The following is a 112,440-nucleotide window of genomic DNA, read 5'->3' on the forward strand; positions in this document are numbered from 1 at the left end:
CCTGGAGGAGATTCCGGCGTGATAACATATGTTTGTAGCAACAATTTCGACACACTTTGAGGTACTGGGATGTCGTCGGAAGGAAAGACAGCTTTCGACTTCCAAATAATCTTGCCCCGGCGTCAGCTACGACTGCTTCTTCACGAATCCCGTCAGAGGTCGGTCTCCACGAACTGCACCCGGCCGACGTGAAGCGCTGTTACGCTCACGAGAACAACGATGCCGACACTGTAGAGGAGGACTCCGGGTGGGACGGAACTGCCACCGCTGCTCGGAAGGAGTGCATGCTCGATGGTGTCGAGAGCAACGAATGGACTGAGATGGTTAAGGGCAAGTGGGAGAGAGACGCCTGCGGAGCGTTCGGCAACGACAGCCATCGATTCTCCTGCGACTGTGGCCTCGATTGCAGGAGTGACGAGCGACTTCCAGACCTGGGTGAATATCACGAACGTTCCGAGTGTCCCAGCAATCGCACGATAGGTGGACCGCGTTATTGCGGACACACTGAGTGCCAGACACGTGACCACGATGACACCGATCACGGCGACCAGCGTCCACGCGGTGAAGGCGGCGAAACGCACTTCCCCAAGTTGGAAGACGAAGATAAGCTTCGCCAGTATCGAACACGTGAGTATCGTCCCAACCGCGAGTAGTACCCTAGAGCTGGCCTTCGCGAGCAGCAGTTCGTCTCTCGTGAGTGGCTTGCCGAGGAGTGTCCGGAGTTGCCCGGACTGTCGCTCTGCGGCAATCGCTCGATGACCGACGAGAGCACCAAACAGGAATGCAGTGGTGGTGAGCCTGTCGGAGACAAACGTTACTTGTGCTACGACCGGGGTGATACTGCTGGGTTCAGTTGTCGTCCACACGGTTGACGCGGTGAACACGAGCAGTACGAGGGTGCCGGTGAGGACGGGGCCGTCTCTAACGGCGTGGCGACCATCCCTTGACGCGACGAGGTAAATTCGTGACAGCGGACTCTCTCCCGTTCGGTCGCTGTCAGAGATGCCGCTTAGGCTACGGAGGACACAGCCACCACCACTACCACTCGGGAGTCGCCGTCGAAGTCGAGTTGCGAGGTCAATCGCGTCTGGGTCGACTGTTAGGTCTGTTCGGCAGAACCGGGTCAACGACCGTCGCAGCGGCAGCGTTACGAACCCGAGGAACGAGGCCAGTGCGAACGCGAGCAATGGCAACGGCAGCAGCGATTGGCCGGTTGTCGCGGCCGCAACCGACGACTGGAGGAGCCGCCAGCAGGCGGTAAGCGGGTTTAGCAGTGTGAGAGACTGACGCCACCACGGGGCCTGTGCGAGCGTGTCGTACGTGAGCGCCTCGGCCGAACTGGTGAGTGTCTGCGAAACGAACGGCTCGACGACCGACACCCAGACGCCGAATTTCGGACTCAGGAAGAGGTAGACCCCGAAGAGTGCGACGAGAGCCGTGTATCGCGACGAGACGCGGGCAGAGAGTGCGACCGCAACGGCTGTCCAACTCATCGCGTACGCGAGTATCCACCCTCCCATCACCCAGAACGGGACGACGTGCAGCGTACCGTATACGTCGAACACGATGTACTGTGTGACGAGCAGCACCACTACAACGGGGACGGCAGTCAGGATGACTCGCGAGAGTGCCTTCCCGAGAAAGACGTCGTGGCGTGTCAGTGGGAGTCCGAACAGTGTTCGGAGTCGCCCTTGTGTTCGGTCCCCGACGATAGCGTTGTATCCGATTGCGACGGAGACGGGGACCGTGTACGTCACCAAATCGTATCCAGCCCGATTCAGGAACACCTCGATTGGTGGTGATGATCCGGACGGCGGTCGCACGCTGGGTAGGTAGACAGCAGCGAGTAGGAGTACGGCACCCCAGACGACCTTGTTTTGGACCATCCGACGGAGGTCGCGTCGCACGACGGCACGAATTGCGGTCGCGCTCATCTCTCCGCCTCGGCCGCCCGGAGGAACGCTTGTTCGAGTGACGGCCCCCGGCTGTGGAGGTCGGCGATAGCCATGCCCGATTCATCGAGCCAACGAACGACTGCCGACTTGTCTGCTGGAGACCTGCAGGTGAGATGCAACGTGCCGTCGTCTACTGTTGCCTCTGTGACGCGTTCCGAGGCAGAGACTCGTTCTGCGAGGTCTTCCGATGGACTTTCGACCGCGAGTGTCAGCTGCGGGTCCGCGTCCATCTCCCGCCGAAATTCGTGTACGTCGTCGGTGAGGAGGAGTCGGCCGCCGTGCATGACACCGACCCGGTCGCAAATCAATTCGACTTGGTCCATGATGTGACTGGAGAAGAACACTGTCGCTCCTCGGGCGCGCTCCTTGCGTATCACCTCACGGAAGACGCGTGCACCCGCCGGGTCCAACCCGCTGAGTGGCTCGTCGAGGAGCAGTAATTCCGGCTGTCCGACCAGCGCAGTCGCGAGTCTGAGACGCTGACGCATCCCCTTCGACAAGCCTCCAATGGTGCGGTCGGCTGCGTCTTCGATTCCAACTCGGCCCAGCAGTTCGTCGATGTCGTCGTCAGCCTCATTCATCCGGACGGCGAACTGGAGATGGTCCCGAGGAGTATCTCGTGGATAGAGTCCGCCAGCTTCAGGCAGCGAACCGACCCGTTTTCGGACTTCGAGCGGATTCTCTTCGGGGTCGTATCCGAGTATCGAAAGCGAACCGGAGCTCCGCCGAACCAGGTCCAGAAAGATGTTGATGGCCGTCGATTTCCCGGCACCATTCGGTCCGAGGAAGCCGAATGACTCGCCGCGCTCGACACGGAGGGTGAGGCCGTCGAGCGCGGTAATGTCTCCGTACCTTTTCGTTAGGGACCGTGCTTCGATAATGGGCACGAAGGGTCGCAGATAGTGACAAATGAAAAGTATTTATGTTTAATTTACAACTTTGTGTCCACGGTGGTGGTTGGTGATTTTTGGAGGATCAGTCAGCCGAAATCCTTCAGATTTGATTTCTGTGACGACTATGGGGTATCTTGGTTGGTGGCCCTTTGCCACCCTTCGTCGCTGCTCCTTTGGTGCGGCTGTGCTGCAGCCAGCACGCACGTTGGCCACTGGTCAGCCGGGGGTGGCTGGATAGGACCGCTCATCATAGGGTGTACGTGAGCTCGACTAGCGCGCTTTCTTCGCTTCAATATACGAACCCCCCGAGTGAACATTGTTCCCGCCGTGAAACACGATGTTTGACCGCTATGCGGGCAGTTTCGCACGTGTTTATCACTCGAATCGACTCCCTGCATCACGCACGATGTACTGTTCCTGTAAAGAGGGAGCCACTAATAAATGGGAAAGAGGTGACCCAGTGGACATGAGTCTCAAACTTGAACCAGGGACCCCCGTGTACGCTTTGCTCCTGTTCGTCGGTGTTCTCGTGGCGGTGACCGCTGTGAACGTCGCCGTCATCGGTGCGTCCGTTCGAGGTGCTGTCCTCCGCGGCGTCGCCATCGGGGGTGGCGCTGCAGTCGCGAACTGGTTCCTGAACTAACCCGGTGTACGCCGAGTTCAGCCTGCGCCCTCGCCGCCAAGTAGTCTCGCAGCCGAATCGACGTCCCCGAAGTACCCCAGCTTGTGGGTCTCACCCCCGACGGTGCTGAGCTTGAGCGTGTCGTACCACGCGGGCAGCACCGCGGCAAAGAGGTCCGAGGACGTGGTCACGTCCGAGATCTCGTCGCGGTGAACCGACCACTGCGCTGCCCCCGTCAACTCGTTGTGGGCGACGACCGCGTCCGGGTAGATGTGATAGACGACGTGTCCGCTGACCACCCACCCGACCACGAGTTCGACGAGCACCCGGACACCTACGACCGCCGTGACACCGGCTGCGGCGCCGATGACACGGCCGGACGGCGCGCCGAGTATCTCCCCACCGACGACCAGTCCGACCAGCCCGCCGAACAGAACGGGGAACAGCATCAGCCCTAGCACGGAGGCGATGACCCCGCTGATCACCGCGGCTGTGAACGTGCCGCGACGGTCGCTTTTGAACGACGCAACTGGTTCGCTGTCGGGAGTCTCGACCGGCCGTTCGTCCCCAACGGTCTCGCCGCTGAACACCACCGACTTGACCCACTCCGAGTGGCGGCGCTCGACGAGGTCGTAGCCGACCCTCGCGCCGACGACTGCGAGCCCGAGACCGACGCGGCCGACGCCCGTGGCCTCCGCGCCGTTGATTGCGAGCGGGGCGACGACCGCGAGGACGAACACAAGTCCCAGATACGTCCGGGTATTGCCGCCGGTGGCGGCCGTCGACTCGTACGCCCCCGACCGTAGCCAACCCACGAACCGAGCTGTCTGGTCGACCACGACGGTGAGGACGGCCAGCGCGAGCGTCTCCGGTGGTGCGAATTCACTGACGAACGGCGCGACGGCACCGGTCAGTAGCAGTCCGGCGAGCGGCCAGAAGGCCGCGAGTGGAAGCACCGCCAGCAGCACGTACGGCACGTTCCGCGGGTACACCGGGGGGAGCCAGCTTCCCAACCGGACGCCTCCGCGGACGTCCGCGAGCGATTCGAGCGGGAACGGCATTCTCGTCCCGCGTGGCCTGTACGCTTCCGACGGCGGGAGCTCAGCAAACAGGGATTGGAGGGCGCTTCGACCGGCTGCGACCCCCGATTCGACCCAGTACACGAACAGCAGGAGGTGTGGCCCCCACTCGAAGCGGAGGACGCCCGCGGCCATCACCGCGGTGACCAGTGCCATCCGATACACGCTCCGATTCACGTTTCAATAGTCTTTCTACTTAAATGAAGATACTTGCCTTCGTCGCCGGGCTCGCTGTCTCCTTCACACGGGCGACCGCACCAGCGTGGACTGACATGGGCGTTGCTGTGTGGTGTATTCTGTACTGGGCGATACCGAGGTGCCCAACTGTCCAGTCACGTCATGCTCTGATTCGCTGAGGACTCCGAGCTGGGCGTGTTGTTTGACGTTCGTGGCAGATGTCACACGAAGGATGGATCGATCTCAGACGGGGGAGCGTCTCCATGGTGTCTTTTCAGCGTGGGTCACCCGTAAACTCTCGAATTGGTCTTTCCGTGGGGTGTCATTTCGAGGTACTGGTGGACGTATACGGTTTCCGTGACGGTTGTTCCGTCTCGATACTCGACGGTGATCGTTGCTTCTCTGACGTCAGAGATTGCACCCAGTCCGAACTGGATGACGTCTGTGTCCTGCCCGAGTCTGTGAACCTGGGGACGGACACGCTTCTCGTACGTCGGGCCATCAACCAAGTCAACGGTGACTTTCGCACCCATCGCGGATGTGTTCTTTCTATCCTTTCACGCGAATGTTGAGGGTGCGACCCGTGAGTTCGCTGTTCTCCATTATCGCGTAGCTGGTCCCGTAGTACTCGATGGTCTGTTCATTGGCTGTCGCGTAAATCAAGTTGGGTGCGCCGTCTGGTCCGAAGAACCCCGTCACGACTGTCTGACCAACACCCAATCGGAGACCGGGTGCATCGATGAATCTGTGGTTCACCGCTGACTCGGGTGATTACGTGTTCACGTCCGGGGTCTCCTCGAATGGTAAGTCGTTCATGTGGACCATCGGGAACGGACTGTGAACTGCCTCGGGGTCAAGCCCCGAGACACTCGCCTTGTACCGCTTGTAGATATCTGCAACAGGTGACACACCTTGGCCCTGTCGTGGGCAAATCACAGTCGATTGCGACCAGTTGATCCAGACATAAAATCGGGTCTCAACAGAATCCCCCGGCAGACACTTGTACGAGGAAGATGACCTTTCGACGGAAATCTCCGATACGAGACAGTCCTATGCCCCGATCGGGCTAGTGATTCGTACTCTCGCTATCGTGGTCCTCGGTATTCTTCTCGCGGTCGGCCTCCTCGCCGACGGCCGTGTGCAGATCATAGCACTCGCACTCATGTGTGTCTGGCTTCTGCTTGGCTTCCTGCTGCTAGGCGTAGTTCAGGCCCACAAGACGGGATACCTCTCACACCACGTAGTGTTCACCGCTGTCCTCCTTATCGGGAGTGGCACCGCGACTATGGTGTGGGAGGTCACAAACGGAGTAGTATCGTCCACGTTCACAGTTGTTCTCAGCCTTGGGTCTTGGATAGCGACTTTGTGGCTCGGGAGTCGCCTTATCTACGGTGGCTCATTCGACCACGTCCTCGACCACATCAGCGGGGCAAACAGGTGACCTGCTGCTCATTGGGAGCACGGGCATGTCCAGTTAGAGAGTGTTCAGAACCCTTGTCTCACTAAGAAGACCGAAGTCACGGTGAGAACGAGCAGAACTGCCCAGGAGTACTGAATAGGCCAAATGAACATCGCGCTGAGTGGAATCACTCCGATGAAGAGTGCAGTAACGACGAACCGGCCCCACACCCAGCGAGTAGAATTCGATTCTGATTCGCTGTGGACCGAAACGTTGTGACGCTGGAGGAACTCGCGAAATTCCGATTCTTTGTCTGAGGGAATGAGAAACGAACTCGGCTTGACACTGAACGTTTTCTTGTAGTGTAACCGGACCATCGGCTGGCCAGCAAGTGAGAGAAATTGAGCGGCTTCTACGTCTTCGAGCGGAACGGTTGCTTCCTGGTCACTGCGGAAGAGTGTAGGGTCGCCCATGTGGAACGTAGTCTCGATGCTTCCGTCATCGTGCTCAAATTCGATTGTGGTGTTGATGTACCGCTCAGACATCTGGACGAGAAACATCATCATGCCAGCACAGAAGAGATTGTACGACTCGATGAGGCCGTCATCGAAGAATACGACTCCAGCGAAAAGAACCGCAGGGACGACGGCGAACAGAGACCACCACAACACATGGCCGAAGTCAGCAACATTGAACCAGAGGCGATGAGGAAACCTCTCAAATCCACTCAAGTCTGTCGTCCACGTTGTCACTGACGGCTTCTGACCTTTGACGTCGTGTTCATCACTTTGGAGGGCAGACATCTCTGAGATACTCTCTCAACTTCGTTGAAATACTCTCGGATAGCCTGAAATGCGGTTTGCCACGCAGTCAAACTTCTCGACAGCGACTGTGTCGCTCAGACAGTCCCAACGGAACGTTTCCGGTCAAGGAGATAGGATGCGGCGACGAGCCAGCACACACCGAGGAAACTGAGGGCCTCAACGGGAGCGTTCCATGCGTTAAACTCGGCTACGTAATACCCAATCATGAACGCGGCGAAAGGTGCGCCGACGTACGCGGCAACGTTTGGAATCCACGGTGAATGACTCTCATGGAGCTGTTCTGCGTCCTTGTACACTGCAACGAGCAGAAGTGCTGCTGCGAGATACGTGCTCAGCACCAATACTATTGCAAAGAGTACGCTGACGATACTTTGTGGGTTGATAGAAAAGTAACAGCCTGCAGCCACAGGCAGGAGTAAGACGTAGAGAACCACGTATTTCGGCCATTTTGAGTTGCCCGTTCCCCGCCAGTCGCCACTCGTCGTCTCCTTCACTTCGGCCCGCCACGACCGCACAGCAGCAAGTCGGTCACCAATAAAGGCAGTCACACGCACAAAGAACACAACGATCACTACTCCGAGAACGATTGCGATGGGAGTTCCAACCACCGTGAAGAGCGTTGCTCTCAGGGAAGACGTGCTTAAGGTCGAGAACATGGTGGCGAGATACACGATGACGAGCCCGACGGAGGCAGCCAAACCGGTTCGTGTACTTGCCCGACGTCGACTCGTTGGCCGATTGTAGTAGAGGTACCCAACGAGAAAACCAGCGACGACGAACGCACCACCCGGGATGGTCCCACCAGCAACTAACGATTCGTCGGTTACTGTTCGCCACGATAGCGGCACGGTGAGAAGTGCCGACACGAGCCCGATGGCTGTTGCGAGCCGAAGTTCCGGCGCAACCAGCTCTCGATAGATGCGTGTGTGGAGGGTCATTTGTCGAATAGAATACTATTTGCAAGTATCAAGAGTGTTGTCAAGGAAACCACTAAACGGACCTCCTGTCTTAAGATCAGACTCTCGATTTACGCGGTCTGTACACGCAAGGGCAAAATGTGCTATCCGTTCGCCCCCGATACGACAAGACTGCACCCGCTCACCGGAGGAATTTTTTCAGTTCGGATGCCAGTTTCACATATGCGATTTCGCCCTCCATCCGTCGATTCATTCAGCATCGCTGTTTCTCTCTGGTTTGGCTGGTGTGTCTACGTGGTTATCCCGGCAGTGGGATTCACTTCAAACGGTGTAGGGCTAGCTGTACTCGCCACAGGGATCACTTGGGTCACCCTCGAGCAAATCCCAGAGCGAGTTGACCGCGCGGTGGATAGTCGACTGTATCTCCCACTCGGTGGAGCTGCTCTCCTCCCCTTACTTGGAGACATGGTCGATGACGCGCTCCGTACATCATTCGTGCCTGAACCGTTCACACTTCCAGCCGTCGTCTTCGGTATCCTCGGGCTCGTTCTCATTGAAGCAGGGCGACGACGGCGAGCACGATATCTCAGAGAACAAGAGACGGTACATTTCCGAGTCGAGATGTCAGAGTCGTCTCGTCGACTGTTCCTTCTCTCGTCCACCTCTGCACTCGTTGGTGCAGGAGGTATTCGAATCCTTACCGGTGAAGCAGTCGGGATCCCATTGCTCATCGCCGTCGTTGGGGGAACCCTCATTGGACAGTTCATGGTGGACACACAAGAAGTCGACTTGTTTGCGCTCGACCGCGGACTCATTGTTGTTCCCAAACGACGCTTCAGCGTGAGTATCATCCCCTGGCGTCGCATTCGTGAGATTTCAGTTACCGACCGAACTCTCCACATCGAACGAGGGTTTCCATGGCCGACCCGCTACGAGCGGGCGTTCGCAACGGGTACTGAGGCTCAGCAGTATCGTGACAAGCTTCGATACCATCGCCGATCTGGGTGATATTTCACAGGCCAGGTGTCATATCGAAATTTAAGATTGACTTTTTGATGGTACTAACGACGTATCCCAGTGATTTTAGGCCGACGGCAAGTTTGCGTTTATGAGTCGGTGTAGCTTGACACAGGTCTAGCTCTAATTCTCTCTCGATCTATTACGTGGGGATGTTTTCATCGGTCGAGGAGAGGTCACCATCGACGAATCGTTCAGCGTTCGCGATCGAAAGTGCGGCGTTCGCGAATGCGAGATTCGGACGCGTTGTCTGCCACTCTCGAATCGTCTCTGTGTTGATCTCACCCTGTTCTGAGTCGGGTTCAGCGAGTGCCTGGTTTGTCTGCTCGATCGTCAGTTCTTCGGGAGAGTCAACGCCGTACTTTGCCTGATAGTTATACGAAATCGAGGAGAATACCTGACTCTTTAGGGTCAGGATGAATCCGACGGCACTGTCTAGTTAGCGACCTCCTCAACCGGTGTTCGTCCATCGAGCGCTTGATGCGGTCTCTGAAAATTGTAGTATTGCACAAATTGTATGAACCACTCGCGGACGCTTCCGTGACTGCCCACCCACGAATTATGGAAGCGGTCGACTCGCATTTTGAGGGTATGAAACCATTTTTCGATGAGGTTTCGCTTGACGTAGTCAAGCCGGCCGCTCAATCCTAATCGAGAGAGGGCAGTCTGATAGCCGTAGCCATCAACCAGAAACACAGCATCTGAGAGACCGTGTTTCTCCGAGAGTCGATGGAGAAACGCAGCAGTTGGATCGGGACCATGTCGTCCAAACAACTCGACATCGAGAATCAGCTTCGTCTCGGTGTCTATTGCAGCGTACAACTCCAACCACTCGTCAGTGATTGTGACAGCGATCTCGTCGACTGCAACCCGCTTCGGCTTCGCCTCAGGCGGGTTGTGACTGCTGTCTGCCAGTCGATGTACCCACTGCCAAACAGCTTGGTGAGAGCGTTCAACGCCGAGGTATCGAAGAATTTCTTTTGTCTCTCTAAGTGAACACCCGGTCGCGTGGAGCTGGACGGCGAACACCCTGACGGGTGTCGCCGTCCGCTCACGCTCCCAAGTTTCTTCTAAATCCGTCTCAAAGCACTCGCTGAGCAGGTCTGCGAGCATCTTGACCAACTAACTCAACGACCTGCTCGTTCCTCAAACTGGCTTAACTAGACAGTGCCTGATTATGACTATATAGACTTGATTGGTAAGTTGTAGGTGGAGGGAAAAATTTATAGATATCACGTGCGATCATATTTTAAGAAGATACAATGAGACATGTCATTAAAACAGTAACCGCCTTTTTCCTAATCAGTACTTGGGCAACAATCCTATTTTCACCGGTATTAACCTCGATTGGCTTATCAGTTGAGTATATTTTAATGATCGGAGTTGTGATTGCAACTACCTCAGTATATCTTTCTAAAAGGCGTATTTCTAACAATAGACTGATTGAAGAGAATATGCTTTGGCAGAATCTGCTAATATTCCTCTCTGTTATTCTTGGTTCTGGAATCGGGGTACAATATATAATGAAGTTTGTTTTCGGGGTTCTTAGTGATACCCCTCCGGAATGGTTTGCTATTGTAATCGCCTGTTTTTATGTTTTTTTACCACTCACACTTGCTACTTGGGTTATATACAAAGTGAATATAGGAGACACTGCAATACTGCCTCTGCTTCGCATTAATGAATGGAATAGAAGAGCTGATAGTGGTCTTATGCTTATTGTAGCTCTTGTCGCTTTAACTTATAGTGTGAATTTACTTCCTGCTCAATTGGTTGTCTTTTCTCCCATTCTTAATATCGGTGCACTATTATTTGGTCTATTTCATGTAGTAATCCGACGCATTGGTGTCTTCCACCCTGAATTTGAGACAACGTCATAAGCGCTGTAGATAGTACCATCTAAACAGCTTCGCTCTTCTGTAGTAGATTGTTGATACAGTTCAGCTGTTGCTCTGGAATCGAAGAGGGCAAGGGCACCGCGCTAGCGGTGTCCGACACGAATGATTCCGCTCGATGTGTTTGGCTCGGAATCGCTCGCAGCGGACCTGCTGGAACAGGTTCGCTGGCGTGACGGCGTTGAATGCCCTCGCTGCCGTTCTGACCGAACGGTCAAGAACGGCAGCTATGGGGCGTTTCAACGCTATCTCTGTAAGAATTGCGACCGCACGTTCAACGATAAGACGGGCACAATTTTCGCTCACTCGAAGGTTGCGCTCCGCAAGTGGTTGTTCTCGATTTACGCGTTCTTACGATTCAACACGAGTCTCCGCCAACTTCAGCGAGAGATCGGTGTGACCTACAAGACGATGCACCGTCGCGTCGAGCGCTTTACCAGAGCGCTCGACGCGCCTCAACTCGACCTCGTTGGACCGGTCGAAATCGACGAAGTGTACGTCTCTGCCGGATTGAAAGGCCGCGAGCGCGACCAAGAGTCGCGCTCGCGTGGCCTGTCCACGCGCGGACGAGGTCCGTACGAGGGAGACAAGCCACCGGTCTTCACCATCGTTGACCGTGGCACGGGACAGCGGTACGTCGTCCCAGCGAAATCCGCTGACGAATCGACCGTGCGACTCCTCCTCGCTGAACACGAGGAGGAGTCGCTGACCGTCTACACCGACGGATTTCGGGCATACGACCCACTGGAGGACGACGACAAGTTCCACCGCGAATACGTCGTCCACGGTGACGGCGAGTACGCTGATGGGGATGTGACAAGTTGACACAGTATCTCCGCGCCTTTCAGCTACGCAGCGAACTCTTCAGAAAACCCGGTCGAGAAGCACTCAAACACGCTGTCAAAGCGACTCTCTGAAATCAACAATCTGCTACACATGAGCGTTCTTCATAATCCGTCGCAAAGCACTCGCTGAGCAGGTCTGCGAGCTTCATCCCAAACACACTCAATGACCTGCTCGCTCCTCAAAATGGCTTAACTAGACAGTGCCATTTTCAGAAATATGCCTCTCTGATTACAACCAATAGCCAGACTATCGGTCCAAGAGCAAGTATTAGGCCTAATACGCCTATCGTATAGTTCCCTTCCAAGAGTCCCCGCGCCCACCCCCTTCCGAGATGAAAAAGGAACAGGCAAAGGACGATTAACATCACATTCCGGAGTGAAATGCCAAAGACCTCCATCTTGGTATCAGGCGACGCCATTTCGTAATGTTCCCTCTTGTTAACACATAGTCATTTCCCCGTCACGTTTGACTGTCACTATTGAATGGATATTTTCACAACTTAAAAATCGAAGTAAATGGCAGTCACATGATGAACTCGTCGTCTATCTGTTCCACGTCTCTTCTGACAGTGATTGGTGGAAGTTATGCGAACGTACTAAATACAGCGCCCAAGTTGCTCACCGGTTCAATATTCAGGGTCCGAGAACGCGTCCCCAGTCGAGGTCTACACCGTAGCCAGCACCGGTACGGCGGACGCGCTGGAGGACGACGTAGCCACCGGTGCCGACGATAAGCGCTGCCCCCAGATTCGCCATTACGAAGAACACGCCAGCCGTGAGCGGGAACGACCCGAACAGAACACGCGCCACGCCCCGGACCGAATTCACGACGGTGAACAGGGCTATTGCCAGCAGTCCGTACCCGAATACGAGTCCTGCGGCACGTCGGAAGTTCATATCTAGCCCACCGACCGTCGTCATAAGTATCTTAAGCCACAATCGGTTGTCAACTCTGTCACTCCACTATTTCGGATACAGTTACCCGGTGACCGCTAAACGGGGGTCAACAAAGATGGCTAACTAGGTTGAGGTGCCTCCATCGTTCTACACCGGCAGCCGTTCCTTCGCTTCGATGCGAATCGCACATTGGTACTCGAACGTCGTCCATTCGTCACCCATCGCGTAGCTCGGGAGGGTATCGTCGAAGTACGGAACGACGTGGTAGGTGCCTTCCCCTCGAATCTCTTCGCCGTGGAGCCGATACGTTTCGCGGGCCCGTTCTCCCGGTTCGAGCGTCTGTGCGATTGGGGTTCTATCGAGTCCCATCCCGGTCGGCTTCACGTCGACGCGGTCGCTCGTCTCGTACAATTGCGAAGCGAGTTTGCCGGAAGCGATGGAAGTGTCGGCATCTGGCGACTGGTGGACCGCGATAAGACCGAACGGCCACACACCGTAATTTTTGATTCTGATGGCGTCGCTGCCGGTGTTTTCGAGTATGAAGACGAACTCTGCGGGGTGTTCGATAGTCACGTCAGGCACCTCCGTGCGGACCGAGAAGTCCAGCGAGTCGATGCCCGTTCTCGCAGTCGTCTCCGCGATTCGGTATTCCGTGTCGGCGATACACCCACTGAGTCCAGCTATCGAAAGCGCGCTGGCGGTTACAAACGTCCGTCGCTTCATTGGGACTCGCCTCCGGCGTCGATACGTGCGTCGGTCAGTTCGACGAACACGTCTTCCATCACTGCGTCGTCGTCGGTGCCCGCAGCATCTCGGAGTTCGTCGACGGTCCCGTCTGCGACCAGCCGGCCTTGGTGCAACACGCCGACGCGGTCACAGACGAGTTCGACTTGGCCGAGTACGTGGCTCGAAAAGAACACCGTCGCACCCCTGTCGTTTTCTTCGTGGACGATTTCCCGGACGCGACGGACCCCGTGTGGGTCGAGTCCGGTGAACGGTTCGTCGAGGACGAGCAGGTCGGGGTCACCGACGAGCGCCATTGCGAGTGCTAGGCGCTGTTCCATCCCTTTCGAGAACTCGCCGGCGTCGTCGTCGATGGCGTCCGCTAACCCGACGCGGTCGAGGAGTGCTTCGGGGTCGTCGTCAGCCCGCTTTGTCTCGGCGACGAACGAGACGTGCTGTCGCGCCGACCGGCCCTCGTAGAGACCGAATCGGTCCGGCAGCACGCCGGTTCGCTCGTGAATCCCGATTGGGTCTCGTTGCGGGTCTGCTCCGAAGACGCGTACTGTTCCTGCTGTCGGTCGCAGGTAGTCGAGGAGGAGGCCGATTGTCGTCGATTTTCCGGCCCCGTTCGGACCGAGGAAGCCGTACACGTCACCGGCTTCGATAGCGAGGTCGAGGGAATCGACCGCGCGAACGTCGCCGTACTGCTTGGTCAATCCATCCGTCTCGATTACGGGTACGTCGTCACTCATAGCACATCACCGGTGTTGAAGATGCGACGAGAGAGCACGAATGGGACCGCTATCCATCCGGCCAAGATACCAACACTCAAAACCGGATGGAGATACCACGGCGCTGTGCCGCTTTCGAACGCCGCCTCGACGACGAAAGCGTTGATTCCGTGACCGGGCTTGAGTTTCGTGTAGACGGTTCGGAACTGGTCGGCGGAGTTGCCGACACCGAGTAGCCAGTTCGTCAGGACGTTGTACGCACCGTCTGGCGTCAGCCTGAGAACGAAAAACAGCGGCCCGCTCGCCGGTGCATCGTACGGGTTGACCGGCACACCAGTCACAACCGTATACACCTTCGAGACGACCGTATTCCAAAAGAGCGTCACGAGGATGTATCCGACAACGATTCCAGCGGCCGACACCGTGCTCTTGACCGCTGTCGAGAGCAACACGCCGAGCGAGACCAGCGCAGCGAGCAACAACACCGTTGCGAGCACGACACCGACGAACGGGCGGATGGCGAACGCGCCGTGTTCGAAGACACCGATACCGGTGAGGAGGAGCACTGCGACACCCACGGTCGCACCGAGTCCAGCGAACCGGCCGACGCTCTTGCCGAGGAGAATATGAGTTCGCTTCAGCGGCAAGGCGATGAGGAATTTGATGCTCCCGGTCGTTCGCTCACCGATGAGCGACTGGTAGGTGAGGAGGAGGACACCGATTGGGAGCAGGACGTTGACGCCCGTTTGGATGTATCCGATGGTGATGTTCTGTCCGATTGCGTTCCACCCCGTGTACGTGGGCCGAAAGCCCCACAACACGATGAGAGCGGTGAGTATCCACGCTCCTTTCGAGGTGAGCATCGTTCGACATTCTCTGCGAGCGAGAGGGGACCACTGCATGCACTAACTGACAAACAGATATAACAAAAGTGTGACTCCATTTCCCTTGTCGAACCAACTCGTCGAGCGTGTTCTGTCTCAGTTGGCGAGCACTCTGGTTCGACGCGTGTGCGACAGTTTCGCTGCTTTTCTTCCCGAGCGAAAGGCCTGATTGTTAGGTCGTCGCCTGTGGGAGGTCCAACACGAAGATTGCACCCTCCGGGTCGTTATCCTCGACCCACACCGCACCTCCGTAGCTTTCGACGACCGTATTGACCAGATACAACCCGATTCCGGTCCCTTCGCTGTCTAATCCCTTTTCGCCTTTCCCGAAGATGGACTCTTTTTGACTATCGGGGACGCCGGGGCCGTTGTCGGCGATTCGGAGTTCCACACGACCGTCTTCGACTGTTGCCGACACCGTGATTTCGGGCCGGTCCTTGCGGGTGTGTTGGACGGCGTTCTTGAGGAGGTTGCGGATGACCGAGTCGAACATATCATCGGCACGAATCGTCACGCCTCGAAGTGACTCGTCGAGCGTAATGACCGCATCCGAGTCTGCCGAGCGAAGGTCGTCTGCCTGCTGGCTCACGACGCGCCGCAACGAAACTGGCTGTCGCTTCGTCTCGTCTTGCAGCATCACTTCCGACAGGTCTCGTGCGGTTTTCGTCAGCTCAACTGCGTTATCGGCACTCTCCAACGCCGTTTGGAGATACTGCTTTTCGGTCCCGTCGACGGCTTCCGCGGCCAAGTCGAGGTACCCAACGAGCACCTGGAGGTCGTTTCTGATGTCGTGGCGTACCATCTGGTTGAGCAGTTCGAGACTGTCTCGCTGTGATTCGAGTTGCTGTTCCTGTTGGATGCGTTCGACCGTGGTGGCTAGCAGCGCTGCGAGCAACTCGACGAGATACTGGTCGAACTCGTCGAACCCATCTGGTGCGTCGACGGCGGTGATAAATACACCGTGGGCCGCCAGCGGATGAATAATCCCGCTTTCGATTGGTGTCTGGTTCGTGAGGTCCGGGAACTCCTGTGCGACGTTCCTGATGACCTGTGTCTGCTCTGCTGTGTAGGCGTCCCACACGATTCGATCAACAACTCGACCGTCGCTTTCTTGCACAAAGGCTGGCTCGGAGCCGAGTCGTTCCTCGACAGACTCGGCGACAGCCGTTGGTTCGAGGCGTCCGTCGCCGTCGCCGAGATAGACACCGGCGAGGGGGAACGAGAGTGTCTCGTCTGCAATCTCGACGGCGACTTCCGCGGCCTCTGTGACTGTTTCAGACCGCATGAGTCGCTGGGTCTGTTCGAGTATGTCCTGTAATTTCAGCTCGCGCTGTTTGTCCGTCGTGATGTCTTGTTGAATTCCCACCGCTCTCAGTGGGTTTCCATTGTCGTCTCGTTCGACGACTCTGCCGACGTCTCGTACCCAAATCCAGTCGCCGGATTTCGACTGCATTCGGTGGTCGCATTTGTAGTACTCGGTCTCGCCGTCGAAGTGTGCGTCGAGCGCGACCTCGGCCATCGGGAGGTCTTCGGGGTGGACGCGATTCGACCATGCACTGATATCTGGCTGAATCTCGTCCAGTGAATAGCCGAGCATCGCTGCCCACTGCTCGTTGAATGACACGGTATCTGTCTGGACATCCCAGTCCCACACTCCCAATTGTCCACCTTCGAGTGCCAAGTCGAGTTGGGTGCGCTGTTCGAGTAACTGCTCTTGTTTGGTGGCAAGCTCTAGTGCCGATTCGACGTTCGCGGCCAGTATCGTCGCCAGGGAGTGGTCCGCTTCGTCGAAGACCATCTCGCCGGTGGCTCCGAGAAGCAGCACTCCGTGGTCGCCGACCGGTAGGATTAGTTCACTTTGAATCGGTGTCTCAGGGTTGTAGCGGGCTGGCTGTGAGGGAATATCCGAAAACAGTGTGACCTCCTGTGATTGGAACACCTCCCACGCGAGGCTCGACCCACGCTCTAACACTGGTGGCTCGCCCAGGAGCTCTCGTGCGGAGTCAGTAACCGCCACGGGTGTGAGGGCGTCGGCCTCCTCGTCGTACACCCAATACCCGCTCATCGGAATCCCGAACAGCTCTTGTGCCGACTCGACAGCGACCGTCGCGATTGATTGGCTCGTGTCCGCTTGCATCAGGTCGCGGCTGATGGTGTTCAAGCGGCTGAGGCTCTTTTCGTGCTCTTTCTGGTCCGTAATATCCCGGTAGAGCCAGATGTTCCCGGTCCCTGTCGGTGTCGAGTAGGTGACGAAGCTCCGCGACAGGGTGCAGCCATCTGCCATTTGCACTTCTTCGTCGAGGACTGGCTCACCCGTGGCGAGAATCTCGTCGATTCGAGCACTGACGGTGTCTGGGTCGGCGAACTGGTCGCTCAACTGGCCGACCACACGGTCACAATCGCGGCCGACGAGAGCCTCTGGTGGTTCGGGAATCCCGAGCACGTCCACCAGTGTCTGATTTGCGGCGGTAATCGTTCGGTCGGCATCCTCGACTAACACTCCCACCGGCAGATTACCGAGCACCGAGGTGAGGATATTGTTGGTCTTGGAGAGTTCTCGCTTCTGCCGTTTCCGGTCGGTAATATCGATGTAGACTCCAAAGTAAACCTCGTCCCCTTCGCCGCGTGACAGTGTCGAACGCAAGAGGAAATCGCGCACACCATCGCTCGCCTCGCGACGGACCTCACGTGTTATTTGCTCGCCTGCGGCAGCTTGCTCGTCGATGGCTTTGCCCGAACCACGTTGGGAGTCTGGAACGATGAGGTCGTTGATGTCGGACCCAATGGCTTCGGATGTATCGTACCCGAACGTCGTCTCGAACGCTTCGTTGACGTCTTTGAGAGCGGTCCCGCCCGGTGTCGATTCGACCATGACCGCTGGTTCCGGGATACTCTGAAAGAGTGCCGAAAAACGGTCCCGCTCTCGCTGCAGTTCTTTCTGTTGTTGGGTTTGCTCTGCTTCGTAATCGGCGAGCGTCCGACTCAACTCGTTAAACGCGGTGAATATCTGCTGCCACTCGGACGTCGCTTTCTCCGACACCTGAACACCATACTCTTGCTTTTGGATTTTGTCAAACCCATCGACTAATCGCTCGTGGTATCGGACGGTACGGGTGTAGAGTACGTGCCCAACCCCGGCGATTAGAACGATGACCAGACCCACCGCACCGGTCTGGTACACCGTAATGCGTTGGAGCTCACTCGCCAGGACATTTCGACTCGTCTGTACTTGGACGGTCCAGCCTGTTTCGTCGACAGTGGCGTTCTTTGTCACGAGGTTGGTGGCTGGCGTCGGTTCCCGGTCGTAGATGACCTCTCCGCCGGGGGACTGAATGGTAACGCCGTGGTGGCTGTTTGCGGCACTGGTAACTCCACTAAAGAACGAACTGTTCTGGAGGTGGAGGGCAGCGTTCAGGGTTCCGACGACAGTCCCATTCTGGTAAATGGGCGTGCTGACCGTGACGATGTAGTTGCCCGTGTCGGCAGCGACCGGTTTGCTGACGTACGTCTCACCAGCCACGGCTCGCTGGAAGTACTGACGGTCTCCAAAGTCTGACCCGACCAATTCCGACTGGGTTTCGGCGTTGAGCCCGGCTGCAATGCCGGTCATCGTCCCGTTTCGGTGAATGACTGAAACCCCGTCGAACGCAGTTTCGTTTACGGTCGCTGCCAACGCCTGCTGTTGGTCTGCAGTCCCGTGTCTCGCGACCGCCGGATTGGTGGCCTGAAGCCGGACAGTTCGTTCTAGACTTTCGAGTCTGGTGTCGAGCCCACCCGCGATTTCCGTGCTCGTCTGCAGCGTTTCGGCGTGCTGCTGGTCGGTAATCGCTTCCTTATCCAGTTGAAACCCAGCGAACATGATGCCCGACAACACGAGAGCGAGAACGACGAGGAGGACGCTCACCTGAGTGCGGAGCTTCATCTGTTGTCTGGCTCCTTTGTCTCGGGTTCGTCTACTGACGACTCTGGCAGCCAAGCGAGGGTCAACTTCTCGCTCAAGCGTTGCCAGTTCACAGCCCTTGAGACACGCTTGCGGCAGTCAAAATCGGAGTGAGGCAGGTTCCTGACCCAAATCGGAATCCATCCTGCCTCAGGCTTCGTGTAGATATTTATCATGAGTCCCGAGACATCCTCGCAAGAGTGAACGACTGCACCGGTAAAAGTGCCGCGATTACATTCAATAGATGTACATGTATTAGTGTTGTCACAACGTCATTTACGAGGATGGTATCCGTGAATTCCTATACGTACCTCGCGAAGATTGTTGTATCTCGCAGTCACTTCGTCGCGAGGCGCTTGACCCCTAACCCGAGCGACCCACCGAGTGTGCCGAGGACGAGTGCAGCACTCAGTCCTATCCCACTTCCCCACGCGATGCGGAAGAGTGGCCCTGGCTGTCCGCCAGTAATTCCAATCCCAGCGAGGTGAATACCGAATCCGGCCCCGAGGGCGAATGCGAACAACCACGCTCGAAACAGTCCATCGTCCCGGGCGGCAAGCACAGCACTGAATACCAGCAATCCAAGCGCAAGATATTCCCACCGAAGTATCGAAACGAGGAGTTCAACACGTGAAACGGAGGCAAAGAAGATAGCTGAGCAGACGCACAAGCCGATGGAAACGAGCAGTACCTGTGCGCTACGTTGCCTGGTGAGGTCAGACAGTGTTGGGAGGGCCATGTCCGACACACGGTACTGTAATTTCATAATACTATCTAACGTGTGTCATAACTGTGTAGGAAATTTTCCTCAGTGGTTTACTGACTGCTCGACTACTATATATTCTATGTCTGAATTCATATGATTACTCTCAGGAACAGGAGACAAAACGACTATAGAGGATTACATAGGCTGATAAATTCTTATCTGTGCAGACGCCACGCGGTTGCTCCTGTCGGCACCTGTGTCGGGTTGTTGTCGGAGAGTGATATGGCACTGTCTAGTTAAGCCAGTTTGAGGAACGAGCAGGTCGTTGAGTTAGTTGGTCAAGATGCTCGCAGACCTGCTCATCGAGTGCTTTGCGACGGATTTAGAAGAAACTTGGGAGCGTGAGCGGACGGCAACGTGACGAGACGCTTCGCGTCTCGTTCGCACACCAGAAATCTTCGATTTCTGGGGACGTTCACGAGAGCAGAGCTCTCGTGCAGCCCATCAGAACGCGGAGCGTTCTGAGGACGCCCGTCAGGGCGTTCGCTGTCCAGCTCCACGCGACCGGATGTTCACTCAGAGAAACAAAACAGATTCTTCGATATCTCGGCGTTGAACGCTCTCACCAAGCTGTTTGGCAGTGGGTACATCGGCTTGCTGACAGCGGTCACAATCCGCCTGAGGCGAAGCCGAAGCGGGTTGCGGTCGACGAGACCGCTGTCAAAATCAATGGCGAGTGGTCTTGGTTGTACGCTGCAATAGACATCGAGACAAAGCTGATTCTTGACGTCGAATTATTTGGACGACATGGTACCGATCCGGCTGCTGGGTTTCTCCATCGACTCTCGGAGAAACACGATCTTTCAGACACTGTGTTTCTCGTTGACGGCTACGGCTATCAGACTGCCCTCTCTCGATTAGGATTGAGCGGTCGGCTGGACTACGTTGAGCGAAACCTCATCGAAAAGTGGTTTCACACCCTCAAAATGCGAGTCGACCGCTTCCATAATTCGTGGGTGGGCAGTCACGGAAGCGTCCGCGAGTAGTTCATACAATTTGTGCAATACTACAATTTTCAGAGACCGCATCAAGCGCTCGATGGGCGAACACCGGTTGAGGAGGTCACTAACTAGACAGTGCCGGTCTTGGGCCTCAGTATACTGTAGGAGCAATCTCGAGCAGAACCCTAGCTCCGACCAATTTTAACCAACGATTCTTTGCCACTGCAGTTCCTGTGTTGGTTAAGTTTAAATCGTGAAGCCATGTCCTTCGAAAAACCAGACCCTGGCCAAGACATTCCAACTCGAATTGTCGAAGCCCTCGATGGCCTTTCTTCAGAAACGCTTCGCCATGTAGCTCAATATACAGAGCAACTAGCGGAACACCGAGAACGTAAGCAACGCCTCAGGGAGAAACAAGACTCAGATAGAGATGCTGTTGACCGGCCAGACGACATGCCGGAAGACGTCCCCTCGAAAGCAAGTCTAACGGTCAAAGAGATCAACGACAACCGCTACTACTACTGGCAGTGGAGAGAGGGTGACCAGATCAAATCCAAATACAAGGGCCCGGTGGATAGATCAGAATAAGAGTGGTTGGCCGGCTAGTCAAACGTCATTCCGTAGCCCCACTCTTCGAGACACGCCTCTGTTTCGTCGAGGTGCTGTAGTCCGACCTTTACCAACGCTTCACGAAGATCGGTCAATGAGACATTCTCTTCGAATCTGTCTTCGAACTCATGGAGTGCGTCTCGCTCTGCGACTTTTGTTTCCTTCTGTAAGAACAGCGGAACTCGGTCACGGCCGTCTTGCACTCCATCGCGACGGAATTTATACGGAATTTGGAGTTGCTGCTGAGAACGTTGTGTATTGTCTTCGTCCACTTGCGACTCAGTATCTTCACTCTGAGACGGTTCTTTCTGAGTCGATTCAGGCGTTGTCGACTCTACTGGAGAGTCGTCTGCGAATGGGTCTTCACCGGCTCCTTTCTTCATCCCCGTCATACAGTTAGCACCTCGTGGTCGACGTCACCGGGTTCTGGTGGGTTGGGTGCTTCGAGGCCAACCTGCTCTTCGAGATGTCTCGCGAGTCGGTCGAACTGGGCGAGCGTCTCGATCTCGTAGTCACGTCGGCGAGAACGATGGTCGCGAACGTAGCTAAACGCCGAACACTGCTCCATCCAACATCCCTCCATGAGGGACGCACGTTCGCTGATTATCTCCGGGATTGGGTAATCGATCTCGTCTAAGATCGTTCGCTGGTCACGGGTGTTCTTGAAGCCTGTTGGGACTGCAGCGAGAACGCCGACGTCGATACCGAGCTGGTCTTCGAATCCAGCGACGAGTGCTTCGAGCCCTTCAACCGCTGCACGACCTTTTGCGCTCGGTTCCACGGGGATCACGAGGGACCTGGTTGCGTGAATCGCATTGTAGAGATGTGGTCCCTCAGTTGCCGGTGGGTCACAGATGAGAACGTCGTATTTGTCTGGAACGCCTGCCTCACGAAGCACACGAAGCAACTGGGCGTGCATTCCGAATGCCTCTCCCATTGCCTCTGCCTGGTCCTTTTCACGCTGTAAAAACTCGGCCAGGTCTGAGAGCATATTGTGCTCTGGAATGATATCGACACCCTCTACAGTCCGAATAAGATCATCGAAATCCCCATTCGGTCGGCGAATCATGTGGCGGACTACGTTATCGACCGAATCTGTTCGCTGATCATCGACGCCGAAGAGACGCGAAAGATCTCCGTCCTGTGGGTCGAGCGGGACGACAAGCGGTTTTAGTCCCGCACGAGCGTGTGCGACAGCCAGATTTGCCGCGGTGGTCGTCTTACCGACCCCGCCTGCCTCGCTGTAGGTCGAATACGTAAGCATACTGTGTTCATGAATTACCTTCATCTTGAATCTTCTGCGAATGAGTTCATGGTGTTCAGTAATTCTGTTCAATCATGAATGAACTTAGTGAACACAATCAATGAACATTTGTGGTGAACATGGTGAATGAATGACCAGAAGAACATACACAAACACCTGTTAGAGCACGCCAATCTGCTGTTTCAAATTTCTCTCAAATCAAGAGAACGCCCTGCCCATTCTTGAAATGAAGAATGTATGTGGTGAACAAAATCAATGAACAATATTCATGAATACATCTAATGAATGTTCATCAGCCAAATACCTCTGCTGTGGCGAGTGACTCAACAGTCTTTGGTCGATATCCAGACCGTGGTGAAGGGCTTGAGGCAAACTTAGTATACTCTATCGAGGCTTCTCCCGAAACAGATAAGTCATTATCGTAGTAATCATTATCTAGAGTATGACTTTCTATAACCGGGTAGACGAGTTGGACGCGCTTGCTTCTGCGTTCGAGTCTCCTGGATCTGATTTCGCCGTTGTCTATGGTCGACGCCGTGTAGGGAAAACGGCGCTACTAAAGGAGTTTTGTGCTGGCCGACCACACATCTACTTCCTTGCGGCCCAAGAAGCCGAGAATCGGCAGCGTGAGAAATTCGTTGAGAAGCTCGCAGACTATTTCGACGAGAGGGTCCCACGAATCGACGACTGGGACGAGGCCTTCGAGTACCTTGGAGAGAAGCTCCAGAACGAAAATCTGGTAGTTGTCATCGACGAGTTCCCGTATCTCGTTGAAGAGAACGACTCTGTTCCCTCCTACCTGCAGGGGTTCGTCGATGAGCAACTCCAAGAGACAGATTCGATGCTGGTGCTCTGCGGGTCAAGTGTGAGCACGATGGAGTCAGAGGTTCTCGGACACGAGAGCCCGTTGTACGGACGGCGTACAGCGCAACTCGATGTACAGCCATTCTCCTTCAAACAGGCGCGTGAGGTGATCAACTACGATACTGCAGACGCGATTCGTTCGTACGCGATTACCGGTGGAACACCAATGTACCTCACACTGTTCGACTACGGGTACGCTCTCTCGGAGAACGTACAGTCCCAGATCCTGTCGCCGACGGCGGTGTTGTACAACGAGCCAGAGTTCTTGCTCCGGACGGAGCTCCGCAACCCAGCCCGGTACATGAGCATCCTCGAAGCAGTGGCACTGGGGCACACGACGCCGAACGAGATTTCCGGTGCAACGGGAATCGATTCGGGTCCACTATCGAAGTATCTGCAGACACTTCGACGCCTCCGACTGATCGACCGGGAAGTCCCTGTTACCGCGTCAGGCAAGAAGTCAAAGCGGTCGCGGTACCACGTTGCGGATGAGTTTCTTCGGTTCTGGTTCCGGTACGTCGAGCCAAATCGCTCCAGTATCGAAGAGGCACCGGAGGTCGTATACGACGGGACAATTGAGCCTGACCTACCGACTCACGTCGCCACTACATTTGAAGACGTGTGCCAGGAAGCCGTCTGGGAAGGTATTCGCCGGGGTACCTTTGATCCATACTCGGAGGTCGGCCGCTGGTGGTACGGCGAAGATGAGATCGATATCGTCGGTCTCGCGCCAAACGACGACCGACTCCTCCTTGCTGAGTGTAAGTGGACGTCAGAACCTGTCGGCGAAGCGCTCGTTGAAAGCCTCCGGGCGAAGGCAGCGAACGTTCGCTGGGGACCAGGCGATAGGGAGGAGCGATTCGCTCTCTTCTCGAAGAGTGGATTCGTCGATGGTCTCGAAGAGGGTCTTTCCGAGAAGTGGTCACTGTTTGACCTTGAGGAGATTGACAAACTGCTAACTTCTGAACGAGGCTGAGAACACACCCAGCGCCTATGATGAATACGAGGACATCGTTGGTATTTCTCAGCCAAACATCTTTGCTGTGGCATCGTGTGGACACTAGTGGAGACAGACTGTGTCACATGCGTCTCCACAATCCCCTATGACGAGTGATTCGACGGCGCTTGGTCGATGCCCTGACTGCGGCGAAGAGATTGAGGCATACCAGTCGATAATTGAGTTCGAAGATGGCGATGGGACAACTGGCGTGTTCGCAGAGTGCTATTCATGCGACGAAGTTGTCCGTCCAGAGTGACGAACTGCGCTACGTGTTCACGAGGTAGTCTGCGCCGTACTCCTGCTCGAATTCGTATTCCAACGGAAAAACCGGATCTGTTGTCGCCCAGATGTCGTTGATTCGTTTCTCAATAGTTTGGAGAACTGCACGTAGCACGTCATTCGGATCATCCGGGTAGACTGCATCGACCGCACTCTCTTCTCGCGGCTGGGGTGGTACGTGGTAGTGGTCGCGTGTGTTGTGTGTATTTGGGTGGCGGTCCCATCGACACGACCAGTGTTCCCCAGTCCATTCCTCAAAATACTGGATATTGAACTCTCCATTCAGTCGAAGACGGATTTCGAGAGTGGCAGTATCCACAGCGTTGGGATAGTAACTCGACTGAAGAGTGGCAACAACACGATCTTCCTTTCCAGACGGGAAGTACTGGACGGTCTCGATTACCGAGAGATCTGCGAGTCGACCACCGAGAATTCGCATCCGTTCTTCGTTGAGGTCATCTGTGCGTCCCATCGAGCTCAGGGGAACGACGAGGCAGGACTCCCGCCGACATTTGATTCGAGACGGAATTTGGCTTCTCGGAGTTCACGAAGGCGGCGAGTGACAGTTCGCCATTCACTCAACCTGTCGTACGCCCCATCGAGATCTTCGTACGTCGTCTCGGAAAGAACAACCGCCTCAGGCGAGGATTCCTCAAAGTAGCTCGAGAGTTCTCGTTCGCGGGTTCGGTACTCGTCGATTGCTTCCTCGGCCGCTTCTGGTGTTTTGAGCTCCCGGGTTAGTTCGGTGATGCGACGGAACTCAAAGTAGGCCTCGTTTCGGACGAAGAGTGCAGGGTTGTCTGCGATTTTTTCGAGGACCCCGACTTCGACGAACCACTCAAGATGGGGACGAGCACCTTCTTTCGTGCAGTCGGCACGTTCTGCGACGTCCGCAACGGTGGTTGGTGAGGTGAGCGTCGTCGCCGCTTCATACACACGATCTTTGACCGTCCGACTCTCAACAGCTTTGTCCCACTCACCGGCCAGATTCATGTCCGGCGGAGACGGTGTATCCTCAGTCATTGTCCTAGAGACGGATTGCACTCATATTAGTTTGTGGGTGCAAAGATATGTTTGCAATCGCGATAACATACTTTAGGGTATGATACTTTGAAGTACGATAATCCTAGCTTGGCGCTTTGACCCGTGGATGGTGAGCTGAAATGAGGGTGTGTGGGTTTGTTCTGAGTCTTGAATACGAATAGCGGCACTGGCTTAACCAACAAAATTTTTGATTAGCGACTTGTGTTGGTTAACACGAGGCAGCAGCCGATGTCCTACGAACCACCAACGCCGCCGACGAACCTCCCCACAGAAGTCGTCAACGCCCTCAATGAATCGGCGCCGAACCGTCTTCGGGACGTTGCCCGCTATGCCGAAGAGTTGGCCGAACACAAGGAGCGGGAGGTTCGTCTCGAGGACGAGTCACCGGAAGGCGAGATCGAAGAACGGTCGGACGACCTTCCAGACGATGTCCCCACGAAGGCGACGATCACTGTCAAAGAGATCAACGACAACCGATACTACTACTGGCAGTGGCGAGAGAGAGACAAAATCAAGTCGAAGTATAAAGGGCCAGTCAATCCGGACAAGTGAACAAGAGACACGCTCAAGTACGGTTCAGTACCCCGTGTGCAAGATGAAAAATTGAGGAAGAGATGGCTACTCATGAAGGGCTCTCGCGTGGGGAGAGTGCACATTTATATTTTGCACACTGGGTGTGAGTTCCCAGAGTAGACGAGTCAGGACTTACACTCGTGACTAGGGTGTGCGGTCGGGTAACTCCTCAAACCACACAGACGGAATAATTCGTGCTAGAAAAATTGATTGCCGCGAATCACGTGGTGTGGGTATGGAACCCCCACGCTCTGAGCTCCGTGCTGATGCCGAAGAGCGAACTGAAGCACCAGATTTCGATGCTCTGACTCCTCCAGAGGAACTTGTGCGTGGGGAAGAAACACAAGACGATTGAGCTCAACCGTGAGTGCTACAAGCCATCTCAGAACGGCGGAATTCTTTTGTGGCGATACGCCGCCGATTTACGCATGGAATCGAGTGATGGACGTGCACAGGTATTCTCTGCCTTCAAAGAGTCGGTTTGCCCCGATCCAGATGTGGAGTTCGTGGCCGCATTCGGATCACAAACCACGGGCGAAGCGACCAGTACGTCTGATCTCGACATCGCAGTGAAGTTTGCGGACGGCCTTTCTGACCGTGAACGATTCAAAAAACAGTGTTTCCTGTCGGGCGATCTCCAGCAAGAAGACGCACCGTTCGTTGACCTCTCTGATATCGAATCTCTCTCGTTAGATGTCGCACACGACGCGGTCAATGGTTCGTTCGTCTGTGGTGACGAGCACGCATTTGGGCGGTTCAAGAGGGATATCGAAGCGAGGTTTGTCGAACAGGAAGGTGACCTTCGTCGCCAACAGCGAGCAGTAATTGACCGGATTGCGAAGGAGGGGCTCCGTGGCTGACGAGCGGGTTGTCTCGATCAAACTTGAACAAATCGAACAGTACCACGGCGAATTGAGGGAAAAACAGGAGACACTGTCCCGTCGCGAATTTCTTCAAAGCACGACAGAACAGCGTGCTGTTGAGCGAATGTTCGAAACGCTATCCAAGCGTGTTCTGACCTTGCTCAGCACGTCGACACTCGTGATTTCGGGTACACCGGTGGGTGTGTGAGTGGATGAGCTCAGACGTCGAACCCATTTCGCCTGAGTGCCTCTGCCAGCTCCCCGTCAGGGTCAGCCGAAAACTCAACCAACGATGACTCAGGTCTTGTTGTCGTATATAATTCAGAGTCAATATTGTCAGGAATCTCGTTCGTGTGCGTCTCATCGACAACTGCAACTGATATTTTTGGTCTCGTGTCCGCGTCTTTTGACTCGCTCATTAATTGATGGTACAGGGAAGCGATGTTTGGATTTTGCCATTCGGGTATCAAACTTTCTCTTGGAGGACGAGTGACACGTCCTCACCGTATCTGACGACCCCGATCTGGTGGAGCCAATTAATACCAGACGTAGCTGTCTCCTCACCAACTCTCGATTCGACTGTCCGTTCGGGAACTCCTTCGTACAGGTCATCATCGTATTCGGTTTCCGCAAGTAGTCGAATACACTGAGCGACCCGTTCACCGTCCACCGTCCACGGTCCGCGAGTGCAAACGTTCGATCTCATCTTGGATGTCGAATGAGTACCCCTGCTCTTTGAGACGAGCCAGTTTGTATGGCTCGTGGATCGGATCTGTTACTCATCGAGCTCACCGTGGAAGACCATCTTTCGGACTGTTTCAAACTTCTCGGAGTCGTAGACAACGAGCCCACCACGGAGTACCTCTCGCAGTTCCTCAATATAGGTCGGAATCGCAGGCAAGGACTCGACGTCGATATGGTATTCGTACCAGCCTTTTTCGAATTTCTGCTCTTCGAGATCCTGTCGAACACGGTTTGCCGTTCGCTGATTCACCGTTCGATCTTCCTCAACGAGGACCCATAGGTCAATATCACTTAGCCGGTCTGCGTTCCCTCGTGCGACACTTCCGTAGAGGAAGATGCCAATGACGCCGTCGAGATTCTCGACTAATTCGTTGGTTGCGGTGCGGACAGGTGGCTGGAATTCTGATTGGGGGATCTGAAGAAACAAGTCGTCCGGTCGTGACAACCGGGTTCGGTTGACGTGTACAAGTCGCGTGTTCCCTTCACGGCGGTCGATTACAAGGTTGTTTGCAGTCAATACGTCCACCGCCTTCGAAATACTTGGCTGGGAGTAATCTACAGCGTCAGCTAATTCAGTGATAGAAAACGAGTCAGCGTGATAACAAGATAAAAATAGAAGCACTTCGTGGGCTGCTTGGCTTTTGAATAAATTCGCGTCTTGTGCTGGAATATCGAGTGATATGCTTGTCCCCTCTCTATGGGTAGTATTCGTGCTACTTTGCATACTGAAGAGCGATGACTCCCGTTTACTTATACTTTATATAAAAATAGAGAATTTACTTAAGTAACCTACTTGGTTGAACTTGTCCAGATAGCCTCGCTTAGGTGGAAAAGTGCCAGTATGATTTTGACGACCAACCCGAAGCTATTCTACAGGCAAAGGGGCGGTCTCTCAGCCCGGTGTTCTCGTCTTACTTTCGGCTCTAGGTAGTTCTCGGAAGTTCCAACGGTTGTTGGTGAACCCTGGATTGAATTAATCAAGTCTCAGGGGACTTCGTATTGTGGTTCACGCTTATATGTCTCAAAAAAGTCAGTATTATTGTGTCTCTGGGAGTTAGGAATATTCAGAAGAGATTGAGATACTGGCCGACACTAACGCTCGCATTCATCATTTCGTTCGCAGTCGTGTATGCGGGGCAGTTGCTCATTGATGGAAGCCTATCGAGAGATGCCGGATATCAGACTGCGACTATGGTGAAAAACACTGTCGGCAATGGGTCGGTCGTATTTTCGTGGTTGTTTCATTCTACCCACGCACATTTCATCGAAAACCTCGCCATCTTCTTTCTCACAGGATGGTGGATCGAGAACCGAGTAGATGACGACCGGTTCATTCTCGGCATTGCTGTCGCTCTTGGGATCGGTGCGAACGTGGCCGCTGCTCTAATCTTCCGAGTTCCTGGTGCAGGAATCAGTGGGATTACAACCGGATTAGGTTTGATGATAGCTCTGGGAGCGTTCGAAGGATTGTTCGATTCTACCGTTCGTTTGACAAAGGCCATTCCCGAGTTCACACTCTCTGTGTTGTTCGTCCTCTGGAGTGTTGGCGGTCTTGGACAACTCCCAGCTGGGACTGCTGTCGAAGTCCACATTCTCGGTGCAGTGTTAGGTGGCGCTTGGTATGCAACGGAAAAAACTCGCTATGACTTCGGCCCCCACCAACTCCGGATATAGTCCGTTCTCGGAAGTACCGATTCCACCTATTTTCTCTCGTGTTACTGCTATGAACGCTGCGTTGAATATTGACGGTATATCCTGCACGGTCAGTTTGGGTTAACCGCCATTACACACGCCACCCCCTACCCAAGAGTACTACCCAAGTAAGACTGATTGACAGGTATGCTGATTGACGCGCTCGTCAGAGTGTTCGGGGCCAATCTTCCGATTGTCGCCTTGCTATTTACCGGGATGGCAGTTGAGAAATACTACGTGAGCCGCGTCACAGTGTTCACGAACGTGCTTGCGTTGAATATGTCGTTTTTGAGTCTCGACCAGGCACCTTGGCTCCTTGTTTGGTATGGTGACCTTGGACTACTACTCGGACTGTACGGGTTCGCAGCATACCTCCTGAACGCAAAAACGTCGATTCTGTATAATTTTCCGGCGTACTCGTTGTACTCGTCGTTCCCAGTTGCCCTTGTGATCCTCGTGGGCCCGGACGAGTGGCTTGCAGCATTGGTTCTCGCGTCAACGGTGAGCTTGGCTGCGGGATTCGTATTGGAAGAAAAGCTCGGGCTTGACATCGCGCACTGGGGACCGCGACCCGGGCAAGTGAGCCGCTTCATCCGGACAGCCACGATGGAGTACGTCGATGCATATGGTGTCCATCAAAAAGTCGACTTAGATGTCGGACTCAAGCCGTGATACATACCGCGGCCGAGCTTATCACTTAGTGAGTGAGACATTTGATCCGGCCATTCGAAGGTATCGTACTGCGCTAGTTGCATACTTGTCTAAATTAATACCACAGTACTCACGCCCCGTATGTCGAATGTAAATACTCGAAATAGATGAGATGGGGCGCTCAGGTCTCCGGTTGGGAACTACTGTGGTTGTGTCGATTTTCCACTTATGATGTTTGCTGATACTTACAACCGACGGAGGATGTAAGCCGAATATCCTGAATCGAGATCCACATCGGTGAGTCTACTAGAGTGAGAGTGGTGTGATTCACACTTGCAGTCGATACAGTTGCTCTCGACCGTGCTCTTCAACGATTTACTTTCGACAGGTGGGGTGTGACTGCACAATTTCCACACCCCCACCCCGAATTTCCGACGTTCTTGTGTGAGTGTGAATTAAACCTGCAGTGGGCGGGACTACAGTCCCTCCCAATTCAAAACTGAAAGGCAACTAGTGAGTGGTTTTCAGCGCATATGTGATAATGTTTGCTGCCGAAATAGAGGCGGAAGTCTCCTACCGGGGAGGACCTGACAAAGAACGTCGGAAATGAGGGGTGTGTGTGACCCCTGCCAGTCGAAGACACTGATTACGACTTGAAGAACGTCGGAAACGAGGGGTGGGTGGGATGCTATTCAGAGAGGGTTGTCGTCGATTCGTCAACGTTGGCGAATCGGTCGTCCGTCATCGCGATTTCGTGGACGATCTCGAGGTCGTGAGCGGGCTGTAAGCCGGCGTAGATGGTGATGCCGCCCGCTCGCCCCTGATTGTCTTTTCGCGCGTCGAGTACGTCGAGGAACGCTAGGTTGCGGACGAAGTCTCGCACGCGACGCTCGGTTCGCGGCTCCACGCCGATCACCTCGCAGAGGTCGGCGTACGCCGCGTAGATATCGCCGGTCGGGAATTCATCGCGCCCTGTCTGCTTGTGGAGGGTCGTAACGGCAGCGAGTGTGGTCTTCTTCTGGACCGTCAACCCCCCGATGAGATCGTGGAATCGGTCTTTCTCAGCTTCCCGACGAGCCTCCCGAACGTGCTTCTCGGTAACTGTCTCACTGTCTTGTTGCTGTGCGAGCATCCCCGCATTTCGGAGGATGTCGATAGCCTGTCGGGCGTCGCCGTGGTCCTGGGCAGCGAGCGCGGCGCTCAACTGTATCACACCATCCTCAAGGACTCCGTCTCGGAACGCATCACGCCGGTGTTCGAGAATCGACCGAAGCTGGTTCGCATCGTAGGAGTGGAAATTGAGTTCTCTGGGCTGAAGCGACGACTTCACGCGGTCGTTGAGGTTCTCCGCCCACCGCACCTTGTTGGAAATGGCGACGACGCCGACGCGACAGTCTGTCTTTCCAGTCTCACGCGACCTCGACAGCGACATCAACAGGCCATCGTCCGCTTGCATATCCGCCTCGTCAAGAATGATGAGTACGACATCGTAGAGTTCGTCGAGAATGGCATAGAGACGCGTGTAGTAGACACTTTTCGACAGGCCCATCTCCGGGACTGATACACCGGTCCGGTCTTCGTCGTTCAGCTTCCGTGCGATGTGAGACACGGCCTGTGTCTCCGTGTCGTCGTCGCTACAGTCGATATACGCTGTCCCGATGCGGACGCCTTCGGCCATGCTCTCGGCGACCGTCGAGACGTGCTTCGCGACGAGGCTCTTGCCCGTCCCGGTCTCGCCGTAGATGACCACGTTCTCCGGTGACTCGCCATCGATAGCTGACCGGAGTTGCATCGAAAGCGCGCGAATCTCGTCATCGCGACCGACGATGCGTTCCGGTTGCGGGACGTGGTCGACGTCAACGAGAGTCTTCTGCTCGAATATTGGATCCGGCTTGCCGAAAATCTCTGCGGCAACGTTGCCGCTCTCGTCGTCCATGTCTGCCACGTCCTCACTATTAGGTAATAAAGACAACCCCTTGTTTCCAACGTTTATTCAGTAGTAGAGGGCCTGTGAACGATTCATACGCCGACCAGTTGGGGAAGTGACCAAATGCCACATTTCCAACGTTCTTGGTTCGTTAGCTGGTGGGTCTGAATGTGGGTTGTTGTCTCTTGTTCGGTGGTGCAACTGACTAGAGGCTGCCATTCCCTTTAGTGGTCAAAAATATAGATGCACATCTCAGACAGACGCTCGTACCGAATTGGTTTCACCTGTCTGTGTCAATTTATAACATAGCTTGGAGCCAATCAAAAATATGAGCGAAGTAATGGCTATTGAAGGAATCGCTTCTGACTTAGCCCGCCTACACGGATATCATACCGAAATCCGTGTTCCGTACATTAAGGCTGATAGTACCAAGAATAGTCCGGGAGATATCGATGTTCTGGGAATAAATCAACATGGTGAGACAATAGCGATTGAATGCAAAGCCTTCGGAGAGCCCTATGCTTATCCAAACTGGAATACTGAGAGGCGAACAAGCGACATTCGCGGCTACATTGAGGAATTAGTACATGATTGTGGGGATATCTTGGACACGCGTTTCGAGCACGTGGATTCAATTGACGAAATTTGGATTGTGTTTAAAGGATTTTTTGCGAGTGAAGAGGATCCCAGAAGAACGGTTGTCAAGCGAAGTAGAGAGGCGTTCACAAACGAATTGGAAGCCGAATTTGGCGTCTCTATTCGATTACTCCCATCGCACGTGTTGATTCAAGAGTTAATCGAAACCGTGGCCATTGATATGGATTTTCGACGCCGGCGATATGCGTCACCTGCTATGGAGATGGTCAGACATCTCTGTGCTGTTGCTCTCCATCGTCCAGAAGAGATCTCAACGATATCCGACTCACTGATGGAAATTTCCGACCGAGATTAATCCAGACCAAGCAGTCGCCAGTTGAGATCCACTGGTCAGCTCTCCGCCAGCGACTTCGGTTCGTCTGTCCGATTGGCCACGTCGACTGGAGGTACATGGGTGCAACTTGGTGCGTCTCGTGTGCTCAGCAGTATGCGAATGGGTACGTGGTCGGTGACGAGCCGACATACAAGTGGATGAGCGATCAGAAGAATGGACGGTCAATCGCGATATCGCAGATGAAAGCGGTCGAGTATCTCTCGGCTATCCAACCCACCTGGATATACGATCTCCATCGGGATATTATCGAGCAATTCGTCTTTCTCAGGGTTCTGTTCATCGGGAAGTCTGGGGTAATCGGCATCTACGTTCCGGGGCTGGAGGTCGATTTTCGCGGCTGTGACCGCGAGGACGGCAGCATCTAGGACGTCGTCGACGCGTCCCTTCGAAATCCGGTGGTGCCACTTGGCACCCCCCCCAATCGGTTTTCGACGCATTTCCTGACCTTAGTATATACGCTATTGAGCAACTCTGAGTCTTGAGTTGCTTCTTTGAGTATCTCGACTCTATCGACAATGCCGTCAACGTCACTCCTCGGCGAAATTTTACCTTCACTCATGCTGGCGTAACAGATCTCTGGGTGACTCTCGTAGATCTTGTTTCGGGCGGCGGCGTTCTCCTGAAGGAAGACGTCGACTTCGAGGATTCGGGGGAACAACCACCAGCTCTGGCTGCCCAGTGAGTTGTCGTTGCATTTTCTGGCTGTCTCGTAGTCGTCGGTCTCAACGACGTTGCGTGGTGGAATCGTGAAGACCGTACTCGAACGACTGCTGAGAAATTCCTTGGCGGCGTTATCGCAGGCTCTTGTGCCGCTCTCCGGGAGGCCAATAGGGATGTCGACGAGAATCGACTGGATGTCGGCTCTCTCCCCGTGCCTCTGCCAGACGTTGAATATTGACGGCTCGGTGGTCACGATCGGTTCATCGGTGGCTTCAACGACGACCCAGCAGCCATCGGCCCAGTCGACACCGAGGTAGGATGTCATATTTGGGTACTCGTCCAACGGTGATGTCGAACAGACATCAAAGTATTCGTGGCTGTGAGAATGTTCATGCTTGCTTGGGAATTTGTAAATTTTTCTGACAACAATGTAGACGTCAAGACACCATCCACAAATTCCTCAACTTCGGGTGATGTGTTAGGCTCTTACGTTGTATGTTATCTCAATATCCACTTTCTTTGGTTCTTGTGTTTCAGTACCACCAACTCGGTTAGTATTATCGATGATTATTGCCCAGGTACCTGCTGGCAGACGACCCTTAGCAGTGTGACGCGTAGTCTTGAACCCAGTCGTGCCCTCGTGATACCGAATATCGCCGGTTGAAGCAAACCGGTCGAGATTCTTTTTTGAGGTTACCAGTACGTTGATTGGATTACCATTTAGCACTTCTACATCAGCATCAAGTACAGCTGGTTTCTTGAGAGAAAATTGGAAGTGCGTGTACGAACCGGGAGCTAACGAATCATGGTCATAGCCTGAAAACAATTCACTGTTATCACTCGAGTTTGTAGTAGTAGAATTTGAGCTCCCGCTAACAAGGTCGAGCAAGACTAGTACTCCACCAAGAATCCCAGTTCCTGCTCCTACAAGCTTCATTATTGTATACATTTCATATTGGGATTGCTCAGAACTGGAGAGTGTTCGAATCAACTGTCCTCCCGTAGTCTGGTACTCAGCTACGCCTTGCTGACCGATCATATACAGACTAACACCGATTAGGAGTAGTACAATCCCAAGAGTACCTCTTAGCCGGATTCCCATGTTAAATATGTTGAATGTATAGATACTTAATGTGTTCTCAAATTTTTGGTTGCTAGTGGAACATTTGTACCACCTACACATCTCGTGGTATTACTGGCGACAGCGAGGAGCACGCTGCCACTCTCTTTCGAGACCTATTCTTTACACACAGTGATCGAGATATAGAGAAATCTCGAGTCGAATCGGCTGGACGGCACTATTCGACGGACTTAATTGTGGCTTGGCGATGGACCTCTATGCCATCATCGGAGTTGATCGCGTGGAACCACAGACGTTGTGGTGGGATGGCGGTAGAGTGGGTGTGGTAATCTTCGGAGAGGCGTACTCTCCGTTGTTGGTCGTGAACAACTAGGGCGGTTGCAAGCGGTATTCCTAGCAGTACTCAGGAGATCTCATGTATGAATAGGAGTCGTACGAGTAATGGACGGGCTCAAGCTGTTAGGTCATCCGTGGCTAATCACAACAGGTGTGATTACATTCGTATGGTTTCTAGCTGAGTCAGTGGTCGATGTGGTGGTAGCATTCATCTAAGTCTTCGATTATTCATATCTAATTGCGAAAGCAGGGGTGAATGTTGAGGGCAGTCACTATCTGTTTACTCACCGGTTAGATGATATTGTAACAAGGGGAGACAATTCTGAGATGAGTTTTGATTGCTGTTGGAATGGTGGCAGCCAAACATCACCGAATGAGGACAGAGTCATGATGACACAATCAATGGGTACAGCCTCTCAGTTCGGTGGGCAATGACGTATGTGGGTCCAAAACACGCCGCACAAATTAATATAATAGAATTGTTAAATACACATGGATATTACAAAATGTCGACCGGCTTTAGAGTAGGTGATCAGGTAGCCTTCTACGGCGGGGAAGGGAACGTCGTCGATATATCTGAAGGAATGCTTCGAGTATTGACGGGCTCTGGCTCAATTCGAGAGGTTCCGATGACACTTCCAATGCTACGAAAAGTCGGTGTGTCTGAGGAAGGTGACCTCGTTGATTTCCTTGGAGGCCGAGCTACTGTTGTCGCGTCTCAGTCACGCGAAAACGGTCCTGATTTACTGTATCTTCGAACTGAGGATGGTGAATTAAAGAAAGTACCTGCAGACGCACAGGGACTTACACCTGGGAAAGCAATTGGTGACCGGTTGGCGACAGGCGAGTTTGATGAGCCAGTCCGGTTTAGCCTTCGAGAGCGGGCTGCACGACTGAGTCTTGCGTATCGATCAAATCGATTTCTCAGTCTCTCAGGCAATCGGATTCGTATTGAACCATATCAGGTTGATGCAGCACACCGTGTACTAACCGCATATGAGCCACGGTTCCTCATTGGTGATGAGGTCGGCCTCGGCAAAACAATTGAAGCAGGAATCATCATCGAGGAACTAATTGCCCGTGGGCGTGCGAACCGTGTCCTGATAATCACCCCTGCGGGACTACGCGATCAATGGCAAGATGAGATGCAAGAGAAGTTCGGCCGAGAATACATTGCGTACGATCGGGGGTACGTCGACAGCCTCCGTGCTGCACAGCCGGGAAAGAATATTTGGACGCATGATGATCATGTCGTGGTGTCAATTGACTTTGCAAAACAAGACGATATGTTGGCGGATCTCCAGAATCTCAAACATTCGTGGGACGTAGTTGTTATCGATGAAGCACATCATCTAACGGCCCGCGAGAGCAGTGATGGGGTCAAACGGGTTGATCGATATCGCGTTGGAGAGGCAGTTTCTCACAATACCAATGCACTGCTGTTTCTGACCGGAACACCACATAAAGGTAAACAAGACCAATTCTTCCACTTGCTTCGACTGCTTGATCCATATCGGTTCCGCGGTCCCAGTGATATCTCTCCAGAGAAACTTAGTGATCTGATGATTCGACGTGTGAAATCAGACAAGAGTATGATCGATGCTGAGGGTAAACCGATGTTTCCAGGCAGGAAAATCACAACTTTACCGGTCTCATTGACTCCTGAAGAACGTCGACTCTATGACGACCTCACTGAGTACATCTCAGCAATCTATACCGCGAATGTTGAAACGGATCGACATGCGGCGGGGTTCACGATGGTCATTTATCAGAAACGCCTTGTTTCAAGTATCAAAGCAATTGCAAACTCATTGCAGAAACGGCGAGATGAACTCGAAACCAAAACGCTCGTTTCCAAAGATATTGCTACCCGATTGTACAATGTCGATGATTCTGTAAAGACCGAAGGTGATGTCCTCGACCAGCTCATTGCCGCCGCAAATTCAATTCCTGTGGATTCAAAAGGCAGACGGCTGCGAGAGTTTGTTCGTCAAGTCCTCAGGGAGGACCAAAGTGAGAAAATATTGCTGTTTACTGAGTACACAGACACGCTGGAATATCTCCGAGACGACGTCCTTGCCGACGTCAAGACAGTTGAGATTCATGGCGGGATGAATCAAAGCGAGCGGCATTCAGCTATCAAACGCTTCAAGCAAGATGCTGCAGTGATGCTCGCGACGGACGCCGCCCGGGAGGGACTGAACCTCCAGTTCGCGCACATCATGGTCAACTACGACCTCCCGTGGAATCCGACGCGAATCGACCAACGCATCGGTCGACTCCACCGCTACGGACAGGAACGAATGGTCGAGATCCGTAACCTGTTCGTCGACGATACCCGGGAGAGCGACATCCTCGAACTGCTGCTGAACAAGCTCGATGAGATCGAGGAAACGCTGGGCATGAGTTCGGATGTCCTTGGTCTCGTGCTGGAGAACGTCGACCTCGAGGAGCAGATCATGACCGCTATCGCGCAGAAAGACAGTACGGACTCAATCGCTGCCGATCTTGACGCGATCGTCGAAGACCAGGAAGAAGCTGTCCGCCGCGTCGACGAGGAGTTGCTCATCCGTGACCGCTTCGACCTGAGCGAAGAGGACCGGGAAATCCTCGACATCATCGACGAGAGCGCAGAGGACACGATCAGTGAGGCAGACGTGGAGTATCTCGTTCGGACCGTATGCAACGAGTTCGGTGGTCGGATCGTCAACGTGCGGTCCGGTCCCGCCGATGACGGTGGCGACGTGTTCGACCTCGTCGTCCCGGACCCGATCTCGGGGGGCGAAGTAAAGGACCGGTACGATGGCGCAACCTTCGACCGGAAGAACGCTGTCGAAGACGAGTCACTCGAATTCATCGCCCTCGACCACCCGGTCGTGCGGTCGATGATGCAGTTCTGTCTCGACAGCGACGCAGTCGGTGGACAGACGGCCGTTTTGACTGGCGGGAGAGACCTGGCAACACCGGGACTACTCTGTCACTTCCGGGTGGGATATCTCTCTGGAACAGGGGACACAGTCACCGAGCGCCTCGTCCAGGTCTACGTGACTCCAGACGGCGTTGAGCAGACCGGCGAAATAAACATCACTGGTGGTCTCCCGCCTTCTGCCGCCAACGACTATCCCGCCGTCGAAGCGATTTCTGAGTGTTCTGACGAGCTCGTGAAACGCGCGGAGGCTGTCGCATGGGCGGTTATAGAGGACCTGGCAGCCGAGGCACGAGAAGACCGACAGCGAGAGGCCCGAATTCGACGTGAGCACACGCAGAAATACTTCGAGTACCGCATCGACGATCTCGAGGAGCGGATCGAGCGTTTCGAAGAACGTGACACACAGCCGGATGAAGACATGCGCATCGTTCTTGCGAAGGCACAGAGCCAGCTCAAGGAGTTGAAGAATGAACGGGATGCGGAGCTGGCGAGACTTGAAGAGGAAGAGCAGGTAATTCCTGACGAACCAGAGCTGATCAACATGGCTGCGGTTGTCGATGCCTTTGATGATTAGCCCCGTCTCTAAATCCCCGGAAAACTCCGCTTGATGCCTTGCGTGACGAGCTTCAGATGGACACCGGTAGGTTGTACTAATAAAAGTGGTCGTTTTCGCGGACCAGTCGATTTCGGCTGAACACCGGTATAAGCGCATTGAGCAACTCCTTGGATAATCAGTCCAGAATTGGATTTCTGGTGAGCCGTCGATATTTTCTGAAAGGGATTCATGTGTACTACATGATGTTTGATACAGTTGGTGAGATCGAAGCCCCCGAGTTTGACACCGTTCCTGCGGAGACAAGCCTGCGAGATGTAATCGAAAAGATGCTGACAGAGCAATACTCCCAATTCGGTATCACTCGTGGTGGTAAGCTTATCGGGGCGGTATCATATCAGTCGATTGCGAGAGCACTGGTTGCGACTGACGAACTGTTCGACTCGCCAAAGAGACTGAGCAACCGAACCGCTGAACTCGCAGTGGAAAAGCCACGGATAGTCGACCACGACGACGAGTTCAATACGCTGTTCAGCATTCTTGGCGAACGCTCATACGTGCTCGTGGACTCCCCAGACGGATACAGAATCGTCACTGACTACGACATCCGCGAATTCTGGAGAGAGTCAACCCAGCCCTTTCTGTTGATTGAGGGAATTGAGAACGCAATCCGTAGCATCATTCGGGATGTCTATGGTAACGAGGTCCCGGAGGTGTTAAGAGATCTCTCCTCGGATTCTGACCATCTACGTCTCGTTGAGAGCCTTGACGAGTGCAGCTTCAGTCACTACGAGTTCCTGTTTTCAAAAAACTGGAGCGACGGGTTCGACGAGTTCTTTCACGAGCGACAGGATTTCGTCCGACAGCTGGTCAGCCGCATTGGAGAGCACCGCAATCGCCTCTTCCACTTCCGTATCGAAGACCGAGGCGAACTTGATCTTGACATAATCGAGTTTGCTCACGGATACATCACCGCTGTCTCCGACAACCAGCGTCCTCGGTAGGTCCTCCGAGATATCACTTAAGAACTTCTTCTCTGACCGCATGGCCCACAGCGTGCGCCAACCGTGGTGGAACGGCGTTGCCGACAAGTCGATACGCGTTCGTCCGGCTCTCGGGGAACCAGTACGAGTCACGAAATGACTGTAACCGCGCGGCCTCTCGGACAGTGAGTGACCGAGCTTCAGTGGGGTGGATAAACATGTGACCGTCCTTCTGAATATGCGCCAGAATGGTTGATGCCGGCTTGGAGGGGTTCTGTTTCTTGTACTTGTCTGGGAAGACATCATCGCGGTAGGGTTGGATCTCTTGGCTCACGTCCCCGATATTCCATCCGACGCCATGCCCGAGCAATTTGTAGATGGAGAGATCTAGGTGATTGTGCCACCGACAACTGTGGTTCTGTAGCGGTTGCTCGTCCCAGTCTTCACCTTCCGGGATATCGCGTAGCCACTCCTGATATGGCGATACTGGTGGTAGAGTGTATTCTGTCGCTTCACTTGGAGGCATCTCTCCGCCAGGCGAGACTGGAGGCAGGTCCATGATTGCGTCCGCAACCGTTACGTATGGCCGTCTGGCTGTGTCTCCCCGGGTGAAGGGTGGAACTGCTGGATCTGTACTGAACGTGGTCTGAGAGGACTCTTTGAATGCCCCTGGTGTGCTCCTGACACTTATTTTTCGTTCCCTCTCGTTCTTCGGTTCGCGATGTGTTTTCCATCGCTTCACGTCGGGGAATGTGTCGCCCTCGCGTACCCCGATGAAGAAAACGCGCTCCCGATGCTGGGGAACCCCGTAGTCAGCTGCGTCGACCACTTCCCAGTCAGCGTGATATCCGAGCGCGTCTATCTCCTCAAGGATGATCTCTGGAACCGGTGTTTCCTTGCCGACCGGCTCTCCAGTAGACGCTGAGACTGTCGGTAGAGACTGCTGAATCGTGTCTGTTTCGACGACGGCGGTATCACTGAGCAGGCCAGTAACGTTCTCCATGATGAAGGCTGCTGGCTCAAAGTAGTCGACGTATCGGAGGAAGTCGCGATAGAGGATATTCCTGTCGTCGTTTTCGGTAGACCTATTTTTCAGCGATCCAAGTTTTGCTCGTCCAATGGTAGAGAAGGACGGACATGGGGGTCCACCTGCCACAAGGTCGAGTACCCCCGGTTCGATGTCGGGCCCGTCTATCGCCGGGTCAGTTTCACGAATGTCATCTTCGACTACGTGACTGCCGTGGTTACGTCGGTACGTTTCGACGGCCGCAGCGTCGCTGTCGATTGCCCAGTGTACTTCGAAACCCGCATTCTGGAGTCCCTGTGTGAGCCCTCCTGCCCCGCAGAACAGATCGATTGCAGATGGCCGCTCTTCCATTGTTTGTAGGATTGTGAGGCACCGCCAAAGCAGTTCGGAACTAAGGAAGCTTCCAGACCTATCGGTAGTGAAGCAGAGAGCGCGGTCGCTCAATCCGGTGGATACTGTCTATACTTCAACCCAAATTGTTGGGTTCGGCCTCCACCAACTGACCAATATTATTTAACTTGGCCGACCCGTGTTTTGCTTATGCCGACTGAAGATGATCTGGATTTTCCTCCTCAATCTATCGAGAAAAATGGCTATCACTGGGAACGAGCTAAGCTTGACAAAAACAGCTATCAGTGGGTTCGGGAGATGTCGGACGACGAATATTCTTGGGACTTAGAGGATGTTTCACTCGTTGGTACTGACGTGCCGATACGAGCCGTTTCACTCCAATCTCTTGACGGTGAGTGGCAAGTTGAGGCCAGTGAAACCGCCGGGCCTGACTACCACCGACCCGGATTCACAGAACTCATCAGTGCGGAATTTTCCCACTCAACGTCCGACCTTGCTGAGGCTCGAAATATAGTTCACCAGTTTATTAATCAGCTCTCCTAGTGACCCGCTGAACAAGATTTGCTAAATCTGTTTTCGATATCGGATCGATCTCAACACGCGCTCCTTCAGCGGTATAGAAGATCCCTGCAGTCACGTCTCGGTCAGGGAACCACTCGTCCAACACGTGATAGTACACGCTGAGTTGCTTCCGATACTCATCCTCGGCGTGCCGTCCGAGGTCGGTCTTGAAGTCGATGATCTCGACGGTATCGGGACGAATGTGAACGAGGTCGACGATTCCCGAGATAGTGACCTGCTCGCCGTCGACAGTGAGCGGGAGGTACGCATCCTCCTCGACTCGCAGCTCACCGTTAAGCGAGTCCAGGAACGATTTGATACGACGCTCGTCGTCGTTCGAGGGCTCGACGTCACCCTCCAACACGTACCGCTCGGCGAACTCGTGGGTCTGCGTTCCGAACGCGGTTCCCCTCCCGTCGTCGACGTCCTCGAACACATCGTCGCGCATGAGCGTGTGCGGCGAGTGTCCGACCGAACCGTCCGGCGTCGGCACAGCAATCTGCAAGTGTGCCTGCGTTGTCTCACTGACGTCGGCTTCCTGAACGTCGGGTTCCAGTTCCTCGAGGTCGACCGGAAGCTCTTCGATGAACGTATTCGGGGATTCACCCGCAGCGAACACGAGATGGCTCTCAGCCCGCGTCATTGCGACGTAGAGCAAGCGCCGTTCCTCGTCGTACCCACGCGGCAGGCACTTCCGGAGGACGTCACTCCGCCAGTTGTCGTGAATGTGGGGATACCCGTGGTCGTCGGCGTAGACCTTCCGCTGACGGAGTCCGATCGGATCGTCGAACGTGATCGCGTTACTGTTCCCACCCGACGGTGGGAAGCGGTGTGAGTTCATGTTCGCGAGAACGACGATAGGGTGTTCGAGTCCCTTTGCTGCGTGGATGGTCTGGACCGTCACCGAGTTCATCCCGGCGCTGGCGTGGACTTCGTGAGTGCTTCCGTCCTCAATGCCCCGTTCGATGAACCTGACGAGGTCACCTCGTGTCAACGTCGTCGCGCTGTGGACAGACTGTATCGTCGTCAGCAGCACGTCGGCATACGCCCCGTCGTAGTCGTACTGGGAGAACACGCGCTGGGCAACCCCACCGACCGTCTCCAGTGTTCCAAGCTCCGACTTGAACGTCTGCATGTTGTCGGGGTATTCCTCACTCTCAAGGACGTGTTTGACTTCATCGAGCGTGTAGCCAGCTTCCTCGAGGACGACTGCCCACCCTCGCTCGACGTCTGATTCGAGAATCCGCAACCACGCCAGCAGAAGCTTCGCTGGGTCAGACCGGAACAACTCGATGCCACCCTCGTACGCCATCGGCAACCCGTACTCCTCGGCGACAGAGAGGAGTTCCCGGCCGAAGTCACGAGTCCGGGTGAGGACGGCGATATCACCGTACTCCGGGAGGCGAAGTTCGTCATCCTCTTCGACCTGATACGCGTCGTTCCCGACGATCTCCTGTATCTTGGTCAGGACGGCCTCGTGTTCGTCTTCGTGTTGAATCGCCTCGATGCGGGAGTTCTCGTGCGCGGCGTTCGAGGAGAGCGACACGATGCGGTCTCGGACGGCTGCCTCGTCGACATCGTCCTTGCTCGCAGCGGGCGTGACCAGACTGTGCTCGGAGAAGTCGAGGATGGCCTGCGTCGACCGGTAGTTCTCAACGAGTTCGATATCGATGATGGGTCGTGTCGCCCACGACACTCGCTCGTGGTCCTCGTTGAGTTCGTCGACGAATCGGTCCAGTCGGGACTCAAACTCGGTGATGTTCTCGACGGCGGCGTACTGGAACGAGTAGATGCTCTGCTTCCAGTCGCCGACGACGCAGACGTTGTTCGTGTCCGCGAGTAGGAGTGCGAGTTTGAACTGGATCTCGCTTGAGTCCTGGAACTCGTCGATCATCACGTACTCGAACGCGACGTCATCGCGGAGTCGGTGGTCGTCACAGAGCAGGACGAACGCGAACAGTTGGAGGAAGCTGAAATTGAGGTAATTCCGACTGAGCGCGAACTGCAGATACTCGTGATAGACGTCGTGGACGAAGTTCTTGAGGCCCGCTCGCTGTTCGTCAAACGCCAGTCGTGCGACGGCAGTGGGAACTTGTTTCTCACCCCATCCGCCACGTATCTCGTCTTCCTCGGGCGCGTCTGGGAGGTAGCACTTGTCGTTCCCGTAGCCCCCGAGTTTCGAGCGCAGCTTGGACTGCTTGTTCCCATCGTTCCGGGGCTGATTCAGTTCGACGAAAATCTCGCGGAACGCATCGAAGTCACCGTCCAGATGCCGCTTGCCGTTCCGGTACCAGCCATCAGCCGTCGGGAACACACCCTTCGCTGCGAGCTGATTGATCAACCCGAGGAGTTCGACTGGCTCCTCGACGGCGCGGAAGAAGTCGTCGTACTCGGGGTGGTTGTCGCTGAATCGACGGATGAACTCGCGGAACTGCGCCTTCTCGACGTTCTCGTCTTCGAGGACGCGTGTGGACCCCGTAATCCGGTCGTCGATGCCGAGAAGCGTCGGGGCCTCGAAGCCGTGTTCCATGAGGATGTCGTGACAGAGGCTGTGGAACGTCTGAATCGGCGCGTCAGCGAGTTCACGCATCCCGTAGTCACAGTTGGCGACGATCCGCTCTCGCATTTCCGTCGCCGCGTTGTTGGTGAACGTCACGAGGAGGACGTCCTCCGGCTCGACGTCGTCTTGGTCGACGATCTCTGCGTATCGACGGGTGACAGTGAACGTCTTTCCAGTCCCCGCGCCGGCGTCGACGACGTGGATGCCCTGTGTACTGTCGATGAGCTCTTGCTGTTGGTCGTTCGGCGCGGTCATCGCGAACCACCCTCCAGGATGCAGTCTCGGTTATCCACGTACCGATAGTTCGGGTCGCCGCCGAGTCCCTGAACCGGGAAGCGTTCGTCACCGGTACGGCGAGCGTTCAACTCCGAAAGACGATCTTGGACGAACTGCTCGAACGCGTCTACATCGCCCGCGAAATAGTTCTGGTTGCGAATACGGAGTAAGTGTCTTAGAGCCTGCTTACAACCCTTCTTTACGTACTTGTAGTCCCCAACACTCTGCTTCATCTGCTCCGTCAAGAGGCGGGCAAACGCGGATTCCATGAGTTCACCCTTGTCTCTCGTCTCCGGGAACTCGTGTACATCCAAGAACGCCAGATACTCCTCGTACTCCACCTGAGAGAAGGTCTTGTTACAGTCGTTCGCCGCTTCTTCCTGTAATTCGGTGAAGGTGTCTTCTCTCGCGATGTATCCCTCATACGTAACGGGATAATACGTTACTGTCGTCAAACAATTCTCGAGAGACCTATCCCCAGTCACCACATCGTCGAGCGTTTCGAGGAAGTGGAAGAACGTGAACTGGAGTTCCTCACCCGGATGCTCAGTACGCTGGTGAGCGAGATAGAGGAGTGCTTGAAAATTCGGTTTGTCGCTTGGGGGGTCAAGCGCTGAGTGCTTGACGACGGAGTATGCCGACTTCTTTGCGCCACTCTTGTAGTCGAGGAGTCGAGTAGAGCTGTGAACGAGGTCGATCTTCCCCTTCAATCCGAGGTCGGTGTTCTCGAACCAGCGTTCGGTGATTGACGAATCGATGGGTTGGTCGTAATACTCCGCGAAAAAGTTCTTTCCCCTGCCACTATCCGGCGTCCTGAATCCCCCGCTTTGAGGCGAGTTTGCATCAAGAAATTCGACGATGGTCTGGAGGCCGATTCGGTACTTGGTGAGTCGGACCTCCCGATCGACGCCCCGGAGGAACGGGTCAACCTCATCGAGCATGACTGTGGCGACCTCATCGAGTGTGTCCGTCGTGATGACGTCCGGATGTGAGACGTAGAACTCTGCGAAGTCGTGGAACAGGTTCCCTTCCCTGAAGTGCTCCTTGTCGGGGTTGTCGACGAGTCGACTGAAGAAGTAATCGCGAGGTGAGTTGACGTAGGTATTTAGACTCGACTGGCTCAGTGCGGTGACTTCCTCAGGCGAAACGTCGAGCGCTTCTCGCTCGAATCCGTCCTGCGTTGGTCGAAACGCTCGTGAGTGCTGTAGTGAGTCCAGGTCACTGAATCGGTCGAAATCCTCGTCGAACAGTTCCTCGAAGTACAAACACGGGGTGACTGGCGACCCACCGTTGGTATCCTGTACGAGGTAATACTGGTCGACACCGTTCTGCAAGAGGAGCTGGAACTGTCGGATGTTCCGCTCGAACTCCTGGTCTCGGTCAACCCACGGGCGACGAGGCGATGAATGTGTCCACCCTTCGTCGAGGCCGAGGTAAAACACGACGGCGCGGTCGACGTGCGCGGCCGATTTCGCATCGGCCAGCAGGATACCTTCGTTTTCGCGGTCCACAGGCACTTCGTAGGACTGCAGATAGAACTCGAGTCGGTCAACTGCTGGTTCGGTGACGACGTCGTCGAGCAGGCCGAGCGTCGCGAGTTCGTCTCTGAACGCGTCGATGGTTGTGTCCGTGACCGCCTCGTATGCGTCGATGGCTTCCTCGAACGTGCTGGTGCGAATCTCGTCACGGAATTCGAGGAGCCAGTCTACTTCCGAGTGGTCGAGATCGTAGAGACGCTTCTCGTCGTGCTCGATATCGATGGGCATCCCGAGCTGGGTGAGGAGTGGTCGAACGTCGCCAACCCGCGTATCTCGGCCAGCGTGCGCACTTCGAAGCAACTGCAGGAATGCTCGGTGACGTGCATCGTCGGTGAAGCCTGGACCACCGTAGTATGGAATATCTGCAGCTTCTAGCGCCGATTCAATGAGCGAGGAGTACTGACTGGCTGCATCGAGGACGACAGCCACATCTCCGGCGTTTTCGGGGGTGACCGTGTCGAGGACAACGTCGACGACTGCGGCCGGCGAATCGAGAATTCGGAACGGTGGATGGTCGAACGACTCTTCGGTGAACGGGTCGACCGTCTCGTAGTCTGGAGGAAGGATCGAGCGTTCGAGTTCAGTGAGCTGCTTGAATCCGACGACGGCGACCGACGTGTCGGCGTCTATACTGTACTCGGTGAGGCGCGTGGACGTCGTGTCCATATCGGCGATGCAGTCGACAGCGGTGTGCGTTGCCGTCGTCGCGAACTGTTCGTAGTCGAGAACAGCCTCAGACGTCCCCTGGTACTCCCAGCATTGGAGGATGTTCCCGACCGCATACGATGTCTCCTTCCAGTTGAGATCCGTCGTCTCGATGATTTCGAGAAACGCGAGTCGATCCTCAGCCTGTTCTCGGCGTCGAGCCGCCAGGCGCCGTGGGGTAATCGCGAACGGCCCGAAGTGGGGTTGGTCGAGACGTCGGTTCAGGGCGCTTGCCATCGGCGCGTCCGGCACGAGCACAAGGTCGAAATCCTTGCATTCCTCGTAGAGAGAATCGATAGACTTCGCTCGTGTAATTGGCACGGATTATCGGACTCAAGTAGGTTGTAAATATGTACCGCTGACAGAAGTTCCCAATCTGACAAAGTATTAAGTCAAGCAGACATAATTTTGTCGAATATGTCTATCCCAGACCCTGACGTGATTCTAAAAGATGTTCCTGAAAACTATGAAAAGTACCGAGAAGATTGGACGGCAAACTACGAAAATAAATTTCGTAGTGTCATGCAGAAAGCCGACTCAGATACCATCTCTCTGATTGTTCAGTTGTCACCAGTTGATGAAGAAAGTAGTGGAAGTCTATTTGAGAACATTCTCAGAAACAGGAAGCAGTCAGCACTACTTTACACAATATACCGATTCATATCGGGAAGGAAGCTCGCCGTTAGGGGTTTAGCCAAGAAGAAAGGAGAGACGATAGGAAGAGGAGAGGAATTCGCATATGTTCTTGAGAAAATTGCAGATGGAGACGACGATTTCTTATATAAGTTAAATTTGTATGACGTCTGGACTGCATCAAGTGATGTTTTTGCTTACGCAGTAGAAGATGAAGTGCCTACAAATTATCTTCAAACCATCGAAAACGAGTTCTCTGCAATCAGATACACACTTGCAAGGAAAACTCGGAGCAACAACTACACCCATGACGAGCGGGATCAGATTGAGCTTGAGAATGGTCATTTATTAAATATCAGTAGACAAACTTCAGATCAGGCTAAAAGAGATTGGTCTGGTAGACAGCGAAGGCGCAATGTCTCAAACGTCTTCATTGAAGTCAACGAGAAGCGGAACCGAATTCGTATCGCTACTTCGAACACTAATATTCGAGAAACGCTTAGAGATAAGCTTCAAGATGTGTTGGACGTCTTCTTGTACGATCTCGAAACGGATGTAAGCAAAGCAGATGTTAACAAAAAGAGATTTGAATCAGAGTTGATAGAGAACTCTGATAATTCAGCGAGAATATTAGCAGCAGAGTTCGAGCGGAGCAACATTTCTCCAGCCCTACCAATTAAAATATCAAAGAAATCATATAATAGAGAAATTCGCCCGATAATCCAGTCAATGGAACCGGAGATCATCTCAGTTGAATTGGATAACGTGAGCAAATTATGGGTAGAGGTGAAGGGTCAAGAAGGATCCATCAACTTCGAGCAGTCTGTTCAGCTGGGATTCTTCAGGCTCGACTCCAATGTAGACTCACAGCGGGAGGATTTACAGCAGGTCTTCAGAGACCAATTTGGAGAGATATTTGGAGTTCCGGTTGACAAAAAATCCCCCTTCACTGGGTGACTGGAGATAGGGAATCGTTCATTGCCTCGATTCTTAAGAACCCTTCAGAATACGACTCTCGACGGTTCCCGAATCAGGATCTCACAGAGAAACTTGAAAAATTGGGGATCATCGACAGACGCACAGTCATCCAAAAGAAATGCGTTGACTGCGGAAAAAAAGACAACCGACCACTAGACGAGTGCCAGAGTTGCGGTGGGAATCTTCAAGAAGTCGCGCGCTACCGTGTGCCTCGCACATCTAAACCTGGTGTCCGTGAGTTCATCAAGGGAATACTAAAGCGAGAAAATATAGAATACCTAAGCAAGCACACAGAAAAGATCTTCCAGACAGAGTATGAGTTCTTGCGAGTCAGAGTTCAGGGGAAAGAAGTCGACATTCACCTGAATACTAGAGACGTGAACCTCACTGAGAACGCAGTGGAGCACCTACAAAAAAGTCTAAATCCAGTTTTGGTGGTCAACCCAGGGGAGGTGAAGAACATGCATCTAATGGATGAGGGACTTGCCTCAACATTAGACTTAGCTGAGCTGGTCGATTTAGAACTAGCGGGCGATCTCCCGAAGGACTACATTGGCAAAGAGCTCGAGAAAGTAGCTCGCTCAACTGAAGAATTAGCCTCCTCAAATGCCAGGACTGCTTTCGGAAATATGCTTGAAATGGTCTCTGATCCAGATAGTTCTGATTCAATTCAATTTGAGCAAGAGTTATTCCACATATTCAATCAAATAATACCGAATACACAGCAGTGGGGCAGCAAGAGGCAAGGAAACGTCCCAGATGGATTTTCAGAACTGATCTTTGATACGCATCAGGGAACATATTTCCGGTCATTCACCTATGACTCAAAGTTCACAGAAGACGTAGATCTTAAACTGGATACCGATGAAACGCGACGCCTAAGAGGATATGTCCACAGAATAATCGGCTCGGAAGAATTCAAGAGCACAAAATCAGAGCTCGGTCAATTCATCGTGATTACGAACGCTGGCGACGGTGGAATGAATGTTGTAGCCAAACGGCTTAATCGGATGCAGAAGTGGAATGGATACCCAGTATTCATGCACGCTTCTTTCCCGATGGCTCTTCACGTAGCGTATAACGAGAACGTGAAACTCATTCGTAACAACTTGGATGAATTCTATGAGCAACTATATCGGATACTGAACGGTGGAAAGCTGTACCAGACTGAGAAAGAAGATCTTGAATTCTATGTCTCGCTTAATGATGAAGATGTTGAGACCCTCATGAGAAACTTTTCTGAGAATATTTCCGAATCTGGGCTTGAAATCAACGAGCTTAGAGAGTTGGAGAAGGATATCTTCCCTTAGAAGCTGAAAATCACATAAATTCTCCTGTCCGTCCACAGTTTCGGCGTTTGGATTCCGTTGCGTGGCTTATTTTCACGCAGATTAGGTTTGGTTAGGCTGTCGTCTCGTGATTTTCGAATTTGCCACAGTGAGAAAGCTTGGAAAGGTTTTCTGAGAGACATGAAATCGAAATCGATAGACTGCTCCTATTTCAGTCTCGATATGCTTGAACAGAAGGCACGCAACACTGCCATCCTCCGAGGTTGTGGGCCGTCGAGAGCACAGAAACTGTATCGCAGTATATAGTTTATTCGTGTTGCGCATTTTAACACAAGAATTGTCGTGGGTTTAGCAGACTCTCTCGATCAGCCGAACCCATAGATTACGACCTCCTGGCGGTATCGACATCTAATTTGGTCTTTCTTAGGACGGGAGGAGTGGATCAGGATTCAAACGCCGCTTCCAATTTCTCATACATCCTCCTTCGTCGTGCCTTCCGTTCTTGTTCCCTCGACAGGTAATTCCGCAGGACAACCTCCGTCGACGAACTGCCCTGGTCCTCAGCAACTCCCTCCAGACCCTCGAGAACCTCTCCAACAGCTTCCTGATATGCCGAGTACCAGAACCGACGACCCATCTTCGGCGTGGGTGTATCCCCATCGACAACCACTCCACCAGTGTCAGCAAGCTGTTTGAATCGACGACGTATCGTACTAACTGACACGTGGCCCGTCGACGACGACCGAGATGGGAACAGATACCCGTTCCACGTCTCACGGTCAGAGAGCGTATCAATCCGATCAGCGACGACATCCACGCCATACAACAGCGTCACCTCACCAGGGCCATTCTTGCGCTCTCCATCACCGAACGACAGATGCGGGTCCTCAGCATCCAAGACCACTTGGTCGACGTGCAACGCGGCAACCTCCGACGGTCGTAACCCCCACCCGGCGAGCCCAACAACGAGCAACTCCGCTTCGGGCGAATCCACCTCACTGTAGATTCGACGCACCTGCGACGCCGACAATGCCTGTGGGTCCGGCTCACTGGCCTCCCAACCGAACTCTTCGCCAGCCTCCGAGAGCGGATTGTACTTCGCGTACTTTCGGCGCTTCACGAACGCATACCACGCTCTGGCGACGTGCAGGTACTCAAGCTTCGACCGATCGGTCGATAGCTCCTGTTCAAAGACGTCGAGGACGGCGAGACACCGTTCTATCTCTCGCGGCTGCGGGTCCATCTCAGACAGCGGTTCGAGCAACGCATCCGTTCCGTGCAGTTCTCGATAGGTCCGAACCCACTTGGCCAACCTCGTACGGTGGGTCTCGACGGTACTCTCTGCCCGCCCACCACGAGTTTGTATCGAGTTGAGATACACTTCTAGAGCGTTGACAGTATCTTCGTGGTCGACGTCCCATTCCCATTCATCAGATTCCTCGTCTTCGAGGCCGACGACGTTGACGAAGAACTGCTTGGGCGTGAGGTCGTGGTGCTCACGCAGTGCGTACGCAATCCCACTATAGCCGTGTTCGGTGAGCCAATCGTAGGTTGGAACGTCGCTGTCCTCGTCGAACCCATCGCGATATCGTTTCGGTGCGATGTCTTGCCAGTAGACGTCGACGAGTTCGTCGAGGCTCATTTGCGACCACTTGTAGCGACGACTGCGCGTCTCTGAGTCCGTTGATTCGTCGCCGCATTGCTGGCTAATGGACTGCTTTGTCATGCTGATTTACTGTCCAAAAGGCCGTTTGCCGTGTTTCGGGACGATTTTGAGCAAGTGAATTTCATTGGTCTCTGCTGTTTTTCACAGCAAAATAATACTTTGGCTTGTGCGGGAGTGGTCTCTGGAGCCCTCGCGTTGTCCGAGCGAACGCAAGCCTCAAATGAGTAAGTGTTCACTAAGTAAATTAGTGTCTGAATCCGTCCCCACCGATACGCAAGCAGAAATCACGAATGCGGTGCGCAAAGCACTCGCTAAACACGGGTACGCGCGTCTCACCACTGCGAAAATCGCCGCTGAAAGTTCGAAGACAGAGGCCGGTCTATATTACCACTATGACTCCAAAGATGCCATGGTCGTCGCCTTCCTCGATAGTGCCACAGGATTCCTCAAACGGCAGCTAAAAGAACTTGAGGCGACTGGCCCCGAAGCCCAACTTCGAGAAGCCTGCGACAGGCTATTCGTGAAGTTGGAGGACGAACCGCAACGACGAACCAACATCGCTGTGATGGAGTTGCTCTCTCACGCACCATATAACGAGACGCTCCAAGGGCCACTTCTCGAACTTGAATCGAGTAACCTCGAAGTCCTGCAAGGTATTGTCGAAGACGGCATCGAACAGGGAGTCTTCCGCGAGGTCGACGCTCGAGGGGTCGCGGCGTTCCTCCTTGCTGCGGCAAGCGGGTCAACCGGATTTTATCTTGCACTTGAAATGGAAGAAATCGGTGCTCCTCTCCACGCACAGGCCACGTCGTATATCGACTCACTGCGAGTGTAACCGTGATGGATTACTCTAGACGAACGTTGCAAAGGGTTCGATGGCGTAGGTTCACGAATTCGTTGCCCCCTGTCACATCGACGAGTTATATCCAACCGAGGGTGAGACTGGATCGATGAACGAAGATGAGACGTACTCGGAACTGTCTGTCGATGGTCGTGTATTCAAATCGGTCTCGAACGACGCCGACGGTGATGTTGGTGGAGAAACCTACTTCTGGTTCGAACAGACTGACGACCTGATTCACGCGCGGTATCACGGTGGGTCGGTTAGACTTGGACACCTCGTTGGCCACCATCTTGGCGACACCCTCGATTTTCGCTATACGCACGTGACTGTTGATGGTGACACAGCGACGGGCCATTCCGTTGACCGTATCGAATCCTTGAACGATGGCCGTCTCCGGTTACACGAAGATTGGGAGTGGGACTCGAAACCAGGCTCTGGCTCAAGTGTCCTCGAAGAAGTCCCCGAGCAACAAATTCCATCGACTGAGGAACCACTCTAAGCCCATCTCGTTCGTGTTGATTCCGGACTACTGACCAACTGGTACTGGACAGGGATGAGGTTCGCAACCCTGCCCAGAGGCTTCGACACATGGTGGGTGTCTCTGAAGGCTGTTCGACTACCGAAACACCACGTCAGCGTTGTTATGTACCATTCAATCACTTAGTGAGTGTTCACTAAGTAGATTTATTATCCTCCTTCTCTAGCATCAGTTGATGACCAATACGACAGAGTCGATACGTGACGTTGGCCAAGTCCACACCCAGTCGCTCGCCACGCGGATCAAATCCGTTCCCGTCCTCGCTTGGATAGCCGCAGCGATTGGTGGCTTCATCGGGAGCGTCCCACTCGGTCTGATGATGCAATACGGGAATCCCGAACCTTTGATCGCGCTTGCCCTTCCAATGATGTACGGACTTTCCGGGCCAAACTTGGTTTCCGGGTGGGCAATACATCAGTTCCATGGCGTTGCACTCGCAGTGATGTATGTCGCGGCTGTCCAATGGCAGCCACTCACGGAGTACGCGAAAACGATTCGTGGGGCCGTGGCCCTTGCCGTGGTAGTCGGCGTTGTCTCGACGGCGCTGCTCTCGGTCCTCTTAATGCCGCTCTGGCTTGGTGCGATCGGGTATCCATTCACGCCGGCGTTCCCCGACCTTGCGATGCCCGAGAAGCTCTGGAGTGTTCTCGGTCACGTCATCTACGCGCTTCCTGCGACACTCGGATATGCACTCGTCGCGAGGCGGTGAAGTCGTGATTGCCGAAGACATTACTCTTGGACTCCACATTATCGCCGGGTTCGCTGCGCTGTTCGCCGGTGCTGGCGCGTTCGTGACGAAAAAGGGTGGGTACCGGCACCGACGCCTCGGTCGTGTATACGTTGGCTCGATGGCGTTCGTTTCGGCCTCGGCACTCGCGTTGTTCGTGTTCGACCCGAATCCGTCCAGGCAATTCCTCGGGCTCGTTGCGGTGTTCAGTTTCTACTTCGTCTTTTCGGGGTACCGCGTCCTCTCACGCAAGCGAGTGACCGATAGTCCCGCTTTCGTCGATTGGGCAGCGACAGTGCTACTCGTCGGCGCTGGTGTCGGACTGAGTGCGTTTGGGGTAACTCAGCTCTTGTCTGGAGCGGGGTTCGGAACGGTCATGCTCGTGTTCGGTGGTATCGCCCTCGGGTTTGGTGGCAACGACATCCAGCAGTTCCGCCGAGGTGTGTCTGACCCCCGTGCGTGGTTCTACGGCCACCTCTCGCGGATGGCGGGTGGGTACATCGCGACGGTGACTGCCTTTTCCTCAGTCAATTTTACGTTCCTACCGTCGGTGATCAGCTGGCTGTGGCCAACCATCATTGGAACGCCGCTCATCTTCTTACTTGTACGCCGGTATCGGACTCAGTTTGAAAGTCGTACCGTCAGTAGTTGAGCGAGGTTTGGCTGGAAATATTCTCTTGTGTATGGGTAGACATCAAAAGTCCCTAGTTAGTTCTTCGAGCTTCTACAGATAAGCAAGGCGAGTGCCTCGGGGCTTGACCCCGAGGCAATTCACGTCTCTTGAGTGCCTGACTTGGTCATTGGGGTTTCGATAATGGCCTCATCTGACGAGTGCAGAGAAAACACGTTGTTCGATTTTCCGGAGGTGCTCGCTCACAGTCGTGGTTGCAACACCGAGTTTGGTAGCAATCTTCTCATGAGTTGTTCCTCTCGGTGTTTCGTAGTATCCCTCCTCAACTGCAACAGTTAGTACCTCCATCTGCCGCGAAGTCAGTAGCGATATTATATCACTCTCTCTTGGCTTGCGCTCTCCCTTTCTGAGGAGGGTTAGTTCAATATCTGATGGGATTTTCGAGATAACACGCTGAAGCGTTTGTTCTTCTCCACTTAGAGTGATCTTGAGTCCCCTCTCAGTATGCGTTATCGGTGTCTCAAACACGATTCCATGCGTCCGGGCAAGAGAGAAAAAGTCACGAATTGGCTCGATCGGGCGACCGTGGATGTACACAAGTCCATCTTCACTCTCTGGCACATCACAGGAGATGACCTCTTCGTGGTCCATGAGGTACGTTCTTACTTTGTCGAGGTCCCCCCGAAGATGGTATAAGAGGACAATCGTCCCATCTTCGAGAATGGTAACGTAGTGAAGTGACTCACGGACTATCGACGGGTCCGCTGCGAGTAACTGATTCGCCGGATGAAATCCGCCTTCGACTGTGATCTCCAGCGTAACCGACTTCATGAGAATAACCCTATTGCTAAGAATATATAAATGAGCCTCTCTCAAAGAGGCAACGCCGATATGCAAATTCCAGTCGAACGATAATTTGCTCATGAGAAGACAAAGCCTCGTTTGGCACCAGTTGCGGATGGAACGGTTGATGAGAGCAGTATTCGGTCGGTCTGTGATCAGCAATACGAGCGGAGGGATTTGAGATGGGTGTTCGAATCAATGATTCCGAGAGTTTGGTCTCAGCGTTGCGTACCAGAGAAGCGATTCTCCCGGGAGTGATGACGCTGATTTTGGTTGCAATTTTTACGTATCTCTCTCCAGGGGTGTCACTGATTGTTACGTTTGTCCCTGCGATTGTTCTCGCGTATGTGTGTTACTTATTAACGAGTTTTCAGCAAATGCCTGAACCGAGTCGTGTACTCCCTGTTTACTTGGTAGCATTTGGTGTCCAGTTCTTACACTTCGCAGAGGAGTTCACGACTGAGTTCTACACCCGCTGGCCAGTTGAGGTATTCAACGCGGCACCGTTCGAACTCTCCACATTCGTTCAGATCAACATGGTCTCGTATGCTGCGTTCGCTCTCGGTGCGATTGCCATCTACCGTGGTATCAAGGGCCCTATGCTCATCGTCTGGTTTTTCACGCTCATGGGGGTCATCGGGAATGGAATTCTACACCCCATTTATCCAATTCTCGCAACCGGTGAGTTCGGCTACTTCCCCGGACTCTATACATCAATCACCTATCTAATTCTAGGGCCGCTTCTGTTTTCCCGCCTGTGGGAAGTTCGAAGAGATAGTGGCGGTGGTACTGAACTTGACGCTGAAATCAGTAACAAATCGGGGAGTGACCAATGAGGTACGGCAAGTGGGTGACAGCTGGTGTTGCAGGAAGCATCGGCATCTTCTTTGCGAACCTCATCAGCCAGCTTCTGTTCTTTCAGCTGGGGAATGATATCTTATTCCACTCCGAACAGCAGAGCGACAAGTTAATCGCCGTCATGACTCAGATGGAACCGCTGCCCGTGATGGAAACAGACCCAGGAGTATACATGACTATCTCGTTATTTATCGGTGCGCTCCATGGCGGGGTTTTCGCGTACATACGCGATTCGCTCCCAGAAAATACTATCAAGAGCGGGTTTGCCTATGGTGGAATTCTCTGGGTGTTGATGGCCCTCTACTTCGAGTTTCATGTACCGTTCAATATGTTCGGTGAACCGCTCCCGCTTCTGGGGCTGGAACTGTTCTTTTGGGTCTTCGTAGTCAGTGTCGAGGGTGTGGTAATTAGCACTCTCTATGATCGGTTTAGTAATTCGGAGCTGTTCTACTGATGGCAGACGAACTGAGTCTGGCGTATCGAATCGGAGGCGACAACGAGTGTAAACATACGCAACTGTCCTATCTCGGCCAGATGGGCTTCACAGCAATGTATGAGTGTGACAGTTGTGGTGCCGTCCTTACGACCAGTGAATAGCACTCGAAATCCCTGCTGTCTTTCAGCGACCGCGATACTGTAGAAACAATGAACCGTAACACGATGAAACGCAAAGGAGGGTTAGTATCAAATGTCAAATAAGGTAAACAGTGTGAAGTTCGTCGACCTGAGCCACACGTTCGAGGACGGGATGCCCGGATTCCGTCAGAAGAATGATGACGGGACACACACGGAGTATACTGCAGAAGTATACCCGTTTTTCACACACGAGAAGTCTCGGGAGAAGTACGAAGGCAAAGCTGCGTTCGAGGTTACCGAAATGCGGTTCCAGACGTCCATGGGGACGTATCTCGATTCACCGTATCATCGACACCCGGAGGGTCGTGACATTAGTGAGCTTGAAATCAGTGAACTGGTACTCCCTGGGACGGTCGTCGATGCTCGAGGGCTTGCTGGCGACGAAGAATTGACTGTCGAAGCACTTCCCCAGGAGTCTGACCTCGCAGGTACCGCCGTCCTGTTCAATTTTGGATGGGACGAAAACTGGGGCACAGAGCAGTATCGATCATACCCATACATTTCTGAGTCCGTCATCGAGAAATTAATCGACGCAGATGTTTCTCTGGTGGGTGTAGACACGTTAAACGCCGACAACCACGATAACCCTGCCCGCCCGGTCCACACTCGACTCCTTGACGAGGATATCTTCATCGTCGAAAATCTCTGTAATCTCGATTCGCTTATCGGTGAGTCATTCCAATTTTTTGCTGTCCCAATCAAAGCCAAAGACACTGCTGCAATGCCTATTCGTGCGTTTGCCCAACTTGACCAGTGATACAGGAAAACAAAGTTGCTTCTCGACAATCAACTGTTCAAGCAGCATAGAACGGATCCGGCGGATGTATGCCTTCACGGAGCCGGTTCGAGAGACACAGTGTTTCTTATTGGTTAATTCGGGGGCTGGTTTCTGCGTCCCTGCTAATTAGAGAGCACAAGTCGGCCACTCGCCGGCCATCGTCTATGCCACTGCAGAAACCCGCATCTACTGACCCTGGGTAGGTCCACTCCATCATCCATAGTTCACGAGGTGAAGCTGGCTTCTGAAAACCCGCTCACAGAATAGTCGTTCAGATAATCGTTTTCTCATCGCCCACGATATTTGAGTGTATGTCTAGAAATATTCAGGGTGGCAGCTCCACTGATACTGAGGAGAAGAACCAATTAGATCCCGTATTCATGGGAGTCGGGATGTTTCTCGGTTCGGCACTCGGATTGGCCGTTGGATTGGCCATCGACATGCCAGCTATTTGGGCTGGCACAGGTCTGATGCTGGGGCTGCTGAGTGGAATTACTCTTGGGGTCTGGAAAGCGGACAAATGAGATTCGCCACGCGAAGAGGCGTGTGACAACTGGTTTCGCCCTCCCAATCCCGGCCTGATCGCTGAGGTTTCCACACACTTTCCATTCAGAGGCAGCGAGAGGATATTCGCCTGACCCTCAGTGTGGGCATCGGCTTCTGAGTGGCAGACTAGAGCAGAGAGAACACCGCGGCAAGTGGTGCCCGTTGTACGCCGATAACGACGAAAAGGGTAAGGAGATTATATCCTGCGTGAATCATTACTGGAATCGTGAGGTTCTGGGTTCGAGCGTAAGCTACACCGAGAACGGTGGAGAGCACCACGAGTACGAAAACAACGACAACCGCTGCCATCAGACTGCTAGCCGTGAGGAGAATGCCAAGACCGTGGACCGGTACGAAGAGTATCGTCGCGACGGCAATGCCGACCGCTGGGCTCGCAGCGTCTGCGACGTACTGTTGCACGACGCCGCGGAAAAAGAGCTCCTCTATGGGTGGGGCAACGAGTACTGTTAGTCCTAACAGAACGGCGACCGCCGCCGCGTTCATCTCTTCGGGCGCCGAGAGCGTGCCAGCGACACCGACGTATCCCTGACGGACCGCGAGCTGTCGGAGCGCTTCGATGGCTAGGACCGTGGCGACCGCAGGGATGACGAGTCGAAGTTCCCTGCGTGACGGTCTGCGAATCTCGACGAATCGCCAGCCGGTGACACCCCCGAGGAACCCCAACGCGACGACTGCGAATCCCGACTGCGTCGTTACGAGGTCGAGTACGCTGACGAAGTCCGTTGGCAAGCCGCCGGTGGTTGCCGCGACGCCGAACCCGAGAGCGATGGCGAAAGCGAGACCTACAACGACACTTCCCGTGACGAGGCCTACTGAAACTGCAATACGCTTCGCTATCGAACTCATTCCGCTATTCTCAGTTGCTCCTGGTACTGTTGACGTGTTTGCCATCACGGGAACTGTATCGCATGTATCGAAAAGTGTTATCTGAACGACCATTCTGTGAACGAATTTTCAGAAGCTAGCTTCACAAACACGAGATTGCAGTCCGGTACGAGTTGTTTCGGTAGAAAGACGCCATTCGCACAAGGATAAGAGGCATTACTCGACAGATCGGGTCGAACTGACGACGTTGTGATCGCTATCGAACGTAACGTTGATGACCTCGTCTTCCACAGCGAACGTGATTTCGACTCGAAGGGGGTCTTTTTCGACTACAGTCACCGATTCGTCGGCTCCGACAGTCACTTCGTTCCACTCCCGAACGAGCGGTGGCTCGAGCCCACTATCGATTAAGAACCGGCGTACCTCGTCCGTTGTCAGGGCAACAGAAGACAGGTCCGAGTAGTAGTAGTTGTTGCAAACGCTACATTTCAGGCTACTGATTACGCCACTGACAGACAGTGAATCGAGACGTTCGTTCAGGTCGGTGACGAGCTTGGTCTCCATAGTGCCGTCACATGCCGGGCAGATGCCTTGTCTCGCGAGTCGTAGCTCGCTATAGAACGATCGAAAGGCGGCCTGGAGAGCGTCGTCGTCGGTTCGGTTGGTAAACCCACCTGGTGAGAACGGGATCACTGCGTATCCCGTGGCACACTCTCCACATGTGAACACCAAGGTGTTGTCATTTCGATACGTTGCCCGTACCGTCCCACCACACGAGAGACAGTCATCGACGTCGATGTCCTTGTGTATTTCTCTCTCTGTGAACGTCCCTGAGACGATCAGCCGGTATAGTTTCATTCCGTGGTTGGGAAGCCAGTAGCCATCGTCAGACTTTGCAACGAACGAGCCGACCAGTTTGTCGAGGTGGTAGTTGAACTGACCGCTGTCAGTTAAACCGACTGCTTCCATCAGTTCCGAGAAGCGTAGTTTTTGTTGCTGATGGTGGTGCTTGTCCCAAGCCTTTCCGAGTTCGACTATTATCTCCATTCGGGTTTGTTCGCCGAGAATGGAAGTTGCCTCCTCCATAGAGATTGATTCGAATCCACGGATGTCATCGAGCACTTCGGGGCTTTGTTCCTCGGCCATTACTCGTCTCAAGGAGTGTCCGAGCAATAAAATCCCTGTAGCAGCGTATCGGTCGGTCGAGGCGAGCACTCAGAGGGTCTGCTCGAGACTGTTTCTCGCTGTAGCGCTTTTCTCTCGGTCCTTCGTCTGAAACCGCGCGTTTTCGCCGTCCAAACCCTGGAGTTGAACTGCTGATTCACGCGTCCTCACCCGGGAGTAACCCGCTCGCCGTGTGTTGGGGTAATTCTGAATGTGAGATTTTCATTACTCACTGATCATCTCATAGTATTCTAACACTTTGGCTTATGGGGGAGTGGTCTACACACAACGCCGATTAGTAAGTTCTGGGAGCTTGAGACCAACATCTGCTTAAATCTTATGTTGCTATATGGAAACAGAGCCGGGGAAGTTCACAGTTTCGGAGGATGGGTTCTGTTGCGTGCCTTATTTTCACGTCAATTGAGTTTGATTAGGCTCTCGTCTATAGGTTTTCGAATTTAGTATGGTGAGAGGCTTTGGAAAGATTTTCTGAGTGATATAAAATACAAATCGACAGACTGCTCCTATTTCGCAGCTACGAGCGAAGAATAGAAGGCACGCAACACTTCCATCCTTCGAGGTTGTGGAACTTGCAGAAGAACACAGCCTCTCGGACGACCACCTGTGGGCGTGTCGTTCAGTGGGCCTCGGAGATGCGGGGCTCTCAGCACGAACTCAATCGGACACCGGACGCAACAGTGATTCTGTCGAAACCCTGTTCGCAGAAGCACGAGAAGCACTCGGTTCCTACACCCGTGAATTCACGATGGCTCAGAAGAGTCCGGTCGCGACCGAAACGACGTGCGACTGTGAGGCCGACAAACACGCGCTTCGGGGATTGTCCTCGACCCATTCATGGGGTCTGGTACAACCGGGTCAGCAGAAGTCCTCTCAGACCGGCGCTGGGCGGGCATCGAACTCAATGGTGACTACGCCTCAGAAGCCCGGGTCAGAATCGACGAATCTCGTCGTGAAGCACCGTACATCCCCGACGAAGACCAAGAAACACTCTTGGGTTCCTGATGAACAATTTATCAAGGAACAGTCGCCCCTCAAAAGGGGAGCAGATATTGTCAGCTTTGACTACCCATCTTAATAGAATCGTATCGCTGATTAACCCAATCAAATAGCTGATTTGTCCCATCTGAGACTACGATACTACTCATATGCATTTTCTCGTTGTACGTGATCAGTGATGCATTGTCTGAAAGCAAGCAGACACCGTACATCGGTGGTTTAGTAGCAGTGACCACCCTGTGTTTTTCTGGTTCTTTGAGTGAATTGATTACTGATTGTTCAACAGTTCTAAACGCACTTTTTGTACTTATAAGCTCAAGTTCTTCGAGCGACTCCCGATTAATGAGTGTTGAGAGCAACTGTGGATTCAATGACGGCGTGTAGATTTTGATCATATCACTATTCATAATAAGATTTATTAAGGTATTGAGCGCTGAAAAAGGATCTCTTTGGCTGCTGACGCTTATTCTGTTATTTTCTATTTCCTCAGGGGTAAGGCCAATATCTTTTGGAAGGCTTGAGAAAACAGATTTAATTTGTCTCACTTTTCTCAATTCGTCAAACACTAAGTCAAGCAGTCTCTTCAACCGACTGCCAGCAGGAGTAATCCGGTACTGGTTCGCCGCAGTATCTTCATCGACCCAACCGCGTTTCACTAATTTGCGAATGTTTCGACGGAGAGTCGTCCGATGTGAGTCGACAGCTTTTTCTAGCTCGTTGATATTGCGGGCGCACTGTTCCAGTGCAGCGAGAATATGATACCTGGTCGGAGAACTAGTAAAGAATTGGAGCGTATCGTACTGTTTTTCTTTTTGTGATTTTTTTGATGGAGGGACCAATTTATCTCACCTATCTGTTATTCAAAACGTATAAACTATCTTCAACATAAACTTGTTGATTGTTATACAGTTTGACCAGTTTGAGGAACGAGACAAGTTATTAGTGAATTCCCTAGCAGACCCGCCCAACAAGCCCTCTACAACAGATTAAGAAAAATTGGGAAAACAAGCAAACGGCGAGATCCACGAGAGCAAGGCTCTCGTGTAGTCCACCAGAACGCGGAGCGTTCTAGGGAGGCTCGCCAGGGCGTTCACCGCTCAGTCCACGCAACCAGTTTTCAAGCAACTATATGCTGGGGCCTAGTTAGCCGAGGCAGATACCGAATGCTTCTGCACACTTCACGCCACCGATTCCAACACAGACACCCTGTAAACAGGCAGCACAAGCAACTGCACCAACCCCGGTCGGGGCACCAGCGCACGTTGATGAACACGCCACACACCCTGCCCCCGATGCGAGACATTCCCCAAGGGCTAAGCCGCACGACTTATCCTGCATTCGAACCCGTGGGGTCAGAGTCGCACTCTTTTGATTGATATCGACATCCGTACCCAGTTCGTCGCTGGTACTGTCGAATTCTTCCTCAAAGGTTAGGTCGAATGACTGAGCTGACTCGTTGCTCTTCGTAATGAGGAAGTCGTCGATATCAGATCCTGTAGCAACCATCGCTTCGTCGTCAATATCGGCTATTTCTCCGACAATTTCACGCTCTTGATTCGTTGCGGACCTCCGGAAGACCACATCGCCTTCTTTCTCGAGGAGTACAGGATTACTTCCACTCGGCAAGTCCTGATATTTCTCCGGCAACTCATTCTGGAGCGTACGGTTAAGGTTGCTCCCGAAGTGGAACTGGGTACTTTCTTGATCGTTGACTTCTGCATAGATGATTTCCCCAAACTTCACAGGGATCGTCACCAGTTCCAGCTCTGATTTAGAATCGCCCAGCTGCTTGACCTGGTACTTCGCTTCACCTGGTTCTGGATCGTTAAGCTCGTTGAGAATGGATCGAACGCCGGGCGAACGGAGAGCGCGCTTGAGGTCCGAATCAGACGCTTGCTTTGCTGTGGCGACCTGTGATCCCAGTGCCCCAACTGCGACACCAGATGTGCCAACAGTCTTGACAAAACTACGTCTGTTTAGTCGATTCTTCTTCCCTTGCGACTCGTCTTTATTGTGTTCTGACATGCTGCAATTGAAAATCAGACGGTTTGAACATCAATGTATTCCCTAACAAAAAAGCACCCCCTGTAAGATGTGCAAATATTAGTCGCTGAGCAGGCCATGCATTAATGTTGGACCAACCAGTTGTGATAACATAATGTCATTCCAGCGGCTCCGACAGCCGGAATACACCGGAAAAAATCGTTGTACTCCCTGCACAATTGTTAATACTGGAATAGCAGCAATCATAAGTGGCTTCTCAGCGACCATTTCGCCGGTCCTCGGACCAATTGTGTTTCTCGCTTCTATGCATACTATCTACCTGCGTGGGTATCTCGTACCGGGTACTCCAAAGCTCACTAAGCAATACTTTCCGGACCGGGTCCTCCGTTGGTTCGACAAGAGTACAACGAGACAATCGGCTGGCACCGAGGTCAAAGTGAATCCAGAAGCTGTATTACTAGAGTGCAATGCTGTCAAACCTACTGAGAACGGGGACGATCTCGTACTCTCTTCAAGTTTCGAACAATCATGGCGCAGTGGCATGCAGTCCATCACAGATCCCAGTATTGATTTAATCATAAACACAATAGGAGGGGCCGATGACCAAGTGAACTTTCAGCAGAATGGTGAGTCAGCTATAGCTCATAAAAATGGGGAAGTGGTTGGTCAGTGGGATTCTACTGTGGCAATGACTGCTGACGTAGCTGCTGCGAATGAACTTGTACAGCGGTTACCTAGCTGGGAAACAATGAACTTCGCCGAAAGAGCGAGAATATTAATGAGTCTTCGTATTTTCCTTGAGAAATGTCCTATTTGTGAGGGGGATATACGACTTGAAGAGGACGTGGTTGAGTCGTGCTGCCGATCATACGACGTCATTGCAACATCGTGTGCGTCATGTGAATCGCAACTCTTCGAAATCGAGTGGAACAAAAAACTCGAAGAGGCTGCTTAGTTCTTCAGGTTGGTATCACCCCGCAGTCAATCGTGTATAAATAAGTCTCCTACTGAACAGTTGAAATATTCGGCAAGCTCAAATGCAAGGCTGAGTGAGGGATCATAACGTCCTGTTTCGATTGCATTAATTGTTTGCCTGGTGACTCCGACCTCTTTAGCAAGCTTTTCCTGTGTGAGGTCTTGCTTGGCACGATATACCTTCAATTCGTTATTCATTGTTCACTTGTACCGGTAATAGACGTACAGGAGTATGTAGATTGACGTGCCAGCGGCGAAATAGATCATGGAGATGTGCTCTCTGGGTACAATTTGAAACACACTGTCAAGCCCAATGAATGTTATAAACACCCAGAACGAGTTAAGACCAACCCGTCCGAGCAGGTCAGCGGTCCGTTCATCACCTAATACCTTTCCATCTCGACTTGAAGCGACTGCTCGGTAGCCGAATGCGCCAAGTATGACAGCCGGGACCAGTAGTCCAAGGTAACTTATTGAAGGCAAGTCGTAAACTTGGGAACTAACAATGCCTCCCACCCCGAGTAGCACGACTCCAAACAACATTAGATAACCGTACCGTCTCTGGCGTCTGATGTTAGCAGTAGGTTCACTCATGCTATTACCTGTTTCTCTTCATTTTAGGATTGTATGAGTACACGTCTACTTGCGCAGCGGAGTCATGTCTTAACGACATTATGTCGTGCTTCCTTTCCATATTGTATGCAATGGATTACATTCACTTAATTGTTTTGCCATTAATTATACAGTGTTCAGACACAGACTAGAGAAAATAGTCGAGGAGCTGGTCTGAATTGTCGGAAGACACCCATCACGCCCACCGCAAAGGACTCAGTTTGACCAGAGGTGACTGCATCTTCGTCAATGGCCGCGAGTGGCCGCTCACGGTTACTGGGCGTCACAAGCGACAGCAGGTCTCCGAAATGGAAGTGCCGTGGTGAATCAAAGTATTTCGACGTGGTCGAACTTGAGGCAAACGGCACGGTCTACCATTTGCTCTGTCTCGATGGGTTGGATTCGGAGCCGACGATGTACCGAGAGAGTGAGTGGAGCGACGACAAAACGGACAAGATCGGCCTTTCCCCAGTTTACTCCGGAGGTGGCGAGCGGATTAAGTCGATAGAAGTACGTTGGGCTGACGCTAACGACATCAAAAAACATACTCCCCCCCCTACCATTTTGGTAGAGGGTTTTCTGTTTCCTCTAGCAGATGTCCCGGTGGCCGCGGTCATCACCCCAGGTGCCATCCCGTCGGATGGCCTAAAGTTGTCGACTGGGTTTATGTGGTCGGTGCAGCCTCCAATTCAGCCCACGATGGGTCTGGTCGGTTTCGCACCTCCGCTCTGCCGGTGTCCCCGATAGTCCGCATTCTTGGAGTTACCCTCCTCAGCGGCGGGTCAGGCTGGATGAACCAACTGCCAGAGAGGATGTCAACCATCCAAGTCTACTTTTTTCTTTTTTAGTATTACAATTGTCTATTTTCTCTGGGAGGCACTGTCTAGTTAGTAACCTTCTCAACCGGAGTTCGTCCGTCGAGCGCTTGATGCGGTCGTTGGAAGTTATAGTAGTGCGCAAATTGATTCATCTCACCCCGGATAATTGTCGTATTTTCCAAGAAAAAGGACACGTTAGTTGTCTGTCCTTAGTCTCTCAAAATCTTCCGTAAACGTAACTGTCTCATCAATCTTCGAAGAATATTCATCTGCACTCATTTCGTCGTTGTGAAAGGAGTAGGCCCACTCAGAATCGATTTTCATATTCATCAACCCAACGTAATCTAGAGTGTAACAGGTCGAATCGAGAACCGAAAATGAAGCATCTGGGTGCAATGCTACGGACCATGCCGAAGCTACACTGATGATTTCATTACTAATGGATTCCTGTGTAATATTCCGTGGGAACCAATCTGCAAAAATTACATCAGAACCATTCTTTGGAGTTACGTGGTCTAAATTCACATCCTCTGATTTAATCAATGACTCCAACTCATTCATTGTTGCCTCGTCGGGGTCTTGACCACCACAGCCTGCAAGTCCTGCAATAACACCAGTGGATACTGTTGACAGATACTGTCGCCTGTTCATAGAAGAAGTATCAATTATTCTGTCTTATAATTTTATAGGAACTGTCTAGTTAACCTCCTGAACTGGCGGTCGTCCGTCAAGCGATTGGTGCGGTTACTGAAAGTTATAGTAATGAATGAACATTGCAATCTACTAGCAGGCGCTCAGTCGACTGCCCACCCATGAATTGTGGAAACGGTCGACTCGAATTTTCAACGTGTGAAGCCAGTTTTCAATTAGGTTTCGCTCTGTGTAGTCGACCCGACCGTTCACTCCTAATTGAGAGAAGGTAGTCCGATAGCCAGCACTGTCTAGATACCGGCTTGAACTATCGCTTGTCAAGGTATTGATGAGGAGCGTTGAAAATATCGGTCGTATGGAAGCCCATGCTGCTCGAATGACCGATGCTTTTCTTGTTGGTCTCGACCTTCGGGAACATCTCCGGTTCGGCAAGTCACTACTTGAAGCGTTCGAAGAACTTGAAATTCGGGTCAATACGCTTGAAGATGGCTATTCTGACTGGCACCCAACATCGTATCCGTTTCAAGGGATACTCAAATTCTTCTTCTACCGCGAAGTCACCGGAGATAGCTATCGGGAACTCTCAAAGCACCAAGAACTCGCCTCAGCGTGTGGTCTCGACCGTATTCCTGATGTGTCGGTCTTGTCGAGAACGTGGCGTAATCGCTTCGATGCCGCCACTCGTGAGTTTGTCAAACGAGGCGCACACCTGCTCGTCAAAAATATCCACGATTTTGGCCCATCTGTTGCCGAAGTACGTCCTAAGCACGAAGTTATTGATTCGGAAGAACGTGGCTCAGAGAAGTCTGGAAGTGGAGAGAAACAAGAAGCCACATTCAATGATAAACAGATATTTCGAACGACTCGTCTTGCGCGTAAACACTGCTTCACACCATTCGACTCTGGCAGAGCAGAGAACTCGTCGTACGATGACTCTCGGTTCTTTGAGTTGCAGACGTTCATGGGGATGGTCGAGTGTGGAACTGCCCAAGGCGCAGCACGCTTTCAGTACCGACGTGGAAAGGAATACGGCCCGCATGGAGATACACACCTCCGATCAGTCAAGCAATTCGATCCCGAATCTCTCCTCGATGGCTTTGACACTGCCACTGACCAACTACTTTCAGTAACCGAGTCTAAAGTCTCATTTCGGCGGCCAGTGACCGTCGCACTTGACATTACCACAGTGCCCTACTTCGGTGATGTTGAAGGAATGTCAATGGTCAGCGGGACGAAAGACGGTGATGGACGTGCGTTCAAGTTTGCCACCCTCTCGATTGTTGGCCAGAACGTCCCGCTGGTCTTGGCTGTTGAACCGGTTCGAGAGAGTTCAGCGTGGGATGACAATCCGCCGAATCGAATTCATAGTGTTGTTCGGCGGCTGGTTCGCCAAGCGAAGGAACACGTCCCTATCGAGACGGTACTCTGTGACCGTGAATTCGACTCAATGAGGGTGTTTCAAACGCTCTCGAACCTTGGCGTGGACTACCTAATTCCAAAGCGAATCACCAGCTCAGAGCATAAGGCGATTGAGCAGATGGAGCAGGACGGCCAAGAAGTCGCTGTTGAGTCAGCGTCTGTCCACGTCGAACAGGGTTCGCACGCGATGGAGTTCTTGTACGTTCCCTCGACGAAAACAGATGGAACGACAGTATTCGCAACGAATGCTCGTGTTACACCAGAGGAAGCCGAAGCGTTCTGTCGGCGCTACAGCAGCCGCTGGCAGATCGAAAACGAGTACAAATCGATCAAACACGATTTCTTGGCGAAGACCTCCTCAAAGGATTATCGAGTTCGATTGTTCTACTTCGTGTTTGCGGTCCTCTTGTACAACATCTGGCGGCTCACTGACTTTCTGTTGAAAGCTGCTGCTGAGGGTGAGATGGACTACGCACCAGTCATTACTGCTGGAGAGTGTGTTGAGTTGGTCTCTTCAGCGCTGCTTCCACCTGACTAATTGGGTGGACACTCCGGCTTGCCCCTCGTGAGCGGTGGCACTATTCCTGGGCAGAATTTTTCGGATGATTTCTGACAATCACAGAGGATTAATTGGTTTGGACAAGTTTTCTAGCGCACTTCCCCGTAATCTAGACTAACTCAGTGGCAAATAAACGCTAAAATTCCCCATCCTCCGAAACTGTGGAAGTTGAGACTACAACGGGTATAGCAGGGCTGTAATGCGTGTATTTTGCCGATTGGGTCAGCGGAAACTACCTCAATTCTCTCTCCAAGCGGCCATTCTTGTCACACTTCCAATCGTAAGGCGAATTTTCGAGACATCCAACAGTGTAGCCACTCAGACTGCGCGCTAACCCAGACTGAGTGTCTCTCTAACCGATTCCAGTCTCCTTCTTTAGCAGCGTCAGTGTGTTATCTGCCGTCACCATCGGCGAGTGCTCATACTCACCGGTCAACGCGACCTGGACGAGCAAGTCGACGGCTCGCCAGATCGAGTACAGCAGGCACGCGAACGCGAAGTAGAAGAAACGAAGCCCGAAATTCTTCGACGTGGTAGCAGCCATGAACCGCTTTATCGATCTGTACCCGCTCTCGATTTCCCACCGATACCCGTACTCAGTGAGGTGCCCACTCCCACAATTCGTCATGAACACCGAGTACTGCCGGTGGTCGTCGTGCTCGGAGTCTTCTTTCCGTCGGTAGATCAGCGTCGTCTTGTGCCATTCGTTCCTTCCGAGGTGGAGCCCGCGGTCGGTCTCGTATCGATCCCGATCTCGTTGGAGCAATCGCTTGGCTTGGGCTTTCTCGCTCGTTTGCATTCGTTTGGGGACGACGTATGAGAGCCCACGTTGGCTGAGCATCTCCAAGACGTGCTGACTGTCGAACTCCCGATCCATCAGTACGTTATCGACGTGAACCATCTCCTCGGCAGAATCCAAGAGGTCCTCGACGATTTCTAAGCGGGACTCGCCCTTCCGAACTGGCCGCGTGTCAAGGACGATCGGGACGGCGTTGCCGACTAATTGGACGGTGGCCCACTGGTAGGCGTATTCGTCGGTCTTCTCTTTCGTCCCGATGATCTCAACCTCGTGGCCGGTCCTGTCGCCGGTGAAGGGATCGGCTTCGGTGATGTCGATTGCGACGATGCCAGCCCGAAAGAACTGCTCTGTCTCCGCGACCTCGTTCAGGAGCTTATTAACGGCCTGTTGGTACATCTCGCGGATCCCTGATACTGAAAGGTCACGAATGTGCTCTCGGTGGGCGTGGCCCAACGGCGTCCGATCCCGAGTCGATTCGTAGACGAAACTGCGAGCCCCTTCATTAGCAGCCAATCTCTCGCGAAGCCCCAGGTACGTCTGTAAATCCCAGTAGGCGTTCTCGTGGATCTCACAGCCCTCACCCCGATCCAGCGAGAATGCGGGGAAGACGATGCGACTGACGTGATCCGCAACCGTCGCTGCTTCATCGAGTATCGTTTGATCGTTTAGATCTGGTTCGTTATCCTCGTCACTGTGAGGCGAAAGACGACGTTCTGGCTCGCGTGGGACTTCGACATCCGCGTTCTGGGCTTTGATGAGGATGGTCCGCGCAGCTGTCTCGACTGTACTGCGAAGCTCGGCAGTGAACCGCTCGTGCCAACTTCGCCACAGCGTCGACTGGTTCGGGACACTTTCTAAGCCCAACTGTTCGCAGAGTGCTGGGAGACATTCGAGATACTCGATCAGCGCTGTTTCGTGATCCCACCCATGGCATTCTTTCAGGATGAAGACGCGAAAGAGCGCATTCATCTCGTAGTGAGTCGACCCTGCGTATCGATCATGCGCGTCGAATTCGAAATACGTCAGCGGAAGTGCGCAGATGAAGTTCTCGACTGACTCGTGGCGGTCGTGTCTGAACCAGGTCTGCGAGACGATCCTGATATCTGATTCTAAGCCGTCAAGCGAGCTTCGCTCGTACAGCGGCGTCGCATCGTACACTGGCCAATCAGCGTGTGGTCGGTTAGCAATCCGTTGAAAGACACTCCGGCGAGATTCACGAGTTGGTGCCACTACGAGACGCTGAACACGACTCGCTCAAAAACGCCTCTCTCTCAAGAGGCTATACTCACCGATGGAGTTCGAGATCAATTGATTGTCGCTGAGGACTGTTTTCAGGACAGCGTCAAAGCGCTACTCACCGCCGTAATCGTAGAGGTAACTGATACGGTTGTACTGATTGAAATCTAACTTTCGAGCCATATAGTCTTCCTTCCTGAGTCGTTCTCTACGAGATCTCAGAAAACATCACTAAATTGCTCCATACACATGCCGGTACTAAGACGTACAAAGAACTGTGTTTCTTCCCTCTCGTATCAATATACAAGGAATATCTATGAGATTTCACGTCCCGATATCGACGATTTACTCATCCATGGTTTGAGCACGGTAGTTCGTGTGGTCTTAGTATCGCTTGCTCACTGATGGCCGTTCGTAGTAGGTGCAGTGGAAGGAAACACCAATCTATGAGACGAATCGGTCGATGAGATGACCAATCACCGTATGTCGAAACCACAATATATCACCGTTCGATATTTCTACCATGAGTTGGTCCGGATGCTGAACACACACGTCGATTACAGGGTGAGTGTGGCCTACGTCGGCGCTGTGCTCAAGTATCTCGGAATCACACCGACGTTTCCACTGCTGTTGTCACTCTACTACAGGGAGGACCCGATCCCGTTCGTGGTGACGAGCGTCGTCATGGTCGGGAGTGGTTTTCTACTGGAACGGATCGACAGCGGTGGTGAACTAGGGAAGCGAGAGGCATTCCTCCTTGTGAGTTTGGCGTGGCTCGTCGTTCCCATCGCGGGGACCGTGCCGTATCTCGTTGCGGGTACTGGGACGGTTGCTCAGCCAGTCAACGCACTGTTCGAGAGCATGAGCGGTTTTACCACGACCGGAGCGACTGTTCTCGGTGATATCTCCGTCGACACGCATGGGCACGCGATGTTGATGTGGCGACAACTCACCCAGTGGCTCGGCGGAATGGGAATCCTTGTTTTGATGGTCGCGATACTCCCAGAGCTCTCTGTTGGGGGTGCCCAGGTGGTCAATCAGGAGTCCCCTGGGCTCGCTCTCGAAAAACTCACACCACGAATACGGGAAACTGCACGCGCACTCTGGGGGATATACGCGGCGTTCACTCTCTTGGCTGCCCTCGTGTATTACGCGCTCCACCTGTTCGGCCTGGCGCCGAACATGGATCTCTACAACGCAGTTGCCCACGCACTAACGACGCTACCCACCGGTGGGTTTTCACCAGAAGCGCGCAGTGTCGAAGCTTTCTCACCCGCTGTTCAGTGGGCGGTAATGGTCTTTATGATCATCGCAGGGACCAACTTCGCACTGTTCTGGTACGTCCTCAAGGGTGAACCTCGACGTCTCGTCGAGAACTCGGAATTTCGCTCGTATCTCTTCGCAATGGGGGGATTCGGCCTTCTCATCACGGCGACGCTCTTTGCGGGCGTCGGGCTCGCTCAGACACCCGCGAACGTCGGCGTGATTCCTGGCAACCCGGAGAACGCACTTCGACAGGGACTGTTTCAGGTGATTGCGATCGTGACGACGACGGGATACGCCAGTATGGATTTCAACACATGGGACGCGTCTGCACAGACGATCCTGCTGTTTGCGTTCTTTCTCGGCGGTTCCGCGGGATCGGCAGCCGGTTCGGTCAAAATCGTTCGCTGGGTGCTCGTCAAGAAAGCTATCGATCGATCGTTTTTCACGTCTATCCATCCCGAAGCGGTCAGACCGATCCGACTGGATCAGAAGGCGGTCGATGAAAACACTGTTCGCGACGTCTTCGTGTTCGTGTTACTCTTTTTAGGACTGTTTTCGGTCTCGACGATGTTCCTCTACCTCGATAGCTTTCGAACACCCGAGGTTACGATGTCCGGACTGGAAGCGATGAGTGTTGCCATCGCCACGCTCGGGAACATCGGCCCCGGATTCGGCATTGTCGGACCGATGAACAGCTTTCTTTCGTTCACGCCGGAGGCAAAGCTCTATATGATATTCCTCATGTGGATCGGCCGTCTCGAAGTGTTCTCTGTGCTTATTGTTCTTACACCGTCGTTCTGGCGACGCTAGCGTCGCGTAACCACCTTTCGCAGACTGTAGAAACGTACTCGTAGGTTGGGCTGTCGATCCCCACCGGTAGAGAGTGGTCTCGAATGCGGAGCCAGCTCCAAGACTGCCTCTCCCCGTCAGACACTCTTTTTTTACCACTCGTCGTTTCAACACGGATACGCAGTCTCGACGACACGCCGAAATCTACAACGCCCTCGTCGTCATTCGCGTTCACTCCTCTTGGTCGTCCGGGTCTGGCAAAGCGATGACTGGGCGGTTGGCCTCGCTAATCAGTTTGAGTGAACGGTCGCCAGCGAGGAACTGAACGATTCGAGAGCCACCGCGTGGCCGGAACATGATGGCGCTTACGTCCAGTTCGTCGGCCACTTCGATGATTCCGTCCACGACGTCGCGGCGGTAGTTCGTCGCGGTCTCGGCATTGGGGATGATCTTTTGGAACGCTGTAAACGCCTCGTCCGCGAGCTGCTCGGACTGATCGACAGGCGTCTTGTCCGGGACGCCTTCTCCCTTCTCAATGACGTGCAAGACCGTGACGCGGTCGGGAGCGTACGGTTCGAGCGCGAGGGCTGTCGCACGTGCATCCTCGGGGTTGGCGACGGGAACAAGAACGTGACTGGTGACGTGAGTTGTCATGGATTTATTACGTGAGTTGATACGTTACGATATCTGCCGCGCCACACTCGGGGCACTGTTCGGTGTCCTCTTCGAGAGTCGTGCCACAATTTCGGCATTCGTACAGGACAGTCTCTGAGCCGAACACGTGTCGGAGCAGCGTTCTCAGTGCAGGCATACTCTGTCATCTCACTGTGTATTTGGTTCCGACCGGGATTTGCGAAACGCCGACAGGGCAGCCGCGTCGCCACCGGCTCGTGAGAGGACGGTCACGATGTCGTCGGGTTGGACGACGGTGTCGCCGTGGGGAGTGAGTTCGAGATCATCTCGCTCGATGGCGATGACGAGCGTTTCCTCATCCAGAATGCCCTGCTGGGACGCCTCTTTGAGCGTGAGGTTTGCGATGGGAGCGTTGGCCTTGACCGTGACCTCTACCACGCTCGCGTTGCCGGTGAGACTGATGAAGTCGTTCGCTTCGGGTGTCTGCTCGCCGTCGTCGGGGTCGAACGGGCCGTATGGGGAGAACAGTTCCTCTTCGACGAGATCTTCGTCTTCGATGTGGATCCCGATGTCCGTGAGCCGCCGCGCGACCCGTCGGAGATCACTGGTGTTGTCGCCGACGGCGAGGACGTGAAGGTTGCGCCGACCGGTCATCAACGTCCGAACGTTGATCACACCCGGAATCGCCCGTGCTTCGTAGGCGAGTGCCTCACGATCGGTGACGGGGACGTCACAGAGGTAGAGGTTAGTGAGCTTGCCGCCGGCTAGCTCGAAATCGACCTGAGCGGTGTAGCCGCGGATGATTCCAGCATCCTCAAGTTTGTGGATGCGGTTCCGAATGGTTGCTCCGGAGACGCCGGCCTCTGCGGCGAGTGTGCTTGCGGACGTGTTACGGGCATCGTCCATGAGCGCGTGGAGAACGCGCCTGTCGATTTCGTCGAGTCGATGATCGGTGTTGTGGTAAAGCATGTGTGAACGAGCCTCATTTCGGTTTGCAAAACAAGATACTGAACACAATGATATAACGCTTCCCTATGGTGGGATTTTTTTTCAATATCGAATTTCACGCGCAGGTTCAGACGGAACTCAACACTGCCTCTGGACTGAACTGTGGAGCGATGCTGTTTGTCAAAAGTGACCGCGAGAACAGCGCTAAACCCGGAGTCGAAGCAGATTGAGTTTCACCGCTACATAGGGAGTTCCGCTGGCGTCCGACAGCCAGCCAAACGATAATATTTCTAAGTTAAAAATTATAGAGGCATATTTCTTCTAAGTCAAAAATTGAATGGGAGATTTTATAGTGTCTCAAAACTCTTTTTTCGATTATGAACGAGAAGAAAGCCGACTGGAATCCGTTCGGTAGACGCCGAGCGAGCGTCCTCTTACGTCGTCCCGATACAGGAGAGCGAGTCCCACGGCGGCCGATCGCCCGAGAGTATCAGCCGAGTCAGCACTCGTGTGTATCGACGATCAGTGGAGATGGCTGACGAATGTCTCTCCTCAATCACGTCGTCGTTCCAGTCGCCGACGAAACGGACGCAACCGTGACCGCAACTGCCCTGACCCCACATATGAGTGATATTCGACGCATCACTGTGGTGCATGTCATCCAAAAGGGGGGCGGAGTAGTCGACAAAGCACCAATGGAGAAACGGCAGGCAGACGCGAGAGAGTTCCTCTCGGCTGTCGAATCACGACTCGGCGACGAGGTAGTGGTCGAACGTCGACTCGAATTCGGGACGAACGTCGCCGAGACGATCATCAATGTCGCGCTCAACGTCAGTGCAACAGCGATTGCCTTCCGTCCTCGCGGGGGCAACCGTCTCGCCCGATTACTCTCGGGCGATACCGCGGCTCGGCTCGTGACCGCTCCTGAACTCCCAGTCGTTTCACTCCATGCGGTAGATGAGGCTCACTTGTCACCGCACGATCGCAAGCGGGCAGGCGGGACGGAGGTCGGTGAATGAGCGACGAAGAACTCGCGAAGGACCTCGGACTGCTCTCGGCGTTGACCATCGGGATCGGGACGATGATCGGCGCGGGGATCTTCGTGCTGCCAGGTGTGGCAGCCAGTACGGCCGGTCCAGTCGTCGTGATCTCGTTCGTGATTGGCGGGCTCATCGCGATGGTGAACGCGCTGTCGGTCTCTGAACTCGGGACGGCCATGCCGAAAGCCGGCGGTGGCTACTACTACGTCAACCGGGCCCTCGGTCCCCTGTTTGGTTCCATCGCAGGCCTCGGCGACTGGATGGGGCTGGCGTTCGCGAGCGCGTTCTACAGCATCGGCTTCGGGCAGTATCTCGCGACTCTGATTCCGATGCCCGGGGTCCTGTTCCTCACCGACATTCAGGTCGGTGCGCTCGTCGCTGGTGCCGTCTTCGTGGGCGTCAACTACATCGGTGCCAAGGAGACTGGTGGGGTACAGACGGTCATCGTCACGATACTGCTGGCAATCCTGACCCTGTTCGCAGTCCAGGGCTGGCTGTCGTTCGACTTGGCGACACTCCTCGGCGACGGTGGGGCAGCGCCGTTCGGCTACGGTGCGATCCTTCCGGGGACGGCACTGGTCTTCGTTTCGTTCCTCGGATACGCGAAGATTGCCACAGTCGCTGAGGAACTGAAGAACCCCGGGCGGAATCTCCCACTGGCTATTATCGGCAGCGTCGTCATCGTGACCGTCCTCTATGCGATCTTGGTGAGCATCATGCTCGGGGTGGTGCCATGGGCGGACCTGAGCCAGAGTGCCCCGCTCACACAAGCGACGCAAGTCGCGTTCCCCGGCGGTCTTGCGGGAGTCGCCGTCACGATTGTAACGCTTGGCGCGCTGCTCGCAACGGCGTCGAGCGCGAACGCGTCGATCCTCGCGTCAGCGCGGATTAACTTCGCGATGGGCCGTGACCGAATCGTCACCAACTGGCTCAACGAGATCCACCCTTCGTACGCGACGCCGTACCGGTCGATACTCGTCACGGGTGCGATGATCGTCGTCTTCATCGCACTCCTGGGCCAAGATATCGAGGTTCTCGCGAAGGCGGCGAGCGTCCTGCATCTGGTCGTCTATGCACTGATGAACGCCGCACTCATCGTATTCCGGGAAACCGATCCTGACTACGACCCCGCGTTCCGGGTGCCGTTATATCCGATCACACCCATCCTCGGGATGATACTCTCACTCGGCTTACTGGCGTTCGTTGGCCAGCGTGAACTGCTCCTGTCTGCCGCCTTTGTCGTGGCGGCGCTGGTGTGGTACTTCGCGTACGCACGCCGTCGGGCCGATAGACAGGGACTCCTCGGCCGACACATCCTGAACCGCGGGGAGGAGCTACCCTTCCCCGTCGTCGACGCAGCTGCAACCGTCGCACCGAATGGTTCGGGAGCGGACACGGACGTTCCGACGACGATGGTCGCACTCTCGAACCCCCGGACCGAACACTCGCTCGTCGCATTGGCAGCGGCGCTCGCGAAACACGACGACGGACGGCTCCTCGCAACCCACGTTATTCAGGTGCCGGACCAGACGTCGCTGGCGGCAGCCGCCGATCGGCGCGAGCGCATTTCAGAGACCTCGGAGGAACTACTGGCTGATGCCCGAGCCGACGCCGAAGAGCTCGGGGTCCCCGTCGAGACACGGACGATTCTCTCGCATCAGGGCATTGGCGAGGTGTTCGATGCGGCTCGCGCTCACGATGTCGACCGGCTCATCATGGGTCATCAGGGAACGCGTCTCGCGGGAAGCCGTGCCGAAGGGGCACTCGACGAGTTGATTCACGATCTACCCTGTGACGTGCTCGTCCTCGACGAACGGGGATTCGATCCGAGCGAGATCCTCCTCCCGACTGCGGGCGGCCACTCCTCTGACCTGTCTGCGGAAGTCGCCCGGGCACTACAGGAGACAGCCGACGCGAACGTCTCTGTCCTCCACGTGGCCGATGATCTGGGGAAGGGCCAGGAGTTCTTGGAGAACTGGGTTGCCGAGCACGGCCTGGACGAGGTCGACCTCTTGGTAGAGACGGGTGATGTCGAAACCGCGATCGGAGCGGAGGCGGCTGGTCGGACGCTGGTCATCGTCGGAGCCACAGAGCGGGGGCTACTCTCACGAATCGTCGGGGGATCGCTGAATCTGTCCATCCTGGACGAGCTCGACACGACCGTGTTACTCGCCGAACGGCCGCATTCTCGCTCGATTCGAGAACGACTGTTCGGGTGAGTTCTCCTCCCACTCGAAAGTTGTAACATACTATAAAACAGTCGTCTGAACGTGTCTGAGAGAGATAACAGTGACTGAGAATACCTCCCGATGGCCAGGATACATCATGCTGGCTGGGCTGTTTTGTATTATCACAAGTATACTCGCTCGTGTTATTGTACGCTCTACGCCACTTCTCGACGAGGTCTCAACTGGGGTGGGTTACCTCGGTCTCTTCTTGATTTTTGTCGGGTTCTTCATCCAGATATTATCAGAAGAGTAATATTCGTGCCATCGAGGTGCAGGAGTTGAGAGTAGTAGTCGTACTCAATGATCTTTGAGCCGTAGGCCAAGTAAGAGAAATTGCCAAAAAAGATCTGAGAGGCGTATGCATTAAGAAAGCCAGTCTCAACTATTGAGAGCCGGGCCTGTGAAATTGCTTTGATTAGGGGTACTACAGGCTGTCGCCACCCCAAGCGGTGAACCGGTGGAAAATCGGGTGTTCAGACAAGTGGAGTCCCCACAACCGCGGAGATCGCTGCTGCCGTTGGATCAGAACTCTCGAAGACAGTCTCGTCGGAGATCCCCAACAAAAACTCTTGCTCGCCTTCAACGTATTCTAATATCGTTTCCGCCAATGCCTCAGAATCCCGGTGGGCCATCCGCTGGAAGTACGATCCTTCTCGCTGAAGGTTCGACTGAACGTACTCAGAGCGCGTGTTCAATACGAGTGCAACGAGAGTCCCATCGCTATCAAGCACGCGAGTCGCTTCCGCTAGTACTGCATCGACATCGGGAATGAATTCGAGTGTTGAGATGAAGACGACGGTATCGACGGATGCGGTTGCGATTGGGAGTGCTGTCGCATCGCCGAGTACGAACGATGCAGAGACTCGGTTACGGGCTGCATGGATCATCTCCTCCGATCGGTCCAAGCCAATAATCTCGTAGTCGAGAAAGCGCTCTTCGAGCGAACCAATACCGCACCCGACATTGAGAATACGGTCGTCTGCGGCAACGTGCTGTTTCACGTATGCGGCCTCTCGGTCCATGACTGCAGTCCCGAACTCGCTCTCACAGAATCGAATGAAGCTCTCGACATCACTCATACAATCACCGCTTCACGGATTAGGAGGTGATTCGACATCAGTCTGGTCACACCACTTTGGAGATGAGGTTGCGCTTCGCCATCATTGGTAGTCTCAATTCCTCTTGTTGGAGAATTACCACTGACGCTCAAGTCATTGTCTCACGAAGCTTTCGTATGAATCTCGGAATCATCTTAGAGACGAACGATCCTGAACGCGTCTGGAATGCTTTCCGTCTCGCGAACACAGCACTTGATGCAGACCACACGGTTGAGGTATTCCTCCTCGGCGACGGTGTCGAAGCACCGGATCTCGAACACGAGAAATTCAATCCCCACGGTGTAATGGTGAAATACACTCGGAATGGGGGAGAACTTCTCGCGTGTGGAACGTGTCTGGACTCCCGTGACCTCGAAGCGGACGACCTCAGACCAAGGGCGACGATGCAAGACTGCCTCGGCGTCGTCGAGGGTGCTGATAAGGTGCTCACAATCGGCTAACCGAAGCCCTGGCCGGTATGAAGACGTTCGGTTAGTCGGCAGCCCGCTCAGCTTGGCGAGTCTTTTCGACCTCTAATGGATCTGCCGTCGACGTCGCCGTCACCAGTCGCAGGAACTGCCCCGCGTTCGTGAGAATCTTGTTCTCGGCCTTCCGGAGGTGTTCTTCGTACGTCGACCGAGCGACAGCAGTCTGGTCGGCCAACTCCCTGAGCGACGTCTGCCGCGGTTGTTGGTAGTACCCGCTCTCTAACGCCAACCGGAGGGCCGCCATCTGTCGTTCGGTCACGCCTTCGAACAACTGGTCGACCGGAGCCAACATACTGTGTGGGATTCGCTGTGCTGTAATCGCCGTCTTCGAAAGCACCTCGATATCGCGGTCAGCCTCCAACTCGTGGAGAAGTTCTCTAATATCGCTCTCGTCGAACGCGATTACGGAGTAGTGTTCCCAACCCTGCCGATGAATCGTCGGTGGCTGGTAGAGACAATTGTGTGCTTCGAATCGTTCGATGATGGAGTCTTCCAGTGAGCACAGGCATGATTGCGTGACGACGTGGAGCCCAGTATCGTCGACTGACTCGTGAAGAACCGTTCCTAAGCGATCGATCTCGTCGAGGAGGTCGTCAGTCGGTGACCCCGGTGCAGTGATTTCGATCACCTGGCAGTCATCCAGATACCACTCACGAATCGTGAGATCTGGATGTCGCTCCGAAATCTCCCGGTACGGACACTCGTGTTTGACGCGAAACGACGCCTCGTAGAGACTCATACTGGTCCATTCGTCTATACAAAATTAACAGTACCGGTCATGTCCGGCATTGCATATATCCTATTACTTCCCATACGGAAGAACACTGATGTCGGATATTTCCCCCGAAGAACTTGGAGAACAACTGCAGACTGACGAAAACGGCCTGCTCGTAGTCGACATTCGCCACGAAGGAGAGTTCGACGACTGGCACGTCCCGGGTAGCGTCAACGTCAACGTCTACGACGAGTTGGCTGACGATCCTGACAAAGCCAAGGACGCGCTTGCGGGCCTCCCCGAAGAGAAGGAGATAGTTACCGTCTGTGGTGCAGGAATCGCCGCAGAGACGGCAACGGACGTCCTCCAAGAGATGGGCTACACCGCGGCGACACTCGAAGATGGGATGAACGGGTGGAGTCGCGTGCACCGCCATGCGGCGGTCTCTGTCGACCTCGATGGAACGCTCGTTCAGGTCGCACGACCGGGGAAAGGCTGTCTTTCACACGTACTCATTTCCGATGGTGAAGCTGCTGTCTTCGACCCATCACACTACCTCGAAGAGTACGAAGCGATTCTCGACGAGTACGACGCCGAACTCGTCGGTGTCTTCGACACCCACGCCCACGCCGACCACGTTTCGGGCGCTGCAGAACTGGCCGACCGTCACGACGTCCCCTACTACCTCCACCCGAAGGATGCACTGGCAATCGACGCGTCTCCCATCGACGACGAACAGACTGTCTCGGTCGGCAGCCTCAATATTGAGGTCATCCACACGCCGGGACACAGCGAAGGAAGCGTCTCGTTCGATATCGAGGAGGCGGTGCTGATTACGGGTGATACCCTCTTCCACGAGAGCGTGGGCCGCGTCGAACTCGGCGTCGAAGCCGGTATCGAGGATTCCAACGTCGAACAGAACGCCGCGACGCTGTACGAGAGTCTCCAGCGATTGCTCACCCGACCCGACGACACGCTCGTCCTCCCAGCACACGACCCCGGCTCACCGGAACCGCCAGTGACCGCAACACTGGGCGAGGTTCGAGAGCGGAACGACGACCTCGGCCGTGATCGCGAGGAATTCGTCCACGAACTCGCGTCAGACATCCCGGAACATCCCCCAAACTTCGAGCGCGTCAAGCGAACGAACGTGGGACAGGAATCAGTCCCCGGCGACGAGCTGGCAGAGCTCGAACTGGGTCCCAACAACTGCGCAGCGGAGTGATCGATGAGTACAGAAACTGACCTCAAACAGGGTATTCGCGAGCACCTCGGACAGTTCTCACTCCACGTCCTCCTGGTGTTCGCCACCGGGTTGACGATCGGTTCTGAGCGCGCCGTCGTGCCCGTGTTGGGTCGCGACGTCCTCGGCGTCGAGTCGCTGTTCGTCATCGGCTCGTTCGTCGTCTCATTCGGCTTCGTCAAGGCGCTGTTAAACCTCTACGCCGGCAAGTGGGGTAGTGAATACGGCCGCAAGCCCGTGCTCATCCTCGGGTGGGTGACCGCACTCCCCCTCCCGGTCATCCTCATCTTTGCCCCAAGCTGGGGGTGGATTACCGTCGGGAACATCCTGTTGGGCATCAACCAGGCGTTGACGTGGAGTATGGCTATCAACGCCAAAATCGACATCGCGGGGCCAGAGCAGCGAGGGCTCGCCGTCGGTATCGACGAGGCGTTCGGGTACAGCGGCGTCGCCGTCGGGGCGTGGGTGACGGGCATCATCGCTGCCCAGACGAGTCTCCGCCCCGAACCGTTCTACTTCCTCGCCATCGTCGTCGTGCTGGCGTTCCTCATCTCGGTGTTCCTCATCAAAGAGACGGTCCAACTCGCGAAAGCAGAGATAGACGACGAAGACCACCACGACGCGAACCTTCCGTTCAAAGAAGTGCTGAAGCGGGCGACGTACGGCGACAAGACGCTGTTCGCCGCGGCACAGGCAGGTCACATCGAGAAGTTCGTCGATACGCTGTTTTGGCTCGCCGTCCCGCTGTATCTCACGAGTCAGGGCGTCGGCATCGCAGCAGTCGGGTTCGTCGTCGGCGTCCACAGCGCGATGTACTTCCTCCAGATTGCGACCGGTGGACTCGCGGACCGAATCGGCCGTCGTCCGCCCGTGATTGCGGGGATGTTCCTCACTGGTGCGGGCGTCCTCGGGATGGTGCTCGTCGACGGCTACGTCCTGTGGGCCGTGCTCTCCGGCGTCTCTGGCCTCGGGATGGCGTTGCTCTACCCGAATCTGATGACCGTCCCCGGCGACGCGGCCCACCCGACGTGGCGGGCGACTGGCATGGGCGTCTACCGCATGTGGCGTGACTCGGGGTACGGCGTCGGCGCAATCCTCATCGGCCTCTCGATGGAGTTGCTGAACGCGGAGGCCGCATTCTACATGACCGCCGCCCTGATGTTCGTCTCCGGGGCCATCGTGGTCGTCTGGATGGAAGAGACCCACCCCGAGTTCGGAACCCACGAACCGCCTGCTCCTGCGACAGAAACTCCAGCCCAGACGGTCGCTCAAGACTAACCTACGGAACGTAACGGCCGTGGGTAACATGGGACCGTCTCATTTCTGATGGGAGGGATTAAGCGATACACATATCTACTACTCTGATTTTTACCAAAATATGGAAGAGAAGTTGACCGATTTTCTGGTTGCATCTGTTCAGATAACTGCTGCTATTCGGGCTTAGGACCCTATCGTTTCCGGAGAAGCCAAATCAGAAAGCAGATGACTCACCACCTGATTTGTCACCGGAGTTCATTCGGTTCTTCTACGAAGCCAACCGTGACGAGATACTCGAGGAACTCGTTGGATCGGTCAACGTCACTGGGTGTGTCGGTCGCAAGATAGCTGGCCCACTCGGTCGCCCACAGGAAGGCAGGACCGGAACCCTCCCTTGCCGTGAACCCCTGCGCGCCGCTTTCAGCACGCCGAGCGGATTCTTAGGTGGGTCCATACTCGCCAGCGAACGGGTCAGCGACCGGACCTCCTCGGGAACATCGCGCGTGTACTTCGTCGAACTGCGTGTTCACGATATCGACAGGGCTCTCGTTGATCGAGACGTCTCTCGGTTAATGTTGTTGACTCACGGGAATCACCTGACTGCGGGGACGTCTACTGAAACCCTCTCCCTCTCAGGGGGGCCAAAAACCAACCACAGCTGGGACGCTGGTGTCTCAGCGGCCGATGGTACCCTGGCGCGTGACCGGCGCGTCGGGATTGATGCTGAACGCGACGATGGTGGCGTCCTCGGTAGCTGTGACGACCACGCCCTCGTCGCCCGTCACGAGTGCACTCTCGGTGAACCCAACCGGCTCATCGCCGATTTCGACAGCCCCGTCGAAGACGTACAGGTAGGTGTGCCACCCCGGTCGGGACGGGAGCGTGGTCGTGGCTCCGGCGGCGAGTCGGCAATCGTAGAAGTCGACGTCATTACGAACGTACAGCGGGGCGTCGGTGCCCTCGGGACCGAACAGGTGGCGCCACTCACCGGCGACCGGGCTGGGAACCGGTTCGTGCTGGATGCCGGGGTCGAGGTCGAAGCTGTGCGGGCGGACGAAGATCTGGAGCATCCGTAGCGGCGGGTCGTCGGCGAGCGTCTCCTCGGCGTGCCAGAAGCCGCGGCCGGCGTTCATCACCATCAGGTTGTCTGGATCGGTGACGAGTTCGTTGCCCTGGCGGTCGTCGTGGCGCATCACGCCTTCGGGGACCCACGAGATGATCTCCTCGTTGCGATGCTGGTGCATCCGGATGAACGTCCCCGGGTCCATGAACGACTCGACGACGGTCGCGAGCGGGCCGTACCCGTGGTCGTCGTGGTCGGGGACGGCCCAGCCAGGGAAATTGAAGTGGATCCGGAATTTGCCCTGGTTCTGCGAGACATCCGTCCGCGGCGCTGTGTAGATGCGAGATTGTGTCTGTGCGGAAGGCGATTCGTCCATTACCCTTTGTAGTCGCTCACCCGGTAAATGGGTTCTGCGCGACGGGTCCTGGCTTCGTGCTGGGGGACTAACTGGCTGCCCTGATAGAGACCCTTGCTGAGGGACACGGTGACGAGATCGATGCTGTGGCCCGAGAGGTGAAACCGTGTGAATACTGTGTGACGCAGCACTACGAGGAGTTCGTCGTTCGGGAATTGCTCAATCGCGTGCCCATCGACCTCGGCGAGAGTGGTGAACTCGCTGCCCGGCTGTCGACCGAGCAGTAAGCGATTTGTCACCACGGTTTTGCCGGTCCGGTACGTAGCTCGGTCCATGACGCGGACAGCAGTCATCGCAGGTGTCGGTCCAGGACTCGGTGAATCGCTTGCCAGAAAATTTGCAGCCGAGGGTTGTCAGGTTGCCCTGTTCGCTCGGTCGGGAGACTACATCGACGAACTCGCCGAGAATCTTCCGGATCCCGGTGAGGGGCTTGCTGTCCAGACTGACCTCACCGACGTAGACCAGATTCGAGATGGGTTTGAGGCGGTTCGCGAGGCATTCGGGCCGGTCGATATCCTCGTAAACCACGCCAGTGCCGCCTCATGGAAGGGGCTCATGGACGTGGATGTTGCAGAATTCGAACAGGCGTGGGCGGTCAACGGGCGAGGTGCGTTCGTCTGCTCGCAGGAAGCCGTTGGCGACATGCTTGAGACGGGCAGAGGGACGGTCATCTTTACAGGCGCGACCTCGGCGGTACGGAGCCTCGGAGGAGCGATCGGGTTTACAGCCGCAAAGTTCGCCGCCCGCGGAATGGCGATGGATATGGCCCAAGAGTTCGGCCCTGAAGGGATTCACGTCGCTCACGTCGTCATTGACGGTCAGATCGACACGCCGGGCGTTCGTGACCGGTTCCCCGACCGGGAGGCCAAGACGTTCCTCGATCCAGACGAGATGGCCGAGACCTACTGGCACCTCGTCGAACAGGACAATGTCAGCACCCAGCCATTCGAGGTCCACATCACGAACGGACCCCAGAACTCCGAGTTCATCTAACCGGCACCCAGTTGAGATACGCACCGGTTGTGCTTGATGAGCACGACTCACACTGCCGGTTTTCGCTGCTGTTCGTCACTCCGCCTGTGCACCGACGTTACACCGTCGCTTATCAGTTATTTTGGGTGAGCGCGAGTTTGCGTATATGTCCAATCAACAGGAAGCACATTCGGATACTCCAACACCGTTGGAGGAACTTCCACCCAGTGCGAAGCTCGTCGCAAAAACTCTCGAATATGAAGGAGACCTGACGCAGTCGCAACTGGCTGACGAAACGATGCTTCCGAGTCGGACAGTTCGCAATGCAGTCGCTCAACTGCAGCGCGAACGAGTCATTACCGCGCAGATATCGTTCAGAGACGCGAGACAGAAAGTTTACTCGCTTATAACAACTGAGGCCCTACGCACTGAATAGGAACCACCGAGAGCGACTAGGGAACGTGAACGGTCAAAAATCGGTTGGGGGAGAGGAGCGGTAGTCTGGTTGGAGGACTGCTTGACCAGTTCTGTACGATTCAGAACGTGATGACTTCGTAGCCGTCGTTGACGAGAGACCGAACACTGGGATGCCCGTCGTGGTCGTCGAGCGTCACAACACCCGCGTCAGCAACTGCATCTTCGACGCCGAACGCACCAGCACAGTAGTCACAGGCCGAGGCCTGTTCGCTAACGGCTTGGTAGAGTTCGTAGTAGTCTGCTTCCTCGTCTTCCAGCTTTGGGATCCACTGCGTGCCAGCACCATCGAAGATGAGTTCTACTTCGTCATCCTCGGCTTCGGCGAATTCTTTGGCAGTCTCGAGAGCATTTACAAGTCGACCAAGGTTTGCGTGTCCTTCGGTTCCTGCAAGAACCATGACAGCTGCTTTCGTCATTTGCATTTTTTGTAACTACACCCACTACAATAACCTCGTTGTGGGTGTGTAATTGGACTGCGGATGCGCCTTCGATTTATATTCGTACCAGATGATTTGACCGTCAAGATTAGCTACAACCACCGAGTTTAGCTCTACAGGTGGATATTGCCAAGTGCCCCTTCTTTGGCCCCAACCTCGAAGTGGGTCACCACTATGTGCTGGTGAACCGACTCGACGTGATCACTCACTTGCAACTTCGGTTGACACGTCTCCGTCTTTCATCTGGGGCCGGGAGAGAACGTGTGATTCGAGACCACCGAGAACCTCTTCGAACGTCTCCCGGAACTTCGACTTCATCATCATTTTCGCCATTACCCACCCGACAGGGCCGTACTTCGGAGTGAACGTTGCGCGCATCGTAACAGTGGTTTCGTTTTCACCGACCTCTTCGACTGACACCTCGACGATGTTCGTCTTGAGAGGCATCTCCCCAACATCGATGAAATCGACGATATAACTCGACTCAGGTTCGTACTCGATTATTCTCTCTTCGATTCGACCCCCATCGGAAAATACGCATTCTCTTGTCGCTCCCTCACCGGTGTCGGGGCCGTCAATAATCCCTGATACCTTCACGTTTGGGTTGTATTTCGAGACACCTCCAAAATCGTCGAGAACTGGCCAAACCTCACCACGTGATGCGCCGACGGTTTTGCTAACACTGACTGTGTGCATGAAGAGAGAGACACGTCGATGAGTCATAACCCCGCTTAGGTGGTGCAGTTCACTTGCACACGCCCTCTTCAAAATCTGAACCGTGGAGAATCGATTGGACTGGCTGTGTCAGTGTGAGTGACGATTGCTCCCTCCACGGGAGAATTGTCCAGAAAACGCTCGCTGGACGACTTCTGAGAGGGCAGGGTGGATGTGCACTGATTGGCGGATGTCACGTACCGTCCCCGACCCGGTTTTCATCGCCACGACGACTTCCTGGATGAGGTTCGAGGCGTCCGGGCCGATGATGTGGCATCCCAGTATCTCACCGTCGAGGTCGATGATGACTTTCACGAACCCTTCAGCTTTCATCGCGCTCCCGCGTGCCGTCTGGTCGAATTGATACGTTCGAGTCGCGTACTCGACGCCCGCCTCTTGGAGTTCTTCTTCGTGAGCACCGACACCTGCTACTTCGGGAGAGGCGAAGACGGCGAATGGCATCGCCGAATAGTCTACTGCCTGGCGTTCGTCACCGAAGATGTTTCGAGCGACTGCCTGTGCTTCGTGGTTGGCGCTGTGTTTCAGGAGATACTCTCCAACGATGTCGCCGAGTGCCCACACCCCCTCTGCGGATGTCCGAAGGTACTCGTCAGTTTCAACGAACCCTCGGTTATCCGTCTCGACACCTGCTGCATCGAGGTTGAGCGTGTCTGAATTAGGAGTGCGTCCAGCAGCCACGAGGAGTGTATCCCCTTCGACACGGACAGGTTCACCTTCCTGTATCCCACCATCTTCTCCGTATTCATATGGATGCGCTTCGACAGTCACTGTCCCGTCGGTCTCTGAGACTGCTGTCGCTGCGTGTCCAGTATGGACCGTAAATCGATCTGCGTATCGTTCAGTGAACGCTTCTGCAACCTCGGAATCAGCTTCTGGCAAGAGGTTCGGTCGCCGTCCGATTATCGTCACGTCACTCCCGAACGTCCCAAAGAAGTGACCCAGTTCGGCTGCAATATACCCTCCACCAACGATTACGAGGTGTTCTGGCGGTGTCTCTAATTGGAGGGCTTCGGTGCTAGTGAGATACGATACGTCGTCGATGCCATCGATGCCGGGAATCGATGGACGCGTGCCAGCAGCAATCAAAACAGTCTCGGCACGAATACGAGTACCATCATCCTCTCCGCCCACGATTTCGACAGTTCGGTCGTCGACGAACCGTCCTTCACCGTGGTACAGGTCGTGACTCGACGAAGAGCTCAAGCCACGGCGAATCGACTCTGAGTCCGCATTCACGTCTTCGTTGACCTCGCGGACGATTTCAGCGAATTCGACATCGTTCACGTCTGCATCGATGTGGAACTCCCCAGCACGTTCGATCGTTTCTTTCACTTCGGCGTGGTAGAGCAACATCTTCGACGGGATACAGCCTCGGTTGAGGCATGTTCCTCCGAGTGGCCCCTTTTCGACGACTGCAACAGAGAGGCCTTGATTGGCGGCGACGTTCGCAACGTCGAGACCTGAACCGGACCCAATAACTAAGAAATCGACTTCTTCCATGTAATCTCAATCGATGGACACACATAATAATCAACTGTCGGTGTGCCATTCGCTTACCATTCCGTAGTCGTGGCCCATGATAACACCCAAACGGGCGAACGTCGCACGAACGCATCGCCGGGCGTGCATCTTGCACGCCCGACTGACTGAACCGCTATCGCGGTTCGACGCTAAGACTCACCGTTCGAATGTCAAATAAACAAAAACCATTTGTGTACGACGGGGGTGTCGTCGAACCAGGGGAGACGGCGAATCTGCGGTTCCCCGTGAGCGAGACGTACCTCGGTGAGCCAGTTCGCATTCCTGTGACGATAATTGTCGGGTCGGAACCCGGGCCGACAGCATTTCTCTCTGCGGCCATCCACGGCGACGAACTGAACGGCATCGAGGTCGTCCGCGAGGTGGCTCACGAGTGGGACCTCTCAGGTCTCCACGGCACCCTCGTCTGTCTCCCCGTTCTCAATCCACAAGGGTTCGTCACCCAGCAACGCTACCTCCCCATATACGATCGAGATCTCAATCGCTCGTTTCCCGGCGATAGGGGCGGAACCAGCGCAAGTCGCCTCGCACGCGCCGTCTGGACGAACTTCATCGAACCCTGTGACTTCGGCCTCGACTTCCACACCTCGACGCGCGGGCGGACTAATATGTTTCAGGTTCGCGCGGATATGGCCGACCCGGCGGTGGCCAGACTGGCCAACGCGTACGGGACGAATTTAATCATCTCTGGCGAGGGGTCGTCCGGGATGCTCCGTCGGGCGGCGTCCGAAGCGGGCATCCCAACCATCACGCTTGAGATGGGCGAGGCCCACCGCTTCGAGCGAGAGTTCATCGACCATGCACTCGATGGCGTTCGGAGCGTCCTCGCCGAGTACGCGATGCTTCCACAGGAGACAGTCCACTGGCCTGGATGGCGGACCGTCATCGAGGACGGTGATGAAAAGACGTGGCTCCGGGCCGACACCGGCGGCATCATCGAAATGGCCTCCGAGCGCGGTGACCTCGTCCACGAGGGTGAGGTGATCTGTACGATATCGAATCCGTTCAAGAGCGAGTCTGTCGACGTGCGTGCACCCTTCACTGGACTGCTCGTCGGTGTCCTCGCCAATCCCGTCGTCTACCCGGGAAACCCCCTCTGTCACTTTGTCGCGCTCGACGAGAAAGTTGAGCGCATCATCGAACTAAATCGCGGGGAGTCACACGGATGAGTGGGTAACGTGTCCCAGCGCCCGTCGCCCACAGACCGCTGTTCGTCGTCCGAAACCACCACCTGTTGTTCGAGCGTCAGTGGACTGGCCGCGAAAATAATCAAGATGGGTGGTTTGAGGCTTCACCTCGAGGGAATTCACCTGTGGAGAGGGTTATATCTCCTGTCAGTGAGTAAATGGTATTGATGACGAACGACACAGCCCCTGACGACGACGGTCTGCAGTGGTACCGGGCGCTCGGTCCTGACGAACTTCCGGAGAGACGCGTGACTGCGGTCACCTGCGGCGGAACGACAGTCTGTCTGACCCACTACGACGGTCAGTATGCGGCTATCGACAACGCCTGCCCCCATCAGGGTGGGCCGCTAGGCGAGGGGTCCATCGAGAACGGCCTCCTCCGGTGTCCGTGGCACGGGTGGGATTTCGACCCGCTGACCGGGCAGTCGCCTGGTGACCACGACGACTGCGTCCTCATCTACGACGTCGAAGAACGCGCTGACGGTATTTACGTCGGCTTCCCAGCAGACGAACCCCGCGAGCGGACCGTCTCCGACGTGATGGTTGAGACGATGACAAACTGGGGGATCGAACACGTCTGGGGTATCGTCGGTCACTCGAACCTCGGATTAGCAGACGCTTTCCGCGAGGCCGAGTCGCGAGGCGACCTCTCGTACTACGGAGTCAGACACGAGGGGGCGGCGTCGTTTGCAGCCTCTGCGTACGGAAAGCTGACGGGGCGACCGGCGGCCTGTTTCTCCATCGCCGGCCCAGGGGCGACCAACCTCCTCACGGGGCTGTGGGACGCAAACGTCGACCGTTCACCCACCCTCGCTCTCACCGGGCAAGTCGCTACACAGGTCCTCGGGACAGGGAATTTTCAGGAGGTCGACCTCGAAGCGGCTTACGGCGACGTCGCACTATTCGAGCAGACCGTCCTCCCGAGTAGCGACCACGCCGAACTTATGACACGTGCGGCGAAGACGGCGATTTTGGAAGGCGGCGTCTCCCACCTCATCTTCCCGGACGAGGTTCAGACCATATCTGCCGCCAGCGCAGAGGTGGGTGGTCCGGACGGGCGTCTCACCCGACGAGATATTGCTCCGCCCGCCGCCTCCGTCGAAGAAGCTGTCGACCTGCTCTCGAGCGCCGAGCGACCGCTAATAATCGTCGGCCACGGCGCGCGTTTCGAGATGGAGCAGGTGGTCGAGCTCGCCGAACGACTCGACTGTCCGGTGGTGACGACGTTCAAAGCGAAGGGTCAGCTCTCTGACCATCACCCGCTTGCCGGAGGCGTCCTCGGGCGGAGCGGGACGCCAGTCGCGAGTCATTTCATGAACGAGTCCGACCTGCTGGTTGTCTTCGGCGCGAGTTTCTCGAACCACACAGGAATATCAGAGTACAAGCCGACGATACACGTCGACCGAGACCCGATGGTACTGGGCAAACACCACGCCGTCGACGTTCCGGTGTGGGGAGACGTGGGTGTCGCCGCCGGCCAGTTCACCGAGCACCTCAAGGATAGTCTCGCCGCAAAGAGTCAGCGTGCCGAGGTAGCCGATAGATGGGACATCTGGCGCGAAGAGAAGGCGACTCGGCGGGCACAGCCGGCCGAACGGGGCGTCAACTACGCGACAGTGTTCGACGCGATGAGCCGCCTCCTACCCGACGACGCCATCCTCCCGGTCGACGTCGGCAACAACACCTACGCCTTTGGTCGGTATTTCGAGTGCGCCGACCACACGGTACTCATGTCGGGCTACCTCGGCTCTATCGGGTTCGCCTTCCCAGCAGCGCTCGGCGCATGGGCAGCGACACAGGAACCCAATTCACCGTTCGCCGAACGTCCGGTCGTTTCGGTGTCCAGCGACGGCGGTTTCGGCCAGTACATGGGCGAAGTGACGACGGCCGTCAAGTACGATATGGACCTCACACACGTCCTCCTGACCGACAACGAACTCGGGAAAATCAGCAAGGAACAGCGCGATGGCGGGTGGCCCGTGTGGCAGACTGATCTGGTGAACCCGGACTTCGCTGCCTACGCCGAAAACTGTGGTGCGCTCGGCGTCCGCGTCGAATCCCCCGATGAATTGGAGGACAAGCTGACCGAGGCCCTCGACCACGAGGGACCGGCACTCGTGGAGGTACTGACGGACACGAACCCGGTGTGATTGCGGTTGGGTATTGGTTGACAACATTATCGCTTGCGATGGGACCTCAACGTGTCTCACCCACACCGGTGACTAGTACGAACTGTTCGGTGACTCGTATGTCTAGAGTCCATAAAAACTGTCTCGCCCGTGGTCGTCTTGCCACGCAAACGCGTACATTCGTCTAGCAGGAAGCCGTAACAACTGCCGTCCGTTGTCACTTTGACCCGTCATCGGATCCCACGAGGAGTGGTCAGCGTGCAGTGTCTCATCTCGCAATTCGAAATCGAATCCAGGGTTTTCGAAGGCTGTGACCCCGTGGGTCGACGAGACGACGAGTATATCGACACCACCGACGGTATCGGTAACTACCCCTCCTTCCGCTTCGACGATAGAGAGTGGGTATCCAACTGCTTCACCGTCGAACGTGACACCGAGTACAATCGTCTTCGCATCGATATCGTCACGATACCACGTTCGCTTCGGCCCTTCGCCACGCATTTCTCGCAATCCAAAGTCCGTGGCCCTCTCGTACCGGTCATATGGTGACATATCGTAGGCGACTTGTGGTGACTGCCCCCTGGGGTCGTGTTCTCCGCCGTAGACAGGTTGCAGTACAAGCCCGTCCGGGTATTCAGATTGGAACTTCGACCAGGACAGTAATGGTGCAGGAAGAGCGGTGAGTTCGGTGCCTTCGAAAGCCCCACTAATCGACCTCCCAAGTGGTTGTTTCCACTCTGACTTGGTTTCTCGGTCGTACATTACGAGTGCGTCGTCGGCGAGCTTTCCAGAAGTCCCAAACGTCAGGGTACGTCCCTCAACATTCCGTTCGAAGACGACGGCACTTCCACAAATTGGACACCACGTCACGGCAATTGGTGTCCCATCAACGACGTCGTTGACTATCTCGTGGTAGCTGAGAATCCGAATCGGATACGCCCGTGACGGGTTCCCCTCAACGACGACAACCGCGTCGTCACCATCGCCAAAATAGTCAGTGTCGAACGTCGGTGAGTCGATGCTCGGGATGGCATCGCGAGGGAGTACGTCTAGGACGTCCATGTACACAACAGGTGACCGCCACTGATGAATTCTGGGCCGATACGGTTTTGGTCGGTCGTCGGACGAGCGTTGTACCCCACGTTGTATGTGTTGTCGCATCTAACCCGTGACCATGGTACCACCGTTGTTTAGAACACCGACGGGACAAGAAATACCAGCAGTGACCGCAGACGAGATGCGAGACGTCGACTGCGTCGCTGTCGAAACGGTCGGGTTACAAATATTACAGATGATGGAGAACGCAGGGCGAGCACTCGCCTGGCACGTACGCGACGTCCACACACGAGGCGATGGTACAGCGGTCGTAATCGCAGGAAATGGTGGAAACGGAGGCGGTGGGTTAGCCTGTGCACGTCATCTAGCAAATCGTGATATTCCGGTCAGTGTTGTATTGGACAGACACGCGGACGAACTGACTGGTGCTGCTGCGCACCAACATGGAATTCTAACTGAGATGGACATACCGATCCAGACAGACACCCAAGAACTCTCCAACTCTGAGGAGGGAACTGTCATCATCGACGCACTCATTGGCTACGGGTTGCGTGGGCGGGTTCGGTCTCGTGCTAGTACGCTGATTGAATGTATGAATTCCCACCCGGGAAAAGTCGTCTCTCTCGACGTTCCGTCGGGTATCGACTCGACGACTGGTGAAACACTTGGATCTGCTGTAGACCCAACTCGAACTGTTACGCTTGCCCTCCCTAAGACAGGCCTCGACGGAGTACCGGGCACAGTCTTCCTCGCCGACATTGGAATCCCCTACACAGTGTATGAACGACTTGGGATTGAGTATCACTGCCCCTTCGACGAAGCTGATTGGGTCCGAATCAGCGTTGATTGACGTGATAGACGGCCTACTACGGTGAGTTGTCGGTCGTGTGTTTCGAATACACACGCTGAACGGTTACTTATGGTAACCCTTCCTATATTGGTGTATGACCGAACAAGACGAAAGTGGCCAGAAGAGTGCGTGTTCCTCGACGAACTCGTTCAAAGACCACGGAATTGCGGATGCAACCTCGCTCGTCACGGACACCTATTACCGTCTCCGTGCTGCCGAGCAGACGGGGTTCTCGACAGATGAAGCGTTCTTCGACAGACTCGAATCGGCGTTCATCTGGGCGTACCTCAGTAGCGCCGACGAAGCGGGTATCCCCGACCACGTCCAGTTTGCAATCGAGGACGCACGTGAACTGACCCGAGACGAGTTCACTGAGATGCCAGACGCCGATCTACGGACCGACGTGCTTCCGGCGTTCTATAGGCGGCTTGCTGGGTTCCACTGCGTCTATCGCGACTGAGTGGGAGTCGGTAGACTCGTCCATATTCGGTTTGCAGACCCTTGCGATTCAGAACACGAGAAATTTCAGAATGACCTCCTGTAGATGAGACCAAACACTTCACACTCTCGTACGCAACGCACGCAGAATCATTTGGCGAACCTCAAGACGGCGACCGCTGATCTCTTTTCACAGGAGTTTGCTCTTTCGACTGGGCATGCAACCGCCTTTTTGAGTGGCTGTTTATTTGCACCCTCGTTGTTGACGTTCTGGTTCGTCAACGGCCTACTCGACTTTTCGACGGCACTCGCCCTCGGAACAGTGGTTTCACCGGCGGGCCTCCAACTTCGTCTCGTCGCCTATCTGTTGCTAGTCCCGACGTTTCTGGCACTTCGAGCAACGATCCACCTCACACACCCGGCACATCGGGAACAGGTCCTCTCGGGGTCGTGTCCACGAAACGAGTTTCTGAGCCTCGACTGGTTCAGTGTTGGAATCCTCGCGACTGGACTACCACTGTCGTTTCAGGAGTTCGGGCCGTGGATCGGAATGAACGCCGTCCTCCTAGTTGGTCTACTTATTGTTCCGAGAATCGCCACCCCCAGAGCCGCGAACGGAGGCAAACTGGTGGTGATAATAGTTGGACCACTGCTGTTTCTGTACGCAAAGTACGGTGAGTTGTTTACCTGGATGCCCGCACCTGCGACGACACTCGGTCCGATAGCGACGAGTACATTTTCGGACTCGACGACCCAAATGTTCTTGCAGGCGACCAATAGTCTCCTCATCGGTCCGATTCTCGTCGCTCTGTTTGCTGTCGTGATGAACTACGTGCTGACGCACCCAGAAATCAAAGATATTCCACTGATTCGGTATTCACTTCCAAAGCGTGATCCGAATCGGGTTGTCGCAACCAGTGCAATCCTCGGTACTGTATTCTATTTGCTTGTCGTGGCCGCAGCAACGGGTTCGCTACGATTGCTTCCGTAGCTGTCCACCGATTTCGACCCGGTGTCGTGTTTCATTTTCAGCTGTCGGCGCCTTTCGGTGATGTGCGCCAGTACCCAACTACCGCGCCGTAGTTTAATAAGCATCTGACGTTTGAACAAACGAAATCATGGCATCCTTAATTGCCGGGTTAGCAGGCGGCGTCGTCGCAACGATCGTAATGACTATCCTGATGATGGTAATGGGCGATGGTGGACCGCCGCCGACGGCACGTCTCGTGGCGAAGTTCGCTGGTGGAGACCCTGAAGACTATGCGATGCCGGGGATGGTGTTACACATACTGTATGGAGTCATCGCTGGCGGTGTCTTCGCTGTGGGCGTTCCATTGCTTGGGCTCAGCCTCAGTTCCATCGTCGTTGCTGCCGGACTTGGCCTCATCTTCGGCCTCGTCCTGATGGTCGGCGGGATGATGTTCTGGATGCGAATGGTCATCGGGATGGAGCCGAACCGCGACATGATGATGATGTTCGGCACAGTCCACGTCGTCTATGGTGTCGTCCTCGGTGCGTTCCTCGGTGCTGGAATCCTCGCGTAAAGACTGTTAGACAGTTTCCCGTTCGGGCCCAATGCTGATCCAGAGCGTCTTGATTTGGGTTCGTTTCACCACCCTTCGATAATGCAGAACAAACCGTTCGATATGCTACTGAATAGTTCGAGAAGCCAGACAGCCCGTTTGACAGACAGTGAGTACAGTACGAGATGGAGTCAGGAGACCAGCGCATGGTCCTGACAGTAACTGCGATAGCACTCGCAGATTTCCCTGTCGAGCAGTTCCTCGCACACTGGTGGGTGTTTCCGGTCTCGATTCTATTTTCGATGATCGCACTCTCGTCGGGAGTCTCAGGAGCGCTGTTTTTCAGTCCGTTCTTTATGTTGGTCGTCGGTCTTTCACCGTCACAGGCGATTGGGGCCGGATTGATGACCGAAGTATTCGGCATGGGGAACGGGCTGTTGAACTACGTCCGGCAGCGTGTCGTCGATTATGCGACCGCAAAATGGCTTCTGGTCGGTGCAGTACCGACAGTCGTCGCCGGGGCGTTCGCCGCTCACTACGTGCCCACCACGTTGCTGACAATCCTGTTCGGCGTCGGGTTGCTCGGCCTCGGTGGGTTCCTCGTATTGTACGACCCACCCGAGAAATGCGTCCCTGGAGAGCGAGAAGGGAAATATCTCAAAGCGAAGAACTCGGGGCGAGGCGAGACCACCATCGAAACGACCGACGGTGAAACGTACACATACGACACCTGTTGGCGGGTTCCCGGTGTCGCGATGGCGGGTGCAGGAGGGTTCGTTACTGGCCTCATCAGCGCTGGGCTTCCCGAAGTGACGACGACACAGCTGATCGTTCGATGTAGGCTCCCACCGCGTGTTGCAATTGCAACGAGTGTGTTCGTCCTCGCGATTGCAGCGGTCGCGGGTGCCGCTGTTCACGCCCTCGCAGCAACTCCTGTGTGGTACGTCGTCGCGTGGTCGATTCCAGGAGTTTTGATTGGTGGGACGGTTGGCACCCGTGTTGGAAAACACGTCCCAAGCGAGATTATGGAACCCGCGCTCGGTGTCGTATTCACACTCGTTGGGATGATTGTCCTCGGGAGTGAGCTAGCGACGTTCTGAGACGCCGAAAAAGTGGTCTTCTCAGTTGAACACGTCTTTGAACGCTGATTCGACGACCTTACTCAACGTCGGGTGAGCGTGGATAGTGTCTGCGACGTCGTCGACACTGAGTCCGTGTCTCATGGCTACGACGACTTCGTGGAGTAAAGTCGACGCTTCGTAACCGATTACGTGTGCACCTCGAATCTCGCCGTCTGGTGAGGCGAGAACTTTGAAGAACCCATCGTCGAGTTTTTTCGCCCGCCCCATCGACGAATCCGCGAATGCTGCTCGACCGACGACGTACTCATCACCCTCCTCTTGGAGTTCCTCTTCGGTGACTCCGACGCCGGCAATCTGTGGCTCGGTGAATATCGCGTGAGGCATCGCAGAGAGGTCGAGGGCCTTCCACTCATCATGGACGACGTTCGCAACGGCATGTCGAGTCTCGTAGTCACCTGAGTGTTTGAACAACGCGTTACCTGCGACGTCACCCTGTGCCCACACGTTCTCAGCACTCGTCTCAAGGTACTCGTTCGTCTCGATGAAGCCGCGGTCGTCGACGTCGACGCCTGCTGCGTCCAGCCCTAATTCGTCGCTGTTCGGCCGGCGACCAAGTGCGACGAGTACCTCGCTCCCCTCGACGGTGATCTCGTCACCAGATTCTGTCTCTGCGTGGACGGCGTAGCCATCACCATCTGCGTCGACAGCGGTGACTCGATGACCCGTATAGACATCGTGACGTTCGGCGGCAATCTCGGTGAACGCCGCGGCAACGTCGCCATCTTCTCGGGGGACGAGCGAGTCCATCATCTCAACGATCGTTACGTCAGTCCCGAGTGACTGGAACACGTAGCCCAGTTCGACCGCGATGTAGCCCCCGCCGAGGATAACGAGGCTCTCTGGGGGTTCTCGAAGATAGAGGGCATCCTGACTCGTGAGATAATCGATGTCCGAGAGACCGTCTATCGGTGGGACGATTGGCCGACTTCCCGTCGCGATGACGAACTTGTCGCCAGTGACGTGCTCTCCGCCGAGTGATACCGTTCGTTCGTCGACGAACTCGGTGTATTCTTTGAACAGTGTCAGATGTTCCTTTTCTCGGTATCGAGCCTCCATACCCTCCGATATCCCACCGAGGAGGCCGTCCATCTCGTCGACTACAGCCGCATAATCGATTCCATCGAGTGTAGCATCGACGTGGAATCGCTCGGCGTCTCTGACGTTATTCACCGCGTTCGCCGCTTGGATGAGCATCTTCGATGGATTACAGCCCCGGTTCAGACACGTTCCTCCCAACGGCCCTGGTTCGACCAACGCAGTATCGAGCCCAGCCTCGGCAGCCGCAGCTGCGACGTTGTTTCCTGTCCCACCGCCGATGACGATGACGTCAAAATCAGCCATGTGTACCGTATAGACGACACGTTCAGTAATGAACCCCGTGCGGTGGTTCACTACACTTGCACGGACGTCGGGTGATGTGGGAATCCACGTACACACCCGGACTGCGTTTATATCAGTACCAGCCGAGGTTGACGTATGAGTACGTTCGTTGTCGTTGGCGGAGATGCCGCAGGGATGTCTGCAGCGAGTAAGGCAAAGCGTGACAATCCTGACCTCGATATCGTCGTGTTCGAACGAGGCGAGTGGGTCTCGTACGGTGCCTGCGGCCTCCCGTACTACATCAAAGGTGAGATTCAATCACTCGAAGACCTGGTCTCGGTTACGCCGGAACAGTTCAGAGAGGAACGGGATATTGACCTCCGAACTGGACACGACGTCGTCGATATCGACCCCGAAACCCGAACCGTAACTGCTCGCTCTTCTGACGGTGACGTCGTTCAACCCTACGACCACCTCCTAATAGCGACTGGCTCGACTGCGGTGACGCCACCAATCGATGGCATCGACCGAGAGGGAGTCTACACACTTGGTTCGATGTCGGACGGGAAAGAACTCCGTGAATACGTTTCCCGCGCTCGGAGTGATGGGAATCTTCAACAGCCTGACCGAGGACCAGCCTGCCACTTCCTCGAAACGTGTAATGGTCCGATCGGAATCGTTGGTGGAGGATACATCGGTGTCGAGATGGCTGAAGCCTTGGCGGCGAACGATTTCGAAGTCCATCTCTTTCAGCGTGGAGACCGTATCCTGAAGCAGTTCAGTAAGGCAACGAGTGAGACAGTTCTCGAACATCTCCACGAGCAAGACGTGGCAGTGTACCTCGACACTGAAGTGCGTGAACTAGCCGGTGAAGAGTCCGTCGAAGCTATCGTGACGAACGAAGAGCGAATTCCCGTCGAGATGGTACTCGTTGGGACCGGTGTTCGCCCACGAACAGAACTCGCAGAAGCTGCTGGCGTCGAGCTCGGTAAGACGGGTGCAATCGCAACCGACCCATATCGGGAGACGAACATTCCCGACGTGTACGCAGCAGGTGATTGTGCCGAGGCAGCGCACGTGGTTACAGGTGAGCCAGTGTACATCCCACTCGCATTGACCGCGAACCGTCATGGTCGAGCGATTGGGCAGACTGTCGCAGGCACCCCAACAATGGGTGGGGGTGTTGCGGGGACCGCAGCGGTGAAAGCGTTCGATATCGAGGCCGCACGAACTGGGCTGCTTCATCAAGAAGCCCTCGATGCCGGGTTTGAACCGCTAACAGAGACTATCACGGCCAAATCTCGCGCTGGGTACTACCCTGAAGGAGGAACAGTCCAAGTGACGCTTACCATCGACCGCCCTACAGGACGAGTACTCGGTGGAAGCTTCGTCTCCGAATACGGTGAGGGTGCCGTCCATCGAAGCCACGCACTCGTCGGTGCCGTCACCGAGGGAATCACCGTTGAAGAACTCTCGAATTACGACCTCGCCTACGCACCACCGTTCAATACAACGTGGGATCCCGTGTTGACCGCGGCGAAGGTGCTCGATAGCAAACAGTAGGCTTGGCCAGACTTCTGAATTTTTGAACCCGTTTTCGGAGTCAGTCGTCGAGTGAGGACTCCCAGAACACGTCTGGGAGATCGCGATTGGAGTTCGATTCGAGATAGTCTTTTTTCGTCACGTTCGCCTGTTCGATTAGCGATGCAGCTTCGCCTGCCCAAATATAAAAACCAACGAGAGTATCTCGGCGCATCCGTTCGAGGTCGACTGAGTGATAGACGTTGACGACGCCACCCGCTTCTCGGTTCAATTCCGAGCGACGAAGGAGACCGAGTTCAGATAATTTGTTCAGGTATCGAGTGACTGTACTGCGGTCGTATCCGAGTTCAGTCGCAACTTCGTTGGCCGATAGCGGACCTTCTCCGATGACACATAGACAGATATCCAGTGCTGCTTTCGGAAGCCCAAACGCTTGCAGCAGGACCTGTCTCACGTCGGGCGACTTGATTCGCATCTCGACGTCGGTGACTCGTTGCATCGGTTCACCGTGACAGGACATCGGCGGGTCGTCGTTCCCGATAGTGAGGATGACGTTGTCACAGTCGGGACATGAACACTCGAGGACATCGTAGTGGCTCGACGACGGGTCGTAGGCGACTTCTTCGGAGTCAGACGTAGATTTCGAACGTTGTTCGTTAGACATTAGGGTTCGGGTTCTCCATTGGTGACGGTGACGTGAAGTCAGTTACGTGGGCGTCGTTCTTATTGGTCTCGGTCTTCGCACGCATCGATGACGACGATCTCAGCAGGGTCGATCTCGAGAAGTTCTTCTCCTGTAATCGTCACTCGAACTCGACCGTTCGACCGATTGTGTACCAGATTACACGCTTCGAGTGCATCAAGGTGGGTCTCGACAGTTCGCCTATCGGTGTCGAGTGCCGACGCAAGTGACCCGACAGTGGTCGTCTCTCTCGGTGTGGCACTACTTGATTCAGCAAGGTACTCAAATACTTCTCGTCTCGTCAGGGCCATATCTCTGAACCGGGGGTTTGGATTCGGTGGACGGACTGTTGTCCCCTCAGTAGCGCGGCTTTCATTGCAATATCTAATCCCCAAAACGGTGGACTTGGTAATATCGGTAGTGCGTGTGTGCAATCGCACTACACGGGGCGAACCGAATAATTTGATAACTGTCCGTGTAAGTCGGTTGCACTTGCTGCCAATGTTGAAGTATATGAACGGAACAGTTGCGGTGTAGATGGATACAACAGACAGTTCTGAACCAACGTGGGGGGAGGAACAAAGCCCGACGCGGGGGCTCTCATATATCGGCGCAGCGCTCACAGTCATCGTCGCTGGGAATCACATTCTGAGTCCGGATCACGGTCTCTTCAAACTGTTCGCCATTCTCAGTGCGGACCCTGGGCTACTCGTTTTTGACCCGCGTCCTGCTGCGTTCGTTCTTTCCGGAGTTGCGTTACTGGTCGGCCTCTCACTGAGCCGAAATGCACCCAACATCCGACCATATTACTTCGCAGGAATTCTTCTCGCAGTCACGTACATTGTCGGTTATTTTGCGTGGCATTTCACCGGTCACGGAGGGTTCCTTCCTGGTCGTGAACCACTTCTCCACGGGCTTTCCCCACTGGAAAACGTCATCGCTCATTTGACTGGCGACGTGTTTGCTGCACTCTCGAAGATAACCGAGGTTGCTCTGGTCGTGATCCTCGGCATTCTGTATGTGAATTCGAAGTAGGCAAGGCCAGATCGACTCGTCCGATTGTTCGAGTATCTTGCATTGCCACCGGAAAACTAAGATGGGGACACTCGTACCAAAACAGGATGTCGTTTGACCCATATCGTGTCTCGACGGTGACCTTCGATTCGTACAGTACGCTCGTCGACGTAGACGCCGCAGAACAGGCGCTGGCTGCTCGTGTCTCAAACCCAGAGCCTGTCTCGAAGCTGTGGCGAGCTCGTTCTCTGGAGTACACATTCGTCGCGAACCAAACCGACGCGTATCAACCATTCTACGAGATGAATCGAGATGCGTTACAGTACGCGCTCAACGCCCACGACGTCGAGATCGGAACCGAGGAACGAGACGAGATTCTCGCGGTCTACCACGAACTCGACGTGTTCGACGACGTTCGAGACGGGATCAAGCGTCTCCGAGATGGTGGGTACGAGTGTTACGTCGTCTCGAACGGGAATCCTGAGATGCTCGATTCGATGGTCGAACACGCGGATATCGAAGACATACTCACCGACACAATCAGCGCTGACGAAGTTCGAACATTCAAACCTGACGCTGAATTGTATCGACACGCAGCTGCACGGACTGGCACTCCTATCGACGAGATCGCACACGTCACGGCAGGGTGGTTCGATATCATGGGGGCGCAACACGCAGGGATGCAAGGTGTGTGGGTCGACCGTAAGGGCTCACCCTGGGAGACGTTTGGTGATGACCCCAACCTCACTATCGAGACGTTCTTCGAGTTGACAGAAGCACTCGGCGTTTGAACATCCTCCGTCGGGTGGTAAGCTAACCACCCTAACGGTGGAGTTTTTGTCTCAATTCGAACGGGTGGAGCTCACTCCCTCGCCATTACGGTCGAGAATCGAGTCGTGGTTGGCGCTCATATGATTAGTCGACGAGAGGGTCGCATCCGACACCGTAAACTCTTCGAGAACTGAACGGAGAATTTGCGCCCGGCTCTCGAGGTCTGTCGACGCTTCAGTGACTTCGGAAATCGTTCCAGTCTGTTGCTCCGCAGCGGAAACGACGTGTTCTGATTGACTGGCAGTCTCTTCACTAATGCCGGAGATTTCTTCGACCATGTCTGCAACCGCACCTGCAGAGGCAGCCTGATTAGCGGTGGCATCGTTGATTTCCTGGATACTCACGTCAGTCTCTTCGACGTAATCGACGATCTGTTCGAGATCTTCGACCGCCGCTTCGACAGTCTCGACACCATTCCCGAGTCGATTCGACGTCTCCCGTATTCGATCGACGGTTTCTCCGGTCTGTGATTGGATACGGTCGATTCGGTTCTCTATCGCTTCTGCAGAGTTTGCGGTCTCCTCAGCGAGGTTTTTGACTTCTTGAGCAACGACTGCAAATCCTTCACCTGCCTCCCCTGTTCGTGCTGCTTCGATAGACGCATTCAGCGCGAGGAGGTTTGTCTCTTGAGCGACTGAGGTAATGACTTCAGTTATATCTTCGATTTCCTCCATCTCTGCTGCGAGTGATTCGACCTCACTTCGAGTCTGTTCAGTCTCGCGTTCGATCTCGTTCATCTCCGTAGCTGCAGCCTCAGCCGCAGATCTCCCTTCGTCTCCAGCTTCGGCCGCCTGTTTAGATGTCTTCGCGACAGAGTCGACTGTGGCCGCAATTTCCTCAGCCGATGCAGACAGGGACTGTACCTCTCCAGCGACGCTACGGAGGTGTTCTGTCTGTTGAATCGCTCCATCCGAAATTTCGCCGACCGAAGCCGAGACCGATTTACTGGTGTCGAGAACCTCGTCTGCTCCGTCGTTGACCCGAACGGTCGCACTCGCGACATAGTTCGTAAAGTGAATTACGTCCTCGACTGTTCCTTCGACCTCGTCTATCATCGCGTTAAAGGCCTCGCCGATATCGGCCATCGCCTCGTTAGAACTCGTCGCGTCGACACGCTGGGTCAGATCACCGTCTGCGACTGCGCTCATCGTCCGTTCGTACGCAGCAGCCTTCTCTACCAACTGTTCGTTCGTCGCAGTCGTCTCGTGAATTGTCGCTCGGAGAGAATCCCGCATCGAGTCGAAGGCTGCGAATAACGACCCAAACTCGTCTTTCCTGGTCGATTCCATCGAAACGTCGAGGTCGCCGTCTGCCATTGCTGTCGCTTTCGACTCAAGTTCGCGGAGTGACGAGACGGCATCACGTCCGACTACAGCACCGATAATTCCGAGGGTGACGAGGGTGAGTCCCGCAAAGGCCAGAATCGAATCCGTGACCCGGTGACCCAGTGCGTACGCATTCTCTCGTGGGACGCGAACGACGACAGTCCACGGTGCTTCGTCCATCTGTGCGGCTGAGGCGAGCATCGTCTCGCCTTCGACGAACGATTCGCCTCCAGCGGCTGTTTGAGTTGCCTTCTCCGACTCTGCGATCTCTGTCGAAATCTTCGGCGGCTCTGGGTTGACCATATATCGGTTATCTTCGTTCACGACCAGCGTGGCTCCGCCGTCGACTGCCTGTGTGAATGATTCGGTTCGAGCAGCGAAGTTGACCATATACACCAACGCCTTCCCATCGCTGTTCGGAATTGGTGAGACAACCGCGACGACCGGGAACTCGGCCACAGGGACACGGAAGGGTTCAGAGACATAGACGTCGGTAGGGCTACTGAAAGACGGCGGGTCCGTCGCGAATGGCGCACCCATCTCACGAGCATTTACGCCCACGAGATCGTCGTTGGTACTCGTGACGAGTGTCCCCGTTTTCGTATCCAGATAGTGAATCGCGACGACACCATCCGGAACTGCACCCGTTTGCACCATCGACGAAAGGTGTCTTCGGACCGTGACAACATCGCCGGACTGTACGGCAACGTCGTCGGAGGTTGCAACAGTTTGTGTCTTTACTGCGGCGAGCCAGGTGTCGAGGTCAGCCGCTCGAACGTTTGCAGTCGTTACCAGGTCCGCTTCTACGTCTTCTCGAAGTTGCTCAGACGTCTGAACGTGAACGACACCTGCGAACCCAACAATTAATGCAACCACTACGAGGAAAGCAAGCCCAAGCTTCACTGCGTAGCGGCCACGGACGAAGTCTCCTAGTTCTCGAACGCTGCTCATTGAGTAGACTCAAAACGGACGTCTGTTTGAATACTCGTGTCCGAATATCACGGTCGATATCGGCCATACTAACGTTTTGCAGGCGTGTAATTGGCTTACACAGTCGGTATTATATTTAATATCAGCCGGTGTTTCGGTTCGTAAAGACATAGTTGAATGAAATACACTCATCGTGAAGTGAGAGACTATACATGCTCCCCTTAGAATCCACGGCACCTGATTTCGAACTTCCAGGAACAGATGGCGATAACATAACCAGCTACCGGCTCTCAGATGCGCTCGAACACGGCGGTGCAGTGCTCGTATTCTACCCGTTCGACTTCCACCCGACGTGTACTGAAGACTTGTGCACACTTCGGGACTTCGGGTGGGTAGATATCCGGTCTGACGTCACTGTGTTCGGTATCTCTCCTGACTCCGTATTCAGTCATCGAGAGTATTACCAACTTCACGACTTCGATTTTGCTCTGCTTTCGGACTCTGACCGTCGCATTGCCTCACAGTACGACGTTTCTTTACAGCCAACCGAAGGGCACAGTCGAATACCTCGACGGACAGTGTTTGCAATCGACGAAACTAGACAAGTCCGATATCGGTGGGAAGCGACAGGCCCAGATAGCGAGTCCAATATCGAAGCTGTCGTCCGTGCGTTCGATAGATGATTCGGATAGTGTTCGTAGGGTGCCTCTGTGGCTCAGGTGCGACTCTCAACTGAGGGTTACTCGAGAGTAACTCAGTAACGAACCTCTCAGCGCATCTTCAATACACTCCGGAACCTTATTGCTCACATATGGCAGATGACCATAACCACGACCACGACCACGAACACGAGCACCAGCACGAACACGAGGAAGCCCACGAATGTGGAATGTGTGGAGCAACGTTCGACACCGATGAGGAGCTGAAAATTCACGCAAAAGAAGAACACGACATGGGTGCGTGACCCCGAATAGTAGTCACAACATCTACCGAGAGTGACGCCTTTTTGAAAACAAATCAGCTCAGAGTTCGAGAGCAGTCGCCGACTCGACTTCGAATTGAGTGACATCCGGTTCACCAGCTAACACCTCTGGGAGTGCAGATTCGAACGTCTCGAAGTGGTCCGTTTCCGCGTGTGCGGCGAACGCAGCCTCGTTTTCGTACTGTTCGATAAACCGGAAGACGTTCGAATCGTCGACGTCGGTCGCAACTCGATAGTCGATGATACCATCCTCGTCTCTCGAATGTTCTGCTAACTCACCAACCAATTCAAGCGCTTCTGTGCGTCTGTCTGGATCGATTGGGAATGTCGCATGTACAACGAGCATTACAGCGGTACATCGTCAGTACAGGACAAAAGCCCACCTCGACCGTGCAACCCGACCACAGTAGCGAACAGGGCCGGTTACCGTCGGCTCACCTTAGGTATATCTGGATAGCGGCCGTTCTACCTGGTGGCGAGTTTGCCCAGCTTCAGTACCGTTCCCCGTGCCAACGCTCCTCGGCCATTGAAGGTGGCAGACTCCCCAAAGGGCTGTACACGCGAACAGTACAGTCTTCCCGTCACACGAAGTGGGAAACATAACAGCACCGCACCAGCTTCAGAGACACCCCACATCACACAAATCCCTTGGTACTGGTGGTTCCCCACACTTCTATCCATTTTTATGCTCCGTTGATTCGTAATAGTGCAGTTCATTTTGGGTTGGCAAACAACCCGGAAAGCGCCGATTATAGTGAAGTGAACCATCTTTGCAGCGAATACAGAAAGCAACACAGAGCTCAAGCGAGAAAACAGGCCAGCCAGTTACCGACGGGTAACCGGCTTACTTATCACTCAAATAGTGATTTATTCCGACCGAAAAACAATAGCAACGACGGAGGACAACAGATGGAAGCGAGAACGACATCAGCAACCTCAGTCGATGGAGTACAGTCGAAGCAATGGCTTTCTGGAATCGTGGGAGGGTTCATCGGGAGTGTGATTTTCGGCCTCATGATGCAGTACGTGATGCCCCCACCGCTTCTCGAAATAGTGATTCCTGCAATGTATGGAATCGAAGGTCCAGCGCTACTCACCGGCTGGACAATCCACCAGTTCCACGGTGTCGTGCTTGGAATAGCCTACGTCGCGATCGTGCAGACCGATTTCCTCCAGACTAGTGCGTCCCGCATCGGCGGTGCGACACTTCTCGGTCTCGGATACGGAGTTGTCACGACTGTTTTACTCGCGGTGATCGTGATGCCACTGTGGCTCTCTGCTGTCGGGTTCCCCGCAGCCCCACCGTTCCCAAACGCTGCCATTCCAGGAACTATTGTCAGCCTCGTCGGACACATTCTCTACGCACTCCCAGTCGCTATCGGGTACGCTATCGTCACCGAGTAGGTCACCTCAAATCAACAGCTGAGTTTGACCCGTTCAAGAGACTACCCCTCTCACGAACGGAACTTTCACTGGAGTGCGACAAATCAGTTTTTTGTGCTGCACCGTTTCTCGATATCGGACGTACTCAGAGTAGGGAGTGTCGTCGTCGCCGACCATGGAAGATAACTTCTTCATTCAACACCATACATAAATGGTAGGAGGTTAGGTAATCTCGTGCACCACCGCGGTACCTTTACAAACATACGCCTGTTCGCCACGGTGGTTTCACAGAGAACAGACGAGAGAAACCACGACTTTCGTCATAGATTTCCGTCATTCATCCCTCTCACTGGTGCTCTCCGGCGATGTTGAACCCCGATATCGCATTGGAGGAACTGGACTCGTCACTGCACCAGAACAGTTCACCGGGCGTTCAATAGAGTTGCCAAAGCGAATTAGAACTAATTAATTCACCGTTCAACGTTCAATCGATGGATACCAACTGGTCTTCGACTCGTCTATACGGTGCGACAATCGCGCTCGTCTCCGGGTTCTACTCGATTGCAATGAGTCTCGATATGACATCAACCACCGACTCTGTGATGGCTCTCGTCGGTGTCATCGTGGTCCTGCATGGTGTCGCACTTCTCACACCGCTCGTCTCTCGAATCGGTCGTGCGGGAGGACCACTGATGCTCCTCTATTCGATCGTAATGCTCGGAAATCAAGCACTGATGAGCACTAACTCATCAACGATGGGCACAGGAATGAACACAGGGATGAACAGCATGAACTCAGGAATGAGTACGACGGGGGGGATGGGGTTCGATGCAGGGATGGTCGCTATCGCCCTCATCATGCTAGCAAGTGGCCTAATCATGACCTACGAGTCTTCTGTTGGCCAGACTTCCGACCAATCGATGCCGGATGGTCCGTCAATGTAGGAGGAGGATGTCAACAGGTTCGAGATTCTGACGTGCTCGCCTTACTATTTATAAAATGACTCTGCGCCGTGGTCGTCCTGCCACGCGAACGCGAAGAGTCGACGACTAGGGACACGCGTAAGGGAACAGCCATCGTCACTCTGACCGGATGCGGTTGTCCAGTGCGTGCCGTCACCAACTAGGCGTCCGTCGTCAGTCACGTCAAGGTCGAAGGGTGGGTTCTCGAATGCGTGTAGTCCGTCGTGTGTCGAAACCACGACGACTTCTCTATCGCCCACGGTTGTGACCACAATTCTACCTGCTTCTTCGATTCGTGGAAGTGGGAACCCGACTGCGTCGTTGCCACTCTCTATCCCTAAGACGACAGTCTTTGGATCGAGGTCTGTCCGGGTCCACTCTCGCTGCTGACCAGTGCCTCTGTGAGCACCCAGTCCGAATCCATCTGTCTCGAAATAGCCCTGATACGGATTAGTGCCGTAGTCTATCTCTGCGGGTTCGTCGGTTTTACTTGCAGCTTCACTCTTCGCCACCGTGGGCTGAAGGACGGTTCCGTCTGAGTACGCGTCTTCGAACTCAGCGTACGTCGTTAGCGACGCGGGAACAACAGACAACGATTCACCCTCGAGTTCACCACTGATACAGTTACCGAGAGACTGCTTCCATTCCGAGTCTGTCTCTCGGTCGTACATCACGAGGTCGTCGTCTGCAAGCTTCCCAGAGACACCGAAGGTGAGTGTCCGGTCACCAACTCGTCGTTCGTAGACGACTGCACTCCCACAGAGTGGACACCACGTCACAGCGAGTGGGATATCATCGACATCGTCGTTGACGACTTCGTGATAGTTGAGTATGCGGACAGGGTAGGCCTTTGCAGGTTCACCTTCGACTACGACCACCTCGTCTGTCCCGTCGCCAGCATAGTCAGTGTCGAACTCTGGGTCGTCGATGCTGGGAATCGCGTCCCGAGGGATGACTTGCCTAACGTTCATAGTTCACAGTGAGCCCCGGCGTCAGAAAAGTCATCTCTCTTTAGTTGTTCGTTTCGTCGGTTCTCCCAAGTGAACAGGGACAAGCCACAAAAAATCTAATCAGACGAGCGACGAGGACTTCTCGGACGGTTCAGTGAGGTGTTCGAGACCCCACTCTTGCATAGCGTAAATTATCTCCTCGAGTGATTCACCGTGAGGGGTGAGTGAGTACTGCACTCTGAACGGCTTCTCGCTGATGATTTCTCGGTCGACGAGTTGTTTCTCGCCGAGGTCTTCGAGACTATCGGAGAGAACTTTGCTCGAAATACCGTCCACGTTCTCCTTGAGTTCGTTAAATCCGCTCGGGCCGTGTTCGAGGAGGCGGTGGATTATTACTGGGTGCCACTTCTTACAGATGAGCGACGACGTCGTCGTCACTGGGCACCATTCTTTTCCAGCACACCATACTTCGAGCTTCCCAACCGGTTCTTCCGGCTCGGTATCATTTGACATAGTAGATGATTCGGTCTTCGAGAGCATAATAGTTACTCATAGAAACTAACTTACGAGTAGTTACTTACTGTTCCAAAATCACGAACGTACAGCAACAGCCCACGAAAAATCACACCATTGCATCAGCAGAGTCCCAGCGGGTACTCTGTATCCACCCATCCTCGGCCTGCTCGTCGTAGATGATTAATTCACCCTCAGCAGTTCGAACGTCCGAGTATCGGTCTAAGGACACCGCGTCAACGCCGAGCGAGGGGAATCGTGTGGTTTTGTCTTCGGTATCAAGCGTCATTGTGAGTCACCATCTGTTCGGGAAGTAACTTCCCTTACGATAGTAGATTACACTTGGTAACCCATAAGGATTCGTCAACCTATTCGTAACGTGGTTACCTGTTGGACACCTGATGTCGAGGATTTTCGCATGAGAGTCTCTCGACATTCGATATCACTGAATCTTGTTGGTGGCCTTCTCGCTAGAAGGTGAACACCTGATCAGCGTCGTCTACTGCTTCGAGGAAGGTTGCGGCCCCCGCGAACTTGGTCGTCACTTCGTCATCCATCGCCTCTTGGTCCCACTGGAGCATATCGAGTGTCGTCGTACATGCAACAGTTGTCACGCGTTCTCCTCCACTGTCTACGAACTGAGACAGCAGATCGTACGGGTTTGGCATCCCAGCGTCTAGCAACGCTTCGATTTCAGAGAGGTCTTTCTCACCTTCCATCAGATGGGTCAGCCCGTCGAATGTGAAGTACACGAGTACCTCCATATCGGTCGCGAGTGCAGTGAGGCCGAGATTCGTGGCCATCGCGAGATTCTTCGGACTGTCATCAGAGACGATTATCCCAATTTTATCCATTGTCATTGCTCCGTTTTTCGGATGTAGTGTGTGTACACGCCATCTCCCTCTACTTGTGAGAGGAGTTCGACACCATCGGTGCTGTCAGCCCATCCAAAGAGATCACTCATACTCCCCGGATCGGTCGCGGTGACCTCGAGAATGCTATCGACACCGAGTCCCCCAGTGGCTTGTTTGGTTTTGACGACGGGCATCGGACAGTTTAGTCCGGAGACATCAAGGCGTTCTGTAACATCGTGGTCGGCTATAGTGTTGGACACAAATCCCAATACTGATGGTATTAATAAAAACCCACAGTCGAGCGTTCAGGGAGAGTGCACACCCGAACAGAGTATATATTCGTGCTTAGCCGATACTGGGTCATGAGCGTCCAATATCGGTCGGATATTGGGCAGTCGATAATTGACTGTTCGAGTGTCCGAAGTGAGCGCCGGGAGATGCAAAATGACAACTACTGAGTCTATATCTAACGCGACCCGCAGCGACACCAACTCACCGCTGAGAGGACTCTGAATATGTTCGACGTCACACTTCTGCAGACAGTGGAGTTGTTCCCTCGAGGAACAACCCACTACTTCGTTGGTGGACTCGCTATCGGTCTCGGCGTCGCGATAATCTACCTCAGTACAGCGATTACTGCAGGTAACAGTACGTTTCTCGAGACATCCCTTTCGTACGTTTCGGACCTGCCACGGTTCAACACGCCAAATTACGTCGGTTCACGTGACTGGCGCGTCGCACTCACGCTGAGTACTATCGCCGGAGCAGCGCTCTACGAACTTGTTCTCGACCCAGGCATCTGGGTGACTGAAGTACAGTGGTGGCGGTTACTCGGTGGCGGTATTCTCGTCGGCATCGGGACTAGACTTGGAAAGGGGTGTACTATGGGCCACGGGGTCTGTGGGCTCGGGTCTGGGTCTCGTGTGTCGCTCATCAACGTGGTTACGTTCGTCGGAGTTGCGATAGTGACTGCACTACTCGTCGAGACGACCGGGGTGTTCCCCTGATGAGCGATTCGAACCGTCACCCACTGTTCATTCCTCTAATTGTCCTCGGTGGGCTCGTCGAAGGCTTCGGGCTCGCTTACAGCCAGATGGCTCGTCCAGAGATCGTGCTAAGTTTCCTCCAATTAGACGACCTCGGCCTCCTGCTCGTAATGTTTGGCGCAGCACTCGTTATCGCGATTGCGATTTTCATCGGGACTGCTTTCCTCGACAGAGCACCCCTCACTGGAGATCGGTACACGCGTCGCATGAAATCGATGGACAAATACGTCATCATCGGAGGTACCATCTTCGGAGTCGGTTGGGGAGTCTCAGGAATGTGTCCGGGCGCGTGTTACGCGAGTCTCGGGATTGGTAATTACCAGATTCTCTGGGGAATCGCAGGGATGTTCATCGGAGCATATGCTCAGGGGTACTGGCGTGCACTCCGGTCGAAGAACGCCGAGGGCGGAGTCGCTTTAGCGAACGATTGAGTCGAGATTGGGTGGTTCCCCGACTTCACCGAGGGAGATTGTCTGTTAGGGTATAGTTTTTCAAAATGATTCACAACTCTCCGGTCGTAGCGGGTGAACTCCTCATCGAACGCTAAAGACGAAGGCGAATAGATTGTGGACGGCCGGAACCAGCCCGGCACCCGTTGCGATGACGAGAAATGCAGTGGTATCCAGCCGGGGTCCAACTGTGTCATCAGTAAGTAACGAGACGACAGCAACTGCTACCGCAGTCTTGATGAGGAGAAACAGGCCAACTCCTGGGACACCAACCGAATCACCGATGTGAATGATGGATGCGGAAATCGGATTCTGCTCAGACATTCCGAGTCGTTCCAGACCCACGGCTGTCGTCGTCGCGTCGAGTACGTGAGCGAAGAGCACGGCCGCACCGAGCCATCGCTGGTCATGTCTGTTATGGGCGAACACGAATTGTGTGACGAGCGCGGCGACACCAACTGCCAGGACGACTGCGACGCTGTTCCAGAACAGTACTCGTGTCGAAAACTCGCCCACAGTGAGTAGACTTAGACCCCCGACGACACCCGCCGCAACCACACCGAAGACCGCAGTCCATCGTGGACGGTTCTCGACTCCGAGACCGTCGAAGACGAGCCAGAGCGCAGTGATGAGTGCACCTGTCGACAGGTAGATTGTCAGACTCCAGAGAGACGGCCCAGACGACCCGACGGAACGTGTCGAACGAACTACGGCGACGCCCACACCGACGATAGCGAACCACGGGACCACCGCAGTGATTACCGCCGGAGACACGGAGACATCCCGCTGCTGAAGACAGTACCACAGTCCGGTGAAGATGAGTGCGACGAGAATGAATACAAGTGACGACAGGGTCATTTACGATGCTCCAAGGAGCGCTCTCCACGACAGACTCGTTCGACTGAACAAAGGGGTCACGTCAGTTGTACGTCTCTTCGAGATAGTCGATAATATCGTCGCTTTCTGCCATCCCATCAATACCGTGTTCCGGGTCGACAAGAACGGGAACTCCAGATTGACCACTGACGGATTTCACTTCGAAACGAAGGAAACGAAACGGTAAGACGTTGTGTCGCTCGTACTCGAGGCCGAGCTCGTTGAGCTTCCGCTCGACCTTCGCACAGTACGGACAACCGGGAAGACGATAGAGTTCTAACATCGGGTATTCGGTCGACAGTATACGTCTTCGGGATAAGAAGCCGTCGCGGGTTCGAGACGAATTTGCACAGTCCCTCATATTGTTCCAGCACCCAGATAGCGTCAGTACGGTCCTACTCGTGATTGAGGGGCAGTTCTCAGCATAACCGCTGATATTCGAACAACACACGCCATTGCTTCCGGAGAAACGAAGTCAGAATGCAGATAACTCGCCATCAGATTTTATCTAAGCTCGAGATCGTCTTTGAGAAGGCCCGCACACATCTACTCTCCGAGGATGTGTCGACACACAGTTTCAGAGGATGGACTAGTTCCGTACCAATCATCTTGTAGCAGTAGAGTCAGAAGGAGAGTTTGAGAAGAGGTGCCTTACTTTAGGTACCTTCGAGGAGCTGTCGAGCGTACCGGTAGATCGGCGCACCGAGCCAATCACGTCCTTCTGCCATTGCCTCGAAGGTGACTCTTGCTTCCTCCTCGCTGAGGGCATCGCGCTTGACCAGCGCCCGGAGAACGATCGGAGATAGCGCAACTTCTGCACTCACTAGTTTTCGAAGTTCAGGAAGAGCTCTGTAGTCGTCGGTAATCAAGAACGCTGCATCCACCTCACGGACTGCAGCTACGCAGCTGGCTTCACCATCGTCGATTCGGCTCGTCACAAACTCACCACCAGCGACAGCAACAACGGTGAACTCGTCGGCCGTATCGAGGACGGCATTGGCGGCTTTGCCATGGTGGTCATCGTACTCAGCAGTTCTTTGAAGTTCCTCAAGAACTGCCTCTGTGGTTGCGACGTCAAACTCGGTGACGAAGACGTCGAGAACTTCGCCGACTGAAAGAGAGATGAATGCGCTCGTGTCTACAACGAGCATTTAGAGGTCTGCGAGTTTGTCTGCGAGTTCTTCACCACGATCAAGTACCTCTTTCGAAGCGCGGACGGCTTCGGCATCCTGTCGCCCGATAATCTCGGCCAGTTTCTCGAACTCGATGTGGTTATTCAGATACAGTTCGACAACAGCCTCACGGAAACTCTCATCAGACTCTTTCTCTTCGAGATACTGTCGGAGTGCTTCGATGAGAATCTCCGTTCGGTTTTTGTGAGTGACTTCGGCAGCGATGTCCGCGTGTGCTACTAACTCTTCGGGCAGTCGGAAGTTAACCCGTTTCGTGCTCATGTACATACAGTGTATGTACGTATTCAA

At 54.5% G+C, this 112,440-nt stretch carries 112 protein-coding genes and 8 pseudogenes; 57 read left to right on the forward strand and 63 right to left on the reverse strand.

Going from position 1 to position 112,440, the window contains the following annotated elements; genetic code table 11:
• Positions 1-152: 152 nt before the first annotated feature.
• Both KU306_RS16645 and KU306_RS16650 read right to left on the reverse strand, forming a co-directional pair.
• Positions 153-1,934 carry an ABC transporter permease gene (locus tag KU306_RS16645; RefSeq protein WP_258303666.1) on the reverse strand — a complete coding sequence of 594 codons (1,782 nt, stop codon included), beginning with the start codon at positions 1,932-1,934 and terminating at the stop codon, positions 153-155.
• Positions 1,931-2,842, reverse strand: a complete 912-nt coding sequence (locus KU306_RS16650; protein ID WP_258303423.1) for an ABC transporter ATP-binding protein — start codon at positions 2,840-2,842, stop codon at positions 1,931-1,933. The genes KU306_RS16645 and KU306_RS16650 overlap by 4 nt, the downstream gene beginning before the upstream one ends.
• A 472-nt stretch (positions 2,843-3,314) precedes the next feature.
• Between KU306_RS16650 and KU306_RS16655 the strand changes: the two genes are divergently transcribed.
• Positions 3,315-3,491, forward strand: a complete 177-nt coding sequence (locus KU306_RS16655) for a hypothetical protein (protein WP_258303424.1) — start codon at positions 3,315-3,317, stop codon at positions 3,489-3,491.
• Between the two features lie 17 nt (positions 3,492-3,508).
• On the opposite strand, the gene KU306_RS16660 is transcribed toward KU306_RS16655, so the two are convergent.
• The 4 genes from KU306_RS16660 to KU306_RS16675 form a co-directional block, all read right to left on the reverse strand.
• Complete coding sequence (locus KU306_RS16660; RefSeq protein ID WP_258303425.1) at positions 3,509-4,705, reverse strand: DUF6498-containing protein; 1,197 nt, start codon at positions 4,703-4,705, stop codon at positions 3,509-3,511.
• A 305-nt stretch (positions 4,706-5,010) separates the two neighbouring features.
• Positions 5,011-5,259: an ASPIC/UnbV domain-containing protein gene (locus KU306_RS16665; RefSeq protein ID WP_258303426.1), complete on the reverse strand. Its 249-nt coding sequence runs from the start codon at positions 5,257-5,259 to the stop codon at positions 5,011-5,013.
• A gap of 16 nt (positions 5,260-5,275) precedes the next feature.
• On the reverse strand, positions 5,276-5,482 hold the full coding sequence (locus tag KU306_RS16670) for a hypothetical protein (RefSeq protein ID WP_258303427.1): 207 nt from the start codon (positions 5,480-5,482) through the stop codon (positions 5,276-5,278).
• A gap of 15 nt (positions 5,483-5,497) precedes the next feature.
• A complete protein-coding gene (locus KU306_RS16675; protein WP_258303428.1) occupies positions 5,498-5,635 on the reverse strand; it encodes a hypothetical protein in 138 nt (45 codons plus the stop codon).
• A gap of 91 nt (positions 5,636-5,726) precedes the next feature.
• On the opposite strand from KU306_RS16675, the gene KU306_RS16680 reads away from it, so the two are divergent.
• Positions 5,727-6,167: a hypothetical protein gene (locus tag KU306_RS16680; RefSeq protein WP_258303429.1), complete on the forward strand. Its 441-nt coding sequence runs from the start codon at positions 5,727-5,729 to the stop codon at positions 6,165-6,167.
• Between the two features lie 44 nt (positions 6,168-6,211).
• On the opposite strand, the gene KU306_RS16685 is transcribed toward KU306_RS16680, so the two are convergent.
• The 3 genes from KU306_RS16685 to KU306_RS16700 all read right to left on the reverse strand — a co-directional run bounded on the left by KU306_RS16685 (position 6,212) and on the right by KU306_RS16700 (position 9,996).
• A complete protein-coding gene (locus tag KU306_RS16685) occupies positions 6,212-6,928 on the reverse strand; it encodes a hypothetical protein (RefSeq protein ID WP_258303430.1) in 717 nt (238 codons plus the stop codon).
• Positions 6,929-7,023: 95 nt separating this feature from the next.
• Complete coding sequence (locus tag KU306_RS16690) at positions 7,024-7,887, reverse strand: DUF5518 domain-containing protein (protein ID WP_258303431.1); 864 nt, start codon at positions 7,885-7,887, stop codon at positions 7,024-7,026.
• A gap of 1,431 nt (positions 7,888-9,318) precedes the next feature.
• Entirely contained in the window at positions 9,319-9,996 is a 678-nt protein-coding gene (locus KU306_RS16700; RefSeq protein ID WP_258303432.1) for an IS6 family transposase, read from the reverse strand.
• Between the two features lie 149 nt (positions 9,997-10,145).
• Here KU306_RS16700 and KU306_RS16705 point away from each other — a divergent pair, with 149 nt between their 5' ends.
• Together KU306_RS16705 and KU306_RS16710 are read left to right on the forward strand one after the other, a co-directional pair.
• Positions 10,146-10,763 (forward strand): hypothetical protein, encoded by a 618-nt coding sequence (locus tag KU306_RS16705; protein ID WP_258303433.1) that lies wholly within the window; start codon positions 10,146-10,148, stop codon positions 10,761-10,763.
• 120 nt (positions 10,764-10,883) lie between these two features.
• Positions 10,884-11,695 (forward strand): annotated as a pseudogene (locus KU306_RS16710) (IS1595 family transposase).
• A 137-nt stretch (positions 11,696-11,832) separates the two neighbouring features.
• Here the strand turns inward: KU306_RS16710 and KU306_RS19075 are convergent.
• From KU306_RS19075 to KU306_RS16745, 7 genes are all read right to left on the reverse strand, one after another.
• A complete protein-coding gene (locus tag KU306_RS19075) occupies positions 11,833-12,042 on the reverse strand; it encodes a hypothetical protein (protein ID WP_007542025.1) in 210 nt (69 codons plus the stop codon).
• Between the two features lie 214 nt (positions 12,043-12,256).
• Positions 12,257-12,520, reverse strand: coding sequence for a hypothetical protein (locus tag KU306_RS16720; protein WP_152417732.1), 264 nt, complete (start codon positions 12,518-12,520; stop codon positions 12,257-12,259).
• A gap of 147 nt (positions 12,521-12,667) precedes the next feature.
• A complete protein-coding gene (locus tag KU306_RS16725) occupies positions 12,668-13,243 on the reverse strand; it encodes a DUF8130 domain-containing protein (protein WP_258303434.1) in 576 nt (191 codons plus the stop codon).
• Positions 13,240-13,995, reverse strand: a complete 756-nt coding sequence (locus KU306_RS16730) for an ABC transporter ATP-binding protein (protein ID WP_258303435.1) — start codon at positions 13,993-13,995, stop codon at positions 13,240-13,242. Before KU306_RS16730 ends, KU306_RS16725 begins: the two co-directional genes overlap by 4 nt.
• Positions 13,992-14,876, reverse strand: a complete 885-nt coding sequence (locus KU306_RS16735; RefSeq protein WP_258303436.1) for an ABC transporter permease — start codon at positions 14,874-14,876, stop codon at positions 13,992-13,994. The genes KU306_RS16730 and KU306_RS16735 overlap by 4 nt, the downstream gene beginning before the upstream one ends.
• Positions 14,877-15,030: 154 nt before the next feature.
• The gene (locus KU306_RS16740) at positions 15,031-18,780 is read right to left on the reverse strand and encodes a PAS domain-containing protein (RefSeq protein ID WP_258303437.1); all 3,750 of its coding nucleotides are present in this window, start codon (positions 18,778-18,780) and stop codon (positions 15,031-15,033) included.
• Between the two features lie 355 nt (positions 18,781-19,135).
• Entirely contained in the window at positions 19,136-19,360 is a 225-nt protein-coding gene (locus KU306_RS16745) for a hypothetical protein (protein ID WP_258303438.1), read from the reverse strand.
• Between the two features lie 487 nt (positions 19,361-19,847).
• Here KU306_RS16745 and KU306_RS16750 point away from each other — a divergent pair.
• The 3 genes and pseudogenes from KU306_RS16750 to KU306_RS16760 all read left to right on the forward strand — a co-directional run.
• Positions 19,848-19,919, forward strand: a pseudogene (locus KU306_RS16750) (IS6 family transposase); the annotation flags it as partial.
• Positions 19,920-20,031: 112 nt separating this feature from the next.
• A pseudogene (locus tag KU306_RS16755) lies at positions 20,032-20,637 on the forward strand (IS6 family transposase); the annotation flags it as partial.
• 129 nt (positions 20,638-20,766) lie between these two features.
• A complete protein-coding gene (locus KU306_RS16760) occupies positions 20,767-21,093 on the forward strand; it encodes a DUF6788 family protein (RefSeq protein WP_258303439.1) in 327 nt (108 codons plus the stop codon).
• 14 nt (positions 21,094-21,107) lie between these two features.
• On the opposite strand, the gene KU306_RS16765 is transcribed toward KU306_RS16760, so the two are convergent.
• Complete coding sequence (locus tag KU306_RS16765; RefSeq protein ID WP_258303440.1) at positions 21,108-21,506, reverse strand: DUF7970 domain-containing protein; 399 nt, start codon at positions 21,504-21,506, stop codon at positions 21,108-21,110.
• Positions 21,503-22,378: a ParA family protein gene (locus tag KU306_RS16770; protein ID WP_258303441.1), complete on the reverse strand. Its 876-nt coding sequence runs from the start codon at positions 22,376-22,378 to the stop codon at positions 21,503-21,505. The genes KU306_RS16765 and KU306_RS16770 overlap by 4 nt, the downstream gene beginning before the upstream one ends.
• A 442-nt stretch (positions 22,379-22,820) precedes the next feature.
• Between KU306_RS16770 and KU306_RS16775 the strand changes: the two genes are divergently transcribed.
• Positions 22,821-24,218, forward strand: coding sequence for an ATP-binding protein (locus KU306_RS16775; protein WP_258303442.1), 1,398 nt, complete (start codon positions 22,821-22,823; stop codon positions 24,216-24,218).
• Between the two features lie 127 nt (positions 24,219-24,345).
• Positions 24,346-24,498, forward strand: coding sequence for a DUF7837 family putative zinc-binding protein (locus KU306_RS19140; RefSeq protein ID WP_439331326.1), 153 nt, complete (start codon positions 24,346-24,348; stop codon positions 24,496-24,498).
• Between the two features lie 9 nt (positions 24,499-24,507).
• Here KU306_RS19140 and KU306_RS16780 read toward each other — a convergent pair whose 3' ends face one another.
• Both KU306_RS16780 and KU306_RS16785 read right to left on the reverse strand, forming a co-directional pair.
• Positions 24,508-24,993, reverse strand: coding sequence for a toxin-antitoxin system TumE family protein (locus KU306_RS16780; protein ID WP_258303443.1), 486 nt, complete (start codon positions 24,991-24,993; stop codon positions 24,508-24,510).
• A 5-nt stretch (positions 24,994-24,998) separates the two neighbouring features.
• The gene (locus KU306_RS16785) at positions 24,999-25,544 is read right to left on the reverse strand and encodes a DUF7342 family protein (protein WP_258303444.1); all 546 of its coding nucleotides are present in this window, start codon (positions 25,542-25,544) and stop codon (positions 24,999-25,001) included.
• 249 nt (positions 25,545-25,793) lie between these two features.
• Here KU306_RS16785 and KU306_RS16790 point away from each other — a divergent pair, with 249 nt between their 5' ends.
• The 4 genes and pseudogenes from KU306_RS16790 (at position 25,794) to KU306_RS16800 (ending at position 27,209) form a co-directional block, all read left to right on the forward strand.
• Positions 25,794-26,117 (forward strand): DUF6788 family protein, encoded by a 324-nt coding sequence (locus tag KU306_RS16790; RefSeq protein WP_258303445.1) that lies wholly within the window; start codon positions 25,794-25,796, stop codon positions 26,115-26,117.
• 256 nt (positions 26,118-26,373) lie between these two features.
• A pseudogene (locus KU306_RS19080) lies at positions 26,374-26,490 on the forward strand (DUF7342 family protein); the annotation flags it as partial.
• 76 nt (positions 26,491-26,566) lie between these two features.
• Entirely contained in the window at positions 26,567-26,998 is a 432-nt protein-coding gene (locus KU306_RS16795; protein WP_258303446.1) for a nucleotidyltransferase domain-containing protein, read from the forward strand.
• On the forward strand, positions 26,991-27,209 hold the full coding sequence (locus KU306_RS16800) for a DUF86 domain-containing protein (RefSeq protein WP_258303447.1): 219 nt from the start codon (positions 26,991-26,993) through the stop codon (positions 27,207-27,209). The genes KU306_RS16795 and KU306_RS16800 overlap by 8 nt, the downstream gene beginning before the upstream one ends.
• A 10-nt stretch (positions 27,210-27,219) precedes the next feature.
• On the opposite strand, the gene KU306_RS16805 is transcribed toward KU306_RS16800, so the two are convergent.
• Positions 27,220-27,420: a hypothetical protein gene (locus KU306_RS16805; RefSeq protein ID WP_074796172.1), complete on the reverse strand. Its 201-nt coding sequence runs from the start codon at positions 27,418-27,420 to the stop codon at positions 27,220-27,222.
• Positions 27,421-27,776: 356 nt separating this feature from the next.
• Positions 27,777-28,469 (reverse strand): nucleotidyltransferase domain-containing protein, encoded by a 693-nt coding sequence (locus KU306_RS16810; RefSeq protein WP_258303448.1) that lies wholly within the window; start codon positions 28,467-28,469, stop codon positions 27,777-27,779.
• A 317-nt stretch (positions 28,470-28,786) separates the two neighbouring features.
• Between KU306_RS16810 and KU306_RS16815 the strand changes: the two genes are divergently transcribed.
• Together KU306_RS16815 and KU306_RS16820 are read left to right on the forward strand one after the other, a co-directional pair.
• On the forward strand, positions 28,787-29,419 hold the full coding sequence (locus KU306_RS16815; protein ID WP_258303449.1) for a rhomboid family intramembrane serine protease: 633 nt from the start codon (positions 28,787-28,789) through the stop codon (positions 29,417-29,419).
• A gap of 165 nt (positions 29,420-29,584) precedes the next feature.
• On the forward strand, positions 29,585-30,109 hold the full coding sequence (locus KU306_RS16820; protein ID WP_258303450.1) for a hypothetical protein: 525 nt from the start codon (positions 29,585-29,587) through the stop codon (positions 30,107-30,109).
• Positions 30,110-30,776: 667 nt separating this feature from the next.
• Here the strand turns inward: KU306_RS16820 and KU306_RS16825 are convergent.
• Positions 30,777-32,024, reverse strand: coding sequence for a Cdc6/Cdc18 family protein (locus KU306_RS16825; RefSeq protein ID WP_258303451.1), 1,248 nt, complete (start codon positions 32,022-32,024; stop codon positions 30,777-30,779).
• 319 nt (positions 32,025-32,343) lie between these two features.
• On the opposite strand from KU306_RS16825, the gene KU306_RS16830 reads away from it, so the two are divergent.
• Together KU306_RS16830 and KU306_RS16835 are read left to right on the forward strand one after the other, a co-directional pair.
• Positions 32,344-32,967 (forward strand): hypothetical protein, encoded by a 624-nt coding sequence (locus tag KU306_RS16830; protein WP_147301801.1) that lies wholly within the window; start codon positions 32,344-32,346, stop codon positions 32,965-32,967.
• A gap of 176 nt (positions 32,968-33,143) precedes the next feature.
• Positions 33,144-33,371: a hypothetical protein gene (locus tag KU306_RS16835; RefSeq protein WP_258303452.1), complete on the forward strand. Its 228-nt coding sequence runs from the start codon at positions 33,144-33,146 to the stop codon at positions 33,369-33,371.
• Here the strand turns inward: KU306_RS16835 and KU306_RS16840 are convergent.
• Positions 33,368-33,991, reverse strand: coding sequence for a DUF429 domain-containing protein (locus KU306_RS16840; RefSeq protein WP_258303453.1), 624 nt, complete (start codon positions 33,989-33,991; stop codon positions 33,368-33,370). The genes KU306_RS16835 and KU306_RS16840 overlap by 4 nt on opposite strands.
• Positions 33,992-34,144: 153 nt before the next feature.
• A complete protein-coding gene (locus KU306_RS16845) occupies positions 34,145-34,768 on the reverse strand; it encodes a hypothetical protein (RefSeq protein ID WP_258303454.1) in 624 nt (207 codons plus the stop codon).
• Between the two features lie 821 nt (positions 34,769-35,589).
• Here KU306_RS16845 and KU306_RS16850 point away from each other — a divergent pair.
• Together KU306_RS16850 and KU306_RS16855 are read left to right on the forward strand one after the other, a co-directional pair.
• A complete protein-coding gene (locus KU306_RS16850) occupies positions 35,590-38,586 on the forward strand; it encodes a helicase-related protein (protein ID WP_258303455.1) in 2,997 nt (998 codons plus the stop codon).
• Between the two features lie 221 nt (positions 38,587-38,807).
• Positions 38,808-39,569 carry a CBS domain-containing protein gene (locus KU306_RS16855; RefSeq protein ID WP_115891826.1) on the forward strand — a complete coding sequence of 254 codons (762 nt, stop codon included), beginning with the start codon at positions 38,808-38,810 and terminating at the stop codon, positions 39,567-39,569.
• 13 nt (positions 39,570-39,582) lie between these two features.
• Here the strand turns inward: KU306_RS16855 and KU306_RS16860 are convergent, their stop codons facing one another.
• The gene (locus tag KU306_RS16860; RefSeq protein ID WP_258303456.1) at positions 39,583-40,926 is read right to left on the reverse strand and encodes a DNA cytosine methyltransferase; all 1,344 of its coding nucleotides are present in this window, start codon (positions 40,924-40,926) and stop codon (positions 39,583-39,585) included.
• 189 nt (positions 40,927-41,115) lie between these two features.
• Between KU306_RS16860 and KU306_RS16865 the strand changes: the two genes are divergently transcribed.
• Positions 41,116-41,469, forward strand: coding sequence for a hypothetical protein (locus KU306_RS16865; RefSeq protein ID WP_258303457.1), 354 nt, complete (start codon positions 41,116-41,118; stop codon positions 41,467-41,469).
• On the opposite strand, the gene KU306_RS16870 is transcribed toward KU306_RS16865, so the two are convergent.
• Positions 41,453-44,302: a UvrD-helicase domain-containing protein gene (locus KU306_RS16870; protein ID WP_258303458.1), complete on the reverse strand. Its 2,850-nt coding sequence runs from the start codon at positions 44,300-44,302 to the stop codon at positions 41,453-41,455. The genes KU306_RS16865 and KU306_RS16870 overlap by 17 nt on opposite strands.
• Positions 44,299-46,887 (reverse strand): PD-(D/E)XK nuclease family protein, encoded by a 2,589-nt coding sequence (locus tag KU306_RS16875; protein WP_258303459.1) that lies wholly within the window; start codon positions 46,885-46,887, stop codon positions 44,299-44,301. Before KU306_RS16875 ends, KU306_RS16870 begins: the two co-directional genes overlap by 4 nt.
• A gap of 96 nt (positions 46,888-46,983) precedes the next feature.
• On the opposite strand from KU306_RS16875, the gene KU306_RS16880 reads away from it, so the two are divergent.
• Both KU306_RS16880 and KU306_RS16885 read left to right on the forward strand, forming a co-directional pair.
• Positions 46,984-48,156 carry a hypothetical protein gene (locus KU306_RS16880; protein WP_258303461.1) on the forward strand — a complete coding sequence of 391 codons (1,173 nt, stop codon included), beginning with the start codon at positions 46,984-46,986 and terminating at the stop codon, positions 48,154-48,156.
• Positions 48,153-49,487, forward strand: a complete 1,335-nt coding sequence (locus KU306_RS16885; RefSeq protein ID WP_258303462.1) for a hypothetical protein — start codon at positions 48,153-48,155, stop codon at positions 49,485-49,487. The genes KU306_RS16880 and KU306_RS16885 overlap by 4 nt, the downstream gene beginning before the upstream one ends.
• A 421-nt stretch (positions 49,488-49,908) precedes the next feature.
• Here the strand turns inward: KU306_RS16885 and KU306_RS16890 are convergent, their stop codons facing one another.
• On the reverse strand, positions 49,909-51,108 hold the full coding sequence (locus tag KU306_RS16890; RefSeq protein WP_258303463.1) for a site-specific integrase: 1,200 nt from the start codon (positions 51,106-51,108) through the stop codon (positions 49,909-49,911).
• A gap of 244 nt (positions 51,109-51,352) precedes the next feature.
• Between KU306_RS16890 and KU306_RS16895 the strand changes: the two genes are divergently transcribed.
• From KU306_RS16895 to KU306_RS16910, 4 genes are all read left to right on the forward strand, one after another.
• Positions 51,353-51,967, forward strand: a complete 615-nt coding sequence (locus tag KU306_RS16895; RefSeq protein WP_309138756.1) for a TetR/AcrR family transcriptional regulator — start codon at positions 51,353-51,355, stop codon at positions 51,965-51,967.
• A 115-nt stretch (positions 51,968-52,082) separates the two neighbouring features.
• A complete protein-coding gene (locus KU306_RS16900; RefSeq protein ID WP_258303465.1) occupies positions 52,083-52,475 on the forward strand; it encodes an avidin-fold protein in 393 nt (130 codons plus the stop codon).
• Positions 52,476-52,689: 214 nt separating this feature from the next.
• Positions 52,690-53,223 (forward strand): hypothetical protein, encoded by a 534-nt coding sequence (locus KU306_RS16905; RefSeq protein ID WP_258303467.1) that lies wholly within the window; start codon positions 52,690-52,692, stop codon positions 53,221-53,223.
• Positions 53,201-53,893, forward strand: coding sequence for a DUF2306 domain-containing protein (locus KU306_RS16910; protein WP_258303468.1), 693 nt, complete (start codon positions 53,201-53,203; stop codon positions 53,891-53,893). Before KU306_RS16905 ends, KU306_RS16910 begins: the two co-directional genes overlap by 23 nt.
• Positions 53,894-54,061: 168 nt before the next feature.
• On the opposite strand, the gene KU306_RS16915 is transcribed toward KU306_RS16910, so the two are convergent.
• Positions 54,062-54,796: a helix-turn-helix domain-containing protein gene (locus KU306_RS16915; RefSeq protein WP_258303469.1), complete on the reverse strand. Its 735-nt coding sequence runs from the start codon at positions 54,794-54,796 to the stop codon at positions 54,062-54,064.
• Positions 54,797-55,092: 296 nt separating this feature from the next.
• Here KU306_RS16915 and KU306_RS16920 point away from each other — a divergent pair, with 296 nt between their 5' ends.
• From KU306_RS16920 to KU306_RS16935, 4 genes are all read left to right on the forward strand, one after another.
• Positions 55,093-55,551, forward strand: a complete 459-nt coding sequence (locus KU306_RS16920; RefSeq protein ID WP_258303470.1) for an HXXEE domain-containing protein — start codon at positions 55,093-55,095, stop codon at positions 55,549-55,551.
• Positions 55,548-56,027, forward strand: coding sequence for a hypothetical protein (locus KU306_RS16925; RefSeq protein ID WP_258303471.1), 480 nt, complete (start codon positions 55,548-55,550; stop codon positions 56,025-56,027). The genes KU306_RS16920 and KU306_RS16925 overlap by 4 nt, the downstream gene beginning before the upstream one ends.
• A 255-nt stretch (positions 56,028-56,282) precedes the next feature.
• On the forward strand, positions 56,283-56,966 hold the full coding sequence (locus KU306_RS16930) for a cyclase family protein (RefSeq protein WP_258303473.1): 684 nt from the start codon (positions 56,283-56,285) through the stop codon (positions 56,964-56,966).
• A gap of 332 nt (positions 56,967-57,298) precedes the next feature.
• A complete protein-coding gene (locus KU306_RS16935; protein WP_258303474.1) occupies positions 57,299-57,511 on the forward strand; it encodes a hypothetical protein in 213 nt (70 codons plus the stop codon).
• Between the two features lie 148 nt (positions 57,512-57,659).
• On the opposite strand, the gene KU306_RS16940 is transcribed toward KU306_RS16935, so the two are convergent.
• Together KU306_RS16940 and KU306_RS16945 are read right to left on the reverse strand one after the other, a co-directional pair.
• Entirely contained in the window at positions 57,660-58,445 is a 786-nt protein-coding gene (locus KU306_RS16940) for a CPBP family intramembrane glutamic endopeptidase (RefSeq protein ID WP_258303475.1), read from the reverse strand.
• Positions 58,446-58,595: 150 nt separating this feature from the next.
• On the reverse strand, positions 58,596-59,525 hold the full coding sequence (locus KU306_RS16945; RefSeq protein ID WP_258303476.1) for a DUF7351 domain-containing protein: 930 nt from the start codon (positions 59,523-59,525) through the stop codon (positions 58,596-58,598).
• A gap of 873 nt (positions 59,526-60,398) precedes the next feature.
• Here KU306_RS16945 and KU306_RS16950 point away from each other — a divergent pair.
• Entirely contained in the window at positions 60,399-60,566 is a 168-nt protein-coding gene (locus tag KU306_RS16950) for a site-specific DNA-methyltransferase (RefSeq protein ID WP_258303478.1), read from the forward strand.
• Positions 60,567-60,616: 50 nt separating this feature from the next.
• On the opposite strand, the gene KU306_RS16955 is transcribed toward KU306_RS16950, so the two are convergent.
• Positions 60,617-61,399 carry a helix-turn-helix transcriptional regulator gene (locus KU306_RS16955; protein WP_258303479.1) on the reverse strand — a complete coding sequence of 261 codons (783 nt, stop codon included), beginning with the start codon at positions 61,397-61,399 and terminating at the stop codon, positions 60,617-60,619.
• 304 nt (positions 61,400-61,703) lie between these two features.
• Positions 61,704-62,585 carry a twin-arginine translocation signal domain-containing protein gene (locus KU306_RS16960; protein WP_258303480.1) on the reverse strand — a complete coding sequence of 294 codons (882 nt, stop codon included), beginning with the start codon at positions 62,583-62,585 and terminating at the stop codon, positions 61,704-61,706.
• Positions 62,586-62,718: 133 nt separating this feature from the next.
• Between KU306_RS16960 and KU306_RS19145 the strand changes: the two are divergent.
• Both KU306_RS19145 and KU306_RS16965 read left to right on the forward strand, forming a co-directional pair.
• Positions 62,719-62,904: pseudogene (locus KU306_RS19145) on the forward strand (DUF8054 domain-containing protein); the annotation flags it as partial.
• Positions 62,905-63,000: 96 nt separating this feature from the next.
• Positions 63,001-63,519, forward strand: coding sequence for a DUF8054 domain-containing protein (locus tag KU306_RS16965; protein ID WP_258303481.1), 519 nt, complete (start codon positions 63,001-63,003; stop codon positions 63,517-63,519).
• A 26-nt stretch (positions 63,520-63,545) separates the two neighbouring features.
• Here the strand turns inward: KU306_RS16965 and KU306_RS16970 are convergent, their stop codons facing one another.
• The 4 genes and pseudogenes from KU306_RS16970 to KU306_RS16985 form a co-directional block, all read right to left on the reverse strand.
• The gene (locus tag KU306_RS16970; RefSeq protein WP_258303482.1) at positions 63,546-63,737 is read right to left on the reverse strand and encodes a helix-turn-helix transcriptional regulator; all 192 of its coding nucleotides are present in this window, start codon (positions 63,735-63,737) and stop codon (positions 63,546-63,548) included.
• Positions 63,738-65,034: 1,297 nt separating this feature from the next.
• Positions 65,035-65,121 (reverse strand): annotated as a pseudogene (locus tag KU306_RS16975) (IS6 family transposase); the annotation flags it as partial.
• Between the two features lie 43 nt (positions 65,122-65,164).
• The gene (locus tag KU306_RS16980) at positions 65,165-65,620 is read right to left on the reverse strand and encodes a DUF8159 domain-containing protein (RefSeq protein WP_258303483.1); all 456 of its coding nucleotides are present in this window, start codon (positions 65,618-65,620) and stop codon (positions 65,165-65,167) included.
• 93 nt (positions 65,621-65,713) lie between these two features.
• Positions 65,714-65,914 (reverse strand): annotated as a pseudogene (locus KU306_RS16985) (IS6 family transposase); the annotation flags it as partial.
• A gap of 61 nt (positions 65,915-65,975) precedes the next feature.
• On the opposite strand from KU306_RS16985, the gene KU306_RS16990 reads away from it, so the two are divergent.
• Positions 65,976-67,577, forward strand: a complete 1,602-nt coding sequence (locus tag KU306_RS16990) for a transposase (protein WP_258303484.1) — start codon at positions 65,976-65,978, stop codon at positions 67,575-67,577.
• Positions 67,578-67,950: 373 nt separating this feature from the next.
• On the opposite strand, the gene KU306_RS16995 is transcribed toward KU306_RS16990, so the two are convergent.
• Positions 67,951-69,627: a transposase gene (locus KU306_RS16995; RefSeq protein WP_258303485.1), complete on the reverse strand. Its 1,677-nt coding sequence runs from the start codon at positions 69,625-69,627 to the stop codon at positions 67,951-67,953.
• 543 nt (positions 69,628-70,170) lie between these two features.
• Between KU306_RS16995 and KU306_RS17000 the strand changes: the two genes are divergently transcribed.
• Positions 70,171-71,709, forward strand: coding sequence for a TrkH family potassium uptake protein (locus KU306_RS17000; RefSeq protein WP_258303486.1), 1,539 nt, complete (start codon positions 70,171-70,173; stop codon positions 71,707-71,709).
• Between the two features lie 210 nt (positions 71,710-71,919).
• Here the strand turns inward: KU306_RS17000 and KU306_RS17005 are convergent, their stop codons facing one another.
• The 3 genes from KU306_RS17005 to KU306_RS17010 are packed head-to-tail and all read right to left on the reverse strand — an operon-like array spanning position 71,920 to position 73,290.
• Complete coding sequence (locus KU306_RS17005; RefSeq protein ID WP_258303487.1) at positions 71,920-72,342, reverse strand: universal stress protein; 423 nt, start codon at positions 72,340-72,342, stop codon at positions 71,920-71,922.
• A 7-nt stretch (positions 72,343-72,349) separates the two neighbouring features.
• Positions 72,350-72,499: a zinc-ribbon domain-containing protein gene (locus KU306_RS19010; RefSeq protein ID WP_343218139.1), complete on the reverse strand. Its 150-nt coding sequence runs from the start codon at positions 72,497-72,499 to the stop codon at positions 72,350-72,352.
• Between the two features lie 11 nt (positions 72,500-72,510).
• Positions 72,511-73,290 carry an Lrp/AsnC family transcriptional regulator gene (locus KU306_RS17010; RefSeq protein WP_258303488.1) on the reverse strand — a complete coding sequence of 260 codons (780 nt, stop codon included), beginning with the start codon at positions 73,288-73,290 and terminating at the stop codon, positions 72,511-72,513.
• Between the two features lie 521 nt (positions 73,291-73,811).
• Here KU306_RS17010 and KU306_RS17015 point away from each other — a divergent pair.
• On the forward strand, positions 73,812-74,288 hold the full coding sequence (locus tag KU306_RS17015; RefSeq protein WP_258303489.1) for a universal stress protein: 477 nt from the start codon (positions 73,812-73,814) through the stop codon (positions 74,286-74,288).
• Positions 74,285-76,528: an amino acid permease gene (locus KU306_RS17020; protein ID WP_258303490.1), complete on the forward strand. Its 2,244-nt coding sequence runs from the start codon at positions 74,285-74,287 to the stop codon at positions 76,526-76,528. Before KU306_RS17015 ends, KU306_RS17020 begins: the two co-directional genes overlap by 4 nt.
• Before the next feature lie 482 nt (positions 76,529-77,010).
• Here KU306_RS17020 and KU306_RS17025 read toward each other — a convergent pair whose 3' ends face one another.
• Complete coding sequence (locus KU306_RS17025; RefSeq protein WP_258303491.1) at positions 77,011-77,616, reverse strand: class I SAM-dependent methyltransferase; 606 nt, start codon at positions 77,614-77,616, stop codon at positions 77,011-77,013.
• Between the two features lie 155 nt (positions 77,617-77,771).
• Here KU306_RS17025 and KU306_RS17030 point away from each other — a divergent pair, with 155 nt between their 5' ends.
• Positions 77,772-78,095: a DsrE family protein gene (locus tag KU306_RS17030; protein ID WP_258303492.1), complete on the forward strand. Its 324-nt coding sequence runs from the start codon at positions 77,772-77,774 to the stop codon at positions 78,093-78,095.
• 31 nt (positions 78,096-78,126) lie between these two features.
• On the opposite strand, the gene KU306_RS17035 is transcribed toward KU306_RS17030, so the two are convergent.
• A complete protein-coding gene (locus KU306_RS17035) occupies positions 78,127-78,861 on the reverse strand; it encodes a helix-turn-helix domain-containing protein (protein ID WP_258303493.1) in 735 nt (244 codons plus the stop codon).
• Between the two features lie 88 nt (positions 78,862-78,949).
• Here KU306_RS17035 and KU306_RS17040 point away from each other — a divergent pair, with 88 nt between their 5' ends.
• Together KU306_RS17040 and KU306_RS17045 are read left to right on the forward strand one after the other, a co-directional pair.
• The gene (locus KU306_RS17040; protein WP_258303494.1) at positions 78,950-80,062 is read left to right on the forward strand and encodes an MBL fold metallo-hydrolase; all 1,113 of its coding nucleotides are present in this window, start codon (positions 78,950-78,952) and stop codon (positions 80,060-80,062) included.
• Positions 80,063-80,065: 3 nt separating this feature from the next.
• The gene (locus KU306_RS17045; protein ID WP_258303495.1) at positions 80,066-81,358 is read left to right on the forward strand and encodes an MFS transporter; all 1,293 of its coding nucleotides are present in this window, start codon (positions 80,066-80,068) and stop codon (positions 81,356-81,358) included.
• A 224-nt stretch (positions 81,359-81,582) separates the two neighbouring features.
• Here KU306_RS17045 and KU306_RS17050 read toward each other — a convergent pair.
• Positions 81,583-81,891: pseudogene (locus KU306_RS17050) on the reverse strand (DUF8013 domain-containing protein).
• A gap of 120 nt (positions 81,892-82,011) precedes the next feature.
• Positions 82,012-82,776 (reverse strand): pirin family protein, encoded by a 765-nt coding sequence (locus KU306_RS17055; protein WP_258303496.1) that lies wholly within the window; start codon positions 82,774-82,776, stop codon positions 82,012-82,014.
• A 312-nt stretch (positions 82,777-83,088) separates the two neighbouring features.
• Here KU306_RS17055 and KU306_RS17065 point away from each other — a divergent pair, with 312 nt between their 5' ends.
• Positions 83,089-83,808 carry an SDR family NAD(P)-dependent oxidoreductase gene (locus KU306_RS17065; RefSeq protein ID WP_258303498.1) on the forward strand — a complete coding sequence of 240 codons (720 nt, stop codon included), beginning with the start codon at positions 83,089-83,091 and terminating at the stop codon, positions 83,806-83,808.
• Positions 83,809-84,323: 515 nt separating this feature from the next.
• On the opposite strand, the gene KU306_RS17075 is transcribed toward KU306_RS17065, so the two are convergent.
• The 3 genes from KU306_RS17075 to KU306_RS17085 all read right to left on the reverse strand — a co-directional run bounded on the left by KU306_RS17075 (position 84,324) and on the right by KU306_RS17085 (position 86,936).
• On the reverse strand, positions 84,324-84,680 hold the full coding sequence (locus tag KU306_RS17075; RefSeq protein ID WP_258303500.1) for a DsrE family protein: 357 nt from the start codon (positions 84,678-84,680) through the stop codon (positions 84,324-84,326).
• A gap of 222 nt (positions 84,681-84,902) precedes the next feature.
• Positions 84,903-85,397, reverse strand: a complete 495-nt coding sequence (locus KU306_RS17080) for an SRPBCC family protein (protein ID WP_258303501.1) — start codon at positions 85,395-85,397, stop codon at positions 84,903-84,905.
• 108 nt (positions 85,398-85,505) lie between these two features.
• Positions 85,506-86,936, reverse strand: a complete 1,431-nt coding sequence (locus KU306_RS17085; RefSeq protein WP_258303502.1) for a dihydrolipoyl dehydrogenase — start codon at positions 86,934-86,936, stop codon at positions 85,506-85,508.
• A gap of 188 nt (positions 86,937-87,124) precedes the next feature.
• Between KU306_RS17085 and KU306_RS17090 the strand changes: the two genes are divergently transcribed.
• Positions 87,125-88,144: a succinylglutamate desuccinylase/aspartoacylase family protein gene (locus KU306_RS17090; protein WP_258303503.1), complete on the forward strand. Its 1,020-nt coding sequence runs from the start codon at positions 87,125-87,127 to the stop codon at positions 88,142-88,144.
• A 185-nt stretch (positions 88,145-88,329) separates the two neighbouring features.
• A complete protein-coding gene (locus KU306_RS17095) occupies positions 88,330-90,312 on the forward strand; it encodes a thiamine pyrophosphate-binding protein (RefSeq protein WP_258303504.1) in 1,983 nt (660 codons plus the stop codon).
• A gap of 102 nt (positions 90,313-90,414) precedes the next feature.
• On the opposite strand, the gene KU306_RS17100 is transcribed toward KU306_RS17095, so the two are convergent.
• Positions 90,415-91,353 carry a DUF3179 domain-containing protein gene (locus KU306_RS17100; RefSeq protein ID WP_258303505.1) on the reverse strand — a complete coding sequence of 313 codons (939 nt, stop codon included), beginning with the start codon at positions 91,351-91,353 and terminating at the stop codon, positions 90,415-90,417.
• A 112-nt stretch (positions 91,354-91,465) separates the two neighbouring features.
• Between KU306_RS17100 and KU306_RS17105 the strand changes: the two genes are divergently transcribed.
• From KU306_RS17105 to KU306_RS17125, 5 genes are all read left to right on the forward strand, one after another.
• A complete protein-coding gene (locus KU306_RS17105; RefSeq protein WP_258303506.1) occupies positions 91,466-92,197 on the forward strand; it encodes an NAD(P)H-hydrate epimerase in 732 nt (243 codons plus the stop codon).
• Between the two features lie 94 nt (positions 92,198-92,291).
• On the forward strand, positions 92,292-92,657 hold the full coding sequence (locus KU306_RS17110) for a hypothetical protein (RefSeq protein ID WP_258303507.1): 366 nt from the start codon (positions 92,292-92,294) through the stop codon (positions 92,655-92,657).
• 240 nt (positions 92,658-92,897) lie between these two features.
• Positions 92,898-93,626 carry a hypothetical protein gene (locus tag KU306_RS17115; RefSeq protein ID WP_258303508.1) on the forward strand — a complete coding sequence of 243 codons (729 nt, stop codon included), beginning with the start codon at positions 92,898-92,900 and terminating at the stop codon, positions 93,624-93,626.
• A gap of 127 nt (positions 93,627-93,753) precedes the next feature.
• A complete protein-coding gene (locus tag KU306_RS17120; protein ID WP_258303509.1) occupies positions 93,754-94,179 on the forward strand; it encodes a hypothetical protein in 426 nt (141 codons plus the stop codon).
• A gap of 185 nt (positions 94,180-94,364) precedes the next feature.
• Positions 94,365-95,258, forward strand: coding sequence for a sulfite exporter TauE/SafE family protein (locus KU306_RS17125; RefSeq protein WP_258303510.1), 894 nt, complete (start codon positions 94,365-94,367; stop codon positions 95,256-95,258).
• 21 nt (positions 95,259-95,279) lie between these two features.
• Here KU306_RS17125 and KU306_RS17130 read toward each other — a convergent pair whose 3' ends face one another.
• Positions 95,280-96,641 carry a dihydrolipoyl dehydrogenase family protein gene (locus KU306_RS17130; protein WP_258303511.1) on the reverse strand — a complete coding sequence of 454 codons (1,362 nt, stop codon included), beginning with the start codon at positions 96,639-96,641 and terminating at the stop codon, positions 95,280-95,282.
• 135 nt (positions 96,642-96,776) lie between these two features.
• Between KU306_RS17130 and KU306_RS17135 the strand changes: the two genes are divergently transcribed.
• Positions 96,777-98,183, forward strand: coding sequence for an FAD-dependent oxidoreductase (locus tag KU306_RS17135; protein ID WP_258303512.1), 1,407 nt, complete (start codon positions 96,777-96,779; stop codon positions 98,181-98,183).
• A 40-nt stretch (positions 98,184-98,223) separates the two neighbouring features.
• Here KU306_RS17135 and KU306_RS17140 read toward each other — a convergent pair whose 3' ends face one another.
• Entirely contained in the window at positions 98,224-98,826 is a 603-nt protein-coding gene (locus tag KU306_RS17140) for a helix-turn-helix domain-containing protein (RefSeq protein ID WP_258303513.1), read from the reverse strand.
• 555 nt (positions 98,827-99,381) lie between these two features.
• On the opposite strand from KU306_RS17140, the gene KU306_RS17145 reads away from it, so the two are divergent.
• Positions 99,382-99,879, forward strand: coding sequence for a hypothetical protein (locus KU306_RS17145; RefSeq protein WP_258303514.1), 498 nt, complete (start codon positions 99,382-99,384; stop codon positions 99,877-99,879).
• 86 nt (positions 99,880-99,965) lie between these two features.
• On the forward strand, positions 99,966-100,649 hold the full coding sequence (locus KU306_RS17150; protein WP_258303517.1) for a haloacid dehalogenase type II: 684 nt from the start codon (positions 99,966-99,968) through the stop codon (positions 100,647-100,649).
• Positions 100,650-100,700: 51 nt separating this feature from the next.
• Here the strand turns inward: KU306_RS17150 and KU306_RS17155 are convergent, their stop codons facing one another.
• Positions 100,701-102,965, reverse strand: coding sequence for a methyl-accepting chemotaxis protein (locus KU306_RS17155; RefSeq protein ID WP_258303518.1), 2,265 nt, complete (start codon positions 102,963-102,965; stop codon positions 100,701-100,703).
• Positions 102,966-103,156: 191 nt separating this feature from the next.
• Between KU306_RS17155 and KU306_RS19085 the strand changes: the two genes are divergently transcribed.
• Together KU306_RS19085 and KU306_RS17160 are read left to right on the forward strand one after the other, a co-directional pair.
• Positions 103,157-103,627, forward strand: a complete 471-nt coding sequence (locus KU306_RS19085; RefSeq protein ID WP_425499549.1) for a redoxin domain-containing protein — start codon at positions 103,157-103,159, stop codon at positions 103,625-103,627.
• A 128-nt stretch (positions 103,628-103,755) separates the two neighbouring features.
• On the forward strand, positions 103,756-103,908 hold the full coding sequence (locus KU306_RS17160; RefSeq protein ID WP_258303519.1) for a hypothetical protein: 153 nt from the start codon (positions 103,756-103,758) through the stop codon (positions 103,906-103,908).
• Between the two features lie 58 nt (positions 103,909-103,966).
• Here the strand turns inward: KU306_RS17160 and KU306_RS17165 are convergent, their stop codons facing one another.
• Positions 103,967-104,272: a putative quinol monooxygenase gene (locus tag KU306_RS17165; protein ID WP_258303520.1), complete on the reverse strand. Its 306-nt coding sequence runs from the start codon at positions 104,270-104,272 to the stop codon at positions 103,967-103,969.
• A 563-nt stretch (positions 104,273-104,835) separates the two neighbouring features.
• Between KU306_RS17165 and KU306_RS17170 the strand changes: the two genes are divergently transcribed.
• Together KU306_RS17170 and KU306_RS17175 are read left to right on the forward strand one after the other, a co-directional pair.
• Positions 104,836-105,330, forward strand: a complete 495-nt coding sequence (locus KU306_RS17170) for a hypothetical protein (protein WP_258303521.1) — start codon at positions 104,836-104,838, stop codon at positions 105,328-105,330.
• 767 nt (positions 105,331-106,097) lie between these two features.
• A complete protein-coding gene (locus KU306_RS17175; protein WP_258303522.1) occupies positions 106,098-106,253 on the forward strand; it encodes a hypothetical protein in 156 nt (51 codons plus the stop codon).
• Between the two features lie 44 nt (positions 106,254-106,297).
• Here the strand turns inward: KU306_RS17175 and KU306_RS17180 are convergent, their stop codons facing one another.
• The 5 genes from KU306_RS17180 to KU306_RS17200 all read right to left on the reverse strand — a co-directional run bounded on the left by KU306_RS17180 (position 106,298) and on the right by KU306_RS17200 (position 108,782).
• Entirely contained in the window at positions 106,298-107,242 is a 945-nt protein-coding gene (locus tag KU306_RS17180; protein ID WP_258303523.1) for a DUF3179 domain-containing protein, read from the reverse strand.
• A 99-nt stretch (positions 107,243-107,341) separates the two neighbouring features.
• The gene (locus tag KU306_RS17185; protein WP_258303667.1) at positions 107,342-107,734 is read right to left on the reverse strand and encodes a winged helix-turn-helix transcriptional regulator; all 393 of its coding nucleotides are present in this window, start codon (positions 107,732-107,734) and stop codon (positions 107,342-107,344) included.
• A 109-nt stretch (positions 107,735-107,843) separates the two neighbouring features.
• A complete protein-coding gene (locus KU306_RS17190) occupies positions 107,844-108,023 on the reverse strand; it encodes a hypothetical protein (RefSeq protein WP_258303524.1) in 180 nt (59 codons plus the stop codon).
• A 181-nt stretch (positions 108,024-108,204) separates the two neighbouring features.
• Positions 108,205-108,594 (reverse strand): DsrE family protein, encoded by a 390-nt coding sequence (locus KU306_RS17195; RefSeq protein WP_258303525.1) that lies wholly within the window; start codon positions 108,592-108,594, stop codon positions 108,205-108,207.
• The gene (locus KU306_RS17200; protein ID WP_425499552.1) at positions 108,591-108,782 is read right to left on the reverse strand and encodes a sulfurtransferase TusA family protein; all 192 of its coding nucleotides are present in this window, start codon (positions 108,780-108,782) and stop codon (positions 108,591-108,593) included. Before KU306_RS17200 ends, KU306_RS17195 begins: the two co-directional genes overlap by 4 nt.
• Before the next feature lie 321 nt (positions 108,783-109,103).
• Here KU306_RS17200 and KU306_RS17205 point away from each other — a divergent pair, with 321 nt between their 5' ends.
• Positions 109,104-109,595, forward strand: a complete 492-nt coding sequence (locus tag KU306_RS17205; RefSeq protein ID WP_258303526.1) for a YeeE/YedE family protein — start codon at positions 109,104-109,106, stop codon at positions 109,593-109,595.
• On the forward strand, positions 109,595-110,065 hold the full coding sequence (locus KU306_RS17210; RefSeq protein WP_258303527.1) for a DUF6691 family protein: 471 nt from the start codon (positions 109,595-109,597) through the stop codon (positions 110,063-110,065). The genes KU306_RS17205 and KU306_RS17210 overlap by 1 nt, the downstream gene beginning before the upstream one ends.
• Positions 110,066-110,167: 102 nt before the next feature.
• On the opposite strand, the gene KU306_RS17215 is transcribed toward KU306_RS17210, so the two are convergent.
• The 4 genes from KU306_RS17215 to KU306_RS17230 form a co-directional block, all read right to left on the reverse strand.
• Positions 110,168-110,941 (reverse strand): DUF63 family protein, encoded by a 774-nt coding sequence (locus tag KU306_RS17215; protein ID WP_258303528.1) that lies wholly within the window; start codon positions 110,939-110,941, stop codon positions 110,168-110,170.
• 61 nt (positions 110,942-111,002) lie between these two features.
• A complete protein-coding gene (locus tag KU306_RS17220) occupies positions 111,003-111,242 on the reverse strand; it encodes a glutathione S-transferase N-terminal domain-containing protein (protein WP_258303529.1) in 240 nt (79 codons plus the stop codon).
• A gap of 373 nt (positions 111,243-111,615) precedes the next feature.
• Positions 111,616-112,110: a PIN domain-containing protein gene (locus tag KU306_RS17225; protein WP_258303530.1), complete on the reverse strand. Its 495-nt coding sequence runs from the start codon at positions 112,108-112,110 to the stop codon at positions 111,616-111,618.
• On the reverse strand, positions 112,111-112,419 hold the full coding sequence (locus KU306_RS17230) for a ribbon-helix-helix protein, CopG family (RefSeq protein ID WP_004062141.1): 309 nt from the start codon (positions 112,417-112,419) through the stop codon (positions 112,111-112,113).
• Positions 112,420-112,440: the final 21 nt, after the last annotated feature.

The organism is Haloferax larsenii, assembly GCF_024730625.1.
Lineage (GTDB): Archaea > Halobacteriota > Halobacteria > Halobacteriales > Haloferacaceae > Haloferax > Haloferax larsenii.

Excerpts from the sequence above, each read along its gene's own strand:
- KU306_RS16790 (WP_258303445.1), top strand. The coding sequence starts at position 25,794 with ATGTCCTACGAACCACCAACGCCGCCGACGAACCTCCCCACAGAAGTC.
- KU306_RS17055 (WP_258303496.1), bottom strand. The coding sequence starts at position 82,776 with ATGGACGAATCGCCTTCCGCACAGACACAATCTCGCATCTACACAGCG.
- KU306_RS16730 (WP_258303435.1), bottom strand. The coding sequence starts at position 13,995 with ATGAGTGACGACGTACCCGTAATCGAGACGGATGGATTGACCAAGCAG.
- KU306_RS17025 (WP_258303491.1), bottom strand. The coding sequence starts at position 77,616 with ATGAGTGATGTCGAGAGCTTCATTCGATTCTGTGAGAGCGAGTTCGGG.
- KU306_RS16865 (WP_258303457.1), top strand. The coding sequence starts at position 41,116 with ATGCCGACTGAAGATGATCTGGATTTTCCTCCTCAATCTATCGAGAAA.
- KU306_RS16645 (WP_258303666.1), bottom strand. The coding sequence starts at position 1,934 with ATGAGCGCGACCGCAATTCGTGCCGTCGTGCGACGCGACCTCCGTCGG.
- KU306_RS16870 (WP_258303458.1), bottom strand. The coding sequence starts at position 44,302 with ATGACCGCGCCGAACGACCAACAGCAAGAGCTCATCGACAGTACACAG.
- KU306_RS16705 (WP_258303433.1), top strand. The coding sequence starts at position 10,146 with ATGAGACATGTCATTAAAACAGTAACCGCCTTTTTCCTAATCAGTACT.
- KU306_RS17130 (WP_258303511.1), bottom strand. The coding sequence starts at position 96,641 with ATGGCTGATTTTGACGTCATCGTCATCGGCGGTGGGACAGGAAACAAC.
- KU306_RS16655 (WP_258303424.1), top strand. The coding sequence starts at position 3,315 with ATGAGTCTCAAACTTGAACCAGGGACCCCCGTGTACGCTTTGCTCCTG.
- KU306_RS16910 (WP_258303468.1), top strand. The coding sequence starts at position 53,201 with ATGCACTCGTCGCGAGGCGGTGAAGTCGTGATTGCCGAAGACATTACT.
- KU306_RS16950 (WP_258303478.1), top strand. The coding sequence starts at position 60,399 with ATGGGGTCTGGTACAACCGGGTCAGCAGAAGTCCTCTCAGACCGGCGC.
- KU306_RS16880 (WP_258303461.1), top strand. The coding sequence starts at position 46,984 with ATGTCTATCCCAGACCCTGACGTGATTCTAAAAGATGTTCCTGAAAAC.
- KU306_RS17190 (WP_258303524.1), bottom strand. The coding sequence starts at position 108,023 with ATGACGCTTGATACCGAAGACAAAACCACACGATTCCCCTCGCTCGGC.
- KU306_RS17135 (WP_258303512.1), top strand. The coding sequence starts at position 96,777 with ATGAGTACGTTCGTTGTCGTTGGCGGAGATGCCGCAGGGATGTCTGCA.
- KU306_RS17005 (WP_258303487.1), bottom strand. The coding sequence starts at position 72,342 with ATGACAACTCACGTCACCAGTCACGTTCTTGTTCCCGTCGCCAACCCC.
- KU306_RS16720 (WP_152417732.1), bottom strand. The coding sequence starts at position 12,520 with ATGAACTTCCGACGTGCCGCAGGACTCGTATTCGGGTACGGACTGCTG.
- KU306_RS16860 (WP_258303456.1), bottom strand. The coding sequence starts at position 40,926 with ATGGAAGAGCGGCCATCTGCAATCGATCTGTTCTGCGGGGCAGGAGGG.
- KU306_RS17230 (WP_004062141.1), bottom strand. The coding sequence starts at position 112,419 with ATGTACATGAGCACGAAACGGGTTAACTTCCGACTGCCCGAAGAGTTA.
- KU306_RS17195 (WP_258303525.1), bottom strand. The coding sequence starts at position 108,594 with ATGACAATGGATAAAATTGGGATAATCGTCTCTGATGACAGTCCGAAG.
- KU306_RS16825 (WP_258303451.1), bottom strand. The coding sequence starts at position 32,024 with ATGGACGACGAGAGCGGCAACGTTGCCGCAGAGATTTTCGGCAAGCCG.
- KU306_RS16850 (WP_258303455.1), top strand. The coding sequence starts at position 35,590 with ATGTCGACCGGCTTTAGAGTAGGTGATCAGGTAGCCTTCTACGGCGGG.
- KU306_RS16990 (WP_258303484.1), top strand. The coding sequence starts at position 65,976 with ATGGAAGCCCATGCTGCTCGAATGACCGATGCTTTTCTTGTTGGTCTC.
- KU306_RS16960 (WP_258303480.1), bottom strand. The coding sequence starts at position 62,585 with ATGTCAGAACACAATAAAGACGAGTCGCAAGGGAAGAAGAATCGACTA.
- KU306_RS16895 (WP_309138756.1), top strand. The coding sequence starts at position 51,353 with ATGAGTAAGTGTTCACTAAGTAAATTAGTGTCTGAATCCGTCCCCACC.
- KU306_RS16735 (WP_258303436.1), bottom strand. The coding sequence starts at position 14,876 with ATGCAGTGGTCCCCTCTCGCTCGCAGAGAATGTCGAACGATGCTCACC.
- KU306_RS16785 (WP_258303444.1), bottom strand. The coding sequence starts at position 25,544 with ATGACTGAGGATACACCGTCTCCGCCGGACATGAATCTGGCCGGTGAG.
- KU306_RS17020 (WP_258303490.1), top strand. The coding sequence starts at position 74,285 with ATGAGCGACGAAGAACTCGCGAAGGACCTCGGACTGCTCTCGGCGTTG.
- KU306_RS16970 (WP_258303482.1), bottom strand. The coding sequence starts at position 63,737 with ATGAATAACGAATTGAAGGTATATCGTGCCAAGCAAGACCTCACACAG.
- KU306_RS17110 (WP_258303507.1), top strand. The coding sequence starts at position 92,292 with ATGACCGAACAAGACGAAAGTGGCCAGAAGAGTGCGTGTTCCTCGACG.
- KU306_RS17120 (WP_258303509.1), top strand. The coding sequence starts at position 93,754 with ATGGCATCCTTAATTGCCGGGTTAGCAGGCGGCGTCGTCGCAACGATC.
- KU306_RS16900 (WP_258303465.1), top strand. The coding sequence starts at position 52,083 with ATGAACGAAGATGAGACGTACTCGGAACTGTCTGTCGATGGTCGTGTA.
- KU306_RS16765 (WP_258303440.1), bottom strand. The coding sequence starts at position 21,506 with ATGACGGGGATGAAGAAAGGAGCCGGTGAAGACCCATTCGCAGACGAC.
- KU306_RS17170 (WP_258303521.1), top strand. The coding sequence starts at position 104,836 with ATGGAAGCGAGAACGACATCAGCAACCTCAGTCGATGGAGTACAGTCG.
- KU306_RS16915 (WP_258303469.1), bottom strand. The coding sequence starts at position 54,796 with ATGAGCAAATTATCGTTCGACTGGAATTTGCATATCGGCGTTGCCTCT.
- KU306_RS17015 (WP_258303489.1), top strand. The coding sequence starts at position 73,812 with ATGTCTCTCCTCAATCACGTCGTCGTTCCAGTCGCCGACGAAACGGAC.
- KU306_RS17065 (WP_258303498.1), top strand. The coding sequence starts at position 83,089 with ATGACGCGGACAGCAGTCATCGCAGGTGTCGGTCCAGGACTCGGTGAA.
- KU306_RS16740 (WP_258303437.1), bottom strand. The coding sequence starts at position 18,780 with ATGAAGCTCCGCACTCAGGTGAGCGTCCTCCTCGTCGTTCTCGCTCTC.
- KU306_RS17220 (WP_258303529.1), bottom strand. The coding sequence starts at position 111,242 with ATGTTAGAACTCTATCGTCTTCCCGGTTGTCCGTACTGTGCGAAGGTC.
- KU306_RS17210 (WP_258303527.1), top strand. The coding sequence starts at position 109,595 with ATGAGCGATTCGAACCGTCACCCACTGTTCATTCCTCTAATTGTCCTC.
- KU306_RS16770 (WP_258303441.1), bottom strand. The coding sequence starts at position 22,378 with ATGCTTACGTATTCGACCTACAGCGAGGCAGGCGGGGTCGGTAAGACG.
- KU306_RS17145 (WP_258303514.1), top strand. The coding sequence starts at position 99,382 with ATGGATACAACAGACAGTTCTGAACCAACGTGGGGGGAGGAACAAAGC.
- KU306_RS17125 (WP_258303510.1), top strand. The coding sequence starts at position 94,365 with ATGGTCCTGACAGTAACTGCGATAGCACTCGCAGATTTCCCTGTCGAG.
- KU306_RS17140 (WP_258303513.1), bottom strand. The coding sequence starts at position 98,826 with ATGTCTAACGAACAACGTTCGAAATCTACGTCTGACTCCGAAGAAGTC.
- KU306_RS17010 (WP_258303488.1), bottom strand. The coding sequence starts at position 73,290 with ATGCTTTACCACAACACCGATCATCGACTCGACGAAATCGACAGGCGC.
- KU306_RS16660 (WP_258303425.1), bottom strand. The coding sequence starts at position 4,705 with ATGGCACTGGTCACCGCGGTGATGGCCGCGGGCGTCCTCCGCTTCGAG.
- KU306_RS17165 (WP_258303520.1), bottom strand. The coding sequence starts at position 104,272 with ATGCTCGTTGTACATGCGACATTCCCAATCGATCCAGACAGACGCACA.
- KU306_RS16700 (WP_258303432.1), bottom strand. The coding sequence starts at position 9,996 with ATGCTCGCAGACCTGCTCAGCGAGTGCTTTGAGACGGATTTAGAAGAA.
- KU306_RS16855 (WP_115891826.1), top strand. The coding sequence starts at position 38,808 with ATGATGTTTGATACAGTTGGTGAGATCGAAGCCCCCGAGTTTGACACC.
- KU306_RS16925 (WP_258303471.1), top strand. The coding sequence starts at position 55,548 with ATGAGGTACGGCAAGTGGGTGACAGCTGGTGTTGCAGGAAGCATCGGC.
- KU306_RS17150 (WP_258303517.1), top strand. The coding sequence starts at position 99,966 with ATGTCGTTTGACCCATATCGTGTCTCGACGGTGACCTTCGATTCGTAC.
- KU306_RS16890 (WP_258303463.1), bottom strand. The coding sequence starts at position 51,108 with ATGAGCCTCGACGAACTCGTCGACGTCTACTGGCAAGACATCGCACCG.
- KU306_RS17215 (WP_258303528.1), bottom strand. The coding sequence starts at position 110,941 with ATGACCCTGTCGTCACTTGTATTCATTCTCGTCGCACTCATCTTCACC.
- KU306_RS17185 (WP_258303667.1), bottom strand. The coding sequence starts at position 107,734 with ATGTCAAATGATACCGAGCCGGAAGAACCGGTTGGGAAGCTCGAAGTA.
- KU306_RS17180 (WP_258303523.1), bottom strand. The coding sequence starts at position 107,242 with ATGAACGTTAGGCAAGTCATCCCTCGGGACGCGATTCCCAGCATCGAC.
- KU306_RS17225 (WP_258303530.1), bottom strand. The coding sequence starts at position 112,110 with ATGCTCGTTGTAGACACGAGCGCATTCATCTCTCTTTCAGTCGGCGAA.
- KU306_RS19010 (WP_343218139.1), bottom strand. The coding sequence starts at position 72,499 with ATGCCTGCACTGAGAACGCTGCTCCGACACGTGTTCGGCTCAGAGACT.
- KU306_RS17105 (WP_258303506.1), top strand. The coding sequence starts at position 91,466 with ATGGTACCACCGTTGTTTAGAACACCGACGGGACAAGAAATACCAGCA.
- KU306_RS16810 (WP_258303448.1), bottom strand. The coding sequence starts at position 28,469 with ATGCAAAGTAGCACGAATACTACCCATAGAGAGGGGACAAGCATATCA.
- KU306_RS17045 (WP_258303495.1), top strand. The coding sequence starts at position 80,066 with ATGAGTACAGAAACTGACCTCAAACAGGGTATTCGCGAGCACCTCGGA.
- KU306_RS16805 (WP_074796172.1), bottom strand. The coding sequence starts at position 27,420 with ATGAGCGAGTCAAAAGACGCGGACACGAGACCAAAAATATCAGTTGCA.
- KU306_RS16935 (WP_258303474.1), top strand. The coding sequence starts at position 57,299 with ATGTCTAGAAATATTCAGGGTGGCAGCTCCACTGATACTGAGGAGAAG.
- KU306_RS17000 (WP_258303486.1), top strand. The coding sequence starts at position 70,171 with ATGCTGAACACACACGTCGATTACAGGGTGAGTGTGGCCTACGTCGGC.
- KU306_RS19140 (WP_439331326.1), top strand. The coding sequence starts at position 24,346 with ATGACGAGTGATTCGACGGCGCTTGGTCGATGCCCTGACTGCGGCGAA.
- KU306_RS16780 (WP_258303443.1), bottom strand. The coding sequence starts at position 24,993 with ATGGGACGCACAGATGACCTCAACGAAGAACGGATGCGAATTCTCGGT.
- KU306_RS16685 (WP_258303430.1), bottom strand. The coding sequence starts at position 6,928 with ATGTCTGCCCTCCAAAGTGATGAACACGACGTCAAAGGTCAGAAGCCG.
- KU306_RS16830 (WP_147301801.1), top strand. The coding sequence starts at position 32,344 with ATGAGCGAAGTAATGGCTATTGAAGGAATCGCTTCTGACTTAGCCCGC.
- KU306_RS17035 (WP_258303493.1), bottom strand. The coding sequence starts at position 78,861 with ATGAGTCTCTACGAGGCGTCGTTTCGCGTCAAACACGAGTGTCCGTAC.
- KU306_RS17175 (WP_258303522.1), top strand. The coding sequence starts at position 106,098 with ATGAACTCAGGAATGAGTACGACGGGGGGGATGGGGTTCGATGCAGGG.
- KU306_RS16760 (WP_258303439.1), top strand. The coding sequence starts at position 20,767 with ATGTCCTTCGAAAAACCAGACCCTGGCCAAGACATTCCAACTCGAATT.
- KU306_RS16945 (WP_258303476.1), bottom strand. The coding sequence starts at position 59,525 with ATGGCCGAGGAACAAAGCCCCGAAGTGCTCGATGACATCCGTGGATTC.
- KU306_RS19085 (WP_425499549.1), top strand. The coding sequence starts at position 103,157 with ATGCTCCCCTTAGAATCCACGGCACCTGATTTCGAACTTCCAGGAACA.
- KU306_RS16905 (WP_258303467.1), top strand. The coding sequence starts at position 52,690 with ATGACCAATACGACAGAGTCGATACGTGACGTTGGCCAAGTCCACACC.
- KU306_RS16820 (WP_258303450.1), top strand. The coding sequence starts at position 29,585 with ATGCTGATTGACGCGCTCGTCAGAGTGTTCGGGGCCAATCTTCCGATT.
- KU306_RS16835 (WP_258303452.1), top strand. The coding sequence starts at position 33,144 with ATGAGCGATCAGAAGAATGGACGGTCAATCGCGATATCGCAGATGAAA.
- KU306_RS16775 (WP_258303442.1), top strand. The coding sequence starts at position 22,821 with ATGACTTTCTATAACCGGGTAGACGAGTTGGACGCGCTTGCTTCTGCG.
- KU306_RS16920 (WP_258303470.1), top strand. The coding sequence starts at position 55,093 with ATGCCTGAACCGAGTCGTGTACTCCCTGTTTACTTGGTAGCATTTGGT.
- KU306_RS17090 (WP_258303503.1), top strand. The coding sequence starts at position 87,125 with ATGTCAAATAAACAAAAACCATTTGTGTACGACGGGGGTGTCGTCGAA.
- KU306_RS17040 (WP_258303494.1), top strand. The coding sequence starts at position 78,950 with ATGTCGGATATTTCCCCCGAAGAACTTGGAGAACAACTGCAGACTGAC.
- KU306_RS17200 (WP_425499552.1), bottom strand. The coding sequence starts at position 108,782 with ATGCCCGTCGTCAAAACCAAACAAGCCACTGGGGGACTCGGTGTCGAT.
- KU306_RS17095 (WP_258303504.1), top strand. The coding sequence starts at position 88,330 with ATGACGAACGACACAGCCCCTGACGACGACGGTCTGCAGTGGTACCGG.
- KU306_RS16665 (WP_258303426.1), bottom strand. The coding sequence starts at position 5,259 with ATGGGTGCGAAAGTCACCGTTGACTTGGTTGATGGCCCGACGTACGAG.
- KU306_RS16980 (WP_258303483.1), bottom strand. The coding sequence starts at position 65,620 with ATGAACAGGCGACAGTATCTGTCAACAGTATCCACTGGTGTTATTGCA.
- KU306_RS16795 (WP_258303446.1), top strand. The coding sequence starts at position 26,567 with ATGGAATCGAGTGATGGACGTGCACAGGTATTCTCTGCCTTCAAAGAG.
- KU306_RS17085 (WP_258303502.1), bottom strand. The coding sequence starts at position 86,936 with ATGGAAGAAGTCGATTTCTTAGTTATTGGGTCCGGTTCAGGTCTCGAC.
- KU306_RS16725 (WP_258303434.1), bottom strand. The coding sequence starts at position 13,243 with ATGAAGCGACGGACGTTTGTAACCGCCAGCGCGCTTTCGATAGCTGGA.
- KU306_RS17100 (WP_258303505.1), bottom strand. The coding sequence starts at position 91,353 with ATGGACGTCCTAGACGTACTCCCTCGCGATGCCATCCCGAGCATCGAC.
- KU306_RS16940 (WP_258303475.1), bottom strand. The coding sequence starts at position 58,445 with ATGGCAAACACGTCAACAGTACCAGGAGCAACTGAGAATAGCGGAATG.
- KU306_RS17155 (WP_258303518.1), bottom strand. The coding sequence starts at position 102,965 with ATGAGCAGCGTTCGAGAACTAGGAGACTTCGTCCGTGGCCGCTACGCA.
- KU306_RS19075 (WP_007542025.1), bottom strand. The coding sequence starts at position 12,042 with ATGGCGTCGCCTGATACCAAGATGGAGGTCTTTGGCATTTCACTCCGG.
- KU306_RS16845 (WP_258303454.1), bottom strand. The coding sequence starts at position 34,768 with ATGGGAATCCGGCTAAGAGGTACTCTTGGGATTGTACTACTCCTAATC.
- KU306_RS17205 (WP_258303526.1), top strand. The coding sequence starts at position 109,104 with ATGTTCGACGTCACACTTCTGCAGACAGTGGAGTTGTTCCCTCGAGGA.
- KU306_RS17160 (WP_258303519.1), top strand. The coding sequence starts at position 103,756 with ATGGCAGATGACCATAACCACGACCACGACCACGAACACGAGCACCAG.
- KU306_RS17030 (WP_258303492.1), top strand. The coding sequence starts at position 77,772 with ATGAATCTCGGAATCATCTTAGAGACGAACGATCCTGAACGCGTCTGG.
- KU306_RS16690 (WP_258303431.1), bottom strand. The coding sequence starts at position 7,887 with ATGACCCTCCACACACGCATCTATCGAGAGCTGGTTGCGCCGGAACTT.
- KU306_RS17080 (WP_258303501.1), bottom strand. The coding sequence starts at position 85,397 with ATGCACACAGTCAGTGTTAGCAAAACCGTCGGCGCATCACGTGGTGAG.
- KU306_RS16840 (WP_258303453.1), bottom strand. The coding sequence starts at position 33,991 with ATGACATCCTACCTCGGTGTCGACTGGGCCGATGGCTGCTGGGTCGTC.
- KU306_RS17075 (WP_258303500.1), bottom strand. The coding sequence starts at position 84,680 with ATGACGAAAGCAGCTGTCATGGTTCTTGCAGGAACCGAAGGACACGCA.